Below are 114,948 nucleotides of genomic sequence, written 5' to 3'. Positions count from 1 at the left end.
AGCAAAGGGCTCTCTCATGACCGGTACGGCACGCAAGGCGCTCGCAGAAGCGGTCGCCACCTTCCTCTTCGTTCTCGCGATCATCGCGGCGGTGAACAGCGACAGTCCGCTGACGCCACTCGCGATCGGCTTCACCCTGATGGTGCTCGTGTTCTCCACGGGTCACATCTCGGGCGCCCACCTCAACCCGGCCGTCTCGGTCGGTGTGTTCCTGCGCGGCGGCCTCAGCGTCGCCGACTTCATCGCCTACCTCATCGCACAGTTCGTCGGTGGCGCGGTGGCCGCACTCGTCAGCATGTCGGTCTGGCCGGCCGGTGAAGAGGCCATGGTCATCGAGGTCGGCCCGGCGTTCCTCGTCGAGGCGCTGTTCACGCTGATCCTCGTGTGGGTCGTGCTCAACACGGCCACGTCGAAGGACACCGCGGGCAACTCGTTCTACGGTCTCGCGATCGGTGCGACCGTGTTCGTCGGTGCGGCCACGGTCGGCTCGATCTCGGGCGGCGGTTTCAACCCGGCCGTCGCGCTCGGCCTCTCGGTCAGCGGTCACTTCGCGTGGAGCTCGCTGTGGCTCTACATCGCCGCCCCGGTCGTGGGGGCCGTGATCGCCGCGATCCTGTTCCGCGTGCTCAACACGGACGACGCCAAGAAGATCGCCGTCGCGGAGTAACTCCCGTTGCTCGGTCGAAGCGCCGCATCCTCTTCGGAGGGTGCGGCGCTTCTTACGTGTGTGGGACCTGTGGGAGCCTGGAACCGATGGACATCACCCCGGCGCCGCGGCGCACACTCCTGGTCGGATTCGGCAAGCTCGGCGCGCGCCTGGCGCCACGGCTTCTCAACGACGGCGGTGAGGTCTTCGCTCTGCGGCGGAGTGACGGGGAGCTGCCCGCCGGCGTGGTCGGCATCCGCGCTGATCTCTCGCAGCCGCTCACGGCCCCGCTGCCCGCGGTCGATGCGGTCGTGATCACACTGCCGCCGGGCGCCGCGGAACACTCCTATCGCACGGCACTCGGACACCTTCGGGATGCCCTGCCGGCGCTGCCCGCCCGCACCGTGTTCGTGTCGTCCACCGGTGTCTTCGAAGGGAGTGCCTTCACGGCCGACCGTCCTCTCACCGAGCAGGACGAGCCCGCGGCCGAGACCGAGCGCTCGCGGGGGCTCCGTGACGGCGAGCGGGCGGCGGCCGAACTGTTCGACGCCGTGGTCGTGCGACCGGCGGGGATCTACGGTCCCGGTCGCGAGTTCCTGCTGCGCAAGGTCCGCGAGGGCGCGGCGGTCGACCACTCCCGGCTCACGAACCGCATCCACGAGACCGACCTCGTGCGCACGCTCGACCTGCTGCTGCGTACCGACGACCCGCCGCGGCTGGTGCACGCGGTCGACGAACGACCGGCACCTCTCGGCGACGTCGTCCGCTTCCTCGCCGGGGAGCTGGGCGTCGCTGTTCCACCCGACGAGGCATCCGACGGCCCGCGCGGGTTCGTGTACGACGGGTCGCTGCTCCACTCGCTGCTCGGGCGTCTCGACTACCCCACCTACGAAGAGGGGTACGCCGAGATGATCGCCGGATCCGCCTCGCACCCGCTGCTCGGCCCGTAGCCTGGACGCATGACGAGCACCAGCACGAGCGCCCGCACCGCCCTCGAGGTCGCCGACTGGCGCCGACGGGTCTTCGCCCTGTACGACGCCGTGCGTCTCGCCGACTCGCCCGAAGACGCCCACGAGCTGTGGCGGATGGAGCGCGACGAGCTGATGCTCCATCACCCCGCGACGCCGCTGCTGCCGGAGGACCGGCCGCTGTTCGAGGGTCTGCCCCTCGCCTCGTACGATCCCGACTGGCGCTTCGAGCTGCCGATCCTGCCCGCCGACCCCGGCGGTTTCGACTTCGCGACCGGAACCGACGGCGTCGTGCCGTTCGAGCGCATCGGCCGGGTCGAGATCCCCGATGCCGGATCGCTCGACGTCTGGCGACTCACCACCTACGGCGGCGGTCTGTTCATCCCGGTGCGCGACGCGCTCGCCGGACGCGAGGGTGGAACGTACGGCGGCGGTCGCTACCTGATCGACACCATCAAGGGCGCCGACCTGGGATCGGATGCCGCAGGCGGCACGATCGTGCTCGACTTCAACTTCGCCTACAACCCGTCCTGCGCCTACGACCCGGCGTGGGCGTGCCCGCTCGCGCAGCCGGGCAACGTGCTCGCCGTTCCAGTTCCCGTCGGAGAGATGTACTGAGAGCTCTCAGCCGACGATCTCGATCGCGGTCGAAGTCTCCTCGTCGTCACAGGCGCCCCCGACCCACAGCCGGATCCGCCCCGGTTCCACCCTCCGGATTCCGTCGACGCCCGTGAACGCGAGGCGCCCCGTGGGAACCGTGAATTCCACGCGCTGCTCCGCGCCCGCTTCCAGCGAGACCCGCTGGAACCCGATCAGCTGCGCGACCGGGCGGGCCACGCTCGCGACCTCGTCGTGCGCATACAGCTGCACGACGTCGGTGCCCGCGCGGGAGCCGGAGTTACGGACGAGCACAGACACTCGGAACTCCGCGCCCGCGCGGACCGTCGTGTCGGCCGTCAGCTGCTCGTGGACGAAGGTCGTGTAGCCGAGTCCGAACCCGAACGGCCGCGCCGGGGACGGATCGACGCTCGACACATCCGTGCGTCCACCGAGCGCGGGATGCAGGTACGAGTACGGCTGCACGCCCGCCGACCGCGGCAGCGACACCGGGAGCCGTCCCGAGGGGGAGACCGCTCCGCTCAGCACGGCCGCGACGGCCGGTCCGCCCTCTTCGCCGGGGAAGAACGCCTGCAGCACCGCAGCCGGGAGCGAGCGCTTTTTGGTGGCGGCAGTGCCGGACGGAGCAGGCGAGTTCACCGACCCCAGGCCGGCGGTCAGTCCGGCGCCCGACTCCCGATGCGGCAGTGCCCAGTCCAGGGCATACGGGCGACCGGTGAGCGCGACGACGACCACCGGGGTGCCGGTCGCGACGACGGCCTCGACCAGGGCGCGCTGCACGCCGGGGAGTTCCAGCGAGTCGACGTCGTTGCCTTCGCCGACCGTGCCGCGTCCGAAGAGTCCGGCCCGGTCGCCGACCACGACGATCGCCACGTCGGCTTCGCCAGCGGCGGTGACCGCGGCCGGGAATCCACTGCGGTCCTCGCCCTCGACCTCGCCGCCGACGACATGGGTGATGGTGGCTGCGGGGAGCTCGGCACGGAGTCCGTCGAGCACGCTCGGCAGGGCGATGCCGGCGGGCACCTCGGGGTGGTGCGCGAGCACGTGGTTCACGAACGAATAGCAGCCCATGAGAGCCTCCGCGCTGTCGGCGTTCGGTCCGATGACCGCGATCCGTGGCGCACCGGAGGCATCCAGCGGCAGTACGCCGTCGTTGCTCAGCAGCACGATCGACTCCTCCGCGAGTCGGCGGGCGAGTGCGCGGTGCTCGGGGGAATCCAGGTCGATCGCGGCGGGCGCGACCGTGAAGTCGGCATCCAGCAGTCCCAGCTCCTCCTTCTGCGTCAGGACGCGTCCGACCGCCCGGTCCAGGATGCTCTGCTCCAGCGACCCGTCGCGCACCTGCGTGGCGAGGGTCGTGTACGCGTCGGGGGAGGGCAGCTCCACGTCGATCCCCGCGGTGATCGCCAGCGCGGCGGCCTGTGCCGAGTCGGCCGCGACGTGATGCATGCTCTGCAGGAAGTCCACGGCGAAGTAGTCCGACACGACCACCCCGTCGAACCCCCAGCGTCCGCGCAGCACCTCGTCGAGGTAGTACGGATCGGCGGCCACCGGCACCCCGTCGATGTCGGTGTACGAGTTCATGACGCTGCGCACCCCGCCTTCGCGAACCGCCATCGCGAACGGCGGGAGCAGCACGTCCTCGATCTCGCGCCGCCCGGCGTGCACCGGCGCGTGATTGCGGCCCGCGGTGGACGCCGAGTATCCGACGAAGTGCTTGAGGGTGGCGTGCACGCCCTCCGACTGCAGGCCGCGGACGTAGGCGGTGCCGACGGTTCCCACGAGCAGCGGGTCCTCGGCGATGCACTCGTCGACGCGCCCCCACCGCGGATCGCGGACGACGTCGAGCACGGGAGCGAGTCCCTGATGGATGCCGAGTGTCCGCATCGACGACCCGATCGCCCGCCCCACCTCCTCGACCAGCTCGGGATCGAAGGATGCGCCCCACGCCAGCGGGGTCGGGAAGGTCGCCGCCTGCCAGGCGGCCAGGCCGGTCAGGCACTCCTCGTGTACCAGGGCCGGGATGCCCAGCCGGGTCTCGCGCTGCAGCCGTGCCTGCTCGCCCCACAGCCACTGCGCGCGCTCGATCGGGTCGACCGGGCGCGTGCCGTACACGCGGGTCAGGTGGCCGATGCCGTGCGCCGTCGCATCCTCGTACCGGGTCGAGGTCTTCTTCTCGCCGGCCATCGGGGCGACGAGTTCGTCTCCCTGATCCACCCAGAAGCCGACGAGCTGCGCCTGCTTCTCCTCGAGCGTCATCTGCTCGAGGAGGCCCTCGACGCGCGGGGAGAATCGGGGGCGGGATGTGGGAGCGAGCACGTGCGTCTCTTTCTGTGGGGTCTGCGTCGACATCGTCAGCCCTTGACCGCGCCGGTCAGTCCGCCGACGATGCGGCGCTCGAAGAGGCTGAAGAAGATCAGGGCGGGGATCATCGACAGCGAGGTGAAGGCGAGGACCTTCGCGGTGTCGACCGAGTACTGCGACGCGAACGACTGCACGCCCAGCGGGAGGGTGAAAGCCGCCGCATCGTTGAGCACGAACAGCGGGAGGAGGTATCCGTTCCAGCTGCCGATGAACGCGAGGATGCCGGTGGTGATCACACCGGGGATCGAGAGGGGCAGCACCATGCGCCAGAAGAACCCGATCCGGCTGCATCCGTCGATGAATGCCGCCTCCTGGATCTCGTCGGGGATCGCGCGCAGGAACGGGACCAGGATGATGATCGTCGTCGGCAGGGCGAAGGCGATCTGCGGCAGGATGACCCCGCCGAGCGAGTTCATCAGCCCGAGGCTGCGCACCACGATGTATAGCGGGGTGATCGCGACCGTCAGCGGGAACATGAGCCCTGCGGCGAAGAACGCGTAGAGCACTCCGCGGCCGGCGAACCGGTAGCGGGCGAGCACGTACGCGGCCATCAGCCCCAGCGCGACGACGCCGATCGTGGTGGCGAGGGCGACGATGGTGGAGTTGAGCACCTGCCGCCAGAACACGCCACCGGTGATGACGTCGAAGTAGTTGGAGAACACCCACGGCTGCGGCATCCCCGACGGGTCGGTCGTGATCTGCGCGTTCGTGCGGAATCCGCCGATGATGATGTACGCGATCGGGGCGAGCATGAGCCCGACGACGATCAGCGCGACGAAGTAGACGGTCGGGTTGGCCCAGGGCGGCCGCGGACGCGGAGTGCGTTCGGGGTGCCCGGCGCGTCCGGGTCGCTGGGTGACGAGTACCGAGGTGGCGGTCATCGCGTCGTCCTCTTCTTCCGTGCAGGGGCGCCGGTGAGGGCGCCGTCCGTGTCGCGACGCAGCACCGCGCGCTGGTAGATCAGTGCGACGACGAGCGAGATCAGGAACAGGACGACCGCGACCGCGTTGCCGTACCCGAAGTTGCCGGCGTTGCGCCCCTCGGAGACCATGTAGGTCGCCATGGTCGAGGTGCCGGCGGTGGAGGCGATGTACTGCCCCCAGATGATGTAGACCAGGTCGAACAGCTGCAGCGAGCCGATGATCGACAGGAACGCCCAGATGCGCAGGGTCGGCGCGAGCAGCGGCAGCGTGATGCGCCACTGGATCTGCCAGTAGGAGGCGCCGTCGATCGAGGCCGCCTCGTGCAGCTCCTCCGGAATGCCCTGCAGCCCCGCGAGGAACAGGATCACCGCGAACCCGACGTACTTCCAGGTGATGATCACCATCAGCGTCCAGATCGCGATGTCCGGGTTCGAGAGCCAGTCGTTCGCGAGGAACCCGAGGCCCATCTTCTCCAGCAGGTCGTTGAACGCGCCGCTGGTCTGCAGCATCAGGCTCCAGCCCGTGCCCACCACGACCTCGGAGATCACGTAGGGGATGAAGATCAGCACGCGGATCAGCGACTGGCCGCGCATCCGCCGGTTGAGCAGGAGCGCGAGGAGGATCGCCGCCGGTCCCTGCAGGATGAGCGAGAACACGAGGATGAACCCGTTGTGGGCCAGCGCATCGTGGAACAGCGGATCCTGCAGGATCGTCAGATAGTTCTTCAGCCCGACGAAGTCGGTGGGCGGGCCGTAGCCCTGCCAGCTGAAGAAGCCGTAGTAGCCCGCCATCAGCACCGGGAAGATGACGAAGGCGAGGAAGACCAGGAGGGCGGGCCCGGCCAGAAGGATCACTTCCAGCCGGGCGGCCGCCTTATGCCTTGGCTGCGGCATCCTGGACGGCCTTGACGATGTCCTCCGGGGTTCCTTGACCGGCGAGCATGTTGACCACGGCGACGTTGAGCGCGTTGCCCACGTTCTGTCCGTAGACCGTGTCGAGCCACTGCGTCGCGTACGGCGCCGCGTTGTAGGCCGCGAGGATGTCCTTGAGGTACTGCTCGGTCACGGCCTCCTGCGCCACGGTGTTGACCGGCGGGGCGTTGAACGCCTTGTAGTAGGCGGTCTGCACGTCGGACGTGCCGAGGTAGTTGAGGAAGTCGACGCAGGCGTCGGGCGCATCCACCGAGCACGAGTATCCGTCGACGCCGCCCATCATCGAGCCTGCCTCACCGTCGCCGCCCTCGACCTCGGGGAACGGGAACCACGACAGGTCGGGCAGCGGCTTCTGGTCGGGCGTGAGCGATCCGATGACGCCGGGGTTCCACGCGCCCATGAGCTCCATGCCGGCCTGGTGGTTGGCGATGAGACCGGCCGAGCTGCCCGCGCCCTGCTGGGCGGTGGTGGTGAGGAAGCCGGAGTTGAACGGCTCGGTGGCCGCGAACGCCTGAAGGTCTTCGCCCGCACGCACCCAGCAGTCGTCGTCGAAGTTCATCTCGTCGGCGGCCTTCGCGAGCGTCTCGGCACTGCACTCGCGCAGCGCCAGCCAGTAGTACCAGTGGGCGGCGGGCCAGGCGTCCTTCGCGCCGAGGGCGACCGGGTCGATGCCGGCGGCCTTGAGCTTCTCGGTCGCGGCCTCGAGCTCGTCCATCGTGGTGGGGTTCTCGGTGATGCCGGCCTCGTCGAACAGGTCCTGGCTGTAGAAGAGTCCGCCGGGGAGCACGGCCACCGGCATCGCGTAGATCTTGTCGTCCAGGCTGCTGGCCGAGTAGGCGGCGTCGGAGATCTCCTCCGCAGCACCACCGGTGATCGAGTCGGTCAGGTCCTTGAGCTGGCCGGCCTTGACCATCGCCGCCATCTTGCCGCCGCCGCGCTGCAGGAAGATGTCGGGAGCATCGCCGGAGTTGAGCGCGGTCTGGAGCTTGCCGTCGAGGTCTTCGTTCTGGATCGACTGGATCTCGATCGTGACCCCGGGGTTCTCCTTCTCGAAGTCGGCGACGGTCTGCTCCCAGAACTCGACGCCGGGTCCGGTGGTGGAGTTGTGCCAGAGCGTCATGGCGGCGTCGCCACCACCTCCGCCGTCGGGGGTGCTGGCCGTGCACCCGCTGAGTGCGAGAGTTCCGACGGCGGCTATCGCGGCCGCGGAGATCAAGGAACGCCGTGTGCTGTTCATGTGATGGTTCTCCTCATCGAGAGTTGCGCCGCGTCTCTGCAGGCGCCGCGGCATCAGGGGGTGTGACCGCGTCGCGTTGCAGTCTGCTGTCGTTCGTGAGGACCGTCAAACGTTTTCGAAAACAGTTTCCATCCGGGCGGCTTCCCCGGATACGCTGGGCGACCATGAGCGGGAGAACCACGATCCACGACGTCGCGAAGGCCGCCGGCGTCTCGGTGTCGACCGTGTCGAAGGCGGTGAACGGACGCTACGGGATAGCGGATGCGACGGTCCGGCGCGTGCTCGATGTGGTGCAGGAACTGGGCTACGAATCGAGCCTGGTGGCGAGCAGCATGCGGGCTAGACGCACGGGCGTGATCGGGGTGCTCCTGGCCGACTTCGAGCCGTTCAGCGCCGAGATCCTCAAGGGCGTCGGCGCGGCCGTGCACGACACCGCCTTCGACCTGCTGGCGTACAGCGGTTCGCGGCACGGGCAGGGCGAAGGGTGGGAGCGGCGGTCACTCAGCCGGCTCTCCGGCACCCTCATCGACGCCGCGATCATGGTCACCCCCACGGTCGTCGGAGCGTCGACCGAGATCCCCGTCGTCGCGATCGACCCGCACACCGGCCGCGCCGACCTGCCGACCGTCGAGTCGGACAGCTTCGGCGGCGCGCTGACGGCGACCCGGCACCTGCTCGACCTCGGGCACCGCCGCATCAGCTTCCTGGGCGGGCGCCCCGATCTGCGATCCGCGGGTCTGCGCGATGCCGGGTATCGACGCGCGCTGAGCGACGCCGGCATCCCGGTCGATCCCGATCTGATCCGCTCCGGTCGCTACGAGCTCGAGGCCACGCGGGATTCGGCGCGGATCCTGCTAGCCGGGCCTTCGCGGCCCACGGCCGTGTTCGCCGCGAACGACCTCTCGGCCATCGCCGTGATCGAGGTCGCGCACGAGCTCGGGCTCCGGGTGCCGGAAGACCTCTCGGTGGTGGGGTTCGACGACGTGCCGGAGGCCTCCCGCCGCGCCCTGCCTCTCACCACGATCCAGCAGCCGATGCGACGCCTGGGGTCGGTGGCGGCCGAGATGGTCTTCGCCCTCCTCGCCGGGCAGCCCGTCGAGGAGATGCACGTCACGCTGCCCACCAGACTGGTCGTGCGGGCGACCACCGCCGCGATCGGAAACGAGTAAGAGAAGACCCGTCAGCGAAGACGAGTACGAGAAGGGGTACGGACACATGACCACTGCGAGAACAGCTGTCGCACTGGCCCTGCACGAGGCCGCCGAAGCCAATGGATTCAGCGGGGTGATCCGCGTCGACCGTCCCGGCGAAGAACCGTTCGCCCGCGGGTACGGGCTCGCGGACCGCGCCCACGGCCTGCCGATGGCGGCGGAGAGCCGGTGCGGCGTCGCCAGCATCGCGAAGGGTTTCACCGCGGTCACGATCGGAGCGCTCGTCGATGACGGGACGCTCGCGCTCGACGACCTGGTGAGGCCCTTCCTCGGCGACGATCTCCCGCTCGTCGACGACGCCGTCACGGTCGAGCACCTGCTGTCCCACACGTCGGGCATCGGCGACTACATCGACGAGTCGAGCGGTTCGATCACCGACTACGTGATCGACCGCCCCCTGCATGAGCTCGACAACACCGAGGCGTTCGTGCCGGTGCTCGACGGCCGGCCGCAGGTGAGCGCGCCGGGCTCGCGATTCGCCTACTGCAACAGCGGTTTCGTGCTGCTGGCGCTGGTGGCGGAGCGCGCGTCGAAGACGCCGTTCCACGAGCTCGTCCAGGAGCGCGTCTTCGCTCCCGCCGGGATGGCGTCGAGCGGATATCCCCGCACCGACGACATGCCGGGGGATCTCGCTCTCGGGTACCTGGGCGACACCGACGACCGCACGAACGTGCTCCACCTGCCGGTGCGCGGGAGCGGAGACGGCGGCGCGGCCACGACGGCCGCCGATCTGCACGCGTTCTGGACGGCGCTGTTCGATCACCGGATCGTGAGCGCGCAGATGCTGGCCGTGCTCACCGAACCGCTGAACGAGGTCGAGGACGAGAACATGCGCTACGCGCGGGGCTTCTGGCGCGGATGGGAATCGGGCACCGTGATCCTCGAGGGGTACGACGCCGGAGTCTCGGCGCGCACCTGGCACGACCCCGAATCGAGCGTGACGGGGACCGTCATCGCGAACGCCTCGGACGGCGCCTGGCCGGTCCTGGAGGCCGTCGACTGGCCCTGAGAGTGGTTGCCCTGAGCGCCGTGATCGCGTGCGTCCCGGCGGGCTCGGCGACCGCGAGGTCGCCGAGCCCGCCGGACGTCTCAGGCCCGAGCGACGTCGAGCTCGATCACCGACCACGACAGCGGCGGCAGTGTCGCACGAACGGCGCCGTCGACGACCTCGGCAGCCCCGAGCGGCACCATGTGCACGCTGTCGGGGGCGGTCTCGAGGTTCGAAGTGTGGCGATCGCCACCCTCCGGGATCGTCAGGGTCTCGGCGTTCACGACGCGCAGGTCGCCGAGCCCGTGCAGGTCGATCGTCAGATCGCTCGACTCGTCGAGGGAGCGGTTCGCGACGAACACGGCCACCCGACCGGTCGCCTCGTCCCAGGTCGCCGCCGCGTCGACAGCGTCGACCCCGCCGTAGCGCTTCGTCTCGATCTGCGGAGCCGACACCGCGAGGCGCAGGATGCGGCCCTTCGCCAGCCGCGCCATCCGCTCGAACGGCCAGAAGCTCGTCTGCCGCCAGGCCGGACCGTTCTCCTCCGAGCGGATCGGGGCGATCACGTTCACGAGCTGCGCCTGGTTGGCGATCTTCACGCGGTCACCGTGCCGCAGCAGGCTGTTGAGCAGGGTGCCGACCACGACGGCATCCGTCACCGAGTAGGTGTCTTCGATGAGTCGCGGATGCTGGCGCCACCCGGCCTTCTCGATCTCCTTCGCCTCGATGTCGTTGTACTTCACCTGGTCCCACACGTTCCACTCGTCGAACGAGATGTCGATCTGCTTCGTGTGCTTGCCGGACGCCTTGACCGCGTCGATCGTGGCGATGACACCCTCGATGAACGCGTCCATGTCGACGGACTCGGCGAGGAACGACTCGGCGTCGCCGTCGTGCTCCTGGTAGTACGCGTGCATCGAGATGAAGTCGACCTCGTCGTAGGCGTGGGTGAGCACCGTGTGCTCCCAGGTGCCGAACGTCGGCATCGTCCGCCCCGACGAGCCGACCGCGACGAGCTCGATCGAGGGGTCGACCAGGCGCATCGCCTTGGCGGACTCCTGGGCGAGCCGCCCGTACTCGGTCGCGGTCTTGCCGCCGATCTGCCAGGGGCCGTCGAGCTCGTTGCCCAGGCACCACAGCTTGATGTCGAAGGGCTGCTCCGCACCGTTCTTGCGGCGCAGGTCCGACCAGTACGTGCCGCCGGGGTGGTTCGCGTACTCGACGAGTGCCCGCGCCTCCTCGACGCCGCGGGTGCCGAGGTTGACGGCCTCCATCACCTCGACGTCCGCCTCCTTCGCCCAGTCCATGAACTCGTGCAGGCCGAACGCGTTCGTCTCGATCGTGTGCCAGGCGCCGTCGATGCGCACCGGGCGGTCCTCGACCGCGCCGACGCCGTCTTCCCAGCGGTAGCCGGAGACGAAGTTGCCTCCCGGGTATCGGACCACGGTCGGTCCCATCTCCTTCACCAGGGCCAGCACGTCCTGCCGGAAGCCGCGCTCGTCGGCCTCCGGGTGGCCCGGCTCGTAGATGCCGGTGTAGACGCAGCGACCCATGTGCTCGACGAACGACCCGAAGAGCCTCCGGGGGACGTCGGCGATCGTGAAGTCGCGGTCGATGGTGATGCGGGCCTGAGACATTGCTCTCCTTGGTTCTGGCTCTCGAGCCGGGTGGGGGACTACTGACCGCCGAAGCCGCTGGTCGCGACTCCCTTGACGATCTGCTTCTGGAAGATCATGAACACGATGATCAGCGGCAGCGCCGCGAGCACGGCCTGCGCCATCACCTGGGCGTACTGCACGCCGTAGGCGCTGATCACGGTCTGCAGTCCGACCGGCAGCGTCATCAGCGTCGTGTCGTTGATGACGAGGAACGGCCAGAGGAAGTTGTTCCACGCGCTGATGAACACGAAGATCGCGACCGAGGCCATGATCGGACGGGAGAGCGGCAGCACGATCGACCAGAAGATCCGGAACCGTCCGGCGCCGTCGACTCGTGCCGCGTCTTCCAGCTCGATCGGGATGGCGTCGAAGAACCGCTTCAGGATGAACACCATCGCAGGCGCCACGACCTGCGGCAGGATCAGACCCCAGTAGGTGTCGACCATGTTGAAGGCGAGCATCTCGTAGAACAGGGGGATGATCAGCACCTGCGGCGGCACGACGATCGAGGCGATGATCACCACGAACAGCCACTTGCGACCCGTGAAGTCCAGACGTGAGAAGGCGTAGGCCGCCAGCGCCGAGATCGCCAGGGTGATCACGGTGATCGCCACGGAGGTGAGCAGGCTGTTCAGCGCCCAGGTGTACACGTTGCCCTGCGAGAGGATCGCCGTGAACGCGTCGATCGTGGGGCCGCTCGCGCCGATCCAGCCGGGATCGCCGGAGGCGGCATCCGTCTCGGTCTTGAACGCGGTCGCGACCGCCCAGAGGAACGGCAGGAGCCAGCCGACCGCGAGGAGCAGCAGCACGACGAATGCGGTGATGCGGAGCGGTCCGAACGGCTTCTGACCGGGCAGGTGCGAACGGCGGGCACGACGCGACGATGCCGTCGTGATCGTCTCGGTGGCGGTGGATGCGGTGGGGGATGCGAGGGGGGATGCGGTGGCGGTGGACATCAGAACTGCTCCTTCCGGCGGCGCGTGATCAGGGCCTGCGCGACGCCGAGGATGACGATGAGGGCGAAGAAGACGTAGGAGATGGCGGCCGAGTAGCCGAACCGGTAGCTGACGAAACCGGCCTCGTAGATGTACTGCACGATCGAGCGGGTGGTGTCGCTCGCGACCCCGCCGAGCATCTGGTACGCCTGGTCGAACAGCTTGAGTGAGGCGAGGATCTGCAGGATCAGGATGAGCACCGTCGCCGGTCCCAGCTGCGGGAGCGTGATGGACCAGAACTGGCGCCAGGCGCCGGCGCCGTCGAGGGAAGCGGCCTCGTACTGCTGCGGTGGGATGTTCTGCATGGCCGCGAGGTAGAGCAGGAAGTTGAAGCCGACCGTCCACCACACGGTGGCGATGACGATCGACAGCATGTTGGTCTCGGGGTTCTGCAGCCACGCGAGCGGCTCGAGGCCGAAGAACTCCAGGATGTTGTTTGCCGCGCCCACCTGGGGGTTGAAGATCCAGACCCAGATCTGCGAGATCACGGTGGAGGCGAGCAGGAACGGCATGAAGAACGACAGGCGCCACAGCCACTGGCCGGGGATGCCGCGGTCGACGAGGGCCGCCATCGCGAGGGCGATCACGACGAGGGGCACCGTGGAGAGCAGCGTGAACCAGACGGTGTTGCCCATCGACTGCCACATCTTCGGATCGACGAACGCCTCGGCGTAGTTGGCGAATCCGATGAACGAGCCGCCGGCCCCGGTGAGGGACTGGTCGGTGAAGCTGAGGATGAATCCGTGGATGATCGGCCAGACCAGGAACAGGGCGAAGGCCACGAGGAACGGTGCGAGGAAGACCCAGCTGATGAGCTGCTCGCGGTTGCGGGAGCCGGCGCGGCGTCCGCGCGGGGTGGTGCGGGACCCGGTGACGATCGTGCGGGTGGAGTCGGTGGCGGAGGTCATGATCCGAACGTCCCTTCGGGGTCTGCCGGGTTCGGCTGTCGGAGCAGGGTGTTCACCCGTGCCTCGAAGCGGTCGATCGCGGCCGCCGGGTCGTCGCCCGAGAGCAGCACGTTCTGCACGGCGGCACCGAACTCGGCCTGGAAGTTGGAGCCCGACCCGGTGAACCACGCGGTCGGGTCGTACACGACGTGCTGTGCCGCCTCGGCGTAGTTCGCCTGGGGGATGAGGTCGGCGTACTCGGGGGATTCGGTCACGGGGAGGAACGCGGGGATGTGGCCGGCCTCGGCCCAGCCGAAGGAATTCTTCAGCATGTCGGCGACGAACTCGTAGGTGAGATCGCGGCGCACGGGGTCGGCACTGGACTGGTGCGGGAGGACGAAGGAGTGCGAGTCGGCGTAGACAGCCGGGGTGCCGTAGAGCGTCGGGATCATGGTCGCGTCGAACGGGATGCCGGCGGCCTGCATGGTGCGCAGCTCCCAGACTCCGGTGAAGAGCATGCCGCTCTTGCCGGTGGCGAACTCGGCGATGGCGCTGCCGTAGTCGTTCTGGGCGGCCGCGATCTCGCCATCGAGCAAGGTCTGCATGAGCGTGAGCGATTCGACCGCGACGTCTTTGTCGATCACGGCCGGCCCGCCGGCGGGCAGCTCCATGGCGCCGCCGTGCTGCGAGTAGAAGGTGTAGAACAGGCGCCACATCTGCGCGCCGTCGCCGAGGTAGCCGTACGAGAGGGCGTGTCCGGATGCGGTGCCGCTCACGGTGCGCAGCTGCTCGAGGAACTCCTCGGGCGAGCTCGTCTCCTGCAGCTTCCCGTCGGAGTCGAGGACGCCGGCGGCATCGCACACGTCGGTGTTGAACATCATCACGAAGGGGTGGGCGTCGAGTGCGACGCTGTACATGTCGTCACCCACGAAGCCCTTCTCCCAGATCGGCTTCGGGAAGGTCGAGCTGTCGACGCCGAGCTCGGCGAGACGGTCGAGGTCCCAGGCGTCGAGTAGGCCGCCGGGCGCCCAGCCGACCGTGCGCGTCGCGTGCATGATCGCCACGTCGGGGGCGCGGCCGCCGGCGCCCGCCATCGCGAGCTTCGTGTAATACGGGGTGCCCCAGGCGAGCACGGTCGGGCGGATGCGGAACGCGGACTGCGCGCCGTTGACCTGATCTAGCAGTGACGACATCGTCACGCCGTCGCCGCCGGAGAGCAGGTGCCAGAACTGCAGCGTCTGCGGGCCGGAGCCGGGGGTCGTGCCGGGCGCGCAACCGGCGAGCAGTGCCGTGCCGGCGGCGAGCGAGGCGGCGGTGAGGAACTGCCGGCGGGACAGATCGAGTGGGGGTGTCATCGTCACTCCTTCGTGACTGTGCGGGGGACGCCTCATCATTACATCGATGTAATCGACGGCGCAAGCATCAGATCGAGACCCAGGAGTGGCGGATGTCAGGGGCGGTAACCGCGCGGGCGCCCCTGCGTGCTCGCGCGCTCCAGCAGGTGATGCGAGAGGGTGAGGGCGCGCGGGGGAGCGGCCCGGTCGTCCATGCGCGATTCGAGCAGACCGAGCGCCGCGATCGCGAACGCCCGCCGATCGAACGCCACCGAGGTCAGGGCCGGGGAGGTGTACCGCGAGAACTCGACGTCGTCGAAGCCGGTCACGATCACGTCGTCGGGCACGCGGATGCCGTTGTCGTGCAGCGTGTGCAGCGCCCCGAGCGCGAGCGAATCCGTGAACGCGACGATCGCGTCGAAGGACACGCGACGGTCGAGCAGCATGCGCACGGCCTCCGCCCCACCGCCCATCGACCACGGGAGGCGGTTGATCTCGAGAGCGGGATCCCGGGGGATGCCCGCTTCGCGCAGCGCATCGTGCACCCCCTCGAGGCGCAGGCGGCTGGTGGCGGTGGCGATCGCCGGATCGTCGTCGGCGCCGACCACCGCGACACGGGTCGCGCCGCGGGAGAGCACGTGACGCGTGGCATCGGCCGCGGCCTGCCTGCTGTCGATGCGCACGTGGTCGGCGCGGTTCTGCTCGACCTCGCCGATCACCACCAGCGGCGGCAGGCGGTCGGCGTACTTCAGCACGCTGTCCTCGAGGCGGATCGGGTTGAGGATGAGGCCGTCCACCAGGTGCGCCCGTGCGCGGGAGACGAGTTCCTTCTCGCGCTCGGGCTCGGATGCCGTCTCCTCGATCTGCACGGCGAGACCTCGCTCATGGGCGGCCTCGACGATGCGGTGCACGAGCTCGGCCGAGAATGCGGTGGCGAGGTCGGGGAGGGCGACGGCGATGATCCCGGAGCGTCCCTTGCGCAGCCCCCTGGCGCTGAGGTTGGGCACGAAGTCGAGCTGCGCCATCGCCGACTCGACCTTGGCCCGTGTGCTGTCGTTGACGGGAACCGTGCCGGTGACCACGTTCGAGACGGTCTTCGTCGACACCCCGGCGAGGGCCGCGACGTCCTTCATCGTGGCGCGGGGCGGCGGCTGCGCTGTCATCCGGTCAGCCTAGCGTCGAGGCCGGGAGCGGGCCCAGTACATCGATGTAGTCGGCGCCGCCCTGGCTATCATGGCGCCATGACCACCGAACGCAACTGGGCAGGCAACCTCACCTACCGGGCCTCGACGATCGCGCACCCGGAGACGGTCGACGAGCTCGGTGCTCTGCTCGCCCAGGGCGGATCGGTGCGCTTCCTCGGGTCGCGGCACTGCTTCAACGACATCGCCGACACCGACGGTGTGCTCATCGCGCTCGACTGTCTGCCCGCGGTGTTCGAGGTGAACACGAACCGCACGGCCGTGAAGGTCGCAGGCGCCGCCCGCTACGGCGACATCGCGCCGCTGCTCGAGGCCGAGGGGCTCGCGCTCGCCAACCTCGCCTCGCTGCCGCACATCTCGATCGCCGGTGCGGTCGCCACCGGGACGCACGGTTCGGGTGACGCGATCGGCTCGCTCGCGAGCGCGGTCCGGGGCCTGACGATTCTCACGCCCTCAGGCGAGACGCGCACGCTCGAGCGCGGCGACGCCGACTTCGACGGTGCGGTCGTGAGCCTCGGCGCGCTCGGCGCCGTGCTCGACGTGACGCTCGACGTCGAGCCGACCTACGAGGTCGCCCAGCACGTGTTCGAGCGGCCGGACTGGGACGCCGTGCTCGCCGACTTCGACGACGTGACTTCCATCGGCACCAGCGTGAGCCTGTTCTCGACCTGGGAGCGCACCGACTTCGTCGACCAGATCTGGGTCAAGCAGCGGCAGCCCGAGGCGCGCGAGGCCGCGCGGGAGTCGCTGTTCGAGAAGCTCGGCGCGGTGCCGGCGGTGAGCAAGCGGCATCCGATCCTCGGCGTCGACCCGGTCGCGTGCACCGAGCAGCTCGGGGTCGCCGGGCCGTGGTTCGAGCGGCTGGCGCACTTCAAGCTCGAGTTCACGCCGTCGGCCGGCGCCGAGATCCAGAGCGAGTACCTCGTGCCCCGGGCGGATGCGGTCGCCGCGATCCAGGCCGTGCGCACGCTCGCCGGGCAGATCGCGCCGCTGCTGCTCGTGAACGAGATCCGCACCGTGTGCGCGGACGACCTGTGGCTCAGCTCGTCGTACGGGGCGGATGCCGTCGGCCTGCACTTCACCTGGAAGCCCGACGAGGCCGCGGTTCGCGCCCTGCTCCCGACGATCGAGGCTGCGCTGCCCGAGTCCGCCCGCCCGCACTGGGGCAAGGTGTTCACGCTCGACGGTGCCGAGACGCGCTCGCGGTACTCGCGATGGGACGACTTCGCCGCGCTCGCCGTCCGCTACGACCCCGAGCGCCGCCTGGTGAACCCGTACCTGGAGCGCCTCGGGTTGTAGCGGGAGCCGTTGCACCCCCTGGGTTGTTCTCGGTAACATTCACCGGAGCAGCCGACGGAGGTGCGCATGGTGAACGTCGGCTCGGACAAGCCCAACATCCGGCAGGTCGCGACGATCGCCGGGGTCTCGCACATGACCGTCTCGCGGGTGCTGAACGACCACCCGAACATCAAGCCCGACACGCGGCGGCGTGTGCTCGAGGCCATCGAAGAGCTCGACTACCGCCCGAACCTCGTCGCCAGGGCGCTGGCAACCCAGCGCACGCAGCGCATCGGCGTGATCGTCGAGAGCGCGGTGGCGTACGGCCCCACGAGCATCCTGCGCGCGGTGGAGATGTCGTCGCGCGCGGCCGGCTACTCGGTCACGCCGATTGCGCTCCATGAAGGTGACACGCTCACCCCGCAGGAGGCGGTGGACCACCTCGTCACGCAGGGCGTCGATGCCCTCTGCGTGATCGCTCCGCGCTCGTCGTCCGTGGCCGCGCTGCGAAGGATCGCGATCAACGTGCCGATGCTCGTCGTCAAGGCCGATGCGGACCCGACGTTCCTCACGGTGTCGATCGACCAGCACGCCGGGACGACGCTCGTGGTCGATCACCTTGTCGCGCTCGGACACCGCGACATCCTGCACATCTCCGGACCGCTGGACTGGCTGGACGCGCGCGCCAGGGAGCGGGCCTTCCACTCCCGGGCCAAGTCCTGGGGCATCCGCGAGCGGCCGATCGTGGTGGGGGACTGGTCCGCCGACTTCGCCTATGACTTCGCGGGGGGGCTGCAGCGGCTCCCCGACTACACGGCGGTCTTCGCGGCCAACGACGACATGGCCATCGGACTCATCCACGGCCTGCACGACAGGGGCTTCGATGTGCCGAACGACATCAGCGTCGTCGGCTTCGACGACGTGCCGCTCGCTCGCCACTTCGTTCCGCCCCTCACGACCGTCCGCCAGGATTTCGGTGCACTGGGCATCGCCGTCGTGGAGATGCTCCGTGCCGCGATCGAGGGGCGCGAGATCCCGGCGCTGACCCGCATCCCGACGGAGCTGGTGCCGCGCGCCTCGTCGGCCGCCCCGCGGGAGGGGCGGTGAGCGCCGAGCCCACCCCGGAGCCGCTCGTCCGGCTGCAGGGGATCACGGTCGAGTTCCCGGGGGCGCGGGCGCTCGACGATGTCGACTTCCGGCTCTTCCCCGGCGAGGTGCATGCCGTGATGGGAGAGAACGCGGCCGGCAAGTCGACCCTGGTCTCGGTGCTGACGGGCACGCGCGCCCCCGATGCCGGAGCCGTCTTCGTCGACGGTGAACCGCGCCGGTTCGGTGGTGTCGCCGACAGTCGTGCCGCCGGCATCGCCACGGTGTTCCAGGAGACGCAGCTGGCCCCGAATCTCAGCGTCGCCGAGAACGTCATGCTGGGCCGCGAGCGTCGCGGGTACTTCGGCATCGACTGGAAGCGCACGCGAGCGGATGCCGCGGGTGCCCTGGCGCGATTGGGGCTCGACGACCTCGATCCGAAGACACCGCTGTCGATGCTGACGCCGGCGCAGAAGCAGCTCGTCGCCTTGGCCCGCGCCGTCGTGGACGACCCGAGGGTCCTGGTCCTCGACGAGCCGACCTCGAGCCTCGACCAGGAGGAGGTCGCCACGCTCATGCGGGTGATCCGCGGTCTGCGGGAGCGCGGGGTGGCCATCCTCTTCATCACGCACTTCCTCGAGCAGGCCTTCGCGATCAGTGACCGGATGACGGTGCTGCGCGGTGGTCGGCGGATCGGCGAGTATGCCACGCGGGACCTCGAGCGGGCGGACCTCATCTCGAAGATGCTCGGCAAGGACCTCGACGGGCTGCGGGCACTCGGCTCGGAACGCAAGGCGCATCACTACGCCTCGGACGGAGAGCCCGCGATGCGCGCCACGGACGTCGGGCGGCGGGGCGAGTTCGAACGGACCGACTTCGAGGTGCAGCGGGGCGAGATCGTCGGTCTGGCCGGCCTCCGCGGATCCGGACGCTCGGAGCTCGCGGCACTCCTCAGCGGCACGACGCGGACCGATAGCGGCGAACTGTGGGTGGACGGCGAACGCGTGGAACTGCGCAGTCCGTCGGCCGCGCTGCGCCATCGCATCGCGCTGTCGGCCGAGAGCAGACGCACGCAGGGCATCATCGGTGATCTGACCGCCCGGGAGAACATGATCCTGTCGCTGCAGGCGCTGCGCGGCTGGGCGCGGCCGCTGTCGGCGGCCGAGGAGGCGGCGATCGTCGACACCTATGTCGAGGCGCTGCATCTGTCTCCCGCCGACCTCGACAGACCGGTCAAGCTGCTCTCCGGGGGGACGCAGCAGAAGGTGCTGCTGGCGCGCGCGCTCGCCGTGCGCCCGCACGTGCTCATCCTCGACGAGCCGACGCGGGGGATCGACATCGCGGCCAAGCTCGACGTGCAGCGCCGGATCAGTCAGCTCGCGGGCGACGGGGTGGCCGTGGTCTTCATCTCCTCGGAACTGGAGGAGGTCGTGCGCCTGAGCGACCGCATCATCGTGCTGAAAGACCGCGAGAAGATCGGCGAACTCAGTAACGGGCCGGGTGTCACGGTCGACACTGTGGTGGAGATGATCGCCGCGGATCCCGGTCCTGACGCGGAATTGTGATCGGTAACAGAACCTCGCCGCTGGAACATTCCTGATTTTTGGAACAATCCTTGTGTTCCAGAAATTGTTCCCGGTAACATCGCCGCAGGATAGGCAGTGCCGCTGTCCTGCACTCACGCACGGGACCACGTCAGGTCCACCATTGCCGGGCTGACTACCGGCATCTCAAGGAGGAGAACATGTCCGCGAAGAAGCGCATCCGCATCGCGCTCGGTCTGGTCGCAGCCGGCGCACTCACCATCGGCCTTGCCGCCTGCTCGTCCGGAGGAACCGACGGAGAAGCCGGCGGCGATGGCGGCTCCGACGAGCTGACCACGGTCGGTTTCGTCGCCGTCGGCCCCGAAGGCGCGTGGCGCGAGGCCAACGAGCAGAACATCCAGGACACCTTCACGGAGGACGCCGGATACGAGCTCAAGTACGCCCCCGCCACCAACCTCGACCAGAAGTCGCAGATCGACGCGTTCACGTCGTTCGTCGACGAGGGTGTCGACGTGATCCTGCTGTCGGCGACCGAGGCCTCGGGCTGGGAGGACTCCCTCAAGCGAGCGCAGGAGGCCGAGATCCCGGTGATCCTGCTCGACCGTGGCATCGAGCCCGACGACGACAGCCTCTACGTCACCCGCATCGCCCCCGACAACGTCGAGGTCGCGAAGGAGGTCGGCACGTGGGCGGCCGCCACCTTCCCCGATGGCGGCAACTACGTCGTGCTCGAGGGTCCGGCCGGCGTCGGCGTCGTGAACGAGCGCAACGAGGGCTTCGACGAGGGCCTCGGTGACGCCGCGCTGACGAAGCTCGACGCGCAGACCGCGAACTGGTCGGCCGAAGAAGGCAAGAGCGTCTTCGAGACGATGCTCAAGTCGGCGAACAACGACATCCAGCTCGTGTTCGCACAGAACGACGAGATGGGCCTCGGTGCCGCGCAGGCGGCCGAAGAAGCCGGCCTCGTCGTCGGCGAAGACGTGAAGATCGCCACGATCGACGGCACCAAGAACGCCATGCAGGCGCTCGCCGACGGTCAGCTCAGCTACGTGCACGAGTACAACCCGCTGTTCGGCGAGACCGCGATGGAGGTCGTCGAGAAGGCGCTCGCCGGTGACGAGGTCGAGTCGTACATCGTCGTCCCGAGCGAGGCGTTCGACTCCGCCGAAGCCGCGCAGGCCGTGCTGGCCGACCGCAAGTACTGAACCCGACGCCGGAGTGATCCGGCCCCCGCCCGGGTGGCGCCCGCAGCGCGCCACCCGGGCACCCGGACGGAGAGACAGTGATGAACGAAGAACTCCCCATCGTCGAGATGCGCGGGATATCGATCGGATTCCCCGGTGTGAAAGCGCTCGACGGGGTCGACTTCCGCCTGTTCCCCGGTGAGGTGCACGCCCTCATGGGGGAGAACGGCGCCGGCAAGTCGACGTTGATCAAGGCCCTCACCGGCGTCTACCGCATCGACTCCGGGTCGATCGTCGTGACCGGCCAGGAGCGCAGCTTCACCGGAGCCGGAGACGCCCAGGACGCCGGCATCTCGACCGTGTACCAAGAGGTCAATCTGGCGCCGAACCTCTCCATCGGCGAGAACGTCATGCTCGGGCACGAGCGCCGCGGTCCGTTCGGCATCAACTGGTCGGCCACTCATCGCGCGGCCACCGAGGCCCTCAGCCGGCTCGGACTCGGACACCTCGACACCCGCCGACCTCTCTCCACCCTCTCGATCGCCCTGCAGCAGCTCGTCGCGATCAGCCGGGCCATGGCGATCAAGGCCAAGGTCCTCATCCTCGACGAGCCCACATCGAGCCTGGATGCCGCCGAGGTCGACGGCCTCTTCGCCGTGATCCGCTCGCTGCGCGACCAGGGGGTCGCGATCCTCTTCGTCTCGCACTTCCTCGATCAGGTCTATGCGATCAGCGACCGCCTCACGGTGCTGCGCAACGGCCGTTACGAAGGCGAGTACCTCACCCGTGACCTCGACCGGCACGCGCTCATCTCGACCATGATCGGCAAGGACCTCGACGCGCTGAAGTCGCTCGGCGGCAACCGTCGACGCGCACCCCGTGATGCCGAGGAGAAGCCGCTGCTGTCGGCATCCGGCATCACGCGTCGCGGCGCGGTCGAGCCCACCGACCTCGACATCCGCCCCGGCGAGGTGATCGGCGTCGCGGGCCTGCTCGGCTCCGGACGCACCGAACTCGCCCGGCTGCTCTACGGAGCCGACCGCACCGACGGCGGGACGATCGAGCTGCATGGTCGCCGCGTCGAGCTGAAGTCGCCCGCCGAGGCGCTCGCCCTGCGCATCGCGTTCTCGACCGAGAACCGCCGCGACGAGGGCATCGTCGGAGACCTGACCGTGCGCGAGAACATCATCCTCGCCGTGCAGGCCGAGCGCGGCTGGGCGCGGCCCATGCCCCGCAAGGAGCAGGACGCGATCGTCGAGAAGTACATCGCGCAGCTGAACGTGCGCCCCGCCGATCCCGACCGGATGATCAAGAACCTCTCGGGCGGCAACCAGCAGAAGGTGCTGCTCGGCCGCTGGCTGGCGACGCGGCCGGAACTCCTCATCCTCGACGAGCCCACCCGCGGCATCGACGTGGGCGCCAAGGCCGAGATCCAGGAGGCGGTGGCCGAGCTCGCGGAAGAGGGTGTCGCCGTGGTCTTCATCTCGTCCGAGCTCGAAGAGGTGGTCCGGCTGTCCGAGCGGATCGTCGTGCTGAAGGACCACCGCAAGATCGGCGAGATCCAGAACGGACCCGACGTCACCGCCCAGGTGGTCGTCGACGTGATCGCCGCGCACGGCGTGGAAGCGGCGGCCGAGACCCTCGACGAAGCCGACGGCGCGCTGCCGGATAGCATCGCTCACACCACTGACAAGGAGGCAGCGCGATGACCGCCGCAACCGGCTCCACCATCTGGCGCGACCTGATCCACAAGCCCTTCTTCTGGGGGATCGTCGCCATCGTCGCGCTGCTCGCCCTGAACGTGGTCAAGGACCCGACGTATCTGGCTGTGTCGATCAACCCGAACAACGGCAACCTGGTCGGCAACGTCATCGACATCCTGCGCCAGGCGGCGCCCATCATGATGATCGCCATCGGGATGTCCCTCGTGATCGCCACCGGTGGCATCGACCTCTCGGTCGGCTCGCTCATGGCCGTCGCGGGCGCCGTCTCGATGGAGTTCCTCAGTGCCGCCGACCCGTCGGCCGGGGTGGGGGGAGCCCTCGGCGCCGTCGGTCTCGCGCTGCTGATCGCCGGAATCCTCGGGGCGGTCAACGGGGTGCTCGTCGCCTACGTCGGGCTGCAGCCGTTCATCGCCACGCTCGTGCTGATGCTCGCCGGGCGCGGCATCGCCAAGGTGATCACCGGCGGTCAGAACACCACGGCGTCCAACGATGCGTTCCGCTGGATCTCGAACGGCTTCGTGCTCGGCATCCCGGTCGTGTTCATCCTGGCGGTGCTGCTGGTGCTCGCCGTCGGCTGGGTCGTGCGCCGCAGCGCCCTCGGCCTCATGATCGAGGCCATCGGCATCAACCCGCGGGCGAGCCGCATGGCCGGCATCAAGCCCAAGGGCCTCCTGCTGACGACGTACATCCTCAGCGGCGTGCTGGCCGGTGTCGCCGGCATCATGTCGGTCGGCAGCGTCATGACCGTCGATATCTCCCGCACCGGGTACCAGCTGGAGCTCGATGCCATCCTCGCCGTCGTCATCGGCGGGGCATCGCTCGCCGGGGGCAAGTTCTCGCTGAGCGGCGCCTTCGTCGGAGCGCTGTTGATCGCGACGCTCGACAAGACCGTCCTCTACCTCGGCATCTCGTCATCGGCCACGCCGGCATTCAAGGCGATCGTGATCGTCGCCCTGTGCCTGCTGCAGTCCGAGCGCATGCGCAGCTGGTTCCGCAGAAGACGCCGTTCCGCACCGGTCGAACCGGTCGCGCAGAAAGAGGAGGTGGCCGCATGAGCGTGGCGACGGCGGCTCCCGCCCTGAACGAGACCGAGACGCTCCTCGACCGGATGCGACGCGTGGTCACGGCGAACCCGTCGGTGCTGCCGACCATCGCCTCGGTGGTCATCTTCGTCGGCATGGTCGTGTTCGGCGAGATCGCCTACGGGCGCATCGTGCAGGCGAACACGCTCTCGAACCTGCTCATCAACAACGCGCACCTGATCGTGTTGGCGGTCGCACTGACCTTCGTCATCCTCACCGGTGGCATCGACCTGTCGGTCGGGTCGATCATCGCGCTGTCCTCGGTGGCCGGGGTGATGCTCTCGAACGCGGGCTGGAACGCGCTCGCCGTGATCGTCGCCATGATCGGGATCGGCGCGGCGTTCGGCGTGGTGTCCGGCGTCCTGATCCGATACTTCAACGTGCAGCCGTTCATCGCGACGCTGGCGATGATGTTCCTCGGGCGCGGGCTCGCGTCGCTGCTGAGCACCAAGCCGGAGCGCCTCGGCGAGGAGTCGCCGATCCGCTGGATCGGCGTGCAGCTCAAGATCGTCGACGGACCCAAGGTGAACGACCTCGTCATCACGCCGGCCGTGGTGATCGCGGTGATCGTCGTCGCAGTGGCCTTCTTCGTCCTGCACCGCACGCGGACCGGACGGACGGTCTACGCGATCGGCGGCTCAGAGAGCTCCGCGCTGCTGATGGGTCTCCCCGTGCACCGCACCAAGGTGCTCGTCTACGTGATCAGCGGTTCGCTCGCCGGACTCGCCGCCGTGCTCTACACAGCACGACTCGGCACGGCGCAGAACATCACCGGCATCGGGTGGGAGCTCGACGCGATCGCTGCGGCCGTGATCGGCGGCACGGTGCTCACCGGCGCCTACGGCTACGTGCTGGGCTCGGTCATCGGTGCGCTGGTTCTCGGCCTGATGAACGTGCTGATCACCCGTGATGGCGGCATCCCGCCGGAGATGACGACCATCATCACCGGCGGCATCCTGTTGGTCTTCGTGCTGCTGCAGCGCGCGGTCACTCGGAAGCGGGAGTAGTCCCGGGGGTCAGGCCGTCGGGATCCAGACCCGCATCGTGGACGGACCGCGCTGCGCCCAGTCGTGATACGGGACGAGCAGGGCCTCCGCGACCTCGCCGGAGGCGCGGTTCCGCAACGGCATCCGCACCCGACCACCGGACTCGACGGGCTCGCCGGCGACCACCGCGTCGACCACATCGGCGCCGAAGTCGAGAGACTCCAGAGCCAGCACCTCGGGGCCGCGCTCGACCACGACCGAGCCGCGCACGGCGTCGACGCGAGGATCGGGGCTCGTCACGCGGGCCGCCAGCGGCAGCGTCAGTTCGACGACATCACCGGTGCGGAAGGCACGGCGCACCTCGACCACGCCGGGTGCAGCCGGATGCTGCGCGCTCTCGCCGTCGGCGTCGACCCGCACCGTCGCGCCCGCTGCCCATGCCGGCACGCGCAGGGTGAGCGTGAACTCGGCGTCGTCCGCGATCGTCACGCGGATGCCGCCGTCGGCCGGGTACCCGGTCTCGATGTCGAGTGCGATCACGCGTCCGTCGGGCAGCGTCGTGCGCACGGATGCCGGCGCGTACTGGTGCAGCTGCACGCCCTCGTCGTCGGCCGTCGCGACATAGGCCGCGAGGCTCGCGAAGGTGCGCGCCACGTTGGGCGGGCAGCAGGAGACCTCGAACCACGGCGCGCGCAACGACGAGGAGGCGCGCTTCGACGTTCCCTCCGGGTCGGCCGGTGCCCCCGGAACCCGCTGGTGCAGGGTGTTCGCGTAGTAGAACGCCCGACCGTCCGGCGCGGGAGACGTCGCGACGACGTTGAAGAGGGTCCGCTCGATGAGGTCGGCGTGCCGGGCGTCGCCGGTCGCGAGCAGCAGCCGCCACGAGAACATGATCGACCCGACTCCGGCGCAGGTCTCGGAGTACGCGCGATCCGAAGGCAGCTCCCAGTCGGCGCCGAACGCCTCGTCCTGGTGGTGCGAGCCCTGGCCGCCGGTCACGTAGGTGCGGCGCTCGACCGTGCGGTCCCACTGCCCGCGCAACGCGTCGAGCAGCCCGTCGTCGGAGCGCTCGATCGCGACGTCGGTGGCACCGGAGGCCAGGTAGTTCGCACGCACGGCGTGCCCGCGCAGCGCCTCGGCTGCACGCACCGGCACGTCGTCCTGGAAGTACTCCTGGCCCCATTCGATCTCGGCGAGCGAACCGCGTCCGTGCCGTTCGACGAACAGGGCGGCCTGGTCGATGAAGCGCTGCTCGCCGAGCGCCCGTCCCAGCTCGGCGAGTCCGACCTCGACCTCGGCGTGACCGCAGATCGCGTCGCGGCCGTCGGCGCCGAACTCGCCGCAGACGAGCTCGGCCGCGCGTCGGGCGACCGCGACGAGTCCGTCGTCGGCATCCTGCCGGGTGCGGTGCCGAGCGACCGCCGCCTGGAAGAGGTGTCCGAGGCAGTACAGCTCGTGGCCCCACTCCAGATCCGACCAGCGCTCGCCCTGCCCCGGGCGCCCGAACTGCGTGTTCAGATAGCCGTCGGTCTCCTGCGCGGCAGCCACCCGGGAGACCACGGCGCGGAAACGCTGCTCGAGCGGGGCATCGGTCGCGGCATCCGTCCGTCCGATCTCCCAGGCGAGGGCCTCGAGGTACTTGTAGATCTCGGAATCCGCGAACTCCCGCCCGCGGCGCCCCTCGGGCAGTGTGCCCGCGGCGGCGAGATCGAAGTTGGGCAGCCAGCCCTCCGACTCCAGGCGCGATTCGATGTGGTCGAGGGTCGCCGTGCCGTTGACGGCCTGGCGTTCGCCCCAGAATCCGCCCGTGATGCGCACGTCGTCGAGGCCGAGGGGGCGCAGGCGCCCGCGCGTGGGAACCACCGGCGCAGCCGGTGCAGTGGTGTCGAACATCGTCATCCCTTGAAGGCGCCGGACATGAAGCCGCGCACGTAGTGTCGTTGGAGGATCAGGAACAGCACGATGCACGGGAGCGCCAGCACGACGACTCCCGCCTCGGTGGCGCCGTAGTCGACGACACCCTGCACCTGCCCGCGGAGGTTCGCGACCGCGAGCGGCAGTGTCATGCGGTTCGAGTCGTTGATGAGGATCAGCGGCGCCATGAAGTCGTTCCATGCCGTGAGGAACGCGAACAGCCCGACGGTGACGAGTCCGGGCTTGACCGCCGGGAGCAGCCCCCGCCACAGGGCGCCCCAGCTGGAGCATCCGTCGACCATCGCCGCCTCGTCCATCTCGCGCGGGATCGATTCGAAAGAGATGCGCATCATGAACATCGAGAACGGCAGCTGGAACATGGTGATCACGAGTGCGACGCCCACCAGCGAGTTCTGCAGGCCGACCGCGTTGAGGATCACGTACAGCGGGATGAGCAGGGTCGCGTACGGCACCATCAGGATCGCGAGGGTCAGCAGGAACAGCGCGTTCTTACCCGGGAACGAGAACCGGGCGAAGGCGTAGCCGCCGAGCAGCGAGATGAACAGGGTCAGGGCGACCGTGAGCACGGAGACGAACAGCGAGTTGCCGAGGTAGACCCAGATGCCCGCCTGGTACTCGCCGAGGGCGGCGTAGTTGCCGAAGCCCCAGCCGTCGGTCTGGCTGGTGCCCGCCATCGGGCTGACCGACGAGACGCCGGTCCAGATGAGCGGGTAGAGGAAGATCACCGCGAGGGCGGTCGTGAACACCCAGTACGGGATGCCGAAGACGATGCGGGCCGCTGTGGAGCGGTATCGGGGCGCTGTCGGCTGGTGGTCCGGCGCGACGATGGTGCGGGTCAGTGTCTGAGACATGCGGGTCAGCTCTCATCCGGACGCCGGAAGGCGCGCAACTGGAAGACGTTGATGACGATGAGCGCGAGGAGCACGATCACCGAGAGGGCGCCGGCGATGCCGAGGCTGTTCTGCCCCTGGAAGGCCACGTTGTAGATCAGCTGCACGACGGTCATCGTGCTGTTGTCGGGGCCGCCCTTGGTGAGGATGTAGAACTGCTCGAACGCGAGGAGCGACCCGGTCACGCACATCACGGTCGTGAGCGCGAACGTCGGCTTCAGCAGGGGCACCGTGATGTAGCGGAAGGTCTGCCAGCGGCTCGAGCCGTCGATGCGCGCGGCCTCGTAGATGTCGTCGGGGATGCCCTGCAGACCCACGAGCATCAGCAACATGTAGAAGCCGGCGAAGCGCCACACGATGAGGAAGATCGTCGACCACAGTGCGCCATCGGGGGTGCCGAGGAACGTGATGCCCCACGACTTCATGAGTCCGGCGAAGGGCCCGGCGATGGGGGAGTACAGCACGTAGAAGAGCAGCGAGGCGGATGCCAGGCCCAGGGCGCTCGGAATCAGGAACGCCGTGCGCAGGAGGCCCTTCCAGCGGGTCGACTCCTGCACGAGCAGCGCGAGCCCGAGACCCAGGCCGATCAGGAGCACGGTGGTGATGACTGTGTACAGCAGGGTGAAGCGGATGCTGTCCCAGAAGAGACGGTGATTGACGGCATCCACGTAGTTCTCGGGGAAGTTCAACCCCTGGTTCCCGCTGAGCAGCGGCCAGTCGGATGCCGACATCTGCAGCACGAGGATCAGCGGGACCACGAACAGCAGCGCCACGAAGATCGCGGTGGGGGCGGCGTACAGCCACCCCTGCACGGGGCCGCCGAATCCGGTGCGCGCGCGTCGGCGGCGCAGCGGGGGTGCGGTCGAGGTCATCGGGTTCTCTTTCGTCGGAGGCTGTCGCTTTGTCGAGGGGAGCGGCGGGCGGCGCGTCATGGCACCGCCCGCCGGGAGGATCACTGCCCGAGGATGGCGGTGATCTCGTCGTTGTCGGCGTCGACGGAGTCCTCGCCGTTCAGCACCCGGTTGCGCACGAGCGTGAGCCACGGGCTGCCCGGCGCGTTGAACGCCTGCTGGAAGTTCAGAGCCACGGGTGTGCTGCCCTGCGCCGCGACCTCGTTGATCGTGACCAGGCGGGGGTCGGCCGCCGCGTACTCGTTGTCGGCGAGGTCGCCGCGTGAGACCGCGTTGCCGTCCTTGGCGAGCACCTCGACCTGTGCCTCCTCGGACATCATCCAGTCGAGGAAGTTCCAGGCCTGCGCGGACTGCTTCGAGTCCTTCGAGATGCCGATGCCGTCGCCGCCGACGAACGTCGACACGCCGCCGTCGACACCCGGGATGCCGGCCACACCCGCGTCGAACTCCAGCGAGGGGAGGAGCGTCGCCGGGAACGGCATCACGCCGACCTTGCCCTCGCTGAAGGCCGCGGTCCACGTCGGGCCGGTCTCATCGGTGGAGCTCGGAAGCACCGCGCCCGCCTCTTCCAGCTCGGCCCAGGTGTCGTACACAGCCTGAGCCGCGTCGCCGTTCAGCAGCGATTCGGTGCCGTCGTCGCTCATGACCTCTTCGCCCGAGGCCCAGACCGAGGGGAACCAGGTGAAGACCAGGCAGCCGCCGCAGTTCAGACCCGTGGCGGTGCCGTAGGTGTCGGGCTTGTTCAGAGCCTGCACCGCCTGCGCGGCCTCGGAGAACTCTTCGAGCGTCGCCGGCGCCTTCTCGGGGTCGAGGCCGGCCTCGGCGAACAGCTCCTTGTTCCAGAACAGCATCGAGAGGTCGAGCGCGAACGGCAGCACGTACTCCTTGTCGTCGACGGTGCCGGCGTCGAGATGGCCCTGATTGATCTCGTCCTTGAAGTCGAGGCCGTCGATCTGCTCGGACAGGTCGGCGAAGAGCCCCTGCTGCGCCCAGTTGGGCACATAGACGATGTCGGCGGCGAAGAGGTCGGGCAGCCCTCCGGATCCGGCGGCCGCGCCGACCTTGGCGACGTAGTCGTCGTTCGGGACGACCGTGAGCTCGACCTGGTTCTCGTGCGAGTCGTTGTAGGCATCGACGAGCAGCTTGGCCTGGCGCTCGATGGGAGCGCGGGTCCAGAGCGTCAGCGTCGAACCGTCGTCGACGCCTTCCGCGGGGATCTCCTCGCTCGGGCCGGCGGTGTCGTCGCCGGCTGCGCAGCCCGCCAGCGGGACGGCGAGCAGGCCGGTGACGGCGAGGATGGTGGCCGTGCGGCGGAACGCACGGCGTCGGGTGATGTGCATGGGATTGCCTCCAGGACTCTTCGGTGAGTGGATGCGGTCGGCGAGCGACGGCAGTGTCGAGCTGAGGTGCAATTTCGAAAACTCCGAAACCGCTTTCGAAAGGTATATCGTGAATGAAGCGCGGCGGTCAAGCATCGCTCCGATAACCTTTCAGAAACGTTCAGGGGGCGAGATGGTCAGCAGCGGCGACATGGCGGGCAAGGCGGCGACGCTCAGCGACGTGGCACGGCATGCCGGTGTCTCGATCGCCACGGCGTCGAAAGCGCTCAACGACCGCGGTGATGTCGCAGCGGCCACCAAGGCCCGCGTCGTGGCCGCCGCCGCAGAGCTCGCGTTCACCCCGAATGCGATGGCCCGAGGGTTGCTCGCCGGACGCACCGGCACGGTGGGACTGCTCACCAGCGACCTAGAAGGCCGCTTCATGATCCCGATCCTCATGGGGGCGGAAGACGCCTTCGGTGCGGGGCGCATCAACGTGTTCCTCTGCGACGCCCGCGGCGACGCGATCCGCGAGCAGCATCACCTGAAAGAGCTGTTGAGCCGCCGCGTCGACGGCATCATCGTCGTCGGACGGCAGACCGACCCGCGTCCCTCGCTGGGGCAGGACATCCCGGTTCCGGTCGTGTACGCGTATGCGCCGTCGGACGATCCGCGCGACCTGTCTCTCACCCCCGACAACTACGCGGGAGGGCGCCTCGCGATCGAGCATCTGCTCTCGTGCGGGCGCCGACGCATCGCGCACATCTCGGGCGAACCCTCCTACGCCGCGGCGCAGGATCGCCTCGCCGGTGCCAGGGCCGCGCTCGCCGAAGCCGGGCTCGAGTTCGTCGGCGCCCCGATGCTCTCGGAATGGACCGAGCACTGGGGTCGGGATGCCGGAGCGCTGCTGCTGCAGCGGCATCCGGATATCGATGCGGTGTTCTGCGGGTCCGACCAGATCGCGCGCGGTGTGCTCGACTCGGCGCGGGACCTCGGGCGCTCGGTGCCCGACGACCTCGCCGTCATCGGCTACGACAACTGGGAGGTGCTGGCGACCAACGCCCGCCCGGAGCTGACCAGCATCGACGCGAACCTGCAGCAGCTCGGGCGTCAGGCGGCGCAGCGCGTGTTCGACGCGATCGACGGCGTCGACATCGGTGAGGGGTCGCACCATCTGCCCGTGCGCCTGGTCATCCGAGGCTCGACCATCGCTCGGCGCTGACCCGTTCCAGGCGCTTCGACGGGCTCGGCGACCCCGGCGCTGCCGGCGTCAAACGTGGTCGCGCCAGGAGTGCTGCGGGTCGTAGTCCAGGACCCGGCGCGCCTTGTCGATCGACAGCAGCGTCTCGTTCGGGCCGAACTCGCGGCGCCTCGGCACGTCCGGGAAGACCTCGGCGAGCAGTTCGTCGTTGGGCCGCGACATCACCGTGTCGGCCGCCGCGATGATGAACCGGTCGAATCCGGGGGCTGCGACCTCGAGCGACCGCTGCACCGCCTGGGCGCCGTCGCGGGCGTCGATGTAGCCCCACAGGTTCCACTTGCGCCCGAGGGCGTCGGCGTCGAACGAGGGGAACTCGGCGTAGTCCTCAGGGACCATCACGTTCGAGAACCGCAGGGCCGTGATCGACAGGTCGGGGTGCCAGCGCACGAGCTCGGTCGCGAGCTGCTCCTCGAGCGTCTTCACGAGCGAGTAGACGGATTCGGGGCGCGCGGGGTAGTCCTCGTCGACCGGCACGTAGGGCGGCGGCACGTCGAACGGCAGCCCCAGCACCGTCTCGCTCGACGCATACACGATGCGCCGGATGCCGAGGCGCACGGCCGCCCAGAATACGTTGAACGTGGCCGGCATGTTGTTGTGGAAGGTCGCGACGTCGGTGCGGATGCCGGGGGCCGGGATCGCGCCGAGGTGCACCACCGCGTCGATGCCGTCGTGCCTGTCGCCGACCGCCGTGAACGCGTCGACGACCTGGCCGTAGTCGGTCAGGTCGACCTGCACGAAGTCGGGGCCGCGGGTGCCGGTGAGGTCCATGCCGATGACGTCGTAGCCGTTCGCGCGGAGTTCGCGGGCGACGACGCGGCCGAGCTTGCCGGAGGAGCCGGTGAGAGCGATGCGCATGTCACCAGAGTGGCACGGCGGCGGGCCGAGTGGACCGGGCGTCGTACACTCGTCGGCGTGAGTGACACGAGCAGCGGCCGCAGCCGATCCATCGGCGTCCGCGACGTCGCCGCCCGCGCAGGCGTGTCCCGGCAGACCGTGTCGAGGGTGCTGAACGACCACCCCGACGTCGCCACCGACACCAAGGAGCGCGTGCTCGCCGCGATGGCCGAGCTCGGCTACCGCATGAACAACGCCGCCCGTGCACTCGGCACCCGGCGCTCGCGGACCCTGGGCGTGCTGGCCTCGGATGCGCTGCAGTACGGGCCCTCGCGCAGCCTCGCCGCGCTGGAGGCTTCGGCCCGCGAGGCCGGGTACTGGGTGAGCGCGGCCTTCGCGGATGCGGCGGATGTCGCGGCTGTCGTCGCGGCGGTCGACCACCTCGTCGTGCAGGGGGTGGAGGGGATCGTCGTCGTCGCCCCGCACGCCCAGACGCTGGAGGCGCTCGCCGCGCTGCGCATCGACGTGCCGGTCGTGACGCTGCATTCCGCCGGACTCGGCGCGACCGGACTCTCGGTGGATCAGGCCGCAGGCGCGCGGTTGGCGGTCGCTGCGCTCGCCGAAGCCGGGCACACCCGCATCGCGCACCTCGCGGGACCGGCGGACTGGCTCGAGGCGGAGTCGCGCGCCGAGGGGTTCGCCGCGGAGCTCGCCGCCCGCGGGCTGACGCCGGGACCGGTGATCGCGGGGGACTGGTCGGCCGGGTCGGGGTACGCGGCGGTCGAGGCGGTTCGCGGTTCCGGGGTCACGGCGGTGTTCGCGGCGAACGACCAGATGGCGCTCGGCCTGCTGAGTGCCCTGCACGAGGCGGGGCTCACGGTTCCCGGCGATGTCAGCGTGGTCGGGTTCGACGATGCCCCGGATGCCGCGTACTACTGGCCGCCGCTCACCACCGTGCGGCAGGACTTCGAGGAGCTCGCGCGTCGGGCCGTCGCCGCCGCGATCGGCGGAACCGAGGGCGCGGCATCCGCTCTCACTCCCATCGCGCCGGTGCTGGTCTCCCGCGCCTCCGTCGCTCCGCCCCGCTGACCGCCGCCCGCTCCCCGCCCGCTCCCCGCCCGCTCCTCGTCGCCGAGTGCACGGCCTGTTGTCGAGTGCACGGCTTGCTGGCGTGAACTTCCGGTGCGCTCGGCAGCTTCCCGTGCACTCGGTGAGAGGGGGCGGCGCAGGGGGCGAGCCTTGACGGACCGAGCGCTGCCGTGACAGACTTCTGTGACCGGTCACAGTGGCCGGATGCGAACCCAGAGGCAGCTGTGAGCGACGACGCCCCCACCTTCGAACCCGACATCGAGCACGCGATCGCGGTCGTCCGCGCGGATGTGGCCCGTCTGCACGGAGAACTGGTCCGCTACGGCCTGGTCATCTGGACGGGCGGCAACATCTCGGGCCGCGTGCCCGGCGCCGACCTCTTCGTGATCAAGCCGAGCGGTGTGAGCTACGACGACCTCACCGCCTCGAACATGATCCTGTGCGACCTCGACGGCAACGTCATCCCCGGCACGCCCGGCAGTGACCGCTCACCGTCGAGCGACACCGCAGCGCACGCGTACGTCTACCGGCACATGCCGACCGTCGGCGGGGTCGTGCACACGCACTCGACCTACGCCGTCGCGTGGGCGGCGCGGGGCGAGGAGATCCCCTGCGTCATCACCGCGATGGCCGACGAGTTCGGCGGGCCCGTCCCGATCGGCCCCTTCGCGATCATCGGCGACGACTCGATCGGCCGCGGCATCGTCGAGACCCTCAGCGGTCACCGCTCCCGGGCGGTGCTCATGCAGAACCACGGTCCGTTCACGATCGGCGCGGATGCGGAGGATGCCGTGAAGGCCGCCGTCATGGTCGAGGACGTCGCACGCACCGTGCACCTCGCCCGCGAGGCCGGACCGCTCATCCCGATTCCGCAGGCCGCGATCGACAGCCTGTTCGACCGATATCAGAACGTCTATGGCCAGTCCGAGGACACCCGCCGATGAGTGCGCTCGACGACATCCGTGAGGGGCGCACGAGCCTCGGCATCGAGCTGGGCTCGACCCGCATCAAGGCCTGCCTGATTGGCTCCGACGCGACCGAGGTCCTCGCCACAGGCTCGTTCTCGTGGGAGAACCGCCTCGAAGACGGCCGCTGGACCTACGCGATCGACGAGGTGTGGAGCGGCCTCCAGGCGGCGTACGCGGCTCTGGTCGACGGTGCGCAGGAGCGCCATGGCATCCGTCCCGACACGTTCGGCGCCATCGGGGTCTCGGCGATGATGCACGGCTACCTGGCGTTCGACGCGTCCGGCGAGCTGCTCGTGCCGTTCCGCACCTGGCGCAACACCAGCACGGGCGCGGCCTCCGCCGAGCTGGGGGAGCTGTTCGGCGTGAACATCCCGCTGCGCTGGTCGATCGCGCACCTGCACCAGGCCGTGCTCGACGCCGAGCCGCATCTCGCCCGGGTCGCGAGCGTGAACACCCTCGCCGGTTATGTGCACCACCGCCTCACGGGCGAGCGGGTGCTCGGGGTCGGTGATGCCTCGGGCATGTTCCCGATCAATGCCGCGACCGGCGCCTACGACGCGCGGATGCTGCACGCCTACGACGCCCTCGTCGGTGACCGTCTGCCCGCACCGGCGGCTCAGCTCCTGCCGAGCGTGCTCCCCGCCGGGGCCGCGGCCGGCACCCTCACCGCCGGCGGCGCCGCCCTCCTCGACCCGAGCGGCGCACTGCGCCCCGGCATCCCGCTGTGCCCACCCGAGGGTGATGCGGGAACGGGCATGGTCGCGACGAACTCCGTCGCCCCGCGCACCGGCAACGTGAGCGCGGGCACGAGCATCTTCGCGATGGTCGTGCTGGAGCATCCGCTGGCCGAGGTGCACCACGAGCTCGACCTCGTGACCACGCCGGCGGGCGACGCCGTGGCCATGGTGCACTGCAACAACGGTGCCAGCGAGCTCGCGGCCTGGGCGGGGCTGTTCACGCGCTTCGCCGCCGCGGCCGGCCAGCCGATCGACGACGATGCCGCGTTCGACGTCCTGTTCCGCGAGGCGCTCGAGGGTGAGGCGGATGCCGGTGGCCTCCTCGCCTACAACCACCTCGCCGGCGAGCCGATCGCCGGCCTGATCGAGGGGCGTCCGCTGTTCGTGCGCACCCCCGACAGTGCACTGACGCTCGCGAACTTCATGCGCGCCCAGGTCTACGGCGTGTTCGGCACGCTCGCGCTCGGCATGCAGGTGCTCGCGGCGGAGGGCGTGCAGCTCGACCGGATGTTCGCGCACGGAGGCATGTTCCGCACGGCTGGGGTCGCCCAGCGCTTCCTCGCCGGTGCGCTCGATGCTCCGGTCGCCGTCGGCGAGCTCGCCGCCGAGGGTGGCGCGTGGGGCATCGCCGTGCTCGCCTCGTACCTCGCCCATGCCGACGACCTCGCGCTGGCGGACTACCTCGACCAGCGGGTGTTCGCCACGGCATCCCTCAGCACCGCCGACCCCGACCCGGCCGATGTCGCCGGGTTCTCCGCCTATCTCGACCGCTACCGAGCGGGCCTGGCCATCGAGGCCGCCGCCGTCGAATCCCTGTAAGGACCGTTCATGACCCGCACTCCGCTCACCACCTCCCTCGACGGCTACGAGGTCTGGTTCCTCACCGGCAGCCAGCACCTCTACGGCCCTGAGACGCTCGCGCAGGTCGCGGCGCAGTCGCAGGAGATCGCGCGACTGCTCGACGAGTCGCCCGAGGTTCCGGTCACCATCGTCTGGAAGCCGGTGCTGACGGATGCCGCAGCCATCAAGCGCACCGCGCTCGAGGCCAACGCTGACGACCGCGTGATCGGCCTCGTCGCGTGGATGCACACCTTCAGCCCGGCGAAGATGTGGATCGCCGGACTCGACGCGCTGCAGAAGCCGCTCGCGCACCTGCACACGCAGGCCAACGTCGAGCTGCCCTGGGCCGACATCGACTTCGACTTCATGAACCTGAACCAGGCGGCGCACGGCGACCGCGAGTTCGGATACATCCAGACGCGTCTGGGTGTGCCGCGCAAGACCATCGTCGGGCATGCGTCCGACCCGCGTCTGCGCCGTGAGCTCGGCACCTGGCAGCGGGCGGCGGCCGGCCTCGCGGCCTCCCGCGACCTGAAGCTCGCGCGCTTCGGCGACAACATGCGCTTCGTCGCGGTGACCGAGGGCGACAAGACCGAGGCCGAGCTGCGATTCGGTGTGCAGGTGAACACGTGGGGAGTGAACGAGCTGGCAGAGGCCGTGGCCGCGGCATCCGCCTCCGACATCGACGCGCTCGTCGCCGAGTACGAAGAGCTGTACGAGGTCGTTCCCGAGCTGCGGCGCGGTGGCGAGCGGCACGAGTCGCTGCGTGACGGTGCGGCTATCGAGATCGGGCTGCGGTCGTTCCTCGAGGAGGGCGGCTTCGGTGCGTTCACGACCTCGTTCGAAGACCTCGGTGCGCTGAAGCAGCTGCCGGGCCTCGCGGTGCAGCGGCTGATGGCCGAGGGCTACGGCTTCGGCGCAGAGGGTGACTGGAAGACGGCCGTGCTCGTGCGCATCGCGAACGTGATGGGTGCGGGTCTGCCGGGTGGCGCGAGCCTGATGGAGGACTACACCTACGACATGACCCCGGGCGATGAGCTGATCCTCGGTGCGCACATGCTCGAGGTCTCCCCGTCGCTGACCTCCGCGAAGCCCACGCTCGAGATCCACCCGCTCGGCATCGGCGGCAAGGACGACCCGGTGCGCCTGGTCTTCACGGCCGACCCCGGCCCCGCCGTCGTGGTGGCGCTGAGCGACATGCGCGATCGTTTCCGCCTCACCGCGAACGTGGTCGAGAACGTGCCGCCGCGGGCCGCGCTGCCGAAGCTCCCGGTCGGACGCGCGGTCTGGAAGCCGCAGCCCGACTTCACCACGAGCGCCGCCGCCTGGCTCACCGCCGGTGCCGCCCACCACACGGTCATGTCGACCGCGGTCGGGATCGAGGCGTTCCGCGACTTCGCCGAGATGGCCGAGGTCGAGCTGCTCGTGATCGACGACAGCACCACGCTGCCCGAGTTCCAGAAGCAGGTCCGCTGGAACCAGGCCTACTACCGGCTGGCTCAGGGCCTGTGACGACGATGCCGCGCTCCGGCCGTCAGCTGCGGATCGCCGCGCACGGGTATGAGGCCGTGATCGCCAGCATCGGCGCGACACTGCGGACGCTCACGTTCGAGGAGCGCGATCTCGTGGTGCCGTTCGATGCGGATGCCGTGCGCCCCGGCTACCGCGGCGTGACGCTGGCCCCGTGGCCGAACCGCATCGTCGACGGACGCTACTCGTTCGGCGGAGCGGAGCAGCAGCTGGCGCTCACCGAGCCGGAACGCGCGCATGCGCTGCACGGGCTGCTCGCCTGGGTCGAGTTCGAAGACCGTCTGGTGCTCGACGACCGGGTCGTGCTGGCCGCCGTGATCCTGCCGCAGACCGGGTACCCGTTCCGTGTCGAGGTCGAGGTCGAGTACCGGCTCGATGCCGAGGGGCTGCAGCAGACGGTGACCGCGCACAACGTCGGGGCGGATGCCGCGCCCTGGGGTACCGGGCCGCACCCGTACCTCGTGGCCGGCCAGGGCAGAGTCGACGACTGGACCCTGCTGCTCCCGGCATCCGAGGTGCTCACGGTCACCCCCGATCGGCTGAGCCCGGTCGGGGTGGAGCCGGTGTCGCAGCATCCGGAGTGGGACTTCCGTTCGGCGCGCCCCATCGGCGAGGTCTTCATCGATCATGCCTTCACCGGCTTGACCCGTGACGGCGGCCCGGCCGAGGTGCGGCTGACGGCCACCGACGGTCGCGGTGTGGGGATGGTGTGGGACGAGCGCTGCCCGTGGGTGCAGGTGCACACCGCCGACACCCCCGCCGTCGCGGACACGCATCGCATCGGGCTCGCGGTCGAGCCGATGACGTGCCCGCCCGACGCGTTCAACTCCGGCGTGGATCTCGTGACGCTGGATCCCGGCGCGACGCACGCGGCGTCGTGGCGGATCTTCGCGCTGTAGCGGGACCATTCGCACCGCCGCCGCAGGGCGCGGGGGAGCATGGGGCACTAGCTACTTAAGCGCTTAGGTTACAGTGGACTCCTCACGAATCAGCGAGGAGGACTCCGCATGCGTACGACGTCGGATCTGGCAGGACGGTGGAGCTGGACGGTCGACGCCGAGGGGGACACTCCTGTCCCGGAAGAGGCCGCGCCGCTCGTCGGGAGGGCCGTCGACGCGCAGGTGCCCGGGGCGATCCATCTTGATCTGCGGAACGCAGACCTCATTCCCGACCCCTTCGTCGACCGCAACGAGGAGGCCGTGTCCTGGGTCGCTCGATGCGACTGGCGCCTGAGTCGCACCTTCCCCCGGTCGGGCGACGCGGAGCGGGTGGATCTCGTCCTCGACGGCGTGGACACCATCGCGTCGATCGCCGTCAACGGGCGAACCGTCGGACAGACGCGGAACATGCATCGTGCGTACCGGTTCGACGTGACGGCGGCGATCGAGGAGGAGAACAGCGTCGATGTCTGCTTCACCTCCGCATACACGTATGCCGAGCAGCAGGAACGTGCGCTCGGCGCGCGCCCCAGCGCCTATCCGCAGCCGTTCGCATTCATCCGGAAGATGGCCAGCAGCTTCGGCTGGGACTGGGGGCCGACCCTTCCCGGATGCGGGCTCTGGCGTGACGTCAGGATCGAGAGCTGGAGCACGGCGCGGCTCGCCGCGGTCCGTCCGTTGGTCGACGTCTTCGAGCAGACCGGCATCCTCACCGCTCACATCGACCTCGAGCGAACGGCCTCCGGCGCGAGCCTCCCGCTGCATCTCGAGATCGAGATCGCGGGGCAGGCCGTTCATGCCGAGGTGCCGCCGGGTGAAGAGTCGGCGACCGTCGTGGTCGCCGTTCCCGATGTGCAGCGGTGGCACCCGCGCGGATTCGGCGAACCCCATCTGTACTCGGTCGAGGTCTCACTCTGGTCGGAGCGAGAGCGGCTCGACGAACACCGCACGCGGGTCGGCTTCCGGACCGTCGTCGTCGATCGGACCCCCGATGCGCACGGCACGCCGTTCGTCGTCACGGTCAACGACCGCCCGATGTTCATCAAGGGCGTGAACTGGATTCCCGAGAGCGTCTTCCCCGGGGAGGATGTCGCCGACCGCGTCCGCACGCGCCTGGAGCAGGCGGCGGAGGCCAATGTGAGCCTCGTCCGGGTGTGGGGTGGAGGCGTCTACGAGAGCGAGGCGTTCTACTCCGCGTGCGACGAGCTCGGCCTGCTCGTGTGGCAGGACTTCCTCTTCGCCTGCGCCGCCTATCCCGAGGAGGAGCCGATCAGGGCAGAGGTGCTGGCCGAGGCCCGCGAGAACATCGTGCGGCTCAGCTCTCACCCGAGCCTCGCCCTCTGGAACGGGAACAACGAGAACCTCTGGATGCGCCTGGACAAGGATTGGGCATCGCAGCGGGGCGGGGAGCTCACCTGGGGTGAGCGGTACTACCTGGAGTGGCTGCCGGACCTCGTCCGCGAGCTCGACCCGACCCGTCCTTACACGGAGGGGAGTCCCTGGTCGGGCAGCGGGGTTCACGATCCGAACGACACGGATCACCAGACCTTCCATTCCTGGGATGCCTGGAACGAAGACGACTACTCGGTCTACCGCGACAGCTCTCCGCGCTTCGTCTCCGAGTTCGGGTGGCAGGGCGCCGCCGCCTGGCGGACGTTGCGCGATGCGGTCTCGGACCCCGATCTTCGTCTCGACTCCGAGAACGTCCGGCACCATCAGAAGGCCATCGACGGGCACGCGAAGCTCGCCCGCAATCTCGCCCGCCACCTGCCGCCGACGGACGACTTCGACCGGTGGCATCTGCAGACGCAGTGGATGCAGGTCGAGGCCGTCCGCACCGGCGTGCTGCATTGGCGCGCGAGTTGGCCGCGCACCTCGGGAACGATCGTGTGGCAGCTCAACGACCTGTGGCCGGTGACGTCCTGGTCGGCGATCGACAGTGCGGGCCGGTGCAAGCCGCTCTACTTCGCCCTGCGCGACATGTACGCACCGCGCGTGCTGACGATCGAGCCGCGGGACGGCGGGCTCGAACTGTGCATCATCAACGACGACGACGAGGCGTGGCGCTCCACGGTGGGACTCACGCGGCGGCGGGCCGACGGGATGGCTGCGGCGGAGCAGTCGCTCCCGCTCTCCGTGCCTCCGCGCTCGGTGACCCGCATCGAGCTGCCGCCGATCATCGCCGAGCCGCGGGATCCGGCGGAAGAGTTCGTGGTCGCCACTGTCGACGACCAGCGAGCCCTCTGGCATTTCGCTTCGCCGAGTGGCGCGCACGCTCACGCACCGCTGGAAGTCGCCGTCGCCGTCGTCGCCGGTGGTGTGGACATCAGCGTCCGCTCACGTCTCCTCGCGCGCGACGTGCTCGTCCAGCCGGATCGCCTCCATCCTGAGGCGACGGTCGATCGGGGCTTCACCACCGTGCTCCCGGGGGAGACCGCGATCTTCCGCGTCCGCGCGCCGGAGCCGCTCGACCCCGACTCGGTGCGGGAGGCGTTCGTCGTCTCCTCGCTGCGGGATATCATCGATCCCGACTGACGGGAGCTGCATCGGTGATGACGAGCGCTGCGCGGGCCCGGCGGGTCACGATCGCCGATGTCGCGCGCGAGGCGCAGACGTCGACCGCGAGCGTCTCCTATGCCCTCAACGGTCGCCCGGGGATCTCCGAGGCCACGCGGGAACGGGTGCTCGAAGTGGCGGCCCGACTCGGCTGGTCGCCGGCGAGCGCCGCGCGTGCCCTGGCGGGTGCCGGTGCGGACACGATCGGTCTGGTGCTCACGAAGGATCCTCGTGATCTCTCCGTCGAGCCGTTCTACATGCAGTTCATCGCGGGAGTGGAGTCGGCGCTCACCGTGCGCTCCCGAGGGCTGCTGCTCGAGGTCGCCGCTGACGCGGACGCCGAGGTCGAGGCGATCCGGCGTTGGCGCAGGTCACGGCGCGTGGACGGCGTCCTCCTCACCGATCTGAGGCCACACGATCAGCGGATCGCCGTCGTCAGGGAAGCCGGTGTCCCCGCAGTCGCGGTGGGCGATCCGAGCGCTGCGGCCGGCCTGACGACCGTGTGGACGGACGACGCCGCCGCGATGAGACAGGCCGTCGATCATCTCGCTGCTCTCGGGCATCGTCGCATCACCCGGGTCGCGGCGCCCCGACGGTATGCGTACACGGCCATCCGCGACGACGCGTTCGATCAGGCCGCCCGTGCGTGCGGGCTCGACCATGACATCGTCCGCAGCGACCTCTCGGAGGATGCCGGTGCGGTCGCCACGCGCGCCGTGCTCTCGTCGCCGCGCCCGCCGACGGGGTTGATCTTCGACAACGACATCATGGCTGTCGCCGCCCTGACCACGGCGCATCAGCGGGGACTGTCCGTTCCCGGCGATGTGTCGATCATCGCGTGGGACGACTCGCTTCTCTGCCGACTCGTGACGCCGGGGTTGACGGCGCTCAGCCACGATGTGGTCGCCCTCGGCGCAGAGGCCGCCCGACGCCTGCTCGACGTCATCGACGGTGCGGAGCCGGCCGTCTACCAGGAGGCGACACCGATGCTGCAGATCAGGGCCTCGACCGGTCCTGCGCCGACCGAGGCCTGATCCGTCGACGGCGGTCTACCAGCGAAGAGCGGGGTCCCACCGCAGCTGCACGCCTCCGCGCTCGAGGTCGCGCTGGAAGTCGTCCAGGTGCCGGGCATCCGCGCGCACCGTCGACGGCTCGACACCGTGGTCGAGACAGTACGAGGCGAGGGCCCCCACGGCCTCGCCGATGGACCATTCGACGGGCTGCAGCCGGTAGCTGCCGTTCGAGATGTGCGTCGTGCCGATGTTCTTGGCTGCGGGGAGGAGATTGCGCACGCGCTGCGGCAGAAGGGCGCCGAGCGGGATCTCGAACGGCTCCGGGAGCCCGCCGCCACCGGCGCTGCCGCCGGTCGTGGCGTGCCGGTCGATCCAGTAGTAGTGGCCGACCCCCACGGTGTCGGGATAGCGCTCGGCGCCCCTTCCGTCGCGGAGATCGCGGTCGAAGTCCTGCTCGAGGATCGTCCGCTCGGCCCGGATGCGACGGGATTCGCGGAAGTAGGGCATCATCGCGAACCCGTCGGGCGTCCCCGTGACCTGTGGCGCGAGGCGGAGCCCCGGCCAGCCGACACCGCCATCGGGTCGAGGAGCCTCCGTCTGCAGCCAGTAGAGCAGCGATCGACTCAGCGCCTTGGAGCGATCCCAGTGGACGGCGGCGTCGTCGACGCCGAAGAGCGGGCCCCCGACATAGTCGTTCATCGGCCAGTTCACGATGACGATGTCGCTCTCATAGGCGCCGTCCTCGAACTGGCGCCGTGCGGCGATGCGGCGGTAGTTCCACAGTTCCGGGGCGCCGTCCATGTTGCGGTGGTCGACGTCGATGGCGAAGGGGTCATCGTCGTCGTTCACCCGCAGCGTGTACTCGCGGGCGATGGAGCCGTCGTGCGCGGCGCGTCGGAATCCGAGCATCTTCTCGCCGTCGAGCTGCGGCGGCCGCCACTCGCGGAAGGTGTCGTAGTCGTCGGGGCGATCGATCGTGTGATCCTGACCGGCGAGGTGTTCGACCGCGAAGCACCAGGTGACGCTCTGCATGTCGAGCGGGTCACCGGCCTCCGGCGCACTGGGCTCCCCGGTCTCGCCTCGAGCCTCGCGGCCGGTGACGTATTCCACTCCGCCGAGCTCCAGGAGATCACCGAGCTCGGTCGCATCCAGCACGAACGGCGCGGACAGCTCGCGCGAGACGCCCTCGCGGTCGCGCACGGTCACCGCGGCGATGCGGTCACCGTCGGTGTGGACGGCGACAGGCGTGGTCTCGAGCATCAGAGCGAGTCGTCCGGAGGCCTCGTACGGCCGGAGGAGGTCGTGGATCACCGCGAGGATGACCTTCGGCTCGACGCTGAGCGGGCTCACCCAGGCCGCGCCCGGGTTGAGATGCCGGTCGGCTCTCGCGGCGGCGGTGAGCGGGTAGTACGTCCGGTAGTGATCCCGGACGAGGTCGCGGAACTGGGCGTAGCTGCGGTTACGACCCGTCGCCTCGATGCGTCGGTGCTCGTCGCTGGGTACGAGCTGACTCGTCAGCTGGCCCCCCAGCCAGGGGGTCTGCTCGGTCATGATGACCGATCTGCCGCGGCGCAGAGCGGCGAGGGCGGCGGAGACGCCGCCGACGCCACCGCCGATGATGAGAAGGTCGGCCTGCTGTCGTGTCACGGAAGAACACCTTTCTTTCCCGAGAACTCTAGGTAATTTTCTCGAACATGTCCAAGTAAAATCTCTAGAGGAGACGGGTTCGCCATAGAATTCCAGAACGCTGACTGAGTGAAGGGGTGCCCATGCGCGCGAAGGAGCGTCGACCATCGCTTGCCGAGGTGGCGGGTGAGGCGGGGGTCTCGATCTCCACCGTCTCGAAGGTCGTGAACGGGGCGCCCGACGTCGCTGCCGACACTCGCGTGCGGGTGGAGTCGGTGCTCCGCGACAAGCAGTACCTGTCGCCGAAGCAGCGCTCGCGGAGTGATCTGGCGACGGTGGTGGTCGTGCTCGCGAGTTCGAGCATGTCGTCCCCGCTGACGGTCGAGATCCTGCGCGGCACCATGCGTGCGGCGCACGAGGCCGGGCTCGAGCTCGTGCTGCTCGACCTTCCGGATGGGGCGCCCGCCGCCGGCTGGATCGAGCGGACCAAGCGCAACGGTCCGACCGCGGTCATCGCGCTGAAGTCGCGGCTGAGGACGCAGGAGCGGGCGAAGCTCGCGAAGAACGGCGTCCCCCTCGTCGAGGTCGACACCTACCAGCTGCCGGACAACGACTCGTATTCCGTGGGCGCCACGAACTTCGCAGGGGGGATGGCAGCGACGCAGCATCTGCTCTCGCTCGGGCATCGGCGCATCGGGTTCCTCGGCGGAGTCTCCGACACGCAGGCGTCGATCGCTCGCAAGCACGGACATCTCGCCGCTCTCGCCTCGGCCGGGATCGAACCCGGGGACGACATCATCGAAGAGGGCGACTTCACCTACGAATCCGGCCTGCAGGCGGCGGAGACCCTTCTGGGTCGACCGGGTCGCGTGACGGCGATCTTCGCGGCGAGCGACGCGCAGGCCGCCGGAGTCCTCGAGGCCGCGCGCCGCGCCGGCGTGTCCGTCCCGGATGAGCTCAGCGTCATCGGGTTCGACGACCAGCTCGTCGCGCGGATGACGGCCCCGCAGCTGACGACCATCCGGCAGCCCTCCGAGGCGATGGGCTCCTACGCGGTGGAGGTCGCCCACAAGCTGCTGCTCGGCACGACACCGCCGGCCTTCCATACCGACCTGGCGACGGAACTCGTCGTGCGGGGATCGACGGCACCTCTGCAAGCTATCGAAAATACTGCTTGATATTCTCGATAGTTCTGGTACTTTTTCTTTCAGCGCGCTACGAGGCGCGTCAATGAGTCCGAAGGAGTACTTCATGCGAGCTACCCGATCCCGAGGGGCTGCCATCGCGCTCACCGGAGTTCTGGCGGTGTCCCTCAGCGCCTGCGCCGGTACCGACAGCGGCGCCTCAGGCCCCGTCGACCTGACAATGGCGCTCTGGTCCTCCAACGAAGGTCACCTGGCGCTGCTGCAGGAGATCGGCGATGCCTACGTCGAAGAGCACGGCGACGAAGTCTCGTCGATCACTTTCGAACCCGTCACGAACCCGGACTACGTCGCCGGGCTGACGACGCAGATCGCCGGCGGCGACGTTCCCGATCTCGCCTGGATCCCGGAGGCGAGCGGTCCCGAGTTCGTCGACTCCGGGATCCTGCACGACGTGCGCGAAACCCTGGAGGACACCGACGGCTACGACCTCGACGACATCCTCCCGGCCGCGCTCGCGCCGTGGCAGGACGACGACGGAGGCGTCTACGCGTATCCGTTCTCGAACTCCCCCTTCGCGCTCTACGTCAACGATGACCTCGTCGCGGCCGCGGGCCAGCCGGATGTCGAGTCGCTCGTCGGCACTCCCGACTACACGTGGGACACGGTCGCGGACATCGCTGCGGCGGTGAACGGCGAGACGGGAGCGACAGGGCTGAACGTGCCCACGTTCAACCCGACGAACTGGAGCGCCGTGACCATGCTCGGAAATGCCTGGGGCGCCGCGCCGTGGTCCGAAGACGGCACGACCTGCGAGTTCGCCTCTCCCGAGATGATCGAGTACCTCACGTGGTACCAGGACCAGATCGACAGGGGAGCGATTCCCGCCGTCTCCGGCAACGCGGCGCCCGCCGCATTCGCGAGCGGCGACGTCGCCTTCAGCGTCGCTCAGCTCAGCCAGTCGGGGAGCCTCGACGACAGCTTCGAGTGGTCGTTCCTCCCGCTGCCCGCGGGACCGGAGGGGTACCACCCGATCGTCGGCCAGGCGGGCGTGAGCGTCCTCGAGCGCAGTGAGAACCAGGATCAGGCGGCAGGCTTCCTCGCCTACCTGACCAACCCCACGAACGCCGAGCTCCTCGCGCAGTTCTTCCCGCCGCCCCGTGAGTCCCTGCTCAACGTGGAGACGCTCTCGCAGGCAGCGCCGAAGCTCTCGCCCGAAGAGATCCAGTCGGCGATCATCGACGTGGTCCCCGACGCCTCGGTCAAGCCGCAGCACCCGGTGCTCTCCCAGTTCTCCGACAAGGTCCGTGCGGGTCTCGACCCGGTGTGGTCGGGCGGCGACGTCGAGACCGCGGTCACCGGCATCTGCGAGCAGATCTCGCCGACGCTCAAGGGCTGACCGCGTGACCGCACGCACCGTCGCGGCGAACGATCGAAGAGCCCTGCCGAGCCGGCGTCCCCGTCCTGACGGGGACCGCTGGCTCGGCGTGGCCTTCGTCGCGCCCCAGGTCCTCGGCGTCATCGTCCTCGGTGTCGTCCCCTTCCTCTTCGTCATCTGGTACAGCTTCAACGAGTGGCGTCCGCTCACCGGCGGCATGGAGTTCATCGGGCTCGACAACTACTCGCGTCTCTTCGCGGACCCGACCTTCTCGGCCTCTGTCGTCGCGAGCCTGCTGTTCAGTGCCGGCGTCCTCATCCTGAACCTCGTGATCGCCATCAGCCTCGCCGTGCTCCTCAATCGGCGGATGAAGGGCATCACCGGGTTCCGCACGATCTTCTTCTCGCCCGTCGTGGTGTCGGTCGTCGCCTGGTCGGTGACCTGGGGGTTCCTCCTTGCCCCGGATGGCGGCATCAACGGAGCGCTCCGGATGCTCGGGATCGACGGGCCCAATTGGCTGGCTGATCCCTCCACCTCCCTGATCTCGCTCGTCGTGGTGCAGGTCTTCAAGGGAGTCGGTATGAACATGGTGCTCTTCCTCGCCGCGCTGCAGAGCGTGCCGGAGGAGATCCGCGAAGCGGCGCAGCTCGATGGTGCGACGCCGTGGCGGTCGTTCTGGGCCATCACCGTGCCGATGATCGCTCCGACGATCCTGCTCACCGGCATCCTCACCACGATCGGCTCACTCGAAGTCTTCGCACCCGTGCAGCTGCTCACCGGAGGTGGTCCGGGGGATTCGACCAACGTCCTGCCGTTCCTCCTCTACCGCACCGCTTTCGTCAGCCAGCAGTTCGGCTACGCCAGCGCGATCGGTGTCGTGCTGTTCGCCATCATCCTGGCCCTGACGATGCTGCAGTGGACCACGCGACGAAAGTGGGTGCACGATGAGGTCTGAGACGTCGAAGGCGGCCCGCAGCCGCTCCAGGATCAACACCGTCGTGCTCTACGTCCTGCTCGTCGTGGTGTCGGTGCCGTTCCTGTATCCGACCCTGTGGATGTTCTTCTCGTCCTTCAAGCCCGCGAACGAGATCTTCCTCCAGCCGCCGACGCTGCTGCCCAGGGAGTGGACCCTCGACGGCTTCGTGCAGGTGTTCACCGCCCAGCCGTTCCTGCAGCAGTACGGGAACTCGATGTACATCGCGGCGATCGTCACCGTGTCGTCGATCCTGCTCTCGGCGATGGCCGGCTACGCCTTCGCGCGGATCCGGTTCCCGCTGCGCAACGCGGCCTTCACCCTGCTGCTCGCGGCGATGATGGTGCCGACCGAGGTGACGATCATCCCGATCTTCACGGCGGTGAACGCCATGGGGCTCAACGACACCCACTGGCCGCTCATCATCCTCCCGATCTTCGGGCCGACCGCGGTCGTCTCCGTGTTCATCTTCCGGCAGCACTTCCTCAGCTTCCCCAAGGACTACGAGGAAGCGGCCCGGCTGGACGGCGTCACACGGGCCGGGGTGTTCTTCCGCATCGCCCTCCCGTTGGCGACGCCGGCGATCGCCGCCGTCGGGATCATGGCGTTCCTGCGCTCGTTCAACATGTACTTCGAGGCGCTCATCTTCCTGCGCACACCGGAGAAGTTCACCCTCGGACTCGCGATCACCCGCTATCAGGACTTCTACGGCGAGCAGATGTGGAACACGCAGCTCGGCGCAGCGTCTCTCACCGTCGTCCCGATCCTCGTGGTGTTCCTCATCGCGCAGAAGCAGTTCGTTCAGGGCCTCGCTCAGACGGGGCTCAAGGGATGAGCTGACTTCACCCCACAGCGACGACGCGGACCGGGCGTCGTCGCCACTCACCATGCCCCGGTCAGAGACGAAGGAGTCGAGATGATGCATGAGGATGAGGCCCGCCCGCAGATGCTGCCGGCGCTCAGCCGAAGGAACTTCCTGGTCGGTGCGAGCGCCGCCGCGGCACTGCTCGCCATAGGGAACGCGGGGGCGTCGCCCGCGCTGGCGACATCGGCCGGCACGGTGTTGCCGCTCGTCGCGCCGCTCCCCGCCGGGCAGCCGGTGCGCTCCCAGTTCGCCCCGAACGAGCAGGTGCTGGCCGCCTACCTGATGATCGTCGCCCCGCTCGCCAACAGCGTCCGGGACGTCGCGCCGAACTACGGATGGATGGAGGACGGCTGGTGGCGCACTCCGAACCAGCCCTACAACACCCGCATCATGGAGCATGTCGCGACGCTCTCGTGGTTCTACGCCAACGACCGCCCGTGGAACCCGTACTACCGTGACCCCGCTCTCCTCGGACGGCTCGACGCGGCGCTCAGCCACTACCTCTCGCTGCAGCACGCCGACGGCTCGTACCCGGAGTACTCGCCGACCGAGCATCACCTGTCGCCGACCGGATTCGGAACCGTGGCGCTCGCCGCGGTCCTCCGGGACCTTCGCGCCGCGGGCGAGCTCCACGACCGCCGTCTGCAGATCCGCGACGCCATCCGCAAGAGCTCGGCCTGGCTCGTGGACACCTCGCGTCCGCATTGGAATCGACCGGTGCAGTTCGCCAATCAGGTGGTCGCCGGCCTCTCCGGAGTGGTCGAGGCGGCGCACATCCTCGGCGAGCCCGCGGTGAGCGCCTCCGTTCCGAACCGGCTGCAGATCATCCTGAAGGACGGCCAGGCTCCGGCCGGGTTCTTCCACGAACCCGTCGCGCCGGATGCCGGATACAACTTCGACGTGATGCTGCCCGATCTCGGCGCCCTCTACAAGCGGCTGCCTGACCCGTCGATCATCCAGCTGGCGGAGCGGTTCGCCGCGTGGTGGGGGTACGTCGTCGTCATGGAACCCGGGCGGAACGAAGGCTTCATCCTCTCCGGGACGAGTGCGCGCAACATCGTCGCGACGTTCGTCACCACCCCCGTGGACGATCTGGATCGCAGCGCCCTCGCGCGGACGCTGCTGCCGCACGTGCCCGCGCTGCGTGCCTTCTACGCGAGCGCGGAGGAGAAGACGCAGGCGCGAAACGCGTGGGGCTCGTCCTCGGCACCCGTGTCCCCGAGACAGAAGCAGGATTCGTCGCCACGGCTGCACATGCATGTCCCGCAGGCGCCGATCGGGGTGCCCGCGGCGCAGCGCGACGCCCAGGTCGCCGCGCTGCGGTATCGGGCGGAGAGCACGTTCACCGAGCTGCGCAAGGGCACCCTCGATCAGCAGTATGTGTTCGTCCGCCGCCCCGGCTACTACACCGCTGGCCTTTACGGCGTGCGGCAGAACTCGCTCCAGCGGATGGGGACGAACGCGTTCTGGCACCCCGTCGCGGGCATGCTCGCCCTCACCGTGAACAGCACGGGGCCGGATGACTGGACGACCGTCGCGGACACGGTCGGGACGGCCTCATCGCGGGGCCCGGTGACGGCGACGCATCATGCCGGCTCCACTGCATCGGGCACCGTGATCCCGGCGGATGCGCTGACGGGATACACGGGTACCTTCACCACCAGGTACGTGACCGCGGACGGCGCCGTCACCACGGATGTGACCCATCGCCCGGATGGGATCAGGCGTGCGCTGACGACGCCGGGAGCGTCACGCGAGCGCATCCCGCTCATCATCGGCACCGACGATCAGGTGGTCTTCGCCAACGGCACGCCGGCGCCGTACGGACAGGAGACCATCACGGTCACCCGAGGGATCACGGTCACTCGAGGCGGCATGAGGTTCATCATCGACTGGGGTGTGGACCGCGAAGCGAAGTACGCGCCCATGGATCGGTCGTACCTCGGGAACCGAACGCACCGGATCCTCACGATCAGCTTCGCGAACTCGCTCGCCGTCGACTTGAAGGTCGTGCCGGCGGTCTGATCCCCGGGTCCGCGTCGGTGCCGGTGGTTCCGCGGCGCCGACGCGGGCCGGCGGCGTCGCCCCCGTCCGGCTCAGGACCGCACGAGCCGCGCGATCGCGTCCGACGCTTCCTTGATCTTCGCGTCGGCGTCGTCGCCGCCCATGCGGGCCGCGTCCACGACGCAGTGCTTGAGGTGGTCGTCGAGAAGGCCGACCGCCACCGCCTGCAGTGCGCTCGTGAGCGCACTGATCTGGGTGAGGATGTCGATGCAGTACTTCTCGTCGTCGACCATCTTCGTGATCCCGCGGGCCTGACCCTCGATCCGGCGCATCCGGTTCAGGTACTTGGTCTTGTCGGTGATGTAGCCGTGGGTGTGTTCGTCGGCCGTCGCTTCGGGGGTCATCTCTGCTTCCTTCGTCGCATGATCGGGTCTCAGCGGCCGAGGACGGCGCGCGTGCTCGCTTCGGGGGTGATGTCGATGCGTCTGAGCAGCTGGGCGTTCAGCGCGACGACGACGGTCGACAGGGACATCAGGATAGCCCCGACCGACATGGGCAGGACGAATCCGATCGGCGCCAAGACGCCGGCGGCGAGCGGAACCGAGAGCAGGTTGTAGCCGGCCGCCCACCACAGGTTCTGCTTCATCTTCCGGTACGCGGCTCGGGACAGCTCGATCACGGAGACCACCGACCGCGGGTCGGAGCTCGCGAGGATCACGCCGGCCGAGGCGATGGCGACATCCGTTCCCGCGCCGATCGCGATGCCCACGTCGGCCTGGGCGAGGGCGGGAGCGTCGTTGACGCCGTCACCGACCATCGCGACCTTCTTGCCCTCGGCCTGCAGCTCGGCGACCTTCCTCGACTTGTCCTCCGGTCGCACGCCGGCGAAGACTCGGTCGATGCCGAGCTCGGCGGCGACCGACTCGGCGACGGCCTGGGCATCGCCGGTGATCATGACGACCTCGACGCCGAGCCGGTGCAGGGCGTCCACGGCCTGCTGCGATTCCGGCCGCACCTCGTCGGCGAGCTTCAGTCCGCCCACGACCTGACCGTCGATCACGACGTGCAGGATGATGGCACCCTCGCCGCGCCACTGATCCGCGGCCGCGATCTCCTGCCCGCCGACCTCGTCGAGGAGCTTCGGGCCGCCGACGCGGACCTCGCGGCCGTCGACCGACGCCGTCACGCCGACCGCGGGCGACGAGGTGAAGCCCGATGCCTTCGCGAGAGTCATGCCCTTCTCCTGGGCAGCCCGCACGATGGCGCGGGCGAGCGGATGCTCGCTGTCGGCCTCGGCGGAGGCGGCGAGGGCGAGCAGGCTGTCGGCGTCGATGTCGCCGGTCGGCTCGACGGCGGTCACCGTCGGCGCACCCTTGGTGAGCGTGCCGGTCTTGTCGAAGAGCACGGCATCGACCGTGCGCATGCTCTCGAGCGCCAGGCGGTCCTTGATCAGGACTCCTCCGCGGGCCGCGCGCTCGGTCGCGATCGACACGACCAGCGGGATCGCGAGGCCCAGTGCGTGCGGGCAGGCGATGACGAGGACGGTGATGCTGCGCACCACGGCGGCATCCGGGTTCCCGACGAGGGTCCAGACCACGGCGGTGAGGGCGGCTGAGAGCAGCGCGAACCAGAACAGCAGCGCGGCGGCGCGGTCGGCGATGCGCTGGGCGCGCGAGGAGGAGTTCTGCGCTTCCGTGACCAGTCGCTGGATGCCGGCCAGGGCGGTGTCGTCGCCGGTGGCCGTGATCTCGACGCGCAGGCCCGAGTCGGTGGCAACGGTTCCCGCGGTGACGGTGTCTCCTGTGGCCCGGGTGACCGGTCGGGATTCGCCGGTGACCATGGACTCGTCCATGGCCGCGGTGCCGTCGATGATGCGGCCGTCGGCAGGGATGCTTCCGCCGGGACGGACGACCACGACATCGCCGACGACGAGATCGGCGGGAGAGACGGTGACGACGGTGTCGCCCTCGACGCGCTCGGCCTCATCCGGCAGCAGGGCGGCGAGCGAGTCGAGTGCCGATGTGGTCTGCGCGAGCGACCGCATCTCGATCCAGTGCCCGAGCAGCATGATGACGATGAGGAGTGCGAGCTCCCACCAGAACTCGAGCTCGTGATGGAGGAGCCCCAGCGTCGCGCCCCACGAGGCGAGGAACGCCACCGTGATGGCGAGGCCGATGAGGAGCATCATGCCCGGCTTGCGCGACTTGAGCTCGCTGACGGCGCCGGTGAGGAAGGGCCAGCCGCCCCAGACGTACATGACCGTGCCCAGCACCGGCGCGATGAACCGCGCCCACCCGGGGACCTCGTAGCCGAAGATCATCGCGAACATCGGCGAGAACGCCACGACGGGAACCGCGATGACCAGGTTGATCCAGAACAGGCGCCGGAACTGTCCGACATGGTCGCCGTGCCCTGCGTGCCCGCCGTGACCCCCATGACCGCCGTGCCCCTCGTGATCGCCAGGGCTCTCGTGGCCGCCGTGGTTCTCGTGGCTGCCGTGATTCTCGTGCGCAGCCTCCGGGGCGTCCAGCGAGTGCGCGGGCGAGTGGTGGTGCGCGTGCGGATCGGTCATGGGGTCATCCTCTCTCAGGCCATGTGGGCGGCGTACTTGGCGGGATCGGAGTCGAAGGCCGGGCCGCATCCGGCGCAGCAGAAGTAGTACCGCTCGCCCTCGTGATCGCGGAAGAGGCCCGCCGCCTCTGCGGCCTTCTTGCTGACCGGGTTGCCGACCATGACCGGGCAGGTCGTCAGGTCGTCACTCGCACCGCCGGCCAGCAGGTTCGCGCGTCCGTTTCCTGCGGCGGCGGGGTTCGGGGCACTGATACTGCAACAGCTGGCGGGTGCCTCGGTGTCGTTCGTCATGCGGGGTGATCCTCTCTCATTCTTCGGTGGGGGTCGGTGGTGGGGAAGGGGCGTCAGGGCTTGGCGATGCTCTTGAAGCCGCGCAGGCGCAGGCTGTTGCCGACGACGAAGACGCTCGAGAGCGCCATCGCCGCACCGGCGAGCATCGGGTTCAGCATCCCGAGCGCCGCGACGGGGATCGCCGCGACGTTGTAGGCGAAGGCCCAGAACAGGTTGGTCTTGATGGTTCCGAGGGTCTTGCGCGACAGTCGGATCGCGTCGACGGCGCTGCGCAGGTCGCCGCGCACCAGGGTGATGTCGGATGCTTCGATCGCGACGTCCGCTCCGGTGCCCATCGCGAGACCGAGGTCGGCCTGAGCGAGGGCAGGGGCGTCGTTGACGCCGTCGCCGATCATCGCGACCGTCTTCCCCTCGCGCTGCAGTCGGGTGACGACGTCGACCTTGTCCTTCGGGAGGACCTCGGCGATGACCTCTTCGATGCCCACCTCGGCGGCGATCTGACGGGCGACCGCCTCGTTGTCGCCGGTGAGCAGGATCGGGGTCAGGCCGATCGCCTTGAACTGGGCGATCGCCTCGGCGCTGCTGGGCTTGACGGTGTCGGCCACCACGAGGATGCCGCGTGCCTGACCGTCCCAGCCGACCGCGACGACGGTCTTGCCCTCGCCCTCGGCCCGCGCCTTGGTCGACGCGAGCTCGCGGCTCAGCTTCTGCGACCACTCGGCGAGGAGCGAGTCGCGGCCGACCAGCACGGCGTGGCCGTCGACGACGCCCTGCACGCCCTTGCCCTCGATGTTCGCGAAGTCCTCGGGCGTCGACAGTGCGCCGACCTCCTGAGTGGCGCCCTTGGCGATGGCCTGCGCGATGGGGTGTTCGGACGCATCCTCCAGTGCGCCCGCGAGCCGCAGCAGTTCGGCGCGATCCGTGCCCGCCTCGACGAACACGTCGACGAGGGTCATCCTGCCGGTCGTGACCGTTCCGGTCTTGTCCAGCACGACGGTGTCGATCTTGCGCGTGGACTCCAGAACCTCCGGGCCCTTGATGAGCACACCCATCTGCGCGCCGCGTCCGGTGCCGACCAGCAGCGCGGTGGGGGTGGCGAGACCGAGCGCGCACGGGCAGGCGATCACGAGCACGGCGACGGCCGCCGTGAATGCCGCGGTCACCGGGAATCCGGCACCGAGCCAGCCGCCGAGCGCCACGACCGCGATCACGATCACGATGGGGACGAACACGCCGGAGATGCGGTCGGCGAGCCGCTGCACCTCGGCCTTCCCGGTCTGCGCGTCTTCGACGAGCTGCGCCATCTGCGCCAGCTGCGTGTCCGAGCCGATGCGGGTCGCCCGCACCACGAGTCGACCGCCGACGTTCGTCGTGGCGCCGGTGACGGAGTCGCCCTCGGCCACTTCGACCGGCACGGCCTCGCCCGTGAGCATGGATGCATCCACGGCCGACGTCCCGGAGACGACGATGCCGTCGGTGGCGATCTTCTCGCCCGGACGCACGATGAACTCGTCGCCGACCTGGAGGTCCTCGACGGGGATCTTCGTCTCGACGCCGCCGCGCAGGACAGCCACTTCCTTCGCTCCGAGTTCGAGGAGAGCACGCAGGGCGGCACCCGCCTGCTTCTTGGAGCGCTTCTCGAAGTAGCGCCCGGCGAGGATGAACATCGTCACCCCGGCACCCACCTCGAGGTAGATGTTGGCCGCTCCGTCGGAGGGAGCCAGCGCGAACTCGAAGGGGTGCGTCATGCCCGGCGTGCCCGCGGTTCCGAAGAACAGCGCGTACAGCGACCACAGGAACGCGGCCGAGGTGCCCATCGAGATGAGCGTGTCCATCGTCGCGGCGCCGTGGCGGAGGTTCGTCCACGCGGCCTTGTGGAACGGCCAGGCCGCCCAGATGATCACGGGTGCGGCCAGGGCGAGAGAGGCCCACTGCCAGTACATGAACTGCAGCGCGGGGATCATCGCCATCGCGATCACGGGCACCGTCAGCACGACGGCGCCGATCAGCCGGTTGCGCAGCGAGCGCAGCTCCGGATCCTCGCCCTCGGCGTCACCGGTCGACCCCTCGTCGGCGCGCTTCTTCTTCGGCGCCGGCAGTGCGGCCGAGTATCCGGTCTTCTCGACCTCGGCGATCAGCAGTGCCGGGTCGTAGCCGTCGGGAACGGTGACCTTCGCCTTCTCGGTCGCGTAGTTCACGGTCGCGACGACGCCCTCGAGCTTGTTGAGCTTCTTCTCGATCCGCATCGCGCAGGAGGCGCAGGTCATCCCGCCGATCTCCAACTCGACGCCGGACCCCACGCTCGAGGGTGCTGAAGTGCTCATGTCCTTCTCTTTCTGCTCTGACTGTTGCTCGGGGCCGTGGCGGATGGCCGGCGGCCGGGCGTCGTGCGAGGCTCAGTGGCCGTCGTCGTGCGAATCGTCGTCGGGTGCCGGTGCGTCCCCTGCCGGGGTGGCATCGAGCACGAACTCGGCGGTGTGCACCGTGCCGTCGACCTGGAAGTCCAGGTACAGCAGGTAGCGGCCGGCGGTCGGGGCCTCGGCGGCGAACGCGATCTCCGGACCGGAGGTCTCTCCGGCCTTCGGCTCGTCACCCGCGGCATGCACGTGCAAATAGGCGAGGTCGCCCTCGCGCAGCGCGACCAGGTGGCCGAACGCGCCGAGATACGGCTCCAGGCCGGTCACGGGAGTGCCGTCTTTCGTGAGGGTGAAGGTCAGGTCGCTCGCCGATCCGGCTTCGAGCGCCCCGTCGAGCGACACGGTGAAGCCGTCGACCTCGGCGACCTGCGTCGGCGCGGGGGTCACGGGCGTGAACTCGCCGGCGACCTGCACGGTGTGCGTGAGGGTGAGCGAGGGGGCGTCCGGGCCGGCCGGCGTGAAGTCGGCGAAGACGCGGTAGGTGCCGGCGGCGTCCCATTCCCACGGCAGCGACCACGTGCCCGTGGCTTCGTCCAGGGTGGGGTGCACGTGACGGAACTGACTTCCGTCTGAGCGCACCACGATCAGGTGCAGGTCCTTGTCGTGCGCGGTCGTGTACTCCGTGACCGGGGTGCCGTGCGCGTCGCGGATCTGGAAGCTCAGCTCGCCGGGATCGCCCACCCCCGCCGGTGCCGCGACCGGGGACAGTGCGTATCCTTCGAGGCTCAGTGAGAGACCCTTCAGGGTGGTGGCTGCGGCGCTCGCCGCATCGTCCGTGGTCGCGGCCGCGCCGTGTGCCCCGTGCTTTTCCATCTCTGTACCTTTCGTCCACTCATTGACAACGGTCGGGGGGATGATGGCCTGGGCGAGGCCGAATGCCGCGCCGAACGCCACCACCACCCCCGCCCCGTACAGGGCGAGCCGCGCCCCGGCGTTCATGCCTTCCGCACCGCCGAGTACCCGGCCTCGGCGACGGCGGCCAGGATCTGCGCGTCATCGACGGAGTCGGAGCCGGTGACGAGGAGCACGCCCGTCTGCGCACTCACCTGGATGTCTTCGACGCCCGGGACCTCGGCGACCTCTTCGCGGACCGACATCTCGCAGTGTCCGCAGGTCATTCCGGTCACCTGGAATTCGTTCGTGGTCATCGCGTATCCTCTTCTCGATCAGTACCCGTACCGGGTATCAGTGATAACGGTATACCCATGAGGGGTATTCCTCAACCGGCCGGATCCGTTGTGCGGACCCGGCCGGTACTGGTCAGGGGTCACTGGTCGTCGTCGGAGAGCCGGGGATCAGGCCGATACTGACTCCTCGGAGACGAAGGCCGATGCGCGCGGCTTCCTCATGGCGATCGCGGTGATGATCGCTCCCAGCAGCGCGAGGATCGCCGCGCCGATGAACGCGGCGGAGTAGCCCTGCGTGAGCTCGACCGTGGTGGAGTCGTGGCCGGCGATGCCGTAGACGATCGCCGTGAGCACGGCGAGGCCGAGCGCGGATCCGATCTGATAGCTCGTGCTGACGAGGCCCGAGGCGACGCCGGTCTCGGCCGGAGGCGCTGCGTTGATGGCGGTGCCGAGCGACGGGACGAAAGCCAGCGACATGCCGAGAGCGGCGAGCAGCGAGGCGGGCAGGACGTCGACGGCGTAGGAGCCGTCGGGACGGATGAAGGCGAGCCACGCCAGTCCGCCGGCCAGCAGGAGCAGTCCGCTGACGATCAGCGCCTTGGCGCCGAACCGCTCCTGAAGTCGGGGTGCCAGCGCGATCATGACGAGCACGACCAGTCCGGTCATCGGCAGCAGTGCGGCGCCGGCGGCGAACGCGCTCGCGCCGAGGACCTGCTGCAGGTACAGGTTGAGGAAGAACCACATCGACACCCAGGCGGCGCCGAGCATCAGCTGGGCGACGTTCGCTGCTCCGAGCAGCGGGGCGCGCAGCAGGCCGAGGCGCAGCAGCGGGTTGCGGCTGCGGGCCTGGATGAGGAAGAAGATCAGCAGCAGGACGATGCCGGCCGCCAGCATCCCCAGGGTCGACCAGGTGAGCCAGCCGATCTCCGGTGCGTTGACGACGGCGTAGACGACGGCCGCGAGTCCGAGGGTCACCGTGACGGCTCCGCCGATGTCGATGGAGCCCGACGCCTTGCGGACGGTGCGGGGGAGGGCGGTGCCGGTGAAGGCGAGCACCAGGAGCGCGATCGGCACGGTGACGTAGAACACCCACGGCCAGCTCACGTACTCGGTCAGGACGCCGCCGAGGAAGACGCCGGCCGTGCCGCCGATGGGTGCGGCCGCTCCGTAGACGGCGAACGCCTTGGGGAGGTCGGAGGTTCCGCCGAACAGCATCATGAGCAGAGTCAGGGCTGCGGGGGCGATCATCGCGGATCCGGCACCCTGGATGGCGCGTCCTGCGATCTCGACGCCGACGGTGCCGGCGGCTCCGGCCATGATCGAGCCGACGATCAGGACGAGCCAACCGAGCACGAAGATCTTGCGCGCGCCGAAGGCGTCGGAGAGGCGGCCGCCCAGCAGCAGCAGTCCACCGAAGGCGACGACGTAGGCGTTGAACACCCACGAGAGCGACTCGGGGGTGAAGCCGAGATCCCTCTGGATGTCGGGCAGGGCGACGCCGATGATCGACGTGTCCATGATCACGACGAATTGCGCGGTGGCGATCAGCACGAGGCCGAGCCAGCGCTTCGCGGGTGACAGGGGTCTGGATGTGGACATGGTCGTTCCTCCTGGAAGCTCGCCGGGATGTCCGGGTCGCGGTGTAGCCTATACCTATAGGGGGTAGGGGTAGCAACGCGGAGCGGGTCTCAGAGAAGGCACGGGAGAACGAGAAGAGCGGCGGAAAGATCACTTTCCCGCCGCTCTTCGTGATGCCTCGGGCGACCTCCCCGGGTCAGCCGGGAGCCAGCGTGGCGAGCTCGCCGAGCAGGGGCGGATCCGCGCCCGGCCGGGAGACGGTGACCGCTGCGGCCCGCGCGCTGAAGCGGAGGAGCTCGGCCAGGCAGCTGCCGTCGATGCGGCGCAGCTTCTCGCGCGATTCCGCGGAATCGAGGCCGAGATCGAGGAGGCCGTGGATGAGCGCGCTCATGAAGGTGTCACCCGCTCCGACCGTGTCCACGACCTCCACCTGCCGGCCGGGGACATGCGTCACGCCGTCGCGGGTCACGGCGAAAGCTCCGCTCGCGCCCTTCGTGACCACGATCACGGACGGCCCCTGCTGCAGCCATGACCGGGCCACGTCGAGGAGGTCGATGCCGGGATACAGCCACGCGAGATCCTCGTCGCTGGCTTTCACGAGGTCGGCGAGGCCCACGAAGCTCTCCACGTCGGCGACGGCCCGACGGCGGTCGGGGAGAAGTGCTGGACGCACATTGGGGTCGTACGTGATCAACGATGTCTCCCGCATCGCCGTGAGATGCGCGCGCACGACCGCGGCCCCGGGATCCATCAGAGCGGCGATGGAACCGGTGTGCACGATTCCGGCGCGGTCGCCGTGGGCCGGCGCGGCCTCATCCAGGGACCAGGAGATGTCGAACTCGTAGCGAGCCGAACCGGAATCGTCGAGGTGTGCGGTCGCCGTCGCCGTCCGCGTCGTCGCCGAAGAGGTGACCCGGACTCCCGCCTTCGTCAGCCACTCGCGCACCTGCTGGCCGTGCGGATCGTCTCCGAGCTGGGTCAGGAAGTGCGCGGTGTCGCCGAGGCGACCGAGGGCGAGGGCGACATTGGCGGGGCTCCCGCCCGGGCTCTCGTCGATGCGCCCCTCTCCGCGATGGACGACATCGACGAGAGCTTCTCCGATGACGAGGACGTGACGGCTCATGAACGCCCGGTGGGCGTCAGGAAGGAGAGGATGCTCTGCGGTTCCACGATCCTCGGCACGAGCGCGGCGTTGAACGCGCGCCCGGCCTCCGCGCCGAGGTGCGCGTCGAACGCCTCCCGGTCCCGATACCGCTCGAAGACGACGAAACGGTGCGGGTCCTCGGCTCTGCGGTAGACCTCGAAGGTCTCGTTGCCGGGTTCGGCCCGCACGCACTCCGCATACTCCTGGATCAGGGCGTCGACCTCGTCGGCCGCGGCGGGCAGCGCCGTGAACTCGGCGGAGAGGACGACCTGGCTGTCGCTCATGCCTGGGCTGCTCCCGTCATGATGGCCACGGCATCCGTCATGCTGTGCGACTGCGGCGTGATGGTCGCGGCCTTCTTGCCGAGGCGCTGGATGTGGATACGGTCGGCGACCTGGAACACGTGCGGCATGTTGTGGGAGATGAGGATGACGGGCACGCCGTTGCCTCGGAGGTTCTCGATCAGCTCGAGCACCTGGTTCGACTCGCGCACACCCAGTGCCGCGGTCGGCTCGTCGAGGATGACCACCTTCGAGCCGAAGGCCGCCGCTCGCGCCACGGCCACGGCCTGACGCTGACCGCCGGAGAGGTTCTCGACCGAGACGGTCACGTCCTGCAGCGTGGAGATCCCGAGCTTCAGCACCTGGTCGCGGGCATCCTTGCGCATGCCGGCGGTGTCGAGCGCGCGGAACACGGAGCCGAGGATGCCGGGCTTGCGGCGCTCGCGCCCGAGGTACAGGTTGGCGGCGACGTCGAGCGCGGGGGAGACGGCGAGGTTCTGATAGACCGTCTCGATCCCGGCGTTGCGCGCATCCTGCGGCCCCTTGAACTGCACCGGCTGTCCGTCGAGGAGCAGCTGTCCCTCGTCGGGGATGTACGCGCCGGTGAGGCACTTGATCAGTGTCGACTTGCCGGCGCCGTTGTCGCCGATGATCGCGAGGACCTCTCCGGCGTGGAGCTGCAGGCTCACGCCGTCGAGCCCGACCACGCGGCCGAAGGTCTTCACGAGGCGCTTGGCCTCGAGCACGGGAACGCCGGTGGGTGTCGGTGCCGGCGAGAGGGCTTCCGCTGTCTGGCTCATTTGCGTACCTTTCGGATCCACTGGTCGATGGCGACCGCGACGATGACGAGGATGCCGATCGCGAGGGTCTGGTAGAGACCGTCGACGCCGGCGAGGAAGAGGCCGTTGCGGAAGACACCGACGATGATGGCGCCCAACAGCGTGCCCCAGATGATGCCGCGACCACCGAACAGCGAGGTCCCGCCGATCACGACGGCGGTGATGGAGTCGAGGTTGAGGTCGGCGCCGGCGTTGGGGCTGGCTGCTCCCGATCGGCCGATCTGGATCCAGGCGGCGACGGCGAGGATGGCGCCGGCCGTGATGTAGACGCTGAAGAGCACCTTCCTGGTCGAGATGCCGGCGAGGCGCGCGGCATCCGCGTCGTCGCCGACGGCGTACACGTGGCGACCCCAGGCGGTGCGGCCGAGGATGTACGCGACGAGGGCGTACAGCGCGAGCATGATCAGTACGCCCACCGTGAGGCGGACGTCGCCGATCGGCAGCGCGGTGGCTGTCCAGGTGAGCAGCTCGGGCATGTCCGACTTCCGGATCGTCTGGCCGCCGCTGTAGAGCAGTGTCAGGGCGATGAAGACGTTGAACGTGCCGAGGGTCGCGATGAACGGAGGCAGCTTCACGCGGGTGACGAGCAGACCGTTCAGGGCTCCCGCGGCGAGGGCGGCGATGAGTCCGGCGAGCAGGGCGATGGGCGCGGGGAGGCCGTTGTTCGCGGCGGTCTGCGCCATGACCATCGAGGTGCCGATCATCAGCGCGCCCACCGAGAGGTCGATGCCCGCGGTGAGGATGATCAGGGTCTGCGCGATGGCGACGGTGCCGACGACCGAGACCTGGTCGAGCACGAGAGAGAGGTTCGCTGCGGCGAAGAAGCGGGGGTTGATCGCGCCGAACACGATGACCGCGATGACGAGCACGACGGCGGGACTGATCGCCGGGTATCGGTGCAGGACGCCGCGGACGCGATCCACCGGCGTGCGGTGGTCGAGGAACTCGGCGGCGAGATCCAGAGAGGATGTGGGGGCTGTTTGCGTCACGATGTCACTTCCATAGGTCGTTCCGGGGATGCCGCGGACCGGTGTGCGGCCCGCGGCATCCGCAGGAGTACTGCTTACTCGCCGCCCCAGCAGATGCCGGAGGCTTCGGCGGTGTCGATCGACTTCACGCCGTCGACGGGCTGGTCGGTCACGAGCTCGACCCCGGTGTTGAAGAAGTCGAGGCCCTCGGAGTTCTCCGGCTTCGTGCCGTCGTTGACGAGGTCGACGATCGCCTGGACGCCGAGCTCGGCCATCTTCACCGGGTACTGCTGGCTCGTCGCGTCGATGATCCCGTCCTCGACCTGACCGACACCGGCACAGCCACCGTCGATCGAGACGATCAGGACGTCGTCCTTGCTCTTCCCCGCGGCCTCGAGGGCCTGGTAGGCGCCGTAGGCGGCCGGCTCGTTGATCGTGTAGACGACGTTGATGTCGGAGTTCTTGGCGAGGAGGTTCTCCATCGCGGTGCGCCCGCCGTCTTCGGCGCCCTGCGACGCCTCGTTGCCGACGAGCGTGTACGAGCCGCCCTTGCCGCCGCTGTACGAGCCGTCGGATTCCTCGTCGCCGTTGACCTGGTCGTCGCCGAGCTCGATGCCCATGCCGTCGAGGAAGCCCTGATCGCGGTTGTAGTCCACGCTCACGGCCTTGTCGTCGAACAGGTCGATCATTCCGATCACGGCGTCTTCACCGTCGAGCGTCGCCGCGGTCCACTGGCCGATGTACTGGCCGGCGAGGAAGTTGTCGGTCGCGAACGTGATGTCCACGGCGTCGGCGGGGTCGGGCGCGGTGTCGAGGGCGATCACGAAGATCCCCGCGTCGCGGGCCTTGTCGATCGCGTCGAGCACGGCCGGGCCGTTGGGGGTGATCAGGATGCCCTTGTCGCCCTTGGAGATCGCCGCCTCGATGGCCTGGATCTGGGTGTCCTCATCGCCGTCCTCCTTGCCGGCGGCGAGGGTGAGCGAGACGCCGTCCTTCTCGGCCGCGGCCTTGGCGCCGTCCTGCATCGCCACGAAGAACGGGTTGGAGTTGGTCTTCACGATGAGCGAGACGCCGATCGTGTCGTCGTCGGAACCGCCGCCTCCGGCGTTCGTGCCGCCGGAGCAGCCGGTCAGCGTCAGTGCAAGACCTGCCGACACCGAGACCGCGGCCAGAACGGCGCGGGTGAATCGGGGGGTGTGCTTCGTCATTGAGTTCCTCTCGGCCGTCGTCGCCCGGTTGACAACGATGTCAAGGGCAGTTCTAGTCGATCGCTCAAGTAGAGTCAAGTCACCCTTCAGGAAATGAGACTCAAGCGTGACATCGATGTCGACAACCCCGGCACACCGGCCCCGCGCGACGATGAAGCACGTCGCCGCGCTCGCAGGCGTCGGCGTCAAGACGGTGTCCCGCGTGATCAACGACGAGCCGAACGTGACCGAGGCCACCGCGGAACGGGTGTGGAACGCGGTTCGCGAACTCGACTATCAGCTCGATCTGCAGGCGGGGAGTCTGCGGCGTGCCGATGGGCGCACCCGCACCCTGGGGCTCCTGGTCGGAAGCGTGGACAACCCGTTCGCCGGCGCCATCCATCGGGCTGTGGAAGACATCGCGTCGGCCCGCGGCGTCGCCGTCTTCGCCTCGAGCATGGATGACGATGCCGGGCGGGAGTCGGAGGCCGTGCGGGCGTTCCTCCAGCGCCGTGTCGACGGGCTGATCCTCACCACGGCCAGTGATCACCCCGAGTATCTGCCCCTACTCCGCGAGCGCGGTCTGCCCGTCGTCTACGTCGACCGCGAGCCGGTGGAGCCCGAGGTCGACAGCGTCGCCAGCGACAACCGCGCGGGGGCGGCGGCCGCGACCGCGCATCTGCTCGCGCACGGGCATCGGCGCATCGCGCTCCTCACCGACCGACTCGACCTCATCACCGCCCGCGAGCGTCGGCAGGGCTACTTCGATGCGCTCGCCGAGGCAGGCGTGCCGGTGGCGGAGGGACTGATCGTCACGGGCCTGCGCGACGCGGAGGATGCGCAGGCCGCACTCGCGCGCCTCCTCGCTTCGGATGCCCCGCCCACCGCGGTCTTCAGCGCGCAGAACCTCATCACGATCGGGGCCGTGCACGCCCTCCGCGCCGCCGGTCTCTCCCGGTCGACCGCCCTCGTCGGCTTCGACGACGTCGCGCTCGCCGACCTCATGGATCCGGGTGTGACCGTGGTCGCGCAAGACCCGCAGCGCATGGGAACTCTCGCGGCCCAGAGGCTGTTCGCCCTCCTCGGTGACGACGACGATGCCCCGGCGAAGACCGTCGTCCCGGTCGCGCTGATCCCGCGAGGAAGCGGCGAGATCGCTCCGCAGCCGACCTCCTGATCGCTGTTGCGCTTTCCGACGGCGACCCCCTAAGCTCCTGCATCAACGGTTGACATCGATGTCAATCCCCTGATCGCACGAAGGAGAGCGAACCGTTGCCTGAACCCAGACGTCCGCGTCGGACGCAGTCCCGCATGCCCGGAAGCATCATCATCGGCGGGGCGGTGAGCGCGATGCTGGCCCTCGGCTGCGTGCTCCCCGCAGCGGCCGCCGAACCTCAGCCGGGGGATGAGCAGTACCGTCCGCTGATCCACTTCTCGCCCGAGAAGAACTGGATGAACGACCCGAACGGCATGATCTACGTCGACGGCACGTATCACCTCTTCTTCCAGCACAACCCGGCCGGAACCCGGTGGGGAAACATGAGCTGGGGGCACGCCACATCGTCGGATCTGCTGCACTGGGAGGAGCAGCCGCTGGCGATCGGGCAGACGTTCGATGAGGCGGGGGATTCCATCGAGGACATCTTCTCCGGTTCGATCGTCGTCGACGAGGACAACTCCGCCGGCTTCGGCCCGGCCGGATCGAAGCCGCTCGTCGCGATCTACACCTCCGCGTACACGGCCAAGCACCCGGAGCATGCGGGGCTCCAGGCCCAGTCGCTCGCGTACAGCCTCGACGACGGACAGACCTGGACCAAGCACGACGGGAACCCCGTGCTGGATCGGAACTCGGCGAACTTCCGTGACCCGAAGGTGTTCTGGTACGACGGCCCGGCCGGTTCGTACTGGGTCATGACCGCAGTCGAGGCGCTCGACCACAAGGTGGTCCTGTACAAGAGCACCGACCTCAAGTCGTGGGAGCACCTGTCCGACTTCGGACCCGCGAACTCGACGGCCGGAATCTGGGAATGCCCCGACCTGTTCGAGCTGCCGGTCGACGGCGACCCGGAGAACACCAAGTGGGTCATGGTGGTCAACCTCAACCCCGGTGCGGTCAACGGCGGGAGCGGAGGGCAGTACTTCGTCGGCGATTTCGACGGCGTGACCTTCACCTCCGAGACCACCGACGGTCCGGGGGAGCTGCCGGCGGGCACGACGTTCGCGGGCTTCGACGACGGCGACTACGACGGCTGGACCGTCTCCAACGAGCCCGGGAACTGGGCGAACGGGCCGTGGGGAAGTGTGCCGGCCGCGGGTGCCTTGGAGGGCCAGAGTCCGGTCACGGGCTTCGTCGGGGAGGGGCTCGCGAACAGCTTCCTCGACCACGACTGGGCGATCGGAACCCTGGAGTCGCCCGAGTTCACCGTCGAGGACGACTACATCAACCTGCTCGTCGGCGGGGGCAAGCATCCTCATGTGCCGGGTGGCCAGATCGGCAATGAGCCACCCGAGGGGCGCACGATCTTCGACTTCGAACTGCCCGAAGGGGAGACGTTGCAGAGCACGGGCTGGGAGCTCACGGGCGACTTCGCCGTCGATCCGGCGCGGAACCCCGCGACCCAGGGCGGGGAGTACTACCTGGGCCAGAAGCGCGTGAACACCTTCGAGGGCGGCCCCAGCGGCGACGCGAACGTCGGCACGATGACCTCGCCGGCCTTCACGATCGACGGCGACTACGCGTCGTTCCTGATCGGTGGCGGTCGTCGGGACGACGGAACGCTCCAGGCGGAGCTGGTCGTCGACGGCGAGGCGGTGCGCACCGCGACCGGACGCGACGGCGGTGAGCTCGACTGGGTCTCCTGGGACGTGTCCGAGTTCGACGGTCGCGACGCGCAGCTGCGCATCCGCGACGAAGCCACCGGCGGGTGGGGGCATCTGACCTTCGACCAGCTCGTGATCGGCGACGAGGAATCGAGGAAGCGGTCGAACGAGACGAGCGTGAACCTGATCGTCGACGGCGACGTGGTGCGCAGCGCCACCGGCTCGAACAGCGAGAACCTCGACTGGGCGTCGTGGGACGTCGAGGAGTTCCGGGGCAAGCAGGCGACGATCCGCGCCGTCGACAACAACCGGCAGGGGTGGGGGCACCTCCTGTTCGACCAAGTGACCTTCTCGGATGCACCGGTCCCGACCGCGCTCGAGGGCTACGACTGGCTCGACTGGGGACGCGACTACTACGCCGCGGTGTCGTACTTCGGCACGCCGTCCGGATCCCGGATCATGCAGGGCTGGATGAACAACTGGGACTACGCCGGTGACATCCCGACCTCGACGTGGCGCGGCTCGATGAGCCTGCCGCGAGAGGTCGTGCTCACCGACACGGCCGAGGGGCCGCGTCTGCGCCAGCAGGTGGTCTCGCAGATCGACGGGCAGCTCGACACGAAGGCGGCCAAGACCCTCAGCGATGTCGCGGTCGATGGTGACACGGCACTCGGGCTGGCCGCCGAGGTGGCGAAGCTCGACGTGACGCTGCGCCCGGGCGATGCGGATGCGGCGGGGATCACGGTGTTCTCCGACGGGAAGAAGGGAACGCAGATCGGCTACGACACCCGATCCGGCAGGCTCTTCGTCGACCGGACGAACTCCGGCAACGTGGGCTTCCACCCGTCGTTCCCGTCGATCTCGGACGCTCCGCTCGCGCTCGATGACGACGGCACGGTCACACTCGAGGTCTACCTGGACCGGGCATCGGTCGAGCTCTTCACCGACGACGGGATGCTGTCGATCACCGATCAGGTGTTCCCCGAGGCGGGTGCCACGACCGTCTCCGCTTGGTCTCGCGGTGGCGCGGCCACCATCGAGGACATCACGGTCACCCCGCTCACGCCCACCATGTGGCAGGTGCCCGATCCCGTCGAGGAGGCGGCGATCACGCTCAGCAGCAAGACGGTGAAGGCCGGTGGCACGGTCACCGTCTCGGGTACCGGGTTCGAGCCCGGGGCCGATGTGAAGCTCGAGCTCAGGTCGGATCCCGTCCCGCTCGGGGCGGCCACGGCCGACGCGAACGGAGACCTCCGTCGGCAGGTGACGATCCCCGCGGCCACGCCGGTCGGGGCGCACACGCTCGTCGTGCTGCGCGCGGATGGCGCCGAGCTGTCGGCGCCGCTGACGGTCACCGCGCGAGACGGCGGGGGTGGTGTCGGTGGCGGAACCGGGGGTACCGGTGGCGGTGCGGCCGTGGATCCGGGCGGCGACGGCAGCGGATTGCCGGGCGGTCTGGCGAACACCGGTGCCGAGCCGTGGCTGCTGCTGGCGGCCGGTGTCCTGACCGTTCTCACCGGTGCCGCACTCCTGCGGCATCGCCGCCGGAGCCGCCTCCGCTGATGCCGAGTCGGCGTGTGGGGCGCAGTGCATCTGCGTCCCACACGCCGTCGGGCTGCGGCGCTCCGGTCAGATCGTGCAAACGATCCTCGACGCGAGGTCACTCGCTGGGCGGCTCGGTCTGACGATTCTGGCGCGGAATCCATACTTTCCGGATGATGATCAGAATCGACGCCGTCAGCGGGATGGCGACGAGTGCCCCGAGCAGTCCCAGGAGTGTGGCGCCGATCATCGCCCCGATGATCACCAGCACTCCGGGCACCGCCGCTGCCTTGCCCATGATGCGCGGCGTGACGACGTACGCCTCCACCTGGATGTAGACGAGGTAGCACACCACGAAGACCAACGCTGCCGTCGGGCTGACGAGCAGCGTCGCGACGCCGCCGATGACCAGGAACACGAGGGAGCCGATCATCGGGACCAGGGTGACGAAAAAGGCGACGATGGCCATGACCGCGGGCACGGAGGAGCCGACGGCGAGTTGGATCACGAACACCACGAGCGCGTTGATGGCCGACAGCGTGACGCCGCCCGCGACGACCGCCCCGACCGACTGCGTGATCTCGTCCAGGAGAGCGACGAAGCGGTCTCGCCGATACAGCGGGATGAGATTCGCGATCGCCCCTCGAATGCTCTGCAGGGAGGAGATGAAGTACAGGGTGAGCACGACGACCATGATGAAGCTCGAGATCGCGCCGATCACCCCGAATCCCGCTTTCAGCACTCCTCCGGAGATCGCGAGGAAGGAGGAGAGCGTGGTGAGCGACCGCAGGCCGTCGGCGATGAGGGCGGAGAGGTCGACGCCGAGATTCGCCTCGAGCGAGAGGTACCAGCCGCTCTGCTGCACGGCGGCGATGGTCTCAGGGGCGGCCTCGATCGCCGCGGAGACCTGACGGACCGTTGCCGGGACGAGGATGAGCAGGATCGCCGCGACGACTCCGAGGAAGATGACAGCGACGATGGTGACGCCCGCCCCGCGGCTCAACCCTCGACGTTCGAGGGCACGCACGGCGGGATCGAGGCCCAGGGCCAGGAACATGCCGAGGAAGATGGAGATGAGAACCGTCGAGACACCGGCGACGGTGGCGGCCAGCGCGATGGCGAGGAGGACGCCCACCGCGACGGAGAAGCCGGAGAGCAGCGGCTTCGCGGGGAGCACGAGCTGAAGCCGCGGAGCTCGCCGTCCGCGCTCTCGGTCCGCGCTCAGCCCGGATTCCCTCTCGTCCATACGTGCACGCTACGCGCGGACCACGGCGCTCACGTGTGCCCCCTCACCCGTTCCTGGTGACCGCGGGGACACAGTCCTATACTCGCTGACACGCGTCCGCACGGGCCGGGCACGACCTCTTCCGCAGATCAGACACCACTTCACCACGATCAGACGCATCGGGAAGGTTGGCGAAACTATGGGCAATGAAGCAGCAGGTCAGGACAGACCGCACGGTGTGCCGCGTCGTGCCCTCCTGACGGGAGCAGTGTGGTCTGTCCCTGTGATCGCGATCGCGGCGGCGACGCCGCTCGCCGCGGCATCGACGGACGCGCGCGGCCGGTTCGTGATCGAGTCGATGCTCGGCGGCACGTGGGTGAATCCGCAGTACTACGGTGCGTCGATCCAACTGCGCAACGACGACACTCAGGCGTCCACACTCCCTGTGGAGCCGATCACCAGCGGCATCGTCGTAGTGACCTTCGCCTCCGTCGATGTCGGTGCGGTGCAGCCCGCCATCATCGCCAATGCAGGCGGAAGCAGTCCCGTCGTCGGGGCACTCCCTGCGACCGACCCGACGTGGACATCGGTCGGCGCGAGTGACAACGGCGATGGCACCGTCTCCTACACGTTGGCCTTCGCCGGGTCGCTCGCCGGGCAAGGCGTGACCAATGTCAGCTTCGGTGTCCTCGGCTCGACCCCGCTGCATTCGGGCATCTCGGTTTCCGTCCAGGCCACGGGTTCGCCCACCGACGGATCGACGAGTTCCCGCACCGTGACCCTGTTCTGACGGAGACACCTCGTCGGGCGTTCACCCCGCCGGGGTGAGCAACCGCTTTCGCCTCCGCGGCGCTTGGCCGAAGATCAAGGCCATGCAGACGGAAGCCTCGGATGAACCGGTCCGCACGACCCGGGTTCTCGACATCATCACCGTCGTTCTGCTCTCGGTGACCGCGGTCCTGACAGCGTGGTGCGGATTCGAGGCCTCGAAGTGGGGCGGCGAGATGTCCATCGCCTTCAGCCAGGCATCGAGTGCGCGAGTCCAAGCAGCCTCGGCACAGTCGACGGCTCAGGCCGCACGTCAGTACGACCTCACGCTCTACACCGAATGGGTGCTCGCCGACGAAGAGGGGCGTGACGACCTGGTGCGGTTCATCGAAGAACGCTTCACCGAAGAGTTCGCGGTCGCGTTCGACGCGTGGACAGCCGAAGGGCGCACCGCCCGCGGTCCCTTCGTGATGGACGAGTACGTGCCGCCCGGCGCGGTCGAGTCCGAAGAGCTGAGCGCCCGCGCCGATGCGAAATTCGACGAGGCCCTCGCCAACAATCAGCGCGGCGACGACTACTCCCTGCTCACGGTCCTCTTCGCCCTGGTCCTGTTCTTCGCCGCGATCTCTCAGCATCAGGCGGTCCCGTGGAGGCGCTGGGTGTTCCTCGGTTTGAGTGGGGTCATCGTCATCGGAGGAATCGCGACACTGCTCACCTTTCCGATCAAGATCTGACGGAGATCTTCGGGTCACCCCATCGGGGTGATGTGACCTTCCGGCGCTGCGCCCGCTGTGGCTAGCGTCGCCCGTGGTGGCGGGCTCACCGCCCCATCTCGAAACGGGGGTATCGGTGTGGCTGAGGACTTCAACGGCAAGATCGCGCTCGATGTGCGGGACTCGGTACCGGACTGGGAGCCGTACCTCTTGCCGGCCGCACCGGAGAACGCTCCGAATGTGCTCGTGATCCTCTACGACGACACCGGGATGGCATCGTGGTCGCCCTACGGTGGCCGGATCAACATGCCCACGCTCGACCGGCTTGCCGCGAACGGCCTCACCTACACGCAGTGGCACACCACCGCGCTGTGCTCACCGACTCGTTCCGTGTTCCTCACGGGGCGCAACCACACGCGCAACAGCATCGCTTCACTGATGGAGTCGACGAACGGTTTCCCCGGCAACTCGGGGCGGATTCCGGATGATTGTGCACCGATGGCGCACATCCTGCAGGACAACGGCTATTCGACGTTCTGGCTGGGTAAGGACCACAACGTGCCGGAGCAGGACAACGCTGCCGGCGGCAGCCGCAGGCAGTGGCCGTTGCAGATGGGCTACGACAGGTTCTACGGCTTCCTCGGCGGAGAGACGAACCAGTGGTACCCCGACCTCGCCGAGGACAACCACTTCATCGAGCAGCCGTACACGCCGGAAGAGGGGTATCACCTCTCCAAGGACCTCGCGGATCAGGCGTTGCAGATGCTGCGCGGCCAGCAGGCGACCAATCCGTCCAAGCCCTGGTACATGTGGTTCTGCCCCGGGGCGAACCATGCGCCGCATCAGGCGCCGCAGGAGTACATCGACAAGTACAAGGGCGCTTTCGACGAGGGATACGACGCCTATCGCGAGTGGGTGCTCGGCCGCATGATCGACCGCGGCATCATGCCCGCGGACACCGAGCTGACGCCGTTCAATCCGATGCCGGAAGCTCAGGCGAACGCTGCCGACCACGTCAAGCCCTGGGACACGCTCAGCGAGGATGAGAAGAAGCTGTTCCGCCGTATGGCAGAGGTCTTCGCCGGATTCAGCGAATACACCGACGCGCAGATCGGGCGGATCGTCGACTACCTCGAGGAGACCGGCCAGCTCGACAACACGATCATCTTCTATTGCGCCGACAACGGCGCATCCGGAGAGGGGTCGTCCGACGGTTCCGTGAACGAGAACAAGTTCTTCAACAACTACCCCGACGATCTCGCAGAGAACCTCACCCGTATCGACGACCTCGGCGGCCCCGAGGCCTACAACCACTACCCGACGGGCTGGGCGGCAGCATTCTCCACCCCGTTCCCGATGTTCAAGCGCTACAGCCAGTACTCCGGCGGCACCTGCGATCCGATGATCATCCACTGGCCTGCAGGCATCAAAGCCAGGGGCGAGATCCGCCACCAGTACCACCATGTCACCGACATCGTGCCCACGATCCTCGACGTGGCGGGCCTCGAGATGCCCGAGGAGTATCGGGGGGTCGAGCAGGAGCCGCTGCCCGGCGTCTCCATGCGGTACTCGTTCGACGCCGCCCCCGACGCGCCCACCCGGAAGAAGCGCCAGTACTACAACATGATCGGCACCAGAGGGCTGTGGCAAGACGGATGGAAGGTCGCTGCCACGCACGCCCCGATCACCGGACACGGCCACTTCGACGAGGATGAGTGGGAGCTCTACCACGTCGACGAAGACCGTTCGGAATCGAAGAACGTCGCCGCGGACCACCCCGAGAAGGTCAGAGAACTCGTCGACGCCTGGTTCGAAGAAGCCGAAGTCAATTACGGGCTCCCCATCGACGACCGCACCGCGATGGAGCAACTCACCATCGAGCGCCCCTCGTCCGAGCCCCCACGCCACCGCTACATCTACTACCCCGACAGCGGGTCGGTCCCCGAGGGCGTCGCCGTGAACATGCGGGGTCGGTCATTCAAGATCATCGCGGACGTCGACATCGAAGACGACGCCGAGGGCGTGGTCTTCGCCCACGGATCGCGCTTCGGCGGACACGCCCTGTTCATCCAGGACGGAAGACTGCACTACGTCTACAACTTCCTCGGCATCCAGCCGGAACAGACGTTCGTCTCGGAGAAGCTCACCTCGGGAAAGCACTCCGTCGGCATGGAGTTCATCCGCGAGGGGGCAGGCGAGTACAAAGAGTCCGTCGGCACCACGACCCTCTACGTCGACGACCAGGCGGTCGCGACCGGACCGATGCGCGCCCAAGTCGGAAAGTTCACGTTGTGCGGTGACGGCCTGTGCATCGGATACGACAGCGCCGACTCGGTGAGCCGCTCCTACCGGTCACCCTTCACCTTCACAGGCGGAACGATCCGCGGCGTGGCCGTCGACGTGAGTGAGGAGCAGTACCTCGACCTCGAACTCGAAGCGCAGGCCGCCTTCGCGCGGGAGTAGGGCGCTCCCGCTCTGGACATCACATGTGGAGGGACTGACGGGAATCGAACCCGCGCTATCTGCTTGGGAAGCAGAAGTTCTACCATTGAACTACAGTCCCGAACCCGCCCGAGAGCAGGTGAGGGCAAGCCTACCTGGCACACGGGCGTTGGCCAAAGTGCGACTCAGCGTCGCGCGTCGACCAGGCGCTGTCGCTGGCTCCCGAGTCCGTCGATGCCGATCTCGACCACGTCGCCGGCGCGCAGGTAGGGGAAGCGTCCGGAGAGCGCGACTCCCTGCGGGGTGCCGGTGTTGATGAGGTCGCCGGGCTCGAGCACGAGGTACTGCGACAGGTGGTGCACGATCTGCGCCACGGTGAAGATCATGTCGGCGGTGTTCGAGTCCTGACGGGCCTCGCCGTTCACCGTCGACCAGAGCCGCAGCGCCTGGGGGTCGACCTCATCGGCGGGGACGAGTACCGGGCCGAGCGGGTTGAAGGTCTCGGCGTTCTTGCCCTTCGACCACTGCCCGCCGGACTGCTCCACCTGGAACGCGCGCTCGGAGACGTCGTGCGAGACGACGTATCCGGCCACGTGCGCGAGCGCCTCCTCCGGGCTCGCGAGGTAGCGGGCGGTGGTGCCGATCACGACGCCGAGCTCGACCTCCCAGTCCACCTTCTCGGCTCCCGGCGGGATGAGCACGTCGTCGAACGGGCCGACGATCGTGTTCGGGTGCTTGTGGAAGAGGATCGGCACCGTGGGCGGGGCGTCGCCGGATTCCGCGGCGTGCGCGGCGTAGTTCTGTCCGATGCACAGCACCGCCATCGGGCGCGCGATCGGCGCACCGACGCGCAGTGCCTCGGCGCCGTCGAGCAGGGGGAGCGTGCCGGCAGTGAGCGCCTCCCGCGTGCGGGTGATCCCGTCGCGGGCGAGGAACGCGCCGTCGATGTCGCCGGTGAGAGGCGTCAAGTCGTGGATGCGACCGTCGTGGCGCACGGCCGGTCGTTCGGCGCCGGCCGCGCCGAGTCGGAGGAATTCCATGTGTCGTGTCTCCAGGGTCAGTGCGTGTAGGGACGGTGCTTGTCGATGGCGTCGGAGAGCTCGACGCCGAAGCCGGGAGTCTCGGGCACCTTGAGTCGGCCGTTCACGGGCACGGGCTCGCCCACGAGCATCGGCGAGAACATCGGCACGACCTCCTCGGCAGTCGGGTGCATCATGAGGAACTCCGCGAACGGGCTGTTCGTGCGCGTCACGACGAAGTGGTACGAGTACACCGACGATCCGTGCGGAACGACCATGGTTCCGTGCGCGTCCGCGAGCGCCGAGATCTTCAGCAGCTCGGTGATGCCGCCGCACCAGCCCACGTCGGGCTGGATCAGGTCGACGCCGGTCTCGAGCAGCTGCCGGAATCCCCACCGCGTCGCCTCGTGCTCGCCGGTGGTGACGAGCACGGTGGAGGGTGCGCGCTTGCGCAGCTCGGCATAACCCCAGTAGTCGTCGGGGATGAGCGCCTCTTCGATCCACTTCAGCCCGTGCTCGGCGGCCGCGTGGGCGAGGCGCGTCGCGTACTCGACGTCGAGCGACATCCAGCAGTCGTACATGAGCCAGAAGTCGTCGCCGACCTTCTCTCGCATGTCGGCGAGCAGCTCGATGTTCTTCCGCATCCCCTCCTCGCCCTCGGCGGGGCCGTGGTGCAGGGGCATCTTGCCGCCGATGAAGCCGAGCTCCTTCGCGCGATCGGGGCGCGCGCCGGTCGCGTAGAACTGCAGCTCGTCGCGCACGGGGCCGCCCAGCAGCTCGAAGACGGGCACCTGTCGCACACGGCCGAGCAGGTCGTAGAGCGCGAGGTCGACGCCGCTGATGGCGTTGAGCACCACACCGCGCCGTCCGTAATAGAGCGTCGACTTGTACATCTGATCCCAGATGCGCTCGATGTCGGTGATCTTGCGGCCTTCGAGGAAGCGTGCCAGGTGCTTCTCTACGATGAACGCGCCGATCTCGCCGGCGGTCGTCACCGAGAAGCCGACCGTGCCGTCGCTCGCCTCGATCTCGACCACGAGGGTGCCGAGCACGTTGATGCCGAAGCTCTGCCGCGACTGCCGGTACTCGGGGTACACGCTCATGGGCGTCGCGATGTGATCGTCGATCCAGTGCTCGGCGCCCTGGTCGTGGTAGTCCGCTCCGCCGCCGCGCACGGTGTAGGCGCGGACCTCGCGGATGGTGGGGGTGCCGGTCATCGTGTCTCTTCCTCTCGGTCGAATCGGACAAGGACTTTGCCCGGGGTGCCGTCGCCCGCCGCGAGGGCGGAGAAGGCGGTGTCTGCATCGGCGACGTCGATCTCGCGGCTGATCAGCGTGCGGTAGACGTCGGGGTCGGCGCCGATGATCTCGGTGGCATCGGCGAAGTCGTCGGATCCGTAGGTGAAGCTGCCGATGAGCGATCGCTCCTCGGTGCTGACCAGGAACGCGTCGATGGTCACCTGCGGAGCCCCCATCCCGACCAGGCAGATCGGGGCTCCGAGCGTGGTGCTGGTGAACGCGTCCCGCAGCGTCGGGGTGATCCCCACCGCGTCGAGCGCCGCGTCGGCGAGCCCGCCGCCGGCACGGAGCTGGTCCGCGACCGGACCGTCCGCCGGATCGATCGTCTCGGCGCCGAGCCGCCGCACGAGCTCGCGGCGTGCGGCATCCATCTCGCTCACGATGATCGTCGCGGCGCCCGCGTCGCGCAGGGCGATCACGATGGACTGGCCGATCGGACCGCCGCCGATCACGAGCACGCGTCCGAGGCTCCCGGCGGGGAGTCGGCGCACCGCGTGCACCGCCACGGCGAGCGGCTCGATCAGCGCACCCAGTTCGATCGGCAGGCCGTCGGGCAGCGCGACGACATTGCGCGCCGGGACGACGACGTAGTCCGCGAACGCGGCGGGGATCTCCTTCGCCACGCCGATCACATGCTTGCCGGGGTGGTGCTGCTCCCGTCCCGCGAACGCTGCGGCATCCTCGGCGGGCACGACGACGGGGTTGAACGTCACCGCCGTGCCGACCGCGAGCTCGTCGACACCGGTGCCGAGCGCGGCGATCGTCCCGCTCGACTCGTGCCCCATCACCTGCCCGGGGAACCGGCGTCCGTTCTCGCCGGTGTAGCCGTGCACGTCGGATCCGCAGATCCCGGTCGCGGCCACCCGGATGAGTGCCTCGCCGGGGCCGGGCTGCGGAATCGGGGCTTCACGGACGTCGAGGCGTCCGATCTCGGTGAGCACGAGCTCGCGCATGGGCGTATGTCTCCTTGATCTGCCGGGCGCGGTCAGCGCTGGCCGGCGGTCGTGGTCGTGGCGAGTCCGACGCCGTCCGTCTCACGGACAGTGGGGCTGACGACCTTGCTGAGGGCGATGAGGCCGGCGCCGACCAGGGCGATCGCGGCCAGGATGATGAGTCCCGCGCTGTCGCCGAACGTGGCGTCCGCCCAGTTCTTCAGGACCGGCGCGAGGAAGCCGCCGAGGCTGCCGAGCGAGTTGATGAGCGCGATGCCGCTCGCGGCTGCCGCTCCCAGCAGGAACGACGTCGGCAGCGTCCAGAACACCGGCTGCACCGAGATGAACCCCGCCGCACCGACGCTGAGCGCGGCCAGGGCGATCAGCGGATCCTGGATGACGGCGGAGAGCACGATGCCGACGCCGGCCGCGGCGAGCGCGCACGTGGCGATCAGGCGGCGCTGACCCGTGCTGTCCGCGAGTCGGGAGAGCACGAAGGTGACGATCAGCGCGAAGGTCCACGGCACGGCCGTCAGCAGGCCGACCTCGAGCCCGACGGGCTTGCCGACGATCGTGGCGATCTGGGTGGGCAGATAGAAGGTCACCCCGTAGACGCTCATCTGGATCGTGAGGTAGATCGCGGCGAAGTACAGCACCACCGGGTTGGCGAGTGCGCGCAGGGCGCCCCGCGGCGAGTGGTTCTCCTTCGCCGAGTCCTCGGCTTCGAGTGCGGCCAGGAGCGTCGAGCGTTCACCCTCGCTCAGCCACTTCGCGTCCTTCGGGCCGTTGTCGAGGTAGAAGAACGCGACGATGCCGATGATCACCGTCAGGATGCCGGTCACCAGGAACATGAGCTGCCAGCCGTGGAGGCCGACCTTGCCGTCGAGGTCGAGCAGCATCCCCGACAGCGGTCCGCCGAAGATGAAGGCGAGCGGTGCGCCGAAGTAGAACAGGCCGTTCACGCGGGCGCGGAACTTGAGCGGGATCCAGTAGGTGAGGAACAGGATGACGCCGGGGAAGAAGCCCGCTTCGGTGATGCCGAGCAGCACGCGCAGGATGTAGAAGATCCACTCGTTGGTGGCGAACATCATGAGCGCGGAGACGATGCCCCACGAGACCATGATGCGCGCGAGCCAGATCTTGGCCCCGACCTTGCGCATGATCAGGTTCGAGGGCACTTCGAACACCGCGTAGCCGAGGAAGAAGATCCCGGCGCCGAGCGCGTACGCGGCATCCGAGATCCCGGTGTCGGCCTGCCAGGCCGCCTTCGCGAATCCGAGATTGGCCCGGTCGAGGAAGGCCAGGATGTACATCAGGAGCAGGATCGGGATCAGCCGGAGCGTGACCTTGCGGACGATCGCGGCGAGTTCGGGCCGCGTGGGGGACTGGGTGGACATCGGTGCATCTCCATTGACGAGGGAATCCAATGCGTTCACGTATGTGAATCTGATGTCTCAGACCTGAACGCGCGATAGTGTGACACACGTTCGCGTCGGACACAATTCATCCATCGGGGGAGACATGACAGACACCGCGCAGGCGCCGAGTGCCGTGAAATCCGCCGGTCGGGCCCTCGAGATCATCGAGTACCTCGCCGCGACCGATGCCCAGACGTTCCCGGAACTCCTCGGGGCGCTGGGGCTGCCGCGCTCGAGCGCGCACGGCCTGCTCCGCACGCTCGTCGACGCCGGCTGGGTTGAACTCGACCCGGTGAGCAAGCGCTATTCGCTGGGTCTCAAGGCCTGGCAGATCGGGCAGCGCTACGACGGGCACCGCCTGCTGCTCGAGGCCGGGCCGGCGCTCATGCGCGCTCTCACCGACGAGACCGGGGAGACCGTGCAGATGGCCCGGCTCGACGGGGTGGAGAACGTCTACATCGCGATCAGCCCGTCGCCGAACCCCATGCGTCTGGCGTCGAACGTGGGGATGCGACTCCACGCGCACGCGACCGGCATCGGCAAGGCGCTGCTGAGCACGCTCGATGACGACGACGTCATGCGCCGCCTGCACCAGGTCGCGATCCCGCGCCTGACGGCCCGCACGATCACCGACCCGGACGACATCCTCACGGTCATCGAGAAGGGGCGGGATGTGGGCTTCTTCGTGGACGACGAGGAGTTCATCGACGGATGCCGCTGTGTGGCGATGCCGCTCACCTGGCCGGAAGAGACGGGCGTTGCCGCCGCGCTGAGCATCACGATGCCGACCAGCCGCACCGACGAGCGGTGGCCGCACTCCATGGTCGAGCCGCTGCGGCGCACGGTCCTTCGCCTCCGCGAGGACATGCATCTCCGGGGGATCAGCATCGGCAACTAGGCTGGGGCCGTGCTTCTCAGTGATCGCGACATCAAGGCAGAACTCGCATCCGGCCGCGTCGGCCTCGAACCGCACGAGCAGGAGATGGTCCAGCCGTCGAGCATCGATGTGCGCCTGGACCGCTACTTCCGGCTGTTCGACAACCACAAGTATCCGTTCATCGATCCGTCGGTCGATCAGCCGGAGCTCACGCGTCTGATCGAGGTCGACCCGGAGGAGCCGTTCATCCTGCACCCCGGCGAGTTCGCGCTCGGTGCTACCTACGAGCAGGTCACGCTGCCGGACGACATCGCCGCCCGCCTCGAGGGCAAGTCGTCGCTGGGGCGCCTCGGACTCATCACGCACTCGACGGCCGGCTTCATCGACCCGGGGTTCACCGGGCACGTGACGCTCGAGCTCGCGAATGTCGCGACCCTGCCGATCAAGCTGTGGCCGGGGATGAAGATCGGGCAGCTCTGCTTCTTCCGGCTCACCTCGCCCGCCGAGAACCCGTACGGCTCCGGTCCCTACGGCAATCGGTACCAGGGGCAGCGCGGACCGACGGCCTCGCGGTCGTTCCAGAACTTCCATCGGACGGATGTCGGCGTGACCGACATCGGAGCAGTCGGAGGCTGACATGACGGACGGCAGCGGCAGCACCCCGGAACAGCCGGTCACCCCCGAGGAGACGGCGGTCCCCGAGGAGGCGCTGATCCCGCCCGCCGATGCCGTCATCCCGCCGCCTCCGCCCGAGATCCCGATCCCCGAGGGACTGCTCACGCCGCCGCCGTCGGCCGACATCCCCGATGCGGATGTCGTGATCCCGCCGCCTCCGCCGGACACGCTGCGTCGCTCCGACCGGGTACGCCCGACGCCCCGCATCCTCGACGGCGAGGCGCCGGCCGCGGTGGCCGAGGACTGGGCGCAGCCGTCGGTCGCGCCCGAGGTCCCGACGTCCGGCGGCTACGGCGGGTTCGTGGCCGTGATCTTCGCGTTCCTGTTCCTGCTGCTCGTCGCCGCGATCGTCGTGATCGTGGTGCTGCTGAACACGGTCGGGCTGCCCTTCGCGGGCGGAGCCGTCGTGCCGCAGTCCGTCCTCGCGCTGCTGGTCTGACCCCGGTTCGGTTCTGACGCCGCGTCAGGCCGCGCTGACCGCGAGGAGGAACCAGGCGGAGTGCGGGATCCACTGCTCCGCCCAACGCCACGAGTCCGGTCCCTCCGCGGTCGCAGCCGTGAGGAAAGCGATGCCGTGCTCGTCGTCAGGGTGGCTCGTGATGCCGTTCACGAGCCCACCGGGCAGGTTCGGGAAGTCGGGCGAGTACTCGACGTTGTTGCGGCCGCGTCCCTGCAGCATGCACACGTCGAACGGGTTCCGCCCGAGCACCCAGTGCACCTGATCGGTCGCGAACCGGCGCAGGCGTTCCGCGAGCGCGGGGTCGCACTCCGAAAGCGCGGCGACCGCATGCGCCGCGAACGCGAGCGACCCGAGGTTCGCGTTCTCGCCCTGCCACCAGTATCCGGTGTCGTTCTCGTGCGGGAAGAAGAAGGAGTCGCGCACCTCGCCCCCGCGCGGCAGCACCCTCTGGCGCGGGTACCCGAAGGGATTGTCGACAGCATCCGTGCGGCGCAGCAGATCCTGCATGACCAGCACGGCCAGCTCTCGTGCCCCCTCGCCGAACCGCGCATCGGGAACGACATCCGCGTAGCGCAGCAGCGCGATCACCGGCAGACCCGTCTCGACGGCTGAGAAGAAGGGCCGCCCGTCCGTCCAGGCCTCGAACCAGCCGGGCTCATCGCGAGACGTCCGGTAGCGGTCGATGAGGGCGGCGGCGCGACGATCCGCTGCCGTCGTGAATCGCGCGACCTCGGCGGGATCCGCCGCCGCCACGAGCTCGGATGCCGCCAGCAGCGCACAGTAATCGTCGACGATCGACTCGGAGCTGTCAGTGAGTGCTCCATTCTCCAGGTCGAGCCCGAACAGATAGTCGCGGTTGTGCGCCTCGAGGTCGTCGAATGCGCCGACCGCTGCAGCGAGGTACTCGGCGCTCGTGAAGTCGCCGTGCTCCTGCTCGCGTGAAGCTCGCGCCAGGGCCGCGATCGCGACTCCGCCGCCACCGCGGTACGAGGCGCGGTAGCGATCGGTGCGCACGCATTCCGGCAGCGGTGCGTTGATCACCCGCTCCTCGAGGTTCTTGGTCAGCCCGTCGAAGATGCCGCTGTAGAAGGCACCTTCCGGCGTGCGGAAACGTACGAGGAAGTCGGCTCCGAACAGCGCCTCATCGCGCAACCGGGCACCCAGCGCACGATGGAAGCGCGGATGCCGCTCCGCCAGCTGATCCCGCGCCTCCAGGAACGACCACGCGCACAGCGGGATCTGCTGCGGGCTCATGGTCGGCGAGTATGTCAGGTGGCTGAGGAACTTGCTGGTGTCGCCCGACGCGTCGAGCCACCCGCCGCGGGCATCGACGGTGAACCCCGAGTCGTCGCCGTAGCGGAGAGCTGCGGCATCCTTCCGCTCGATCTCGCCGCTGGAGCGTGCGGCTTTGAACGCGAACAGGACATCGGAGAGCGTGCCGGCGGCGAGCCGCTCCTCGCCGATCGTGAACGTCGCGGAGGACACCACCTCATCGTCGACCGCCGCCACGATGCGATAGCGCCCCGGTGCGTCCACGTGATCGAAGTCGACGCGGGAGTACGCGCCGGTCTGCCAGTCGTCGACGCGCGCCGCCGGCCGGGGGGCCAGCCGCACACGGGAGATGTCGTCGAGCGACAGCAGCTCGACGTGCGGAATCGCTCCCGGTTTCCGCAGCTCGATGAGCGCTGACTTGGGCGCCCCGACGTCGTAGCCGAGGTGGGTGGTGAGGATGCGCATGTCAGCCCTTGAGTGCTCCGGCGAGGACCGCGTTCTCCATCTTCTCCGCGAACACGGCGTAGACGAGGTACGCGGGGATCAGGGTGATGAGGATGCCGGCGGCAAGTACACCGTACTGTGCGGCGTTCGCGATCGAGAGCGTCGGCAGTGCCACCTGCGCCGTGCGCAGCGACGCCTCAGGCCCAATGATCACGAGTGAGAAGAAGTACTCGTTCCAGAACGACAGGAAGTTGAGGATCGCGACCACGGTGAGCGTGGGGATCGCGAGCGGCACGTACACCGACCACAGCACCCGCAGGGGGCCGGCGCCGTCGAGCAGCGCCGACTCCTCGAGCTCGGCCGGGACGGCACGCATCGCCTGTGTCAGCAGGATGACCGTGAGTGGCATGGCCGAGGCGGGGAGGAAGAGGATCAGGAACTCACGGGTGTGGAACAGGCCCATCATGATCGACAGCAGCACGGTCGGCACCAGCGCCGCGAAACCGGGGATCAGGAATCCGAGCGCGAACACCCGCTCCACCATCCGGCCGACGGAGCCCTTTGCGCGAGCCAGAGCGAACGCGGCGGGAACGGCGAGGGCGAGGGTCAGGATCTCTGCGCCGACCGTGATGTACGCCGAGTTCACGAGTGCCGTGCCGAGCGACGCCTGTGAGAAGGCGAGCCCGAAGTTGTCGAGCGTGAGGGGGGTGAACGGCGAGAACGGCTGGTTGAAGATGTCTGTGTTGTGCTTGAACGCCGAGATCAGCAGGTAATACAGAGGTGCGGCGAGGAGGACCACGTACAGCCAGACCCCAGCGTGCGCGAGGTACTTCATGGGGCCGGTGCGGGCGAGCGCCCCGCCGCGCGTGCGACGGCGGGCGGCCGGACGGGACTGCGGCGAGGAGGCGCGCGGAGCGGTGGGAGCGGAGACGGCGGTCATGCGAGCGGGTCCGATCAGTACTTCTGCCGGAAGGCCCGGCGGATGATGAGGATGCCGGCGACGCCGACGATGAACAGCACCACGGCGACGGCCTGGCTGTAGCCGACCTTCGACTGGTTGAAGGCGAAGTCGTACACGAGGAAGGAGAGGGTCGCGGTGGCGTTGCCCGGCCCTCCCTTGGTGAGCAGGAGCACGACGGCCGCGGAGGAGAACAGTGTCCACAGGAACTGGAGCATCGTGACGACGCCGACGAACTCGCGGCACATCGGCCAGGCGATGCTCCACATGCGGCGGAAGTGCCCGCAGCCGTCGATCTCCGCGGCCTCGAACACCGAGGCGTCGATGGAGTTGAGGCGGGCCGCGAGCATGATCGCCGACACCGACATGCTGCACCAGATCGTGACGATGATGATGGCCCACATCGCGCTGTCGCCGTTGGCGAGCCAGGGGCGTGCGACCTGGTCGAGGCCGATCGCGTCGAGGAATCCGTTGATCATGCCCTTCGGAGCGAAGACGCCGACGAAGACCATCGCCAGCGCCGATGCGGACAGCAGAACAGGGGTGAACATGAGTGCGCGTACGAAGCGGTGCCCGCGGGGCTTGAGGTTCAGGTAGTACGCGATCATGAACGCGCCGATCACGACGATCGGAAGTGTCACGACGAGCTGGAGGATCGTGTTCCCGGTCGCGAGCCAGACCACAGGGTCCTGAACCAGGCGGGCGAAGTTGTCGAGTCCGGCCGGTGTGCGCGGGGCGATCAGGCCGCGCCAGTTGACCGTGGAGAAGTAGAACAGGCTGACCAGTGGTCCGATCGTGAAGACGAGGAACCAGACCAGGGCAGGGAGGGTGGCCGACAGCTGCACCAGCTCGCCGCGTCGTCGGGCCGCCGCACGCCGTCGGGCCACGCTGTCGGGGGAGTATGCGGTCATGGGGGATGACTCCAGCAGTGAGGAGGGCGGCCCGACCCGGTGATCGGGCCGCCCTGGCGGGTTACTTCGCGGCGGCGTAAATGTCGTCGACGGTCTTGCAGATCGTCGCGGCATCGGTGCCGGGGGTGAACGCGACCGAGGTCGCGCGGTACATCGGGTTGGAGACGTCGGCCGGCACGTAGATGTCGGGCATCACCGGGAAGTCGACTGCTTCGGGCAGGTCGCTCAGTGACTGCGCGAGCAGCGGCGAGGTGACGCCGGACGTGTCGCCGCCGAAGTCGGCCACCGGGATGACGCCGCCCTCGTCGAGGATGCCCTTGAGTACATCCTCGCCGTACATGTAGGTGATGAGCTTCTCGACGGCGTCGATCTTCGACTCACCGTTCGGGCTGATCCACCAGCCGGCCGAGGTCGAGCCGCGATAGGCGAGGGGCTTCTCGAACGGGGCTCCGTCGGCGACGGGGAGGCCGCCGAGAACGGTCGCTGCAGCGAGCTCTTCGGATGCGGACGGATAGGCCCACGAGCCGAGTGGGGCGATCGCGGCCTGGCCGTCCATGTAAGCGGCCTGCGCTTGGTCGGCGGTGTAGCCCTCGACCCCGTCGACGAACACGCCGGCGTCACGGAGCTCGACCAGCAGATCGATTCCCTTCATGGCGTCGGGGTTGTCGCACGTGCCGCCCTCGGCGTAAACCTGCTTGGCCTCGTCGGTCGAGAGGAACATCTCCAGGAACTGCAGGAAGATCTTCTGCCCCGACCAGTCGATGCCGCCGAGGACCACGGGCGCGATGCCGGCGGCACGCAGCTTCTTCGCCGCATCCACCAGTTCTTCGGTCGTGGTCGGCACGCCTTCGACGCCCGCCTGCGTGAGCAGATCGGTGTTGTACCACCAGGGCCATGTGAAGCCGGAGTACGGGAACGCGCGGACGTTGTCCTCGGCATCCGTCCAATCCACCAGGGCATCGTCGGGAAGTCGATCGGCGATGCCCCACTCCTCGATATAGTCGTTGACCGGCACGACGGCGCCGTTGATGGCCCAGTCGAGCTGCTTCTCGAGAAGTCCGACCAGAAGGACGTCGGCCTCGTCGCCGGCGAGGAGGGATGTCTCGTACACCTGGTTCAGGTTGTCGCCGGACTCGAGCACCTTCACGTCGATGCCCGTCTCTTCGGTGAAAGCCTCGAACGCCTCGAACAGGGGCTTGTTCTGCGCCTGGCTGGCCGTCCAGTTGGTCTGGACGACGATCTGATCGGGCGACGACGGCTCACTGCTCGCGCAGGCGCCGAGGCTCGCGGCGAGCACGAACGCGCTGGCACCTGCCAGGGGGATGGACACGCGCTTCTGCACGGTGGACCTCCTTGTCGGCCGGTCGGACGCCGGCGGTTCCTCGAATGGTACTGTCACGGACTCTAAGTGGTCAACACTGGTATCTTGTTGTAATCAAACGGTAACGTCCGGGAGTGGACGAGATCATCCTCGGTCGGGGAAGAGAACGACCCCCTTCACGAAGTCGGTCGGCCGCGACTCCATGAGCTCGTACGCGCTGTCGATGTCATCGAGCTCGAACGTGTGGGTGATGAGCGGACGGTAGCTGAACCGACCGTCGGCGATCATCGCCAGCCCGTCCGCCATCGCTCGCAGCGTGCGCGGTCGTGCAGGGGAGAAGCCGTTCACGATCGTCACGCCCTTGTACCAGAGCTCCATGTCCATCGGCGCGTCGCCGGCGTGATGGTAGCCGACGACGCAGACGGTGCCGTAGGGGCGGACGAGGCTGGAGGATGTGGCGAGCGCCGAGGTGACTCCGGCTGCCTCGACCACGACATCCATCCGCTGCTCCCGCCCGCCGGAGGCGGAGGTGAACTCCGCCGGCAGCTCGTCGGGGTGGTGAGCCTCGTGCGCGCCGAGCGACAGGGCGCGTTCTCGGGCGGCGGGATTCGGGTCCACGGCGACCAGCAGCCCGGACAGGCGCGCGGCGGCAAGCTGGATCAGTCCCAGGCCCATGAAGCCGAGTCCGACCACGGCGACCCGGTAGCCGGGGAGGATGCCGCTGCGGGACAGTGCCTCCTCGAGGTCGGCGAGCGGCTCGCCGATCACGTGCTGCGGCGCGAACCCGGCGGGCACGCGCAGGATCGAATCGGCGTCGAGGGCAACTTTCGTGGCGAAGCCGTCGCCGCCGAGCCCGGTGACGAGCTCGCCCACGCGCCAGCGTCCACCGGTGTCGCCGACCTCGCTGATCCGCCCGACCGTCTCATGGCCGAGGCGCACCGGGTTGGCGGGGTCGCCACGCTCGCGCCAGGGCGTGCGATCCGACGTGCACACGCCGCAGGCCAGGGTGTCGATCACCACCTGTGAACGCGAGGGGATCGGGTCGGGCGCCGTGACGATCTCGGATCGGCGGGGGCCGATGACCTGGCTGATGAGCATGGATTTCTCCTCCGGTTGGCGTCATTGCGGGCAGCCGCCGCTTGTCTCAAATGGACAGCAAGTGGTTGTGCTCATCATAGAAGCGTATTAGCTTGGCCCTCAGTGGTATTTTCATGGACTACTGCAAACGCTCGAAGGAGAGGCCATAGTGTACCAATTCACCCATCGGGGAGGTCCGCGATGACGGCGGGTCTGACCGCCGCTGTGGTGGGTGCCGGCGCTCAGGGCGCAGTGCACGTCTTCGGTCTCTCCCGAATCCCCGGATTGCGCATCGTCGCGGTCAGTGACGTGGACGCCGATGCCGCGACCGCTCTCGCCGATCGTCATGGCGCCGGTGCGTACACCGATCTGGAGGCCCTGTTCTCGGAGCAGCGGGTCGACATCCTGAGCGTGTGCGCTCCCGCCGCCGTCCACCGCGATGCGATCGATCTCGCCCTCGCGCACGGCGTGAGGGCGATCCACTGCGAGAAGCCGATGGCCCTCACCTACGGTGACGCCCTGCACCTCGTCGAAGCCTCCGCCGCGCACGGGGCGCTGCTCACCATCAACCACCAACGCCGCTTCGACCGCATGCACCGCGCCGTCCGCGAGTCCGTCCGAGCGGGCGTGATCGGCGAGGTGACCGGAGCGCAGGGCTACTGCGCCAACCTCTTCGACTGGGGTTCGCACACGGTCGACCTGCTGCGCATGCACCTCGGCGACCCGCGCGCGGTGTCGGTGCTCGCCCAGATCGACGTCGCGGCGCGCAAGCGCGTCTATGGAGCAGCGACCGAGACGGCCGGCATCGTGAAGGTGCGCTTCGACTCCGACATCGACGCCGTCATCACGACTGGCCGTGAGGAGCGCCTGCACCCGCTCGGAGACAACGGCATCGTCCTGCAGGGCACGCGCGGTCGGGTCGAGGTCTTCGGCGGACGGGCTGTCGTGCATGCGGACGGTCGGGATCCGCGGGAGCTCCGGGAGAGCGTCGGTCCGGAGTTCGCGATCGAGCTCGGCGGCGTCGACCCCGCGATCATCGAGCAGACCTCCCTCGCCCTCGCCGACCTCGTGCAGGCGGCGAAGGGCGGTGTGGAGCCGGTGTTGCAGGCCCGCCACGGACTCGCCGCGGCGGAGATCGTCTTCGCCGCCTATGAATCCAGCGTGCGCCGCGGACTGGTGCGTCTGCCCCTCGACGTGCTCGACAACGCTCTCCAGCGCGGACTGGACCAGGGACTGTGGACGCCCGCGACCGAGATCGTTTCGACCTACTGACGTGAGAGATATGAATGAGATGAGAGAGGCCGTGGCATGAGAGTGCTCCTGCGGCGAGGACTGTTCTATCTGATCACCGCGTTCGCGGCGATCACGATCAACTTCTTCCTGCCCCGGATGATGCCGGGAGACCCGATCGAACGGATGCTGACCAGATTCCAGGGACAGCTGAGTCCCGACGCGGTCTATGCCTTGAGGCAGCTGTTCGGTCAGGGCGACGACAACGTGTGGAACCAGTACTGGGAGTACTGGGGCAACATCTTCACGGGCAACCTCGGGGTGTCGATCAGCGCCTACCCCGCGCAGGTATCGACCATGATCCTGCAGGGGCTGCCGTGGACGCTGTCGCTGATCGGCATCTGCACGGTGCTCAGCTTCGTGATCGGCGTGGGCCTCGGGATGCTCGTCGGCTGGCGCCGTGGGTCGTGGATGGACGGGCTCGTCCCCGCCACGACGTTCATCTCGTCGATCCCGTACTTCTGGTTCGGGCTGATCATGGTCTACATCTTCGCCGTGAACCTGCACTGGTTCCCGCTGTCCGGCGGCTATGAGCCCGGGCTCGTGCCCGGCTTCAACCTGGAGTTCATCAGCAGCGTGATCTCGTACGGCATGCTGCCGGCGATCACGATCATCGTGTCTTCGATCGGCGGCTGGCTGTTGGGCATGCGCAACATGATGGTCACCACCCTGAGCGAAGACTACGTACTGCTCGCCCAGGCCAAGGGGCTGAAGACGAGCCGCGTCATGCGGACCTACGCGGGTCGCAACGCGGTGCTCCCCTCGCTCGCGAGCTTCGCCATGTCGCTCGGCTTCCTGGTCGGCGGCTCGATCGTCACCGAGGTCGTCTTCAACTACCCGGGCCTCGGGTACACCCTCTTCCAGGCCGTACAGCAGCAGGACTACCCGCTGATGCAGGGCATCTTCCTCGTGATCACGATCACGGTGCTCGTCGCGAACCTCGTCGCCGACTTCGCCTACGTGCTCCTCGATCCACGCACCCGACAGGAGGCCCGCCGATGACGACGCCGCTCACCGCCACCATCGCCGCACCGAAGGCCCCGGCGAAGAAGGGCCGCAACCTCGACTGGCTGCGCGGCCTGCGCTCCGCCAAGATCGTCGTCGGCGGAACGGTGTTCCTGCTGTTCGTGCTGGTCGGCATCTTCGGGCCCATGCTGCTCACGACCGATCCGAGCGCCGTGAGCACCGACGTGCTGCTCCCGCCGTCGTCCGAGCACTGGCTGGGCACGACGCACACCGGGCAGGACCTGTTCGCGCAGATGGTCTACGGCACCAGGATCTCGCTGTTCGTCGGTGTGGTCTCGGCGTTCTTCGCCACCGGGCTGTCGCTCATCGTCGGCCTCACGGCGGGTTACGTCGGCGGCCTCGGCGATGAACTGCTGTCCGTGCTGTCGAACATCTTCCTCGTCATCCCGGGTCTCCCGCTCGTGGTGATCCTCGCCGGCTATCTGCCGAGCACCGGCTCGGTCGGCATCATCATCGTGATCGCCATCACCGGCTGGGCGTGGGGCGCCCGCGTGCTGCGCGCCCAGACGCTCTCCTTGCGCAACCGCGACTTCGTCGAGGCTGCGCGCGTAGCGGGGGACCGCACCTTCCGGATCATCTGGAGCGAGATCCTCCCGAACATGCTCGCGATCGTCGCCTCGTCGTTCCTCGCGACGGTGACCGGCGGCATCCTCACCCAGGCCGGGCTCGCGTTCCTCGGAATGACCGACGTGACGGAGTGGTCGTGGGGCGGCATCCTCTACTGGGCGCAGAACAGCTCGGCGCTGCTCTACGGAGCGTGGTGGTGGTTCGTGCCGCCCGGGCTCGCGATCGCGTTCGTCGGCACGGCCCTCGCCCTGGTCAACTTCGGCATCGACGAGTTCGTGAACCCGCGCCTGCGCGCAGCGGGGCTCGGGACGAAAGCCGGTACGAAGACGCAGTTCAAGCGCCCACGGCAGCCCCTGCTGAATCTGCGTCGGCCCCGCCGCGACCTCGACGACACCGGCGACTTCGTGGCCGGGGAGACCGTGCTGCAGATCTCGAACCTCACGGTCGAGTACCAGACGCACGAAAACGGCGCGTTCCGCGCGGTCGACGACGTCAGCCTCACCCTGCACCGCGGCGAGATCGTCGGTCTCGCCGGAGAGTCCGGCTCGGGGAAGACGACGCTCGCGTACGCCGTGACGCGTCTGCTGCGCCCGCCGGCCGTGATCACGAGCGGCGAGATCGTCTACACGGGCCGTGACGGAGAGCACCTCGATGTGCTCGCGCTCGACGACCGCGACCTGAAGGCGTTCCGCTGGTCCGAGGTCGCGATGGTGCTGCAGTCCGCCATGAACGCGCTGAACCCGGTCATCTCGATCGGCGACCAGATCGAGGACATCTTCATCGACCACGATCTGCGCCTCAGCAAGGAGGAGCGCCGGCGGCGCGCGGCCGACCTGCTCCGCACCGTCGGCATCGACCCCCTGCGCCTCGCCAGCTACCCGCACCAACTGAGCGGCGGCATGCGCCAGCGCGTCATGATCGCCATGGCGCTCTCGCTCAAGCCGCGCGTCATCATCATGGACGAGCCGACCACCGCGCTCGACGTGATCGTGCAGCGCAGCATCATCGACGAGATCGCCCGGCTACGGCACGACTTCGGGTTCGCGGTGCTGTTCATCACGCACGACCTCGGTCTGCTGCTCGAGATCAGCGACCGCGTCGGCGTCATGCGCAAGGGGCGCCTGGTCGAGGAGAACACCCCGGCCGCGCTGCTCGATCACGCCCAGGACGACTACACCCGCCACCTGCTGAAGTCGTTCCCGAGTCTGCGCGGCGACGCGCCGATCTCCGGCGGCGGACGCTATGTCGCGGAGGACGGCGAGCCCGCCTCCGCCTCCGAGGAAGTGGGAGCACGATGACCACCCTGCATGCGGTGAAGCTCACCAAGGACTACCATCTGGGCCGTCGCGGCGACATGCTGCGCGCGGTCGACGGCGTCTCGCTCACGGTGCGGCCGGGGGAGACGGTGGCGCTGGTCGGCGAGTCCGGCAGCGGCAAGTCCACCATGGCGAAGATGATCCTGCGCATCACGGATCCCAGCGAGGGCGAGCTCCGGCTCGACGACGAGGTGGTGCCGCGCGGACAGCACGGTATCCGTCCCTACCGCTCGCGGGTGCAGATGGTGTTCCAGGACCCGTTCGCCTCGCTCAACCCGCTGCGCACCGTACGGCACCACCTGCGGCGCCCGCTGCGGGTGCATCGCATCGTACGCGGACCGAAGGAGGAGCAGGCGGAGCTGGAGCGCCTGCTGGATTCGGTGAACCTGTCGGCGGAGTACCTCGACAAGTTCCCGCACGAGCTCTCGGGCGGACAGCGGCAGCGCGTCGCGATCGCCCGTGCCCTCGCCCCGCGCCCCGAGGTGCTGATTGCGGACGAACCGGTGTCGATGCTCGACGTGTCGATCCGCATGGAGATCCTCGAGTTGCTCGACCAGCTCAAGGTCGACCGCAACCTCGCCGTGCTCTACATCACGCACGACCTTGCGACCGCTCGGCACTTCTCGAGCCAGATCGTCGTGATGCGCAACGGTCGAGTGGTGGAGCGCGGACCGAGTGACGCCGTGATCGCCGTCCCCATCCACCCCTACACGCAGCTCCTCGTACGCGCGGCACCCGATCCGCGCTCAGATCCGTTCGAGGTGGACGTCGACCGTCGCCTGCGCCACCCCGAAGTCCAGGTGAGCGAAGCGGATCCGACCGAAGCGCGCGGCGTCGACGGCGTCCATTGGGCGCGCGAGTGGGACGACGACGACAGCGTCACGCGTCTTCTCGCCGACAACCGCATCCCGGGGAAGGAGGGCGTCGGCTCGCCGTAGCGAGCGCATCCGCAGTTCCGCATGACCCGAAGTGTCTACGCAGTCTCAACGAAAGGAAGTCGGCATGCCCATGCGCACGTCGAAACGAGCGGCCATCGCCACCTTGGCCGTCGCAGCACTGATCACCGGCCTCGCGGCCTGCAGCCCGAGCGCATCCAGCAATGAGGGCGGCGACTCGATCCTCACGGTCGGGCGCTCGTCGGCCTCCGTGCAGCAGGTGTTCAACCCGTACCTCCCGACCACCGCCTATCAGCTCGGCTCCGAGGGCATGATCTATGAGCCGCTCGTGCAGGTCAACACCACCAAGGCCGGTGACTTCAAGCCCTGGCTCGCGACCGAATGGGAGTGGAACGCCGAGGGTACCGAGCTCAGCCTCCAGCTCCGCGACGGCGTGACCTGGACCGACGGCGAAGACTTCACCAGCGAGGACGTCGTCTACAGCTACCAGCTGATCAAGGACCACCCCGAGCTGAACCTCACCGGCATCCAGTTCGACACCATCACCGCACCGGACGAGCACTCCGTCGTGCTGACGTTCGCGACCCCGTCGGCGAACTTCTTCGACAAGATCATCTACCTCAGCATCGTGCCGGAGCACGTCTACGGCGAGATCGACGACGTCGCCGGTTACGCCGACGAGAAGCCGGTCGGCACCGGAGCGTTCATGCTCGACACGTTCACGCCGGAGAGCTACACGCTCGTCAAGAACCCGGACTACTGGCAGAAGGGCAAGCCCGCGATCGACGGCCTGCGCTTCGTCCCGTACAAGGACAACACCGCGGTTTCGCAGGCCATGGTGCAGGGCGACGTCGACTGGTGCAGCTGCTACATGGCCAACGTCGAAGAGACCTTCCTCTCCAAGAGCGACGACTTCCACATCCTGTGGTCGGTCGTCGGCGCGGACGGCCTCATCACGAACAACCAGAGCTACCCGTTCAACGAGCGCGAGATCCGCGAGGCCGCGAGCCTGGCGATCGACCGCCAGCAGGTCGCCGATGTGGCCAACCGCCCGGCGGCGACGTGGAAGGGCGGCCTGCCGCTCCCGGTGTTCGAGGACTCCATCGCTCCCGGGCTCGAGGACGAGCTCTACGAATACGACGTCGACGGTGCGAAGAAGATCCTCGAGGGCCTCGGCTTCACGATGGGCGATGACGGATACTACGAGCGCGACGGCGAGCAGCTGGCCTTCCAGATCACGATCCCGCAGGCGTTCACCGAGCAGGTCGCGGCCGCGCAGATCATCCAGTCCAACCTCAAGGAGGCCGGCTTCAAGGTCGACGTCAACGGCGTCGCGGTCGAGGCGATCAACGGCATCACCAGCAAGGGCGAGTTCCAGGCGACGATCGGCTACCCGATCGCCACGCAGCTCCTCGCGGTGAACCTGTACGACTCGTGGATGAACCCCGCGTACTCGCTGCCGATCGGCGAGGCCATCCCGACGTACCAGAACATCCAGCGCACGGAGGACCCGGAGATCGCGCAGTACTTCACGGACTACTTCGCCGCGACCAGCGATGACGAGCGCACCGCCGCCGTCACCGGTCTGCAGGAGCAGTTCATCGAGGAGACGCCGTGGGTCGTGCTCTCGTACTACCAGGCGTACGCCGGGTGGAGCGAGAAGAAGGCCACCGGATGGCCCCAGGAGAAGGACCCGTACTGGGGTGCCTTCGTCAACCCGGTCGTCGCTCTGGAGCTGCAGCCCAAGTGATGACCGCACGCGGCATCGTCTGAGCGACCGCCGTGTGACCACAGGGGGCGCCTCTCCGGAGGCGCCCCCACCTGAACCACCTGAGGAGACCCGTCCCATGTCCACCAGCCCCCGCGCCCTCGTCGTCGTCGGCGGCGACGACACCCACCACGACCTCCTCGGCGCCGCCGACGTGCTCACCCGCATCGGGGCGAGCGCCGGGTTCGCCACATCGCCCGCCGTCGGCATGCAGCGGTTCGTGGACGCGCGCCCCGAGACGGCGGACGCCGACGTCTACGTGCTCTACGACTCCGGCGCTTCGTTCCCGGCCGCGCAGCAGGCGGCGCTCGCAGCGTCGGTGACCGCGGGCAAGGGCGTCGTCGCGCTGCACATGTCGAACGTGATGGGCGACCCCGAGGGCGTCGACAGCGCCTTCCACGCGCTCCTCGGCAATCACTACCTCTCGCACGGCCCCGGACACCACGAGGGCAGGCACCACATCCAGATCGTCGCGGCGCACCCTATCACCGAGGGTGTCGACGACTTCGAGCTCTTCGACGAGTACTACGAGTTCGCGTTCGCTGATGACGACCACGCGGTCCTCGCGGAGCGCACTCGCGACGACGGCGTGCGCATCCCCGTGCTCTACGTGCGCGAGGTCGGCGAGGGGCGCGTGGTCTACCTCGCGCTCGGCCACGACATGCGGGCGTGGGGCGAACCACCCTTCCGTCGGCTCCTCGCGCAGGCCATCCGCTGGGCCGGCCGCGCATGAGCCTCCCCGGCGCCGCCGTCATGCTCTACACCGTCGACGCGCTGCTCGACGACGACTTCGAGGGCGTGCTGGAGCGCATCGCCGCCCTCGGCTACACGGGGGTGGAGACCTACGGCCTGCACGGCCGGTCGGCCACCGACGTGAATAAGATGCTGAAGCGCACTGGACTGACCGTCGTCAGCGCGCACGCGCCGTTCCCCTTCGGCCCCGATGCCGCACGCATACTCGACGAGTACGCCGAGCTCGGCACCCCGAACCTCGCCTGGAGCATGGAGGCCGAGGAGTTCGATGACCTCGACGCGATCGAACGCGGACTCGAACGGGTCAACGGCGGTGTGGAGGCCGCGAAGGCGCACGGCATGACCGTGGCGTATCACAACCACCACGCCGAGTTCCGGAACGTGATCGACGGTCGGAGCGCCTACGACCTGCTGCTGGAGCGCCTGCACCCCGATGCCCGTGTCGAGCTCGACCTGTACTGGGCCGCAGTGGGCGGGGCGTCTCCCGCCGAGGTCGTGCGGTCGATCGGTCCACGGCTGCGCTACGTGCACGTCAAGGACGGCCCCGCCCTCACCTACGGGCAGGACACGCTCGTGCCGATCGGACGGGGGGCCGTCGATGTGCTCGGCGCCCTTCAGGAGCCCTCGACGCTCGAATGGCACATCGTGGAGCTGGAGAAGCTCGACATCGATCCGTTCGACGCCCTCGACGAGTCGTACCGGTACCTCACCGGGCACGGCGTGACGGCGGGCGCTCGATGAGCGCGCTGCGGGTGCTGTTCCTCGGCGGCGCCGGGATGATCGGCTCGGCGGTCGCGCGCGAGGCCGTGCAGCACGGGATCGACCTCACCGTCGTCACCCGGGGTGAGCACGGCCGGGCCCTGCCGGCGGAGGTGCGCGGCATCCGCGCCGACATCCGCGACGGCGCGGCTCTCGACACCGCGCTGGGCGACACGGAGTACGACGTCGTCGTGAACTGGGTGGGTTTCAGACCGCAGGACGTGCTGCCCGACGTCGAGCGCTTCGCGGGGCGGACGGGGCAGTACGTGTTCGTCAGCACCTGCTCCGTTTTCGGCCGCCCGGTGCCGCAGCTGCCCATCACCGAGTCGAGCCCGCGCCGCCATCCGGCCTTCGGGTACGCCCGGGAGAAGCTGGCCGCCGAGCTCGTGCTGGAGGATGCCTACCGGGAGCGCGGCCTTCCGCTCACGATCGTGCGTCCGATGCACACGTACGACGAGACCACCATGATCTTCCCGGTCACGTGGACCGCGATCGAGCGCCTGCGTCGGGGCGATGCCACTGTGGTGCACGGCGACGGCACCTCGCTGTGGACCCTGACGCACTCGAGCGACGTCGCGCGCGCCCTCGTGCCCCTGCTCGGGAACACGCACGCGATCGGCGAGAGCGTGAACCTCGTCAGCGGAGACATCCTCACCTGGGACCAGATCCACGCCACCCTGGCTGCCGCCGCCGGAGTGCGCGATCCGCTCCTGGTGCACCGCTCCAGCGAGTCGATCGGCCGCGAGGTACCCGGCTGGGCCGAGGTGCTGCAGGAGGACTTCCGCCACTCCATCCTGTTCGACACGACGAAGCTGCAGCGGCTCGTGCCCGGCTACCGCCCGAAGGTCTCGTTCGCGGAGGGCGCTCGCCGCATCGTCGCGTGGCACGAGGAGGACGCCGCGCGCCGTGCCTTCGACGACGAGCTCTCCGCCGCGTTCGACCGCCTGATCCGGAACGGATGACATGACCGATACGACCGTCCCTCCCTCGATCGCCACTGCGTCCGCGCTGTCGATCCAGCTCTACAGTCTTCGCGACCGGCTCGGCGACCGCCGTGCGGCGACCCTGGCCGCGCTCGCCGCACTCGGCTATGCCCAGGTGGAACCCTACGACATCCTGAGCGACCCGGAGCAGCTCGCGCGCGAGCTCGCCGCCGCGGGCCTCACCGCGCCGACCGCTCACGTCAAGCTGCTCGACACCTCCGTCGAGCGGGCGATCGCCGCGGCGCGCACAGTGGGCGTGGAGACACTGATCGTGCCGTGGGCGGAGCCCGCCCTGTTCGCGGACCGCGCCGGCGTCACCGCGCTCTCCGAGCGGATCAACCTCGCCGCCGCGCGCGCCGCCGAACACGGACTTCGCGTCGGGTACCACAACCACGACTTCGAGTTCTCGGCGCGCATCGACGGCCGCCCGGCGTGGGAGGTGCTCGTCGAGCTGCTCGACGAGCGGGTCGTGCTGGAGGTCGACACCTACTGGGCGAGCGTCGGCGGCGCGGACGTGTTCGAGCTGCTGCCGCGCCTGGCCGACCGTATCCGCGCGGTTCACGTGAACGACGAGGAGCCGGAGCCGGACGACCCGCCCACGCTCGGCGTCCCCGTGGTCGGACGCATGCGCGAGGTCACCGCGCTCGCCGCGGACATCGGTGCCCTCGTGGTGGTCGAGGTCGTGGTGGGCGGCGACCCGCTGCCCGCCGTCGAGCGCAACACCCGGTTCTTCGCGGAGGCCCTGTCATGACCCCCGAGCCGGTGCGCGTCGGAGTCATCGGCGCGGGCAACATCTCGGACGAGTACCTCGCCACGCTGCGCGCGGCACCCGGCGTCGACGTGATCGGGGTCGCCGACCTCGACCGCGAGCGCGCGGCGGCGCAGGCGCGGAAGCACGGTGTGCCCTTCTCGGGGGACACCGCGGAGCTGCTCGCCCTGCCCGGACTCGAGCTCGTGGTCAACCTGACGATCCCGGCGGTGCACGCGCAGGTCGCGCTGCGGGCCATCGCGGCGGGGAAGCACGTGTGGGGCGAGAAGCCGCTCACGCTCGATCGGGCTTCGGCCCGCGCGGTGCTCGATGCCGCGACAGCCGCCGGGGTGCGCGTCGGCAATGCGCCGGACACCGTGCTCGGCCGCGGCATCCAGCAGTCCCAGCAGCTGATCGCCGAGGGGCGCATCGGCACCCCGCAGACCGTGCTCACGCTCATGCAGGGCCCCGGGCCGGACGCCTGGCATCCGCGCCCGGAATTCCTGTTCGCCCGCGGCGCCGGTCCGCTGTTCGACATCGGCCCGTATTACCTGACGACGCTCGCGCTGCTGTTCGGCCCGATCGACACCGTGCAGGCGCTGGGCCATCGCGCGTTCGGTGTGCGCACGGTGCCCTACGGCGAGCGGGCGGGCAACCGCATCCCGGTCGAGGTCTGGACCCACGTGAGCGTGCTCACCCGGTTCCGCTCCGGGGTGGTGGGCACATCGATCTACAGCTTCGACTCTCCCGTGCGGCGCCAGCTGTTCGAGGTCACCGGCTCCGGCGGCACTCTCACCGTGCCGGTGAGCGGCTTCGACGGTCCGAGCGTGCTCGTGCCGGCCGGTCGGCCGCAGCCCGAACCCGAGGAGCTCGTGCCCTCGGGCGCGGAGCGCGAGCGCGGCATCGGGGTGGTCGAGATGGCCGCGGCGATCCGTGCCGATCGCGAGCCGCGGGCGAGCGGTGCGCTGGCCTTCCACGTGCTCGACGCGATGCTCGCGATCGAGGAGTCGGTCGATGCCGCGGCTCCCGTGGCCGTGGCCAGCTCGTTCGATCCCGTGCCGCGGCTGGACTCGCAGTGGGGTGCGGGCGGGTCCTGGCAGTGACGGTAACGCTGAGGACTTAGAATGGTCGTTACTGGTATGGTGCATCGGCGCCGTGTACCGTGCAGAGTGGAAGCCACACATCCGAGGGGGCAGGGATGACGAGCAGCATCAGTGAATCGCCGATTCGTGCGGACTACCCGGAGCCGTTGTGGATCCAGGCCGTCAACCTGATCAAGGTCGAGATCTCGTCCGGCCGTCTCACCGAGGGCATGCGCCTGCCTCCGGAGCGCGAGCTGTGCACGCAGCTTGGCATCAGCCGGGTGACCCTGCGCAAGGCGCTGCTGCAGCTCGTCGACGAGGGCGTGCTCAGCTCATCTCACGGACGCGGCTGGTACGTAGCGTCGGCTCCCGTCGCGAAGGAGTGGCCGAACAGCCTGGAGTCCTTCAGCGAGACGGCACGGAGGATGGGCCTGGAGTCCACGTCGATCGTCCTCCGTGCGGAGACCGGCCATGCGAGCCTCGACGAAGCCGAGGCCATCGGTGTGGCTCCCGGCACGCCGATCTTCCGGCTCGACCGCATCCGTCTGCTCGACGGCGTGCCCATCGCGCTGGACGCCTCGGTCGTCCCCGCCGCGCTGCTGCCCGACGTCTCGAAGATCGACTTCGCCGTCGACTCGCTCTACGACCTGCTCGACGCGGCCGGTTCCGGGCCCGAACGCGCGGACAGCACGATCGAGGCGCGCGAGGCTGACACGCAGTCGGCCGAGGCGCTCAGCGTCGCCGTGGGGAGCCCGCTGCTGGTGATGCGTCAGGCGGCGCACGGCTCCGATGGTCGCGTCGTCTCCCTCTCCACGATCCGCTATGTCGGTGAGCGCTATCGCCTGCGCACCGTATTCACCCGCGGGGCCGGTCCGACGCGCTGAAGCTGCGGTTCGAATCGCGCACGTGGTCGCACCCAGAGCTCGGACGGCACCCTTCGCGCGATTCGAAAGGCATCAGGGGAGCCGATTCGCCAGGAACCAGGCGCCGGCGACGGGCTGTTCGTCGAGGACCACGAAGTCGAGATCCGGATGCCGCTGCGCCAGCAGAGCGCGCACCGACTCGGCAAGACGCGGCTGGGCGGTGATGACGCCCCCTGCGGCGATCACAGTCCCACCGACCGCGCCGCGGCGCCGCAGCTGAGAGACCAGACGCACGAGGTGGTCGGCGCCGTCGTCGATGACGCGGGTGGCAAGAGCGGAGCCGGCGTCGGAGGCGCGGAACACCGCAGGGGCGCGAGGGCCCCAGTTGGCCATGGTCGCATCGTCGTTGACGGCGCGCGCCAGGCGCTCGGCATCCGCGACATCGAACTCGGAGAGCAGGGCGCCGAGGAGTCCGTCGTCGGGTTCGCCGTCGTCATGCGCGAGGAGGGCGGCCTTCGTCGCTTCGCGCACCAGGCCCGCAGCTCCCGCCTCGTCGCCGATCACCCACCCCCAGCCGCCCGTGACGAGCGGCGAGCCCGCGGCATCCGTGGCGACGCCGATCGCGCCGGTGCCCGCGATCAGCCCGATGCCTTCGTCGAGTCCCGCAGCCGGGACGAGCAGGGCGGCATCGTTGACGCAATGCACGCGCTCGTGACCGCGGTGTCGCAGCGCCCGCTCCAGGTCGTGCGCGACCTGCAGGTTGTCCAGCCCCTGCGCGCCGATCGCCAGTGCGCCGATCGCCGATCCGGCGGGCAGTGCCCGCTTCAGCACGTCGAGGAGCCAGCCGGCTGCGGCATCCGCGGGTTCGGCATCCCATTCTGCAGCGCTCACGACGACATCGGCGACCAGGTCACCGTCGGGGGTCGTCGCGCGCACAGCTGCCTTGGTCCCGCCGACATCCATTCCGACGATGAGCTCCTCGCATCCGACGGGGGCGTCGTCGGCTGAGGTCACTGAGCCGCTCCCGCGTCGACCTTCGTGTCATCGTTGTGGAACACGAACTCCTCGATCTCCACGCCTCGCGACTGTGCGACCGCCGCGACCAGGCCCTGCAGGAACAGCGCCTCGAGCACCGCTCGCGCATTGGACGAGCTGTGCGGCAGGCGGATCACCTCGAGCTCGTCGCCGCCCTCGGCGTCATCCGTGGTGATGAGCACGACGCGGTGCCCCGCCGCACTGAGCGTGCGAGCGACCTCGTGCTCTCGCTCACCGCCGAAGAGGATGTGGGCGCCCTCGCCGGCGGACTCCATCGAACCGTGCAGGTACTGTCGGGTGCCCATGGCGCTCGCCGGGATGCGTGCGACCTCGCGGAAAAGCAGCGCTCCGGCCTCGGCTGAGCCGGTGGAGGGGCCACCTCCGACGAAGTCGAGGCTCGGGGCCGACGTGATCAGGGCCGCGGCGCGGTCGATCTGTGGTGCGAGCATGGTCTCAGTCTCGCGGAACAGCGCGGCGAAGTCGTGCCAGGCGGGGTCGACCGCACCGCCCGCCCAGGCTTCGGACAGCATGCTCAGCGCGACGACGGTCGCGGTGTAGCCGATCGTGGACGCATAGCTATCCGGGATCGAGCCGAGTCCGACCAGATGCGTCGCCAGATCCGAGAGCGGGGAGGGCACCGTGTTCACCACTCCGCAGCGGAGGGCGGCCGGGATCGTGTTCAGAGCAGCGATCGTCTCGCTGCTCCGTCCGCTCTGCGATACTCCGACCACCGGGTGGTCTCCGGTCGCGAGAGGCAGTGGGGTGTCGCCGGCATCCAGCCGCCAAGCGGTGATGCCGCGCTTTCGCAGGTGCCACACTGCGGGCGCTGCGGCCGCGAGGCTCGCCCCGATTCCGAGGAAGAGCGGCCCGGTGTCGTCGAGGGCACCCTTCGCGGCGAGCTCGAGCACCTGTGCCTCGATGCGCGGGATGGCCGCGGCGAGCGCGTCGGCCTGTCCGGCAGTGGCCTCGGCGTAGCTGATGTAACCGTCCATGTCGTTCCTTGTAGTCGTCCGGTCAGTGCCCGGCGTGGTGGTCGTGGTGACCCGGCGAGGTCGCGCAGTGGTCGGCCGCGCCGGGGATGTCGAGGGAGGGGTTGCGTCCGAAGAACCCATGCGGCTTGAGCACGAATCCGGCGGTATCGACGGGCATGATCGGCCAGTCCTCGATGCGTGGGAAGTGTGTCAGGCCGAAGGTGTGCCACAACACGATGTCGGTGCCGTCGATGGGGCGATCGGCCTCGACCCACTGCGGGATGCCGGCTCCGCCCGGATGCAGGTTGACGAAATCGCCCGCCGGGTACTGCTCGCTCGGCTCGTAGGCCGTGACCCACAGGTGCTTGGTCGTGAACGTGGCGCGCTTGTGGATGTCGGACTCGGCGTCGGCCAGCAGCAGCGGCTTCCCCTCGGGGTAGAGCACCCAGCCGACGGGCTCGCCGAGCCGGTTCTGCACCTCGGTGTTGCCCACGAACCACACGCGTCCGGTGAGGTTGTCGGCGATGCGCTGAGCCTCGGACTCGGTGCGCAGCCGTGTGATCTGCTGCGTGAAGCCGGTGCCGTGCGGGTTCTGTGGTCCGCGCGGCACGGCGACCGCCTCCACCTCGTCGACCCCGTTGGAGAGCCCGTCGACCGCGACGTCGAGTCGCGCGCTGAAAAGGTGCTGGTGGTTCGGGGCGCCGAGCCCGGGCGCCACCTGGGTCGCGAACGGGTAGCCCTTGCCCGGGTAGGCGGAGGTGAACACGATGCCCGTGGCCTTGACCTCGAACTCGATCGTTCCGTCGAGGCCGAAGTACCAGTAGAAGCCGTAGTCGTAGTTGCCGACCGTCATGAAGAAGCTCACGACCAGGCGACGGTTGCGTCGCGTCTCGGACGAGCCGTTCCAGTTGTCGGAGTGCTTCCAGAGCACACCCGCATCCTCCTCGTGGATGCAGATGGCCTGGCGCACCACGCGGGCATCACCGTCATTGCCGGCCACCACGGCGTCGAGGTAGGTGATGTCGCCGACGCAGTCGCAGCCCAGTTCCAGCGAGTTCGCGAAGCCGCCGAAGAGGTACTCGCCGCCGTCGAAGAAGTTCTGGAACCAGCGCTGCGGGCTCGGGTCGCCGTAGGGGACGACCATCTCGGCGATCGACGCGCGGTACAGCACGGAGCGCTGCACGTCGCCGTCCGCGATCGAGACGTCGTGCAACACGAGGCCTTCGCGCTGGTCGAAGCCGACCTGCAGGCGCCAGCCGGCCCAGTCGAGCACGCCGTCCTCGTCGATCGTGAAGCTGGGGCCTTCGGGCTGGGTGATCTCGATGGGCTTGAGACCCTGGCGGTCGGGTCCGCGCCACGAGGACAGGTGGTAGTTGCCGTCCTCCTGCGGGACCGGGAGGTCGATGTGGTCGATCACGTCGAGCACCTCGCCCGTGACGACGTCGACCATCACGGTCACGCCGTCGACCGGGTGGGCCCAACCCAGGTCCTCGGGGGTGCGCTGCACGAACGTGAAGCAGCGCTGGATGCGGCGACCGCTCTCGTCGTCGGCGAGCACGCCGGCGGACAGCGGGTTCACGCGCAGCTGCGAGAGGTCGGTCAGCCCGCGCTTCGCCATCGCGGCGATCCAGCGCTCGTCTTGGTGCACAACCTCCTCGACGTAGCCGAACTCGCGGAGCACCACGGGCACGGCGCCGTCGACGGCGGGGTCGAGCTCCCGGGAGGAGACGACGGCGCCGACGGCCGGATCGACCACGACGTCGTGCGAGAGCCCGGTGGTCATGTCGATGAGGAAGCTGCGCACCAGACGGGGGAGGTTCTCGCCCGCGAACAGGCGTCGCTTGTCCGGGGCGGTCAGCCCCACGTAGGAATAGTGCGTCGCCGGGGTCGCGATGCCGGCGGCCTCGAGGACCGCGCGGTTCGCGATGATCTCGGCCGCGGTCAGCGTTGCGAGCAGCGCGTTCGCGCCGGCCGGCAGTGTGTTCGTCATTCTCAGGTCTCTCCTTGTCTGTGCGAAGGCCGCGGGAAGGAGGGCGCGTCCTCGTGCCCTCTGTCGGTGCTCACCGTTCGAGGCGCACCGGCTCCCACGTGCCCGAGCGCATGGCGCGGTAGCAGGCGTCGAGGATGCAGTTGACGACCCAGCCGTCCTCGAACGTCTCCATCGGCGTGGTGCCCGCCGCGTAGTGGTCGATGAAGTGGCGCATCTGCTGCGAGAAGCCGTAGGCGCGCGTCTCCTCCGGCACCGGGTGCACCCAGCCGGTCTCGGCGTCCGCCTTCTCGACGAGGTAGCCGGTCGGGTTGCCGAGGAAGCCCCACACCGGGGTCACGGAGGTGTCGGTGACGAGGCGGCCGTCGGCGCCGCTGAACTCGTGTCGCAGCTGCATCCCGCCCTTCTCGGCCCACGAGGACTCGATGATGGCGAGCTGGCCACCCGCGAACTTGAGGAGGGCGACCGCGGTGTCCTCGCCGGTGGTCTTGTCGGAGTGGACCAGCGTCGATCCCCAGGCGAAGGCCTCGGTGACGGGGTTGTCCTTGCCGAAGAAGTGCCGGGCCGACTCGACGGTGTGGCAGCCCATGTCGAGCAGGGCGCCGCCGCCCGCGGTCTCCGCATCCCAGAAGTGCGGGGCATGCGGGCCGGAGTGCGCCTCGCGGGCGCGCATCGTGAGCAGGGTGCCGATGCCGCCGGCCTGCGCCATCTCGTGCGCCTTCGCCACGTTGGGCGAGAACACGGAGCTCTCGGCGTAGCCGTGCCAGACGCCGGCTTCCTCGACGATACGCAGGATCTCGGCGGCCTCGGCGCCGGTGCGGGCGAGCGGCTTGGTGCAGATGATGCCCTTGCCCGCGGCGGCGGCGATGCGCACGGCGTCGACGTGAGCCTCGTTGGGCAGGGCCACGACCACGACGTCGATGTCGGGGTCGGCGCACAGGTCGGCGATGTCGGTGTAGCTGCGCGGGCTGTTCCAGCGGGCGGCGAACTCCGCGGCGCGTTCGGCATCGCGGGAGAAGTTCGCCGCCAGCACACCATCGCGCACATCCAGCAGGGAATCGGCGTACGAGTCTGCGATGAACCCGGAGCCGAGGATGCCGACACGAATCACTGGAGCCTCCTTCAGAGGTTGTTATCCACAAGATACCACTTGTCTTATGAATGTCTATCAGATGGACCACAGTAAGAACAATGGCGGGGAATGGTAGATACCTCTTGCTACCGCATTGAGACCTATATATGCTGACCTGCACCGCGCACCGCCGCAATGGTGTGGCAGGTCCCCCGAGACCGCGCGTCCTCTCAGAGAGAAGGTCATGATGCGTTCCGCCAGAGCACCACTCGCCGCCCTCGCCGTCACCGCCCTCGCCCTCGGCCTCGCCGGATGCGCGTCCGGCGGTGGCGACGACCCCGATTCCGTCACCCTCACGCTCGGCACCTGGCGCACCGAGGACGCCACGATGTGGGAGAACGACATCATCCCCGCGTTCGAGGCCGACCACCCCGGCATCAAGGTCGAGTACGCACCGATCGACACCAACGATTACAACGCCGCGATCCAGTCGCAGATCGACGGCGGCACCGGTCCCGACGTGATCATGTGCCGTCCGTTCGACGTGAACCGGTCGTGGATCGACAAGGGATACTTCGAGCCGCTCGACGGACTCGACGCGATCGGGTCGTTCCCCGAGTCCGCGCTCTCCGCCTGGGAGGGCGACGACGGCACCCCGTACTGCGTGCCCGTCGCGTCCGTGCTCGCCGGGTTCTACTACAACACCGCGATCTTCGACGAGCTGGCCCTGGAGGTGCCGCAGACGCAGGACGAGTTCCTCGAGGTGCTCGACGCGATCAAGGCGGACGGGCAGTACGCCCCGCTCGCCCTCGGCAGCGCCGACGGCTGGCAGCTGGCCTACAACATGCTCTACCAGGTCGGACCCAACGCCTGGAAGGGCGAGGAGGGGCGGCTCGGACTCATCGACGGCTCGAAGAAGCTCACCGACCCCGACTTCGTGGAGGGCTTCCGGGTCTTCGACTCCTTCAAGGACTACTTGCCCAAGGGGTACGAGTCGATCTCCTACGAGGACATGACGCAGCTGTTCACGCTCGGCAAGGCCGCGATCCTGCCGGACGGATCGTGGCAGATCTCGCAGGTCACCTCGACCGGTCTCGACGTGGGCGTCTTCGGTGCCCCGCCCGCCGCCGAGGGTGACCAGCGCTACCAGCAGGAGATGGCCGACATGGCCTTCGGCCTGAACGCCGCGAGCAAGGAGAAGGAGGCGGCGACCGCGTTCCTGGAGTGGCTGGGCACGAGCGAGTTCCAGCAGCTGTACGTGAACAAGCTCCCCGGCTTCTTCTCCATGGGCACCGAGCCCGTGAAGTACGAGAACGCCCTCGCGCAGGAGTTCGCCGACCTCAAGGTCGACGCCGAGCTCACCTCGCGTCTGGCCCTGGATCGGCTCAGCGCGGGACAGCCGCCGCTCGACGACGAGATCTGGCGCGTCGCGCAGCTCATGTACAACAGCGGACTCTCGCCCGAGGAGGCGACCGCCGAGCTCCAGGCCGGACTCGACTCCTGGTACACGCCCGCACCGTGACCCTCCGCCGGAGGCGGGAGCGATGCTTCCGCCTCCGGCATCCGATCCGCACAGGAGCCCCGGCATGATCCGCACACCCGCTCGATATCGCCTGCTGGCGATGTTCGTGCTGCCCGCACTCGTGGTCTACGTGGCCTTCTCGGTGTACCCCCTGATCAGCTCGGTGGTGCTCAGCTTCTTCGAGTCCAGCGGGCAGCAGAGCGCCTTCGTCGGTATCGCGAACTACGTCGACCTGTTCACGAATCCGACCACGAGCGCCCGCTTCTGGAACGCGCTCGGCAACAACGTCGAGTTCTTCCTCATCCACCTGCTGGTGGAGCTGCCGATCGGCCTGCTCATGGCCGCCCTGCTGACCTCGGGACGACTGCGCCGATCCGTCGGGGCCTACCGCACGCTGCTGTTCATCCCGGCGACCCTGTCGGTCGTGATCGTGGGCTTCATCTGGCGCCTGATCATCAACCCGCTGTGGGGACTGGTCGAGTTCCCGCTGCTGGGCACCGAGGCGACCGCGCTGCCGACGATCTCGCTGATGTCGGTGTGGCAGTACATCGGGATCCCCATGATCTTCCTCTACACCGCGCTCCTCGCGATCCCGGACGACGTGATCGAGGCCTCCCGCATCGACGGCGCCGGTTCCTGGACGGCCTTCTGGCGGATCAAGTTCCCCCTCATCGCGCCGCAGTTCGGACTGATCGTGATCCTCACGTACATCTGGACGTTCAACGGGTTCGACATCGTCTACGCCCTGAACGGCTCGGCTCCCGGCCCGAACTACTCGACCGACATCCTCGGAACCTTCTTCTACCGATCGTTCTTCGGCTCCAGCGGCCAGGTCGCCGACCTCGACCTCGGCGCGACCGTCGCATCGGTGATCTTCCTCCTCATCCTCGCGACCACCGCCGCCTACTTCTGGCTCGTGCAGCGCCGACTGAAGACCTACGAGCTCTAGGAGCCCCCGATGGCCATCGACACCCGACCCGCAGCGGCCGCCCCGAGCAGCCGCCCCCGCCCCGAGCCCGCGGCGCCGAGGCGCCGTCGTCCCCGCCGCGCGGCCGACGTCTTCGCCGGAAGCGGCGTGCATCTGCTGCTGATCGTCATGGGGCTCTTCTCCGTCGTCCCGATCCTCATCGTGCTGATGAACTCGTTCAAGACGACGCAGGGTATCTTCGGCGCCCCGTTCGCGCTTCCGGACGCGGAGACGTTCAACCTGCAGGGCTACATCAACGTGTTCACCCGTGGGAACTTCCTGCTCAACTACCAGAACAGCCTCATCGTCACCCTCGCCACCATCGTGCTCACGATCGTGCTCGGCACGCTCGCCGCGTGGGCGCTCGTGGAGTACAAGGTGCCGGTCACGCCGGTGCTCGCCGGGTTCTTCGTGGTCGGCATCATGCTTCCGATCCGCCTCGGCACCGTGCCGCTGATCAAGATCATGACGTCGTGGGGACTGATGGACACCCTCACCGCGCTCATCCTCGTGTACACCGCGATGCAGCTGCCGCTCGCGATCGCCCTGATGACCACGTACTTCCGGGCCGTCCCGAACGAGCTCAAGGAGGCCGCGCGCATCGACGGGGCAGGGGAGTGGCGCACGCTCGGGATCACCCTGCCGATCGTGCGGGTCGGGATCGCGGCCGTCGCGTCGATCACGATGCTGCCGGTGTGGAACGACCTGTGGTTCCCGCTCATCCTCGCCCCGAGCAAGCAGAACCAGACCGTGACTCTGGGCGTGCAGCAGTTCGTCGGGCAGTTCCAGAACGACTACCCGGCCCTGCTCGCCTCGCTCACGCTCGGCGCCGTGCCGCTCGTCATCCTGTTCGCCGTCTTCTCCCGGCAGTACATCGCCGGGCTCACCAAGGGCTACGGCAAGTGACCGCGACCGACCCGACGACCACCACCACCACCGACACGAGACACAGGGAGTGCTCATGACCATTGCGACGATCGATCCGACCACGGGTGAGCTGGTGCAGGAGTTCACCGCCCACACCGCCGATGAGGTGGAGCGCATCCTGGCGGCGGCGGAGGCCGCGAACGCGACGATGGCGCAGACGACCTTCGCGCAGCGGGCGGAGTGGATGCGGCGGGCCGCCGATTTGCTCGACGCCGACCTGGAGCACGCGGCCGGCCTGGCGGTGCTCGAGATGGGAAAGACCATCGGCACCGCGAAGTACGAGGTGACGAAGTCGGCCAACGGCATGCGCTGGTACGCCGACCATGCCGCGGAGTATCTCGCGGCAGAGGAGCCGGTGGCGGCGGCCTCGGTCGGAGCATCGGCCGCGAGCGTCGTGTTCCAGCCGCTGGGCACGGTCCTGGCCGTCATGCCGTGGAACTACCCGTTCTGGCAGGTCATCCGCTTCGCCGCCCCGGCGCTCATGGCCGGCAACACGGGGCTGCTCAAGCACGCGTCGAGCGTGCCGCAGACGGCGCTGTACCTGGGAGAGCTGTTCCAGCGCGCGGGCTTCCCGGAGGGCGCGTTCCAGACCCTGCTGATCGAGGGCGCCGCGGCCTCGGCTCTGCTCGACGACCGTCGCATCCGCGCGGTCACGCTGACCGGCTCGGTAGGCGCGGGGGCCGCGGTCGCCGCCGCCGCCGGACGCAACATCAAGAAGAGCGTCCTGGAGCTCGGCGGCACCGACGCGTTCGTGGTGATGCCCTCCGCCGACATTGCGCGCTCGGCGCAGTTCGCGGCGGCATCGCGCACGCAGAACAGCGGGCAGTCGTGCATCTGCGCCAAGCGGTTCTTCGTGCACGCCGACGTCTACACCGAATGGGTCGAGGCATTCGTGGCCGAGATGGCGAAGATCACCGCCGGCGACCCGCGCGCCGAGGGCACCGGATTCGGGCCGATGGCGACGGCACAGGTGCGCGCGGACGCGCACGAGCTGGTGGAGGATGCGGTCGCGAAGGGGGTCACGGTCCGCCTCGGCGGCGAGCTCCCCGAAGGGCCGGGGTGGTTCTACCCGGCGACCGTGCTGACCGAGGTCACTCCCGAGATGCGCATCTTCAGTGAGGAGTGCTTCGGCCCGGTGGCCTGCGTGTATGAGGTGGGGTCGATCGACGAGGCGATCGCCGCGGCGAACGACTCCGACTTCGGGCTCGCGGCCGGCGTGTGGTCGGCCGATCCCGACGAGATCGCCCGCCTGCAGGCCGAGCTGGAGTTCGGGAGCGTGTTCGCGAACGGCAACTCGGCGTCCTTCTTCGGACTGCCGTTCGGCGGCGTGAAGGACTCCGGGTACGGGCGCGAGCTGGGCTCGTTCGGCATCCGCGAGTTCGTGAACGCGAAGACGGTGTGGACAGCCTGACTCGCCGGGCGGCAGTGTCCGCGGCAATCGGCCGAGAGGCCCGGTCCGGGCGTGTGGCCCACGTGGGCTCGGTGTCGGCGATGCTCGGGCTCATGGCTCCGATGCTGCTGGATGGGCACGCCTCGCTCGCCGGGATCGGCGCGACGTTCGTGTTCTTCGCGTGGGCCGCTGTCGCGGCGGTGCGGGGACGCGCCCGATCTGTCCCCGCATCGCGTGGCGCCGTCGGCGACCCGTTCGCGATGGGATTGCTGATGTCCGTGCCGTATCTGGCGCGGGGGCTTGCCGGCCATGGGCATGGCGGTGGAGGTGCGGCGGCCCCGACCGTCGGCTGGGCCCCGGCGCTGTTTGCGCTCGTGATCGTCGCCGGGTGGGCCGTGCTGCGCGCCGACAGCGCCAGGGGCAGCCGGAGTGAGCGCTTCGGATTCTGGGGGTGCCTGGTGATGATGAACGGGATGATCGTCGCGATGAGCGCGCACGGGTGACGGTGTTCGGCCGCTTCAGGGTTTCGTCTGCCGTCGACGGAGCGCCGCCGAAGTCACGGCGACCACGGTTCCGACGGCGACGCCGATCACGGTCTCGATCGCGCGGTCCTGCAGAAGCACGTCGACCGGTGTGGGGGCGGCGAGGTGCACCATGAGCAGGGCGAGCGGGGTGATGAACACCATCGCGATGCCGTAGTTGCGGCCGACGAAGAGCTCGGCGGCGGCCTGCAGCAGCACCACGAGTGCGATGACGGCGAGCGGCGGCAGATCGATCGCAAGGACTCCCGCTGCGACGAGGATGCCGAGCAACGTGCCGACGAGGCGCTGGATGCCGCGGATCACACGGGCGTTGAGCTGGGGACCGCTGACCGCGGCGACCGCACCGACCGCCGCCCAGTACCAGTGCGAATCCATGATCAGGAATCCCGCGAAGCCCGCACCCACGATCGCGACGGCGACGGTGGCGGCCATCTCCCACGCGATGGGTCCCACGGGCTGCCGAGAGCGGGGCGGCGCCTCCTGCGTGCCGCGCGTGAACAGGCCGATGATCGCGCTGACGGCGAGCCCGAACAGCACGCTCGCGCCGCCGACCAGGAGCACGGCGCCGAAAGAGGCTGCCGTCGCGGGGATGGTGGCGCACGCACCGACCGCGAACACCGGGAACAGCGGCCCGGGCGGGTGCCAGCGCATCGTGTACGCGAGCAGGGTGACGGCCGAGGCGATGACGGCGAGCACGAGGATGCTGACGGCGGCGGGAGCGGACACGACCGAGAGCGCGGTGCCGATGAGCATCGCGGCGAGCAGGACTCCGCCGGCGCTCGCCTGCATCCGGATGCGGTCGCGGAACACGTCGTGGCGACCGTACAGCGCGGCGAAGGCGCCGAAGCTGGCGTAGATGCTCAGGTCGAGGCGTCCCAGCATCCACAGCACGAGGAGGGGCGCGGCGACGCTGATCGCGGCCCGGAGAGCCACGCGGTGGTCACCGCGGTGCGGCCCGACGCGCAGGACACCCGTCCACACTCGTCCCTGGGAATCCGCCACCGATCCAGCCTACGTCCGATGGCGACCGGTCCGAGGCTGAGGGCTTACGCGTGCGACGTGCGCAGGAGCGTCAGGCTCCGTTCGAGGACGATGTTCAGCACGCGGGTCGCGCCGTCGGCATCCTCCTCCTCGATACCGAGCCACAGGGGTGCGGTGAGGGCGGCGATCTCCTGACCGATCTCGGCGACCAGGGCGCTGCCCGCGGGAGTGAGCGCAGTGTCGGTGAGGAGCCCGCGGTCGCGCAGAGCGGCGGTGAGCCGGCCGGCATCCGGATCGTGGAGCCGCTCGGCGACGAAGCCGTCGAGGTCGTGGGCGCCGTCGAACTGCGAGGCGAGTCTCAGCGTGACCCACTCGCGTTCGGTGAGGTCGCGGCCGACGAGGACGCTCTGGAGCAGGGCGTTCAGCGCCTTCTCCGTCTGGCCGATGAGTTGAGGACCGAAGGGGATCATGACTTCTCCATATCGTTGGTGCGGATTTCGTTGGTGTGTGAAGTGGGTGGGTTCGCTCACGCGTGGCCGAGCAGCTCGAACAGGCTCGAGAACCCTTCGTCGCCGTGGCCGTCCGCGATCCGGCGGTCCATCAGCCGCTTGACCTCGCGCATGCGCAGGGTGTCGACGCCGAGGGACTCGCGGTGGCTGATCAGGTCGTCCATCAGTGCGGCCTGCACGGTGAGCGAACCGAGGTCGGGCCCGTACTCCCCACTCGCGACGGCGGTGCCGAAGGCCTGCACCAGCGGCACGTAGCCGCCGACCGACCCGGCGACGCGGTCGGCGAACCCCTCGACGTCGGCGCCCTCCGCCTTCACGAGCGCGAACGTGTGCAGCAGGCCGAGGAGGAACTCGTAGCCGACCGCCACCTGGGCCAGGAACTCGACGGCAGCGAGCCCCGTATCCTCGCCGTAGTAGGTGAGGGTGCCGAGGTCTTCCCACACCTCGCGGTGAGCATCGAACCCGTCGCGATCGCCGCTGAACGACAACAAGAAGTTCGGTCTGCCGACATCCGACGGGTCTCCCAGGATCCCCCCGTCCACGTACTTCGCTCCGCGCGTGCGGGCCCATTCCGCGTTGCTTCGCGCCTGCGCGGGGGAGCCGCTGGTGACGTTCACGATGACTTTTCCCTCCACCGCCGCGTCGAGTGTTCCGACGACCGCATCCACCGCGCCGCTGTCGAGCAGGCAGACGATGACGAGCGGGCTCGCCGCCACGGCATCCGCTGCCGTATGGGCGACCTCGGCGCCGGCCACGGCCAGCGGGTCGGCCTTGCTCGCGGTGCGGTTCCAGACGGTCGTGGAGTGACCGCGGTCGAGAAGGGTCTTCGCGATCGCGGAGCCCATCTCGCCGAGGCCGATCACGGTGACCCGGGTTCTCGTTTCCATGGTGAGGTTTCCTTTCCGTCAGTCGGACGCCGTAGTGGCGGGCTGCTCGTCGTCGCGGGTGAGTCCGATGCCCCAGCTCGCGCCGCGCGCGATGAAGGCTCCGAGAACGGTGACGCCCGCGAACACGAGCATCAGGAGGCGGGCGGCATCCACGACGTCCGGCATCGCGAGGTTGACGAGGACCCCGGCCATCGCCGAGCTGAACGCGCTCGCGATGATGAAGACGGTGTTGACCGCCGCGGCCGCCTTGGCGCCCTCCTCTTCGCCCGACGTGCTGCCGAGCGCGGCGACGGTCAGGTGCGGGAATCCGAGGCCGATGCCGGCGCCGGCGAGGAACAGGGTGGCGAACCAGAGTGCGATCACGACGGCGGAGGGGCCCTCATGCTGGAGCAGACCGTACGCGGCGAGACCGATGGCGACGACGACCGGGCCGAGGGTGATGAGCACGCGGCGCGAGCGGATGCCGGTGGCATTCGCCGTGAACACCTGGGTGATCGACCAGCCGAGGGACAGGGCGGCGCCGAGCAGGCCGGCGATGAACGGCATCAGTCCGCCGATCTCCTGGCCGAAGAGCGGGATGAACGCCTCGGTGCCGATCGCGAACGCCAGGACGGCGACCGTGACGTAGACCCAGCCCAGCGAGGAGCCCGGGGCGAACGTGACCCGGGGGAGGATGCCGGTGCGCCCGCGGCGCTCGTGACGCAGGAACCATGCGCCCAGTACGACCCCGACCACGATGGCGACCCCGGTGCCGAGACCGCTGGGGACGACGCTCGCGATGCCCACCGCGGCGACGCCGCCGGAGAGGAGCACGAGGGATCCCCACGGCACCGATTCGCTCGAGCGGGCTCGGGCGGTCCTCGGCAGTGCGCGCACCACGACGATGCCGATCAGCGCGGAGACGACGGCGAGGCCGACGAACGTCACCCGCCAGGCGTCCAGCTGCGCGAACACGCCGCCCACGACCGGGCCGACGATGTTGCCGACGCCCCACATCGCCGAGACGAGTGCCGCACCGCGCGCCCAGAGCCGCTCGGGAAGGGCGCGCTGGATGAGCGCGTAGCCGAGGCCGGCGAGCAGTCCACCGCCGAGACCCTGCACGGCGCGGCCGGAGAGCAGCGCCCACATCCACGGGCTCGCCGCGCACAGCAGCGAGCCGAGCGCGAACAAGCCGAGCGCGAGCAGGTAGGCGCGCACGGCGCCCTGCTGCGTGAGGATCCTGCTCACCATCATCGAGCTGACGACGGATGCCAGGAGGAAGGTCATCATCGTCCACGCGTAGAACTCCGCGCCGCCGATGTCGCCGACGATCGTGGGGAGCAGGCTGGTGGTGAGATACACGTTGCTCGCCTCGAGCAGCACGCCTCCCGCGAGGACCGAGGCGATCGGGGCGTAGCGGCTGCCGAGGAGTTCGCGCCAGCTCCCCGCGGTGGCGGTGCGCTCGGGGGTGTGCGTCATGGGGTGCCCTTCGTGACGTCGGAGCAGGCGGTCATCCGCCCGGTGGCGCCGTTCCTCGGCGGCCGATCGTCACGCTAATACCTCGAGTAAACTCGAGGTCAAGAGGGGGTGCGGATGTCTTTGGAACCCGATGATCTGCTGCCGATCGGCGAGGTGGTCCGCCGCAGCGGCGTGCCGGCGACGGCGTTGCACTTCTACGAGCAGCTCGGCCTCATCGTGTCCACACGCACCGCGGGCAATCAGCGCCGTTACCGGCGGCACATGCTGCGGCGGATCTCACTGATCGTGGTCGCCAAGCGCCTCGGCATCCCCCTCACCGACGTGCACGAGGTGTTCGAGAGCCTGCCGACGGATGAGCCGCCCTCGCAGCACGACTGGCAGCGGGTGGCGAAGCTGTGGCGGGAGCAGCTCGACCTCCGCCGCACGCAGCTCGAGCACCTGCGGCGCGAGCTCACCGGATGCATCGGCTGCGGCTGCCTGTCGATGAAGGCGTGCCGTCTGCTGAACCCCGAGGATGCGCTCGGCACCGACGGACCGGGACCGCGCCGCATCTGAGGGCGGGGATCGCTGGGGTGAGTCTCGGCTGGAGTGCGCGAGTCTCAGGAGGTCGCTGCTGGCAGGGCTTCCGGTGCGGCGGGCGCGTCTGCTGTCTCGGTAGGCACAGCCCGCTGCCGACCGGCGTAGAGCGTGCCCCAGCGGGTCAACTCCGTGAGCAGTTGTCCGGAGCTCGCGCCGAGCTCGCTGAGTCGGTACTCGACCTTGGGCGGCACCTCGCGGTACACGGTGCGGGTGATGAGGCCGTCTTCCTCGAGCTCGCGCAGCTGACGGGTGAGCACGCGTGCGGTCGGGTTCTCGAGCAGGCGTCCGAGCTCGCCGAAGCGCAGCACCTCGTGCTCGCCGAGCAGGGTCAGGATGCTGGGCTTCCAGGCCCCGCCGAGCACCGCGATCGACACCTCGGCGTCGCAGGTCTCGGTCCAGTCGCGGATGATGCGCTCGGTCTTCTCCCGCACGACACGGCCTCCTTTAGTATCCGAAGTGTCAGTACGTATCAGAAATGACCGTACTTGTGGCTTCTGTCTGTACTTTACAGACTGAGACCGTGACCAACACCCCCACTCTCGTCAGCACTCGCTCCTCCCTTCGCCTCTGGTTCGCGATGGTCCCGCTCCTGCTCGGGGTGCTCATCGGCGCCCTCGCGATCAGCAGCGTCTCGACCGCCCTTCCCACGATCCGCGGCGAGCTGGACCTGACCGACACCGAGGGACTCTGGCTGGTCGATGTGTACGCGCTGTCGTTGGCCGCGACGCTGATCGTCGCCGCGCGGATCGGTGATGCGTTCGGGCGCAAGACCATCATCCTGATCGGCCTGGCCGGGTTCGCCGTCCTCAACGTGATCGGCGGGCTCGCCGGCAGCGGCCTGCTGCTCATCGTCGTGCGGGCGCTGCTCGGTGTCGCCGAGGCCTTCGTCATCGCGGGCGTGGTCGCGACGATCGGCGCCAAGTTCCAGGCGCGCGAACGCGTGCTCGCCTACGGCCTGTGGACGGCGACCTTCGGCACGGGCAGCGCGCTCGGGCCCGTGCTCGGCGGAGTGCTGGCCGAGGGTCCTGGATGGCGCTGGCTGCTGCTCGGCAGTGTTCCGCTCGCGGTGGTCGCCGCGGCGCTGGCTCTGTGGCTCGTGCCCGACTCGCGCAGCTCGCAGCGCCCGTCCTGGGACCTCCCCAGCATCCTGTCGTCGATCGTCGCGCTCGGTGCGCTCGTCTTCGCGCTGCATGAGGCCCTCGCGGCGCCGATGTCGGCGGTGGTCGCCGCGGTGATCGCGATCCTGAGCCTGGTGTTCTTCGTGCGCCGGCAGCGACGACTCCGTGATCCGCTCATCGACATGCGGCTGTTCCGGGTGCCGGGATTCAGTCCCGCGATCATCCGCATCATCGTGAGCAGCGGAGTGTCGTCGGCCTCGGTGCTGCTGGTGAGCCTGCATCTGCAGGACTCGCGCGGGCAGAGCGCGTCCGAGGCGGGCATCGCCCTGCTGCCGCAGGCGGTGGCGATCGCGATCGGCGGTGTCGTGGCGCCCGTGGCGCTGCGCTGGCTGTCGGCGAACGCCCTCACCGTCCTGGCGCTGATGCTGCAGGCCGTCGGGCTCGTCTGGCTCGCACTCGACCCCGCGATCGTGGCGATCCCGCTCGTGCTCGTCGGGCTCGGCTTCGGCGTCGGCGCGACCCTCGCCGCGACGGCGCTGTTCGAGGTGACGACCGAGGATCAGGCCGGCCAGGTCGGCGCGATCCAGGAGGTGGGGTTCGCGCTCGGCGGCGGGCTCGGCATCGCGGTGTTCGGCACCATCGCCGCCGTGCTGGTGACGGGCGGTTTCGTGGCGGCGGTGCTCGTGGCGGCCGTCGTGGTCACAGCTGCTGCGCTGGTGCCGCTGGCACGCCGCGGCGTGCGTTGATCTGCCGCTGACAGCGAGAAACGCCCCACCCGGTTGTCGGGTGGGGCGCTTCGTGATGGGTGACGGCAGGTCAGGCGTCGCGACCGCGGGTGAAGCCCGCGTCGAAGCCGCGCTCGAAGGCGTGCTGAGCGATGCGCTCGGCACGGTGCGGACCGTGTCCGCGGTGGCCGTGGTGTCCGTGGCCCCGGTCGTCGTGACCGTGGTCGCCGTGCCCGGGGTGTCCGTGCCCGCGGCCGTGACCGCGGTGCCCGGGTCCCGCTTCGCCGTGGCGGCAGCCGTGCTCGGCATCCGCGTCCGGACCGAAGCCGTGCTCCGCATCCGGACCGAAGCCGTGCTCGGGTCCGTGGCCGAAGCCGCGGCCGAACGGACGCCCGAAGCCGCGCGGGAATCCGCGTCCGTGGCGGGGTCCGCCGAAGCCGTGCCGACGGCCGCGGGGCAGAGGGGTCTCCTCGTCCCATCCGAAGGCGCGGGCGATCTTCTCGAGCGAGGCGAGCGTGGTGGCCATCTCCTCGTCGGAGACGGCGCTCGACACCTTCGCGCGGATGCCGTCGACGAGGGTGCCGAGGCGATCCTTCGCCGCACGGCCCTCGTCGGTGAGCGTCCAGCCGTCGCCCTCGGGGGCGACCCAGCCGCGCTCGACGAGTCGGTGCAGCTTGTGCTCGTTCAGCGGGCGGTCCGTCGTGACGGTGCCGTCGACGATGTTGAGCATCCGCCAGTCGCGGCGGCTGGCGTGCTCGCCGTCGAAGGCGGCGGCGAACTCGGCCGCCATCAGGCGGTCGGCGGCCTTCAGCCAGTAGCCGAAGGGGCGGGTGGCGTTCTCGGGGTTCTGCGATTCAGAGGTGTTCATGGGAAGTCCTTAGTTGTCAGTGTGCATGTGAATGTCACAGTGCATGTACATGTAGTGTGACATGGAGTCCCAATGCATGTCAAGTCGCATGTAAAATCGAACGGTGACCACCGAACCGCACGACCTCGCCGCGCAGGATCCCGCCGAAGCCATCGCGCAGGCGCTGTCCCGCCTGCGCGGGCGTCGCCCCGGCGACCGGGGCCCCGGCGGCCGCGGCCCGTCCGAGCGCGGTCGGGGTCACGGCGGCCCGCACGGCTGGCACGGCGGTCCGCATGACGACGACGCCCGCGACCACTTCGACCACCACCGCGGACACCCCGGCATGCCGCCCTGGATGGCCGACCCGTCGGGACGTCTCGGCGGACCCGCTCGCATGCGCCTGCTCGAGGCGCTGGCGGCGGCATCCGCTCCGCTCAGCGTCAGCGATCTCGGCATCGCGATCGGCGTCGATCAGCCGCGCGCCTCACGGCTCGTGCAACAGGCCGTCGATCACGGCTTCGTGCGCCGCGAGGCCGACCCCGACGATGCGCGACGCACCCGTATCGCCCTCACCGACGAGGGTCGCAGGCTCGCCCGCGGCATGCGCGGGGAGCGTCGCGAGATGCTCACGACCGCGCTCGCTTCCTTCACCGACGACGAGCGGGTCGAGCTCGCCCGGCTGCTGAACAAGCTCGCCGACAACTGGCAGCGCTGAACCGGCTGCGCCCTAGCCGCGCGCGAACTCGAGCGACGGCTCGTCGTCGACCGACAGCGACAGCACGACGGTCTCGACGGCTTCGTGCGCCTCGATCCGCCGTTCGACGTCGCGCAGCCGGCGGGCCACATCGTGCTCGCGGGCATCGCCGGCCAGATCGATCTCGGCCACGATGAACAGCCGGTTCGGGCCCACATACTCGATGTGCAGGTAGGTGACCCGTTCGATGTCGTCCAACCCCAGCAACGCGGTACCGACGCGGGCCCGCAGCTTCGGCGCCGCCGTGGCGCCGACCAGGAACGCGATGTTCCGCCGGATCAGGATGATCGCGACCACGCCGAGCAGCACTCCGACGAGGATCGAGCCGATCGCATCCCACGAGGCGACGCCGGTGATCTGATGCATCGCGATGGCGCCGGCCGCGATCGCCAAGC

At 69.0% G+C, this 114,948-nt stretch carries 100 protein-coding genes and 1 tRNA gene (1 of these 101 cut by a window edge); 52 read left to right on the top strand and 49 right to left on the bottom strand.

Annotated elements, in window-relative coordinates:
- Positions 1-16: 16 nt before the first annotated feature.
- The 3 genes from OC372_RS10665 to OC372_RS10655 all read left to right on the top strand — a co-directional run bounded on the left by OC372_RS10665 (position 17) and on the right by OC372_RS10655 (position 2,232).
- Positions 17-667, top strand: a complete 651-nt coding sequence (locus OC372_RS10665) for an MIP/aquaporin family protein (protein ID WP_105711686.1) — start codon at positions 17-19, stop codon at positions 665-667.
- 86 nt (positions 668-753) lie between these two features.
- The gene (locus OC372_RS10660) at positions 754-1,596 is read left to right on the top strand and encodes a sugar nucleotide-binding protein (protein WP_262001958.1); all 843 of its coding nucleotides are present in this window, start codon (positions 754-756) and stop codon (positions 1,594-1,596) included.
- Between the two features lie 9 nt (positions 1,597-1,605).
- Positions 1,606-2,232, top strand: a complete 627-nt coding sequence (locus OC372_RS10655) for a DUF1684 domain-containing protein (RefSeq protein WP_262001956.1) — start codon at positions 1,606-1,608, stop codon at positions 2,230-2,232.
- 6 nt (positions 2,233-2,238) lie between these two features.
- On the opposite strand, the gene OC372_RS10650 is transcribed toward OC372_RS10655, so the two are convergent.
- The 4 genes from OC372_RS10650 to OC372_RS10635 all read right to left on the bottom strand — a co-directional run bounded on the left by OC372_RS10650 (position 2,239) and on the right by OC372_RS10635 (position 7,688).
- The gene (locus OC372_RS10650; RefSeq protein ID WP_262002104.1) at positions 2,239-4,491 is read right to left on the bottom strand and encodes a beta-glucosidase family protein; all 2,253 of its coding nucleotides are present in this window, start codon (positions 4,489-4,491) and stop codon (positions 2,239-2,241) included.
- Between the two features lie 95 nt (positions 4,492-4,586).
- Positions 4,587-5,477, bottom strand: a complete 891-nt coding sequence (locus tag OC372_RS10645; RefSeq protein ID WP_262001954.1) for a carbohydrate ABC transporter permease — start codon at positions 5,475-5,477, stop codon at positions 4,587-4,589.
- Entirely contained in the window at positions 5,474-6,412 is a 939-nt protein-coding gene (locus tag OC372_RS10640; RefSeq protein ID WP_051662406.1) for a carbohydrate ABC transporter permease, read from the bottom strand. Before OC372_RS10640 ends, OC372_RS10645 begins: the two co-directional genes overlap by 4 nt.
- Entirely contained in the window at positions 6,393-7,688 is a 1,296-nt protein-coding gene (locus tag OC372_RS10635; protein WP_262001952.1) for an extracellular solute-binding protein, read from the bottom strand. The genes OC372_RS10640 and OC372_RS10635 overlap by 20 nt, the downstream gene beginning before the upstream one ends.
- A gap of 164 nt (positions 7,689-7,852) precedes the next feature.
- Here OC372_RS10635 and OC372_RS10630 point away from each other — a divergent pair, with 164 nt between their 5' ends.
- Together OC372_RS10630 and OC372_RS10625 are read left to right on the top strand one after the other, a co-directional pair.
- Positions 7,853-8,857 carry a LacI family DNA-binding transcriptional regulator gene (locus OC372_RS10630; protein WP_105711682.1) on the top strand — a complete coding sequence of 335 codons (1,005 nt, stop codon included), beginning with the start codon at positions 7,853-7,855 and terminating at the stop codon, positions 8,855-8,857.
- 46 nt (positions 8,858-8,903) lie between these two features.
- Positions 8,904-9,908 (top strand): serine hydrolase domain-containing protein, encoded by a 1,005-nt coding sequence (locus tag OC372_RS10625; protein ID WP_105711681.1) that lies wholly within the window; start codon positions 8,904-8,906, stop codon positions 9,906-9,908.
- A gap of 80 nt (positions 9,909-9,988) precedes the next feature.
- Here OC372_RS10625 and OC372_RS10620 read toward each other — a convergent pair whose 3' ends face one another.
- The 5 genes from OC372_RS10620 to OC372_RS10600 all read right to left on the bottom strand — a co-directional run bounded on the left by OC372_RS10620 (position 9,989) and on the right by OC372_RS10600 (position 15,924).
- A complete protein-coding gene (locus OC372_RS10620; protein ID WP_262001950.1) occupies positions 9,989-11,524 on the bottom strand; it encodes an alpha-N-arabinofuranosidase in 1,536 nt (511 codons plus the stop codon).
- Between the two features lie 38 nt (positions 11,525-11,562).
- The gene (locus OC372_RS10615; RefSeq protein WP_262001948.1) at positions 11,563-12,501 is read right to left on the bottom strand and encodes a carbohydrate ABC transporter permease; all 939 of its coding nucleotides are present in this window, start codon (positions 12,499-12,501) and stop codon (positions 11,563-11,565) included.
- A complete protein-coding gene (locus OC372_RS10610) occupies positions 12,501-13,448 on the bottom strand; it encodes a carbohydrate ABC transporter permease (RefSeq protein ID WP_029264409.1) in 948 nt (315 codons plus the stop codon). The genes OC372_RS10615 and OC372_RS10610 overlap by 1 nt, the downstream gene beginning before the upstream one ends.
- Positions 13,445-14,782 (bottom strand): substrate-binding domain-containing protein, encoded by a 1,338-nt coding sequence (locus OC372_RS10605; protein WP_262001946.1) that lies wholly within the window; start codon positions 14,780-14,782, stop codon positions 13,445-13,447. Before OC372_RS10605 ends, OC372_RS10610 begins: the two co-directional genes overlap by 4 nt.
- A 95-nt stretch (positions 14,783-14,877) precedes the next feature.
- Positions 14,878-15,924, bottom strand: a complete 1,047-nt coding sequence (locus tag OC372_RS10600; protein ID WP_105711677.1) for a LacI family DNA-binding transcriptional regulator — start codon at positions 15,922-15,924, stop codon at positions 14,878-14,880.
- 78 nt (positions 15,925-16,002) lie between these two features.
- On the opposite strand from OC372_RS10600, the gene OC372_RS10595 reads away from it, so the two are divergent.
- The 7 genes from OC372_RS10595 (at position 16,003) to OC372_RS10565 (ending at position 24,868) form a co-directional block, all read left to right on the top strand.
- Positions 16,003-17,262, top strand: a complete 1,260-nt coding sequence (locus OC372_RS10595; RefSeq protein WP_262001944.1) for a D-arabinono-1,4-lactone oxidase — start codon at positions 16,003-16,005, stop codon at positions 17,260-17,262.
- Between the two features lie 66 nt (positions 17,263-17,328).
- Positions 17,329-18,348 (top strand): LacI family DNA-binding transcriptional regulator, encoded by a 1,020-nt coding sequence (locus tag OC372_RS10590; protein WP_262001942.1) that lies wholly within the window; start codon positions 17,329-17,331, stop codon positions 18,346-18,348.
- Complete coding sequence (locus tag OC372_RS10585; RefSeq protein WP_262001940.1) at positions 18,345-19,892, top strand: sugar ABC transporter ATP-binding protein; 1,548 nt, start codon at positions 18,345-18,347, stop codon at positions 19,890-19,892. The genes OC372_RS10590 and OC372_RS10585 overlap by 4 nt, the downstream gene beginning before the upstream one ends.
- A 179-nt stretch (positions 19,893-20,071) precedes the next feature.
- Positions 20,072-21,076: a substrate-binding domain-containing protein gene (locus OC372_RS10580; protein ID WP_105711673.1), complete on the top strand. Its 1,005-nt coding sequence runs from the start codon at positions 20,072-20,074 to the stop codon at positions 21,074-21,076.
- A gap of 80 nt (positions 21,077-21,156) precedes the next feature.
- The gene (locus OC372_RS10575; protein ID WP_262001938.1) at positions 21,157-22,764 is read left to right on the top strand and encodes a sugar ABC transporter ATP-binding protein; all 1,608 of its coding nucleotides are present in this window, start codon (positions 21,157-21,159) and stop codon (positions 22,762-22,764) included.
- Complete coding sequence (locus OC372_RS10570; protein WP_262001937.1) at positions 22,761-23,834, top strand: ABC transporter permease; 1,074 nt, start codon at positions 22,761-22,763, stop codon at positions 23,832-23,834. The genes OC372_RS10575 and OC372_RS10570 overlap by 4 nt, the downstream gene beginning before the upstream one ends.
- Before the next feature lie 53 nt (positions 23,835-23,887).
- Entirely contained in the window at positions 23,888-24,868 is a 981-nt protein-coding gene (locus tag OC372_RS10565; RefSeq protein ID WP_410054866.1) for an ABC transporter permease, read from the top strand.
- A gap of 9 nt (positions 24,869-24,877) precedes the next feature.
- Here OC372_RS10565 and OC372_RS10560 read toward each other — a convergent pair whose 3' ends face one another.
- The 4 genes from OC372_RS10560 to OC372_RS10545 all read right to left on the bottom strand — a co-directional run bounded on the left by OC372_RS10560 (position 24,878) and on the right by OC372_RS10545 (position 29,923).
- The gene (locus OC372_RS10560; protein ID WP_410054860.1) at positions 24,878-26,746 is read right to left on the bottom strand and encodes a glycoside hydrolase family 127 protein; all 1,869 of its coding nucleotides are present in this window, start codon (positions 26,744-26,746) and stop codon (positions 24,878-24,880) included.
- Entirely contained in the window at positions 26,743-27,633 is an 891-nt protein-coding gene (locus OC372_RS10555; RefSeq protein WP_262001932.1) for a carbohydrate ABC transporter permease, read from the bottom strand. The genes OC372_RS10560 and OC372_RS10555 overlap by 4 nt, the downstream gene beginning before the upstream one ends.
- 5 nt (positions 27,634-27,638) lie before the next feature.
- Complete coding sequence (locus OC372_RS10550) at positions 27,639-28,544, bottom strand: carbohydrate ABC transporter permease (RefSeq protein ID WP_029264422.1); 906 nt, start codon at positions 28,542-28,544, stop codon at positions 27,639-27,641.
- A gap of 80 nt (positions 28,545-28,624) precedes the next feature.
- Positions 28,625-29,923 (bottom strand): ABC transporter substrate-binding protein, encoded by a 1,299-nt coding sequence (locus OC372_RS10545; RefSeq protein WP_262001930.1) that lies wholly within the window; start codon positions 29,921-29,923, stop codon positions 28,625-28,627.
- 172 nt (positions 29,924-30,095) lie between these two features.
- Here OC372_RS10545 and OC372_RS10540 point away from each other — a divergent pair, with 172 nt between their 5' ends.
- On the top strand, positions 30,096-31,124 hold the full coding sequence (locus tag OC372_RS10540; RefSeq protein ID WP_262001928.1) for a LacI family DNA-binding transcriptional regulator: 1,029 nt from the start codon (positions 30,096-30,098) through the stop codon (positions 31,122-31,124).
- A gap of 48 nt (positions 31,125-31,172) precedes the next feature.
- Here OC372_RS10540 and OC372_RS10535 read toward each other — a convergent pair whose 3' ends face one another.
- Entirely contained in the window at positions 31,173-32,018 is an 846-nt protein-coding gene (locus OC372_RS10535) for an NAD-dependent epimerase/dehydratase family protein (RefSeq protein WP_091032067.1), read from the bottom strand.
- Between the two features lie 57 nt (positions 32,019-32,075).
- Here OC372_RS10535 and OC372_RS10530 point away from each other — a divergent pair, with 57 nt between their 5' ends.
- The 7 genes from OC372_RS10530 (at position 32,076) to OC372_RS10500 (ending at position 41,689) form a co-directional block, all read left to right on the top strand.
- Positions 32,076-33,086, top strand: a complete 1,011-nt coding sequence (locus OC372_RS10530; RefSeq protein ID WP_091032324.1) for a LacI family DNA-binding transcriptional regulator — start codon at positions 32,076-32,078, stop codon at positions 33,084-33,086.
- Between the two features lie 224 nt (positions 33,087-33,310).
- Entirely contained in the window at positions 33,311-34,030 is a 720-nt protein-coding gene (locus tag OC372_RS10525; protein ID WP_091032064.1) for an L-ribulose-5-phosphate 4-epimerase, read from the top strand.
- Positions 34,027-35,610 carry a xylulokinase gene (locus OC372_RS10520; protein ID WP_262001923.1) on the top strand — a complete coding sequence of 528 codons (1,584 nt, stop codon included), beginning with the start codon at positions 34,027-34,029 and terminating at the stop codon, positions 35,608-35,610. Before OC372_RS10525 ends, OC372_RS10520 begins: the two co-directional genes overlap by 4 nt.
- Before the next feature lie 9 nt (positions 35,611-35,619).
- A complete protein-coding gene (gene araA, locus OC372_RS10515) occupies positions 35,620-37,143 on the top strand; it encodes an L-arabinose isomerase (RefSeq protein ID WP_262001922.1) in 1,524 nt (507 codons plus the stop codon).
- 5 nt (positions 37,144-37,148) lie between these two features.
- Positions 37,149-38,060 carry an aldose 1-epimerase family protein gene (locus OC372_RS10510; RefSeq protein ID WP_262002103.1) on the top strand — a complete coding sequence of 304 codons (912 nt, stop codon included), beginning with the start codon at positions 37,149-37,151 and terminating at the stop codon, positions 38,058-38,060.
- Between the two features lie 108 nt (positions 38,061-38,168).
- Positions 38,169-40,634 (top strand): glycoside hydrolase family 2 protein, encoded by a 2,466-nt coding sequence (locus tag OC372_RS10505; RefSeq protein ID WP_262001920.1) that lies wholly within the window; start codon positions 38,169-38,171, stop codon positions 40,632-40,634.
- A 17-nt stretch (positions 40,635-40,651) separates the two neighbouring features.
- Positions 40,652-41,689, top strand: coding sequence for a LacI family DNA-binding transcriptional regulator (locus OC372_RS10500; protein WP_262001918.1), 1,038 nt, complete (start codon positions 40,652-40,654; stop codon positions 41,687-41,689).
- A 15-nt stretch (positions 41,690-41,704) separates the two neighbouring features.
- On the opposite strand, the gene OC372_RS10495 is transcribed toward OC372_RS10500, so the two are convergent.
- Positions 41,705-43,315 (bottom strand): FAD-dependent oxidoreductase, encoded by a 1,611-nt coding sequence (locus OC372_RS10495; protein ID WP_219860798.1) that lies wholly within the window; start codon positions 43,313-43,315, stop codon positions 41,705-41,707.
- A gap of 122 nt (positions 43,316-43,437) precedes the next feature.
- On the opposite strand from OC372_RS10495, the gene OC372_RS10490 reads away from it, so the two are divergent.
- From OC372_RS10490 to OC372_RS10470, 5 genes are all read left to right on the top strand, one after another.
- Positions 43,438-44,472 carry a LacI family DNA-binding transcriptional regulator gene (locus OC372_RS10490; protein WP_029264434.1) on the top strand — a complete coding sequence of 345 codons (1,035 nt, stop codon included), beginning with the start codon at positions 43,438-43,440 and terminating at the stop codon, positions 44,470-44,472.
- Positions 44,473-44,545: 73 nt separating this feature from the next.
- Positions 44,546-45,835 carry an ABC transporter substrate-binding protein gene (locus tag OC372_RS10485; RefSeq protein ID WP_262001915.1) on the top strand — a complete coding sequence of 430 codons (1,290 nt, stop codon included), beginning with the start codon at positions 44,546-44,548 and terminating at the stop codon, positions 45,833-45,835.
- Positions 45,836-45,839: 4 nt separating this feature from the next.
- The gene (locus OC372_RS10480; protein WP_081859917.1) at positions 45,840-46,769 is read left to right on the top strand and encodes a carbohydrate ABC transporter permease; all 930 of its coding nucleotides are present in this window, start codon (positions 45,840-45,842) and stop codon (positions 46,767-46,769) included.
- Entirely contained in the window at positions 46,759-47,622 is an 864-nt protein-coding gene (locus OC372_RS10475) for a carbohydrate ABC transporter permease (RefSeq protein WP_081859916.1), read from the top strand. Before OC372_RS10480 ends, OC372_RS10475 begins: the two co-directional genes overlap by 11 nt.
- Before the next feature lie 81 nt (positions 47,623-47,703).
- Positions 47,704-49,677, top strand: coding sequence for a twin-arginine translocation signal domain-containing protein (locus tag OC372_RS10470; RefSeq protein ID WP_262001913.1), 1,974 nt, complete (start codon positions 47,704-47,706; stop codon positions 49,675-49,677).
- 71 nt (positions 49,678-49,748) lie between these two features.
- On the opposite strand, the gene OC372_RS10465 is transcribed toward OC372_RS10470, so the two are convergent.
- From OC372_RS10465 to OC372_RS10410, 12 genes are all read right to left on the bottom strand, one after another.
- A complete protein-coding gene (locus OC372_RS10465; protein ID WP_029264439.1) occupies positions 49,749-50,060 on the bottom strand; it encodes a metal-sensitive transcriptional regulator in 312 nt (103 codons plus the stop codon).
- Between the two features lie 29 nt (positions 50,061-50,089).
- Positions 50,090-52,228, bottom strand: a complete 2,139-nt coding sequence (locus tag OC372_RS10460) for a heavy metal translocating P-type ATPase (RefSeq protein ID WP_262001912.1) — start codon at positions 52,226-52,228, stop codon at positions 50,090-50,092.
- Positions 52,229-52,242: 14 nt separating this feature from the next.
- Positions 52,243-52,518, bottom strand: a complete 276-nt coding sequence (locus OC372_RS10455; protein ID WP_262001910.1) for a YHS domain-containing protein — start codon at positions 52,516-52,518, stop codon at positions 52,243-52,245.
- 53 nt (positions 52,519-52,571) lie between these two features.
- Positions 52,572-54,842: a heavy metal translocating P-type ATPase gene (locus tag OC372_RS10450; protein ID WP_262001908.1), complete on the bottom strand. Its 2,271-nt coding sequence runs from the start codon at positions 54,840-54,842 to the stop codon at positions 52,572-52,574.
- Between the two features lie 72 nt (positions 54,843-54,914).
- Positions 54,915-55,874, bottom strand: coding sequence for a heavy-metal-associated domain-containing protein (locus OC372_RS10445; RefSeq protein ID WP_262001906.1), 960 nt, complete (start codon positions 55,872-55,874; stop codon positions 54,915-54,917).
- Complete coding sequence (locus OC372_RS10440) at positions 55,871-56,083, bottom strand: heavy-metal-associated domain-containing protein (protein WP_091032028.1); 213 nt, start codon at positions 56,081-56,083, stop codon at positions 55,871-55,873. Before OC372_RS10440 ends, OC372_RS10445 begins: the two co-directional genes overlap by 4 nt.
- A gap of 147 nt (positions 56,084-56,230) precedes the next feature.
- Positions 56,231-57,661 carry an MFS transporter gene (locus tag OC372_RS10435; RefSeq protein ID WP_262001904.1) on the bottom strand — a complete coding sequence of 477 codons (1,431 nt, stop codon included), beginning with the start codon at positions 57,659-57,661 and terminating at the stop codon, positions 56,231-56,233.
- 175 nt (positions 57,662-57,836) lie between these two features.
- Complete coding sequence (locus OC372_RS10430; RefSeq protein ID WP_262001902.1) at positions 57,837-58,763, bottom strand: carbohydrate kinase family protein; 927 nt, start codon at positions 58,761-58,763, stop codon at positions 57,837-57,839.
- Entirely contained in the window at positions 58,760-59,068 is a 309-nt protein-coding gene (locus OC372_RS10425; protein ID WP_262001900.1) for a putative quinol monooxygenase, read from the bottom strand. Before OC372_RS10425 ends, OC372_RS10430 begins: the two co-directional genes overlap by 4 nt.
- Positions 59,065-59,865: an ATP-binding cassette domain-containing protein gene (locus OC372_RS10420; RefSeq protein WP_262001899.1), complete on the bottom strand. Its 801-nt coding sequence runs from the start codon at positions 59,863-59,865 to the stop codon at positions 59,065-59,067. The genes OC372_RS10425 and OC372_RS10420 overlap by 4 nt, the downstream gene beginning before the upstream one ends.
- Positions 59,862-60,893 carry an ABC transporter permease gene (locus OC372_RS10415; protein ID WP_262001897.1) on the bottom strand — a complete coding sequence of 344 codons (1,032 nt, stop codon included), beginning with the start codon at positions 60,891-60,893 and terminating at the stop codon, positions 59,862-59,864. The genes OC372_RS10420 and OC372_RS10415 overlap by 4 nt, the downstream gene beginning before the upstream one ends.
- Positions 60,894-60,967: 74 nt before the next feature.
- Positions 60,968-62,080, bottom strand: a complete 1,113-nt coding sequence (locus tag OC372_RS10410; protein WP_262001895.1) for a substrate-binding domain-containing protein — start codon at positions 62,078-62,080, stop codon at positions 60,968-60,970.
- A 115-nt stretch (positions 62,081-62,195) separates the two neighbouring features.
- Here OC372_RS10410 and OC372_RS10405 point away from each other — a divergent pair, with 115 nt between their 5' ends.
- The gene (locus tag OC372_RS10405) at positions 62,196-63,236 is read left to right on the top strand and encodes a LacI family DNA-binding transcriptional regulator (protein WP_262001893.1); all 1,041 of its coding nucleotides are present in this window, start codon (positions 62,196-62,198) and stop codon (positions 63,234-63,236) included.
- A 134-nt stretch (positions 63,237-63,370) separates the two neighbouring features.
- Entirely contained in the window at positions 63,371-66,442 is a 3,072-nt protein-coding gene (locus OC372_RS10400; RefSeq protein ID WP_410054859.1) for a GH32 C-terminal domain-containing protein, read from the top strand.
- Positions 66,443-66,539: 97 nt separating this feature from the next.
- Here the strand turns inward: OC372_RS10400 and OC372_RS10395 are convergent, their stop codons facing one another.
- The gene (locus tag OC372_RS10395) at positions 66,540-67,667 is read right to left on the bottom strand and encodes an AI-2E family transporter (protein WP_262001891.1); all 1,128 of its coding nucleotides are present in this window, start codon (positions 67,665-67,667) and stop codon (positions 66,540-66,542) included.
- Positions 67,668-67,929: 262 nt separating this feature from the next.
- On the opposite strand from OC372_RS10395, the gene OC372_RS10390 reads away from it, so the two are divergent.
- The 3 genes from OC372_RS10390 to OC372_RS10380 all read left to right on the top strand — a co-directional run bounded on the left by OC372_RS10390 (position 67,930) and on the right by OC372_RS10380 (position 71,590).
- Positions 67,930-68,436, top strand: a complete 507-nt coding sequence (locus OC372_RS10390; protein ID WP_029264449.1) for a hypothetical protein — start codon at positions 67,930-67,932, stop codon at positions 68,434-68,436.
- Positions 68,437-68,518: 82 nt separating this feature from the next.
- Entirely contained in the window at positions 68,519-69,148 is a 630-nt protein-coding gene (locus OC372_RS10385) for a hypothetical protein (RefSeq protein ID WP_262001888.1), read from the top strand.
- Between the two features lie 117 nt (positions 69,149-69,265).
- Positions 69,266-71,590, top strand: a complete 2,325-nt coding sequence (locus OC372_RS10380; RefSeq protein ID WP_262001886.1) for a sulfatase-like hydrolase/transferase — start codon at positions 69,266-69,268, stop codon at positions 71,588-71,590.
- Positions 71,591-71,616: 26 nt separating this feature from the next.
- On the opposite strand, the gene OC372_RS10375 is transcribed toward OC372_RS10380, so the two are convergent.
- The 5 genes from OC372_RS10375 to OC372_RS10355 all read right to left on the bottom strand — a co-directional run bounded on the left by OC372_RS10375 (position 71,617) and on the right by OC372_RS10355 (position 76,215).
- Positions 71,617-71,690: transfer RNA gene (locus OC372_RS10375), tRNA-Gly, on the bottom strand.
- 64 nt (positions 71,691-71,754) lie between these two features.
- Positions 71,755-72,609 carry a fumarylacetoacetate hydrolase family protein gene (locus OC372_RS10370; protein WP_029264452.1) on the bottom strand — a complete coding sequence of 285 codons (855 nt, stop codon included), beginning with the start codon at positions 72,607-72,609 and terminating at the stop codon, positions 71,755-71,757.
- A gap of 17 nt (positions 72,610-72,626) precedes the next feature.
- Positions 72,627-73,805, bottom strand: coding sequence for an L-rhamnonate dehydratase (gene rhmD / locus OC372_RS10365; protein ID WP_167632726.1), 1,179 nt, complete (start codon positions 73,803-73,805; stop codon positions 72,627-72,629).
- Positions 73,802-74,839, bottom strand: coding sequence for a zinc-dependent alcohol dehydrogenase (locus OC372_RS10360; protein WP_262001881.1), 1,038 nt, complete (start codon positions 74,837-74,839; stop codon positions 73,802-73,804). Before OC372_RS10360 ends, rhmD begins: the two co-directional genes overlap by 4 nt.
- Positions 74,840-74,871: 32 nt before the next feature.
- Positions 74,872-76,215, bottom strand: coding sequence for an MFS transporter (locus OC372_RS10355; protein ID WP_105711520.1), 1,344 nt, complete (start codon positions 76,213-76,215; stop codon positions 74,872-74,874).
- Between the two features lie 124 nt (positions 76,216-76,339).
- Here OC372_RS10355 and OC372_RS10350 point away from each other — a divergent pair, with 124 nt between their 5' ends.
- Genes OC372_RS10350 through OC372_RS10340 form a run of 3 tightly spaced genes read left to right on the top strand, consistent with a single transcriptional unit; the run spans position 76,340 to position 78,227 of the window.
- Positions 76,340-77,134 carry an IclR family transcriptional regulator gene (locus OC372_RS10350; RefSeq protein WP_262001878.1) on the top strand — a complete coding sequence of 265 codons (795 nt, stop codon included), beginning with the start codon at positions 76,340-76,342 and terminating at the stop codon, positions 77,132-77,134.
- 9 nt (positions 77,135-77,143) lie between these two features.
- Entirely contained in the window at positions 77,144-77,749 is a 606-nt protein-coding gene (gene dcd, locus OC372_RS10345; RefSeq protein ID WP_029264458.1) for a dCTP deaminase, read from the top strand.
- Position 77,750: 1 nt separating this feature from the next.
- Positions 77,751-78,227 (top strand): hypothetical protein, encoded by a 477-nt coding sequence (locus tag OC372_RS10340; protein ID WP_105711522.1) that lies wholly within the window; start codon positions 77,751-77,753, stop codon positions 78,225-78,227.
- Positions 78,228-78,251: 24 nt separating this feature from the next.
- Here the strand turns inward: OC372_RS10340 and OC372_RS10335 are convergent, their stop codons facing one another.
- The 5 genes from OC372_RS10335 to OC372_RS10315 form a co-directional block, all read right to left on the bottom strand.
- Positions 78,252-79,985 (bottom strand): glycoside hydrolase family 9 protein, encoded by a 1,734-nt coding sequence (locus OC372_RS10335; protein WP_262001875.1) that lies wholly within the window; start codon positions 79,983-79,985, stop codon positions 78,252-78,254.
- A 1-nt stretch (position 79,986) separates the two neighbouring features.
- Positions 79,987-80,904 (bottom strand): carbohydrate ABC transporter permease, encoded by a 918-nt coding sequence (locus OC372_RS10330; RefSeq protein ID WP_262001873.1) that lies wholly within the window; start codon positions 80,902-80,904, stop codon positions 79,987-79,989.
- A 14-nt stretch (positions 80,905-80,918) separates the two neighbouring features.
- Positions 80,919-81,833: a carbohydrate ABC transporter permease gene (locus OC372_RS10325; protein ID WP_262001871.1), complete on the bottom strand. Its 915-nt coding sequence runs from the start codon at positions 81,831-81,833 to the stop codon at positions 80,919-80,921.
- Between the two features lie 61 nt (positions 81,834-81,894).
- Complete coding sequence (locus tag OC372_RS10320) at positions 81,895-83,025, bottom strand: ABC transporter substrate-binding protein (RefSeq protein WP_410054865.1); 1,131 nt, start codon at positions 83,023-83,025, stop codon at positions 81,895-81,897.
- Positions 83,026-83,298: 273 nt separating this feature from the next.
- Positions 83,299-84,252, bottom strand: coding sequence for a zinc-binding dehydrogenase (locus OC372_RS10315; RefSeq protein ID WP_262001867.1), 954 nt, complete (start codon positions 84,250-84,252; stop codon positions 83,299-83,301).
- 180 nt (positions 84,253-84,432) lie between these two features.
- On the opposite strand from OC372_RS10315, the gene OC372_RS10310 reads away from it, so the two are divergent.
- The 11 genes from OC372_RS10310 (at position 84,433) to OC372_RS10260 (ending at position 96,303) form a co-directional block, all read left to right on the top strand.
- Positions 84,433-85,503, top strand: a complete 1,071-nt coding sequence (locus OC372_RS10310; protein ID WP_262001866.1) for a Gfo/Idh/MocA family protein — start codon at positions 84,433-84,435, stop codon at positions 85,501-85,503.
- Positions 85,504-85,539: 36 nt separating this feature from the next.
- Positions 85,540-86,523: an ABC transporter permease gene (locus OC372_RS10305; protein WP_262001864.1), complete on the top strand. Its 984-nt coding sequence runs from the start codon at positions 85,540-85,542 to the stop codon at positions 86,521-86,523.
- Entirely contained in the window at positions 86,520-88,412 is a 1,893-nt protein-coding gene (locus OC372_RS10300; protein WP_262001862.1) for a dipeptide/oligopeptide/nickel ABC transporter permease/ATP-binding protein, read from the top strand. Before OC372_RS10305 ends, OC372_RS10300 begins: the two co-directional genes overlap by 4 nt.
- A complete protein-coding gene (locus OC372_RS10295) occupies positions 88,409-89,368 on the top strand; it encodes an ABC transporter ATP-binding protein (RefSeq protein WP_262001860.1) in 960 nt (319 codons plus the stop codon). Before OC372_RS10300 ends, OC372_RS10295 begins: the two co-directional genes overlap by 4 nt.
- Before the next feature lie 64 nt (positions 89,369-89,432).
- The gene (locus tag OC372_RS10290; RefSeq protein ID WP_262001858.1) at positions 89,433-91,076 is read left to right on the top strand and encodes an ABC transporter substrate-binding protein; all 1,644 of its coding nucleotides are present in this window, start codon (positions 89,433-89,435) and stop codon (positions 91,074-91,076) included.
- A 97-nt stretch (positions 91,077-91,173) separates the two neighbouring features.
- Positions 91,174-91,827: a ThuA domain-containing protein gene (locus OC372_RS10285; protein WP_262001856.1), complete on the top strand. Its 654-nt coding sequence runs from the start codon at positions 91,174-91,176 to the stop codon at positions 91,825-91,827.
- The gene (locus tag OC372_RS10280) at positions 91,824-92,588 is read left to right on the top strand and encodes a sugar phosphate isomerase/epimerase family protein (protein ID WP_262001855.1); all 765 of its coding nucleotides are present in this window, start codon (positions 91,824-91,826) and stop codon (positions 92,586-92,588) included. Before OC372_RS10285 ends, OC372_RS10280 begins: the two co-directional genes overlap by 4 nt.
- Positions 92,585-93,568, top strand: coding sequence for an NAD-dependent epimerase/dehydratase family protein (locus OC372_RS10275; RefSeq protein WP_262001853.1), 984 nt, complete (start codon positions 92,585-92,587; stop codon positions 93,566-93,568). Before OC372_RS10280 ends, OC372_RS10275 begins: the two co-directional genes overlap by 4 nt.
- A gap of 1 nt (position 93,569) precedes the next feature.
- Positions 93,570-94,340 carry a sugar phosphate isomerase/epimerase family protein gene (locus OC372_RS10270; RefSeq protein ID WP_262001851.1) on the top strand — a complete coding sequence of 257 codons (771 nt, stop codon included), beginning with the start codon at positions 93,570-93,572 and terminating at the stop codon, positions 94,338-94,340.
- Positions 94,337-95,440 carry a Gfo/Idh/MocA family protein gene (locus OC372_RS10265; RefSeq protein ID WP_262001848.1) on the top strand — a complete coding sequence of 368 codons (1,104 nt, stop codon included), beginning with the start codon at positions 94,337-94,339 and terminating at the stop codon, positions 95,438-95,440. Before OC372_RS10270 ends, OC372_RS10265 begins: the two co-directional genes overlap by 4 nt.
- 95 nt (positions 95,441-95,535) lie before the next feature.
- Positions 95,536-96,303 carry a GntR family transcriptional regulator gene (locus OC372_RS10260; RefSeq protein WP_262001847.1) on the top strand — a complete coding sequence of 256 codons (768 nt, stop codon included), beginning with the start codon at positions 95,536-95,538 and terminating at the stop codon, positions 96,301-96,303.
- A 72-nt stretch (positions 96,304-96,375) separates the two neighbouring features.
- On the opposite strand, the gene OC372_RS10255 is transcribed toward OC372_RS10260, so the two are convergent.
- The 4 genes from OC372_RS10255 to OC372_RS10240 all read right to left on the bottom strand — a co-directional run bounded on the left by OC372_RS10255 (position 96,376) and on the right by OC372_RS10240 (position 101,386).
- Entirely contained in the window at positions 96,376-97,296 is a 921-nt protein-coding gene (locus tag OC372_RS10255; RefSeq protein ID WP_262001845.1) for an N-acetylglucosamine kinase, read from the bottom strand.
- Complete coding sequence (locus OC372_RS10250; RefSeq protein ID WP_262001843.1) at positions 97,293-98,309, bottom strand: SIS domain-containing protein; 1,017 nt, start codon at positions 98,307-98,309, stop codon at positions 97,293-97,295. The genes OC372_RS10255 and OC372_RS10250 overlap by 4 nt, the downstream gene beginning before the upstream one ends.
- A gap of 22 nt (positions 98,310-98,331) precedes the next feature.
- Complete coding sequence (locus OC372_RS10245; protein WP_262001841.1) at positions 98,332-100,278, bottom strand: primary-amine oxidase; 1,947 nt, start codon at positions 100,276-100,278, stop codon at positions 98,332-98,334.
- Positions 100,279-100,348: 70 nt separating this feature from the next.
- Positions 100,349-101,386 carry a Gfo/Idh/MocA family protein gene (locus tag OC372_RS10240; RefSeq protein ID WP_262001839.1) on the bottom strand — a complete coding sequence of 346 codons (1,038 nt, stop codon included), beginning with the start codon at positions 101,384-101,386 and terminating at the stop codon, positions 100,349-100,351.
- Between the two features lie 208 nt (positions 101,387-101,594).
- Between OC372_RS10240 and OC372_RS10235 the strand changes: the two genes are divergently transcribed.
- The 5 genes from OC372_RS10235 to OC372_RS10215 all read left to right on the top strand — a co-directional run bounded on the left by OC372_RS10235 (position 101,595) and on the right by OC372_RS10215 (position 106,656).
- Positions 101,595-102,869: an ABC transporter substrate-binding protein gene (locus OC372_RS10235; protein ID WP_262001837.1), complete on the top strand. Its 1,275-nt coding sequence runs from the start codon at positions 101,595-101,597 to the stop codon at positions 102,867-102,869.
- Positions 102,870-102,933: 64 nt separating this feature from the next.
- Positions 102,934-103,818: a carbohydrate ABC transporter permease gene (locus OC372_RS10230; protein ID WP_262001835.1), complete on the top strand. Its 885-nt coding sequence runs from the start codon at positions 102,934-102,936 to the stop codon at positions 103,816-103,818.
- Positions 103,819-103,827: 9 nt separating this feature from the next.
- Positions 103,828-104,742: a carbohydrate ABC transporter permease gene (locus OC372_RS10225; protein WP_262001834.1), complete on the top strand. Its 915-nt coding sequence runs from the start codon at positions 103,828-103,830 to the stop codon at positions 104,740-104,742.
- 55 nt (positions 104,743-104,797) lie between these two features.
- Positions 104,798-106,174 (top strand): aldehyde dehydrogenase family protein, encoded by a 1,377-nt coding sequence (locus tag OC372_RS10220; protein WP_262001832.1) that lies wholly within the window; start codon positions 104,798-104,800, stop codon positions 106,172-106,174.
- A gap of 92 nt (positions 106,175-106,266) precedes the next feature.
- Positions 106,267-106,656, top strand: a complete 390-nt coding sequence (locus OC372_RS10215; protein ID WP_262001830.1) for a hypothetical protein — start codon at positions 106,267-106,269, stop codon at positions 106,654-106,656.
- A gap of 15 nt (positions 106,657-106,671) precedes the next feature.
- Here OC372_RS10215 and OC372_RS10210 read toward each other — a convergent pair whose 3' ends face one another.
- Genes OC372_RS10210 through OC372_RS10195 form a run of 4 tightly spaced genes read right to left on the bottom strand, consistent with a single transcriptional unit; the run spans position 106,672 to position 110,530 of the window.
- The gene (locus OC372_RS10210; protein ID WP_262001828.1) at positions 106,672-107,697 is read right to left on the bottom strand and encodes an FUSC family protein; all 1,026 of its coding nucleotides are present in this window, start codon (positions 107,695-107,697) and stop codon (positions 106,672-106,674) included.
- A 44-nt stretch (positions 107,698-107,741) separates the two neighbouring features.
- Positions 107,742-108,146: a hypothetical protein gene (locus tag OC372_RS10205; protein ID WP_262001826.1), complete on the bottom strand. Its 405-nt coding sequence runs from the start codon at positions 108,144-108,146 to the stop codon at positions 107,742-107,744.
- 56 nt (positions 108,147-108,202) lie between these two features.
- A complete protein-coding gene (locus tag OC372_RS10200) occupies positions 108,203-109,072 on the bottom strand; it encodes an NAD(P)-dependent oxidoreductase (RefSeq protein ID WP_262001824.1) in 870 nt (289 codons plus the stop codon).
- An 18-nt stretch (positions 109,073-109,090) separates the two neighbouring features.
- The gene (locus OC372_RS10195) at positions 109,091-110,530 is read right to left on the bottom strand and encodes an MFS transporter (protein ID WP_262001822.1); all 1,440 of its coding nucleotides are present in this window, start codon (positions 110,528-110,530) and stop codon (positions 109,091-109,093) included.
- Between the two features lie 114 nt (positions 110,531-110,644).
- Between OC372_RS10195 and soxR the strand changes: the two genes are divergently transcribed.
- The gene (gene soxR / locus OC372_RS10190) at positions 110,645-111,085 is read left to right on the top strand and encodes a redox-sensitive transcriptional activator SoxR (protein ID WP_091031975.1); all 441 of its coding nucleotides are present in this window, start codon (positions 110,645-110,647) and stop codon (positions 111,083-111,085) included.
- A gap of 44 nt (positions 111,086-111,129) precedes the next feature.
- Here soxR and OC372_RS10185 read toward each other — a convergent pair whose 3' ends face one another.
- Positions 111,130-111,540, bottom strand: a complete 411-nt coding sequence (locus OC372_RS10185) for a winged helix-turn-helix transcriptional regulator (protein WP_262001819.1) — start codon at positions 111,538-111,540, stop codon at positions 111,130-111,132.
- A gap of 89 nt (positions 111,541-111,629) precedes the next feature.
- Here OC372_RS10185 and OC372_RS10180 point away from each other — a divergent pair, with 89 nt between their 5' ends.
- Positions 111,630-112,973 carry an MFS transporter gene (locus OC372_RS10180; protein ID WP_262001817.1) on the top strand — a complete coding sequence of 448 codons (1,344 nt, stop codon included), beginning with the start codon at positions 111,630-111,632 and terminating at the stop codon, positions 112,971-112,973.
- 70 nt (positions 112,974-113,043) lie between these two features.
- On the opposite strand, the gene OC372_RS10175 is transcribed toward OC372_RS10180, so the two are convergent.
- Positions 113,044-113,820 (bottom strand): hypothetical protein, encoded by a 777-nt coding sequence (locus tag OC372_RS10175; protein ID WP_262001815.1) that lies wholly within the window; start codon positions 113,818-113,820, stop codon positions 113,044-113,046.
- Positions 113,821-113,923: 103 nt separating this feature from the next.
- Here OC372_RS10175 and OC372_RS10170 point away from each other — a divergent pair, with 103 nt between their 5' ends.
- On the top strand, positions 113,924-114,514 hold the full coding sequence (locus tag OC372_RS10170) for a MarR family winged helix-turn-helix transcriptional regulator (RefSeq protein WP_262001813.1): 591 nt from the start codon (positions 113,924-113,926) through the stop codon (positions 114,512-114,514).
- Between the two features lie 12 nt (positions 114,515-114,526).
- Here the strand turns inward: OC372_RS10170 and OC372_RS10165 are convergent, their stop codons facing one another.
- Positions 114,527-114,948 carry the 3' end of a cation diffusion facilitator family transporter gene (locus OC372_RS10165; RefSeq protein WP_262001811.1) on the bottom strand. Its footprint extends 496 nt past the window's final position, so 422 of the gene's 918 nt are visible here — the last part of the coding sequence; its start codon lies off the right edge, out of view; its stop codon occupies positions 114,527-114,529.

The organism is Microbacterium sp. Mcb102 (assembly GCF_024519805.1).
Classification (GTDB): Bacteria; Actinomycetota; Actinomycetes; order Actinomycetales; family Microbacteriaceae; genus Microbacterium.
The sequence above is the reverse complement of the archived record's forward strand: the minus strand, read 5'-3'. Positions and strand labels throughout refer to the sequence as shown.

Excerpts from the sequence above, each read along its gene's own strand:
- OC372_RS10665 (WP_105711686.1), top strand. The coding sequence starts at position 17 with ATGACCGGTACGGCACGCAAGGCGCTCGCAGAAGCGGTCGCCACCTTC.
- OC372_RS10660 (WP_262001958.1), top strand. The coding sequence starts at position 754 with ATGGACATCACCCCGGCGCCGCGGCGCACACTCCTGGTCGGATTCGGC.
- OC372_RS10655 (WP_262001956.1), top strand. The coding sequence starts at position 1,606 with ATGACGAGCACCAGCACGAGCGCCCGCACCGCCCTCGAGGTCGCCGAC.
- OC372_RS10650 (WP_262002104.1), bottom strand. The coding sequence starts at position 4,491 with ATGACGCTCGAGGAGAAGCAGGCGCAGCTCGTCGGCTTCTGGGTGGAT.
- OC372_RS10645 (WP_262001954.1), bottom strand. The coding sequence starts at position 5,477 with ATGACCGCCACCTCGGTACTCGTCACCCAGCGACCCGGACGCGCCGGG.
- OC372_RS10640 (WP_051662406.1), bottom strand. The coding sequence starts at position 6,412 with ATGCCGCAGCCAAGGCATAAGGCGGCCGCCCGGCTGGAAGTGATCCTT.
- OC372_RS10635 (WP_262001952.1), bottom strand. The coding sequence starts at position 7,688 with ATGAACAGCACACGGCGTTCCTTGATCTCCGCGGCCGCGATAGCCGCC.
- OC372_RS10630 (WP_105711682.1), top strand. The coding sequence starts at position 7,853 with ATGAGCGGGAGAACCACGATCCACGACGTCGCGAAGGCCGCCGGCGTC.
- OC372_RS10625 (WP_105711681.1), top strand. The coding sequence starts at position 8,904 with ATGACCACTGCGAGAACAGCTGTCGCACTGGCCCTGCACGAGGCCGCC.
- OC372_RS10620 (WP_262001950.1), bottom strand. The coding sequence starts at position 11,524 with ATGTCTCAGGCCCGCATCACCATCGACCGCGACTTCACGATCGCCGAC.
- OC372_RS10615 (WP_262001948.1), bottom strand. The coding sequence starts at position 12,501 with ATGTCCACCGCCACCGCATCCCCCCTCGCATCCCCCACCGCATCCACC.
- OC372_RS10610 (WP_029264409.1), bottom strand. The coding sequence starts at position 13,448 with ATGACCTCCGCCACCGACTCCACCCGCACGATCGTCACCGGGTCCCGC.
- OC372_RS10605 (WP_262001946.1), bottom strand. The coding sequence starts at position 14,782 with ATGACACCCCCACTCGATCTGTCCCGCCGGCAGTTCCTCACCGCCGCC.
- OC372_RS10600 (WP_105711677.1), bottom strand. The coding sequence starts at position 15,924 with ATGACAGCGCAGCCGCCGCCCCGCGCCACGATGAAGGACGTCGCGGCC.
- OC372_RS10595 (WP_262001944.1), top strand. The coding sequence starts at position 16,003 with ATGACCACCGAACGCAACTGGGCAGGCAACCTCACCTACCGGGCCTCG.
- OC372_RS10590 (WP_262001942.1), top strand. The coding sequence starts at position 17,329 with ATGGTGAACGTCGGCTCGGACAAGCCCAACATCCGGCAGGTCGCGACG.
- OC372_RS10580 (WP_105711673.1), top strand. The coding sequence starts at position 20,072 with ATGTCCGCGAAGAAGCGCATCCGCATCGCGCTCGGTCTGGTCGCAGCC.
- OC372_RS10575 (WP_262001938.1), top strand. The coding sequence starts at position 21,157 with ATGAACGAAGAACTCCCCATCGTCGAGATGCGCGGGATATCGATCGGA.
- OC372_RS10570 (WP_262001937.1), top strand. The coding sequence starts at position 22,761 with ATGACCGCCGCAACCGGCTCCACCATCTGGCGCGACCTGATCCACAAG.
- OC372_RS10565 (WP_410054866.1), top strand. The coding sequence starts at position 23,888 with ATGCGACGCGTGGTCACGGCGAACCCGTCGGTGCTGCCGACCATCGCC.
- OC372_RS10560 (WP_410054860.1), bottom strand. The coding sequence starts at position 26,746 with ATGACGATGTTCGACACCACTGCACCGGCTGCGCCGGTGGTTCCCACG.
- OC372_RS10555 (WP_262001932.1), bottom strand. The coding sequence starts at position 27,633 with ATGTCTCAGACACTGACCCGCACCATCGTCGCGCCGGACCACCAGCCG.
- OC372_RS10550 (WP_029264422.1), bottom strand. The coding sequence starts at position 28,544 with ATGACCTCGACCGCACCCCCGCTGCGCCGCCGACGCGCGCGCACCGGA.
- OC372_RS10545 (WP_262001930.1), bottom strand. The coding sequence starts at position 29,923 with ATGCACATCACCCGACGCCGTGCGTTCCGCCGCACGGCCACCATCCTC.
- OC372_RS10540 (WP_262001928.1), top strand. The coding sequence starts at position 30,096 with ATGGTCAGCAGCGGCGACATGGCGGGCAAGGCGGCGACGCTCAGCGAC.
- OC372_RS10535 (WP_091032067.1), bottom strand. The coding sequence starts at position 32,018 with ATGCGCATCGCTCTCACCGGCTCCTCCGGCAAGCTCGGCCGCGTCGTC.
- OC372_RS10520 (WP_262001923.1), top strand. The coding sequence starts at position 34,027 with ATGAGTGCGCTCGACGACATCCGTGAGGGGCGCACGAGCCTCGGCATC.
- araA (WP_262001922.1), top strand. The coding sequence starts at position 35,620 with ATGACCCGCACTCCGCTCACCACCTCCCTCGACGGCTACGAGGTCTGG.
- OC372_RS10510 (WP_262002103.1), top strand. The coding sequence starts at position 37,149 with ATGCCGCGCTCCGGCCGTCAGCTGCGGATCGCCGCGCACGGGTATGAG.
- OC372_RS10505 (WP_262001920.1), top strand. The coding sequence starts at position 38,169 with ATGCGTACGACGTCGGATCTGGCAGGACGGTGGAGCTGGACGGTCGAC.
- OC372_RS10500 (WP_262001918.1), top strand. The coding sequence starts at position 40,652 with ATGACGAGCGCTGCGCGGGCCCGGCGGGTCACGATCGCCGATGTCGCG.
- OC372_RS10490 (WP_029264434.1), top strand. The coding sequence starts at position 43,438 with ATGCGCGCGAAGGAGCGTCGACCATCGCTTGCCGAGGTGGCGGGTGAG.
- OC372_RS10485 (WP_262001915.1), top strand. The coding sequence starts at position 44,546 with ATGCGAGCTACCCGATCCCGAGGGGCTGCCATCGCGCTCACCGGAGTT.
- OC372_RS10475 (WP_081859916.1), top strand. The coding sequence starts at position 46,759 with ATGAGGTCTGAGACGTCGAAGGCGGCCCGCAGCCGCTCCAGGATCAAC.
- OC372_RS10470 (WP_262001913.1), top strand. The coding sequence starts at position 47,704 with ATGATGCATGAGGATGAGGCCCGCCCGCAGATGCTGCCGGCGCTCAGC.
- OC372_RS10465 (WP_029264439.1), bottom strand. The coding sequence starts at position 50,060 with ATGACCCCCGAAGCGACGGCCGACGAACACACCCACGGCTACATCACC.
- OC372_RS10460 (WP_262001912.1), bottom strand. The coding sequence starts at position 52,228 with ATGACCGATCCGCACGCGCACCACCACTCGCCCGCGCACTCGCTGGAC.
- OC372_RS10455 (WP_262001910.1), bottom strand. The coding sequence starts at position 52,518 with ATGACGAACGACACCGAGGCACCCGCCAGCTGTTGCAGTATCAGTGCC.
- OC372_RS10450 (WP_262001908.1), bottom strand. The coding sequence starts at position 54,842 with ATGAGCACTTCAGCACCCTCGAGCGTGGGGTCCGGCGTCGAGTTGGAG.
- OC372_RS10445 (WP_262001906.1), bottom strand. The coding sequence starts at position 55,874 with ATGAACGCCGGGGCGCGGCTCGCCCTGTACGGGGCGGGGGTGGTGGTG.
- OC372_RS10440 (WP_091032028.1), bottom strand. The coding sequence starts at position 56,083 with ATGACCACGAACGAATTCCAGGTGACCGGAATGACCTGCGGACACTGC.
- OC372_RS10435 (WP_262001904.1), bottom strand. The coding sequence starts at position 57,661 with ATGTCCACATCCAGACCCCTGTCACCCGCGAAGCGCTGGCTCGGCCTC.
- OC372_RS10430 (WP_262001902.1), bottom strand. The coding sequence starts at position 58,763 with ATGAGCCGTCACGTCCTCGTCATCGGAGAAGCTCTCGTCGATGTCGTC.
- OC372_RS10425 (WP_262001900.1), bottom strand. The coding sequence starts at position 59,068 with ATGAGCGACAGCCAGGTCGTCCTCTCCGCCGAGTTCACGGCGCTGCCC.
- OC372_RS10420 (WP_262001899.1), bottom strand. The coding sequence starts at position 59,865 with ATGAGCCAGACAGCGGAAGCCCTCTCGCCGGCACCGACACCCACCGGC.
- OC372_RS10410 (WP_262001895.1), bottom strand. The coding sequence starts at position 62,080 with ATGACGAAGCACACCCCCCGATTCACCCGCGCCGTTCTGGCCGCGGTC.
- OC372_RS10405 (WP_262001893.1), top strand. The coding sequence starts at position 62,196 with ATGTCGACAACCCCGGCACACCGGCCCCGCGCGACGATGAAGCACGTC.
- OC372_RS10400 (WP_410054859.1), top strand. The coding sequence starts at position 63,371 with ATGCCCGGAAGCATCATCATCGGCGGGGCGGTGAGCGCGATGCTGGCC.
- OC372_RS10395 (WP_262001891.1), bottom strand. The coding sequence starts at position 67,667 with ATGGACGAGAGGGAATCCGGGCTGAGCGCGGACCGAGAGCGCGGACGG.
- OC372_RS10385 (WP_262001888.1), top strand. The coding sequence starts at position 68,519 with ATGCAGACGGAAGCCTCGGATGAACCGGTCCGCACGACCCGGGTTCTC.
- OC372_RS10370 (WP_029264452.1), bottom strand. The coding sequence starts at position 72,609 with ATGGAATTCCTCCGACTCGGCGCGGCCGGCGCCGAACGACCGGCCGTG.
- rhmD (WP_167632726.1), bottom strand. The coding sequence starts at position 73,805 with ATGACCGGCACCCCCACCATCCGCGAGGTCCGCGCCTACACCGTGCGC.
- OC372_RS10360 (WP_262001881.1), bottom strand. The coding sequence starts at position 74,839 with ATGCGCGAGCTCGTGCTCACCGAGATCGGACGCCTCGACGTCCGTGAA.
- OC372_RS10355 (WP_105711520.1), bottom strand. The coding sequence starts at position 76,215 with ATGTCCACCCAGTCCCCCACGCGGCCCGAACTCGCCGCGATCGTCCGC.
- OC372_RS10350 (WP_262001878.1), top strand. The coding sequence starts at position 76,340 with ATGACAGACACCGCGCAGGCGCCGAGTGCCGTGAAATCCGCCGGTCGG.
- OC372_RS10340 (WP_105711522.1), top strand. The coding sequence starts at position 77,751 with ATGACGGACGGCAGCGGCAGCACCCCGGAACAGCCGGTCACCCCCGAG.
- OC372_RS10335 (WP_262001875.1), bottom strand. The coding sequence starts at position 79,985 with ATGCGCATCCTCACCACCCACCTCGGCTACGACGTCGGGGCGCCCAAG.
- OC372_RS10330 (WP_262001873.1), bottom strand. The coding sequence starts at position 80,904 with ATGACCGCCGTCTCCGCTCCCACCGCTCCGCGCGCCTCCTCGCCGCAG.
- OC372_RS10325 (WP_262001871.1), bottom strand. The coding sequence starts at position 81,833 with ATGACCGCATACTCCCCCGACAGCGTGGCCCGACGGCGTGCGGCGGCC.
- OC372_RS10315 (WP_262001867.1), bottom strand. The coding sequence starts at position 84,252 with ATGCTCATCAGCCAGGTCATCGGCCCCCGCCGATCCGAGATCGTCACG.
- OC372_RS10310 (WP_262001866.1), top strand. The coding sequence starts at position 84,433 with ATGACGGCGGGTCTGACCGCCGCTGTGGTGGGTGCCGGCGCTCAGGGC.
- OC372_RS10305 (WP_262001864.1), top strand. The coding sequence starts at position 85,540 with ATGAGAGTGCTCCTGCGGCGAGGACTGTTCTATCTGATCACCGCGTTC.
- OC372_RS10300 (WP_262001862.1), top strand. The coding sequence starts at position 86,520 with ATGACGACGCCGCTCACCGCCACCATCGCCGCACCGAAGGCCCCGGCG.
- OC372_RS10295 (WP_262001860.1), top strand. The coding sequence starts at position 88,409 with ATGACCACCCTGCATGCGGTGAAGCTCACCAAGGACTACCATCTGGGC.
- OC372_RS10290 (WP_262001858.1), top strand. The coding sequence starts at position 89,433 with ATGCCCATGCGCACGTCGAAACGAGCGGCCATCGCCACCTTGGCCGTC.
- OC372_RS10285 (WP_262001856.1), top strand. The coding sequence starts at position 91,174 with ATGTCCACCAGCCCCCGCGCCCTCGTCGTCGTCGGCGGCGACGACACC.
- OC372_RS10280 (WP_262001855.1), top strand. The coding sequence starts at position 91,824 with ATGAGCCTCCCCGGCGCCGCCGTCATGCTCTACACCGTCGACGCGCTG.
- OC372_RS10275 (WP_262001853.1), top strand. The coding sequence starts at position 92,585 with ATGAGCGCGCTGCGGGTGCTGTTCCTCGGCGGCGCCGGGATGATCGGC.
- OC372_RS10270 (WP_262001851.1), top strand. The coding sequence starts at position 93,570 with ATGACCGATACGACCGTCCCTCCCTCGATCGCCACTGCGTCCGCGCTG.
- OC372_RS10265 (WP_262001848.1), top strand. The coding sequence starts at position 94,337 with ATGACCCCCGAGCCGGTGCGCGTCGGAGTCATCGGCGCGGGCAACATC.
- OC372_RS10260 (WP_262001847.1), top strand. The coding sequence starts at position 95,536 with ATGACGAGCAGCATCAGTGAATCGCCGATTCGTGCGGACTACCCGGAG.
- OC372_RS10250 (WP_262001843.1), bottom strand. The coding sequence starts at position 98,309 with ATGGACGGTTACATCAGCTACGCCGAGGCCACTGCCGGACAGGCCGAC.
- OC372_RS10245 (WP_262001841.1), bottom strand. The coding sequence starts at position 100,278 with ATGACGAACACACTGCCGGCCGGCGCGAACGCGCTGCTCGCAACGCTG.
- OC372_RS10235 (WP_262001837.1), top strand. The coding sequence starts at position 101,595 with ATGCGTTCCGCCAGAGCACCACTCGCCGCCCTCGCCGTCACCGCCCTC.
- OC372_RS10230 (WP_262001835.1), top strand. The coding sequence starts at position 102,934 with ATGATCCGCACACCCGCTCGATATCGCCTGCTGGCGATGTTCGTGCTG.
- OC372_RS10225 (WP_262001834.1), top strand. The coding sequence starts at position 103,828 with ATGGCCATCGACACCCGACCCGCAGCGGCCGCCCCGAGCAGCCGCCCC.
- OC372_RS10220 (WP_262001832.1), top strand. The coding sequence starts at position 104,798 with ATGACCATTGCGACGATCGATCCGACCACGGGTGAGCTGGTGCAGGAG.
- OC372_RS10215 (WP_262001830.1), top strand. The coding sequence starts at position 106,267 with ATGGCTCCGATGCTGCTGGATGGGCACGCCTCGCTCGCCGGGATCGGC.
- OC372_RS10205 (WP_262001826.1), bottom strand. The coding sequence starts at position 108,146 with ATGATCCCCTTCGGTCCTCAACTCATCGGCCAGACGGAGAAGGCGCTG.
- OC372_RS10200 (WP_262001824.1), bottom strand. The coding sequence starts at position 109,072 with ATGGAAACGAGAACCCGGGTCACCGTGATCGGCCTCGGCGAGATGGGC.
- OC372_RS10195 (WP_262001822.1), bottom strand. The coding sequence starts at position 110,530 with ATGACGCACACCCCCGAGCGCACCGCCACCGCGGGGAGCTGGCGCGAA.
- soxR (WP_091031975.1), top strand. The coding sequence starts at position 110,645 with ATGTCTTTGGAACCCGATGATCTGCTGCCGATCGGCGAGGTGGTCCGC.
- OC372_RS10175 (WP_262001815.1), bottom strand. The coding sequence starts at position 113,820 with ATGAACACCTCTGAATCGCAGAACCCCGAGAACGCCACCCGCCCCTTC.